The sequence below is a fragment of the Hymenobacter sediminis genome, assembly GCF_003231285.1.
In the GTDB taxonomy this organism is placed as follows: Bacteria; Bacteroidota; Bacteroidia; order Cytophagales; family Hymenobacteraceae; genus Hymenobacter; species Hymenobacter sediminis.
Map to the genome: position 1 here is coordinate 456177 of NZ_QKNS01000003.1, position 115343 is coordinate 571519.

Consider the following 115343-nt stretch of genomic DNA (forward strand, 5'->3'; position numbering starts at 1 on the left):
GCGCCACTCGTAGTCCATGTGCTGGTTCACTTGGCGGGAGCCCTCCGGAAACGGAATGTCATCGATGACGTGGGCGTAGTGCGGCTGGCCGTTCACCAGCACTTCTACCTTCTGAAAGCCGTTCTTGTTCCAGGCCTGATCGAACCTATCGAAACCCTGCACCAGCAGCCCTACCGTACCGTTGGCCGCAATGGTATCGGCCCACACGTAGCCACCGCCGTTGGGCAGGGCTGGTGCTTTCGGCACGAACACCGCCTTGCCAAAGCGGCCCTGCACGCGGGCATTGATATCCAGGGCTTCCACTGCAAAGGCCTGCAAAGAGGGCGCTACGTGGTCCTGAATTTCCTGGAAACCGCCCCACTGCAAAGGGTTGAGCTGACCGCCCTCGGCCGTGCGCACCTCCCAGTGCAGGTGCGGACCGGCCGACCCGCCGGTGTTCCCCGACAAGGCTACTACCTCGCCACGCTTCACCGGAAACTGGTCGGGCTTGAAGAACAGCTCCAGCTCGTAGGTTTTCTTTTCGTACTGCTGGCGGCGCATTTCTTCCGCCACCGGCCCCCGGAAGTGGTTGAGGTGGCCGTACACCGTCGTCAGGCCGTTGGGGTGGGTAATGTAAAGCACATTGCCGTAGCCGAAGCTGCTCTGCTTCATGCGCGAGATGTAGCCATCGGCGGCGGCGTACACCGGCAAATCCACCCGGCCATCGGTCTTGATGTCGAGGCCGCCGTGGAAGTGGTTGGGGCGCAGCTCGCCCATGCTGGCGGCCAGAAAGTTCTGCTGGCCGGGCTTGATGGGAAACAGGAAATAGCCCTGTGGCACTTCGGGGCGCTTGCCGGGGGTAGGGGCCGGTGCTTGGGCCACTTTAGGCTCCGTGGTAGAGTCGGGCTCTTGGCCTCCGCACGAAGCTGGCTGCAGCCCCAGCAACAGAAAAGGAAAGGCTACGCTGAGCAGGCGGCGCGGCCGGGTATTCAACAAATCAGGCATTCAGGAAAGGAAATCAGCAGCGGAAAAAGGTGGCGCTGGCGCCAGTGGGCATGGGCAAGCCATTATCGTGCCTTCCCGGACGCAAAGCCCGGTGGCAAGGTTGCGCAGAAAGCAAGAACGCGCCAGGAGGCAAAAGCACATTGCAGCTGCTAGCAGGGGTAGGGTCCGGCTGTCATTCTGAGCTTTCTGTGTCTCCATCAGAAGGCTCAGAATGACAGCCAGAGCTTAGGAATAACTAAACCTTTGCACCCCTATTTCACGGCCAGATCCAGCAGCTTCTCGCCAGCCAGATACCCGGTCAGTTGGTCCCCAATTTTCACGGGACCTACGCCGCTGGGCGTGCCCGTGAAAATCAGGTCGCCCATTTTCAGGGTGATAAACTGGGAGATATAGCTGATGATTTTGTTGAAGTCGTGAAGCATGAGGCTGGAGTTGCCCTGCTGGCGCACCTCGCCGTTTACTTCCAGGCGGAAATCGATGTTTTCGAGGTCTGGGAAATCCGTAACGGGCTTGAACTCCTGCGAAATCGGGGCTGAACCGTCGAAGCCTTTGGCCAGCTCCCAGGGTAGGCCCTTGCTTTTCAGCTTGCTCTGCAGGTCGCGGGCCGTGAAGTCGATGCCCAGCCCGATGGCGTCGAAGTAGGTAGGGGCAAACTTCTCGTCGATGTTCTTGCCGTTTTTGCAGATGCGGAGCACCAGCTCAATTTCGTGGTGAATGTCCTGGGAGAAATCGGGCATAAAAAACGGCTGGTTGCGCTGGAGCAGGGCCGTATCGGGCTTGGCGAAGATGACGGGCGCGTCGGGCGTTTCGTTCTGAAGTTCAGCGATGTGTTCAGCGTAGTTGCGGCCGATGCAGAGGATTTTCATGGCGAGGAAGGGTAGAAAGCGAAGAAACGTAGCAGCTTGAGAAAAACGCGGTTAGCAGGCAGGACCTATTTCAGCAAAGAAAATTAACTGGGTGCCTACCCCTGTCCGCGCCTCAAAGTCCCCAAAAGTAGCCTTAATTCGTGGCGCCGAAAAGGTAAAATTCCTCCCGGTAAGCTGGCCAGGTGCGTGCTGCCAAACATTTTGCCCGGCGCTTCACGTATAGCATTTTGCTCCTGTTGGGCACTAGCTGCCCAGCCCCTAGCTCGACCTTATCTCTTCCTTAGCTCCCTTCCTCCTTATGAAACTCCACCGATTTGCCCTGGCCGGTTGTTTGTTCGTTGCCACGGCCTGTTCCACGGTTCCCATCACCGGCCGCCGCCAGCTCAGCCTCGTTTCAGACACTGAAATGAACACCATGGCGGCTCAGGAATACCAGAAAGTGTTGGCTTCCAGTCAGGTAATTAATAGTGGTAACGACGCGGCCATGGTCAAGCGCGTGGGGCAGCGCATTCAGCAGGCTGTAGAAACGTACTTCCGTCAGCAAAACGCACAGGCCCAATTAGAAGGCTACGCCTGGGAGTTCAACCTGATCAACGACAAGCAAGAAAACGCCTGGTGTATGCCCGGCGGCAAGGTGGCTGTGTATTCGGGCATCCTACCTATCACCCAGGACGAGGCCGGCCTAGCCGTGGTAATGGGCCACGAAATTGCCCACGCCGTAGCGCGCCACAGCTCGGAGCGTATGAGCCAGCAGATGGCGGCGCAAGGCCTGGGTAGCGTACTGTCGGCTTCGGCCGGCCAGAATCCCACGGTCACGCAAAACGTGTTTCTGCAGGCCGTAGGGGTAGGTTCTCAGCTGGGGTTGCTGAAGTACGGCCGCAGCCAGGAATCGGAGGCTGACCACCTAGGACTCATCTTTATGGCCATGGCCGGATACAATCCTGACGGAGCCGTAGCGTTCTGGCAGCGCATGGATGCCCGCGAAAACACAGCTTCACCTCCCGAGTTCCTGTCTACTCACCCCTCCAATGGCACCCGGATTGCGGCCATCCAGAAGGAGCTGCCTGAGGCCCGTACCTACTATAAAGGCCGCTAACCACGGCTGATTTAATCAGTTTGATGAATCGTTTCCTGCGTTCTATTATTTCTCCGCTGCTGGGAGTTACGTTGCTACTGAGTGGGCTAAGTGCCTGTGAAACCAGCAAGCGCGGCTTCCCGGAATCCAGCGCACCCACCAATGACCCCGACGTGGTAAACCGCCGCAAGCTGGAAGCTTCTAGCAAGCAGGTAGCGGAAGTGTCGGATGGCAAAATCCGCTACATCGTGCCGCGCGAGCAACTGGCCGGAGCCTTCACCCGCGAGTTCGGCGACGGCACCGCCATCGACAAGACCATGATTCGGAAAGTGCAGGAAACGCCTAAGGACAAGGCTGTGTACTACCTGGTAGGCATTGGCCTGCGCGACGGAATGTACCGGGCTATGGCCTTGCCCCTGCAAACCTCTTCTGATAACAGCCTCTACCTGAGCTCCAACGCCGCCCGCTATATCATTACGGGGGTAGGGTGCACGTTTTGCTTTTTCAACTTCGAGAAAAACGAAATTGTGGGCACTACCTGCGAGGAAAACACCGGCGGCAGCCGCTGCGACCTGCGCGTAGAAGACAACAACGGTTTCTTTCCCCGCCGCTAGCTATGCTTAGTCGCAAATGGATTCTGCGCCTCTCGCTCACGGCGCTGGCCCTGCTCGTCACTACCGACCGGCGCCGGCCCAAGCCTACCGCTCCGCCGCCCAAGGATGAAGACGACAAGCCAACCGATTAGCCTCCAGGAAAAAGGCCCGCCAACTGGCGGGCCTTTTCTATTACTTAGGCTGCTCTAAATCATTCCTTCCTGCACGGTTTCCACGAAGCGGGCAATGCGGTTTACCAGCAAATCGGGGTTCACCTTTTCCAGCGGGTGGGGAGTGTTCATGATAATTTCGAAGGTAGCGCGGGGCATGTGGTCGGCGAAGTAGCGGGAAGCATCGACGCCGGCGGTTTTGTCCAGTTCGCCTACCAGCACCTGCACGGGTACTTCCAGGGCGGCCAGCTTTTCAGGCGTCAGCAAGGGCGCATCGCCGAGGCCGCGCATGAGCGTGCTGGTTGCCTGCAGTAGCTCGGGTAGGGGGGTAGGAGCGTGCAATTGGGTAAGCTGCTCAGCAAACTGCGGGACTTTCTCGCGCATTTTTTCAGCGTCGAGCAGGCGCGTTTCGGCCAGGGCCGTGGCCGGCGACCAGTCGAGCTTGGTGCCAAGGGTCGTGATGCTGCTAAACAGCTCCGGCCACTGCACGGCCGCCGACAGCGCTGCGTAGCCACCCAGGCTGTAGCCAAATACGTGCACCGGGGGTAGGAGCCGGTCCTGAATGAACTGCCGAATTTCCTGCGCGAAATGCTTCATGGAAAACTCGCCGGCTACCAGGGGGCGGCCGCCATGGCCGCTAAAGGAAAATGTGTGCACCTGGTAGAACGGTGGCAGCTCGCGCACCAGAAACTTCAGCTGCGCTTCCGATGCCAGAGCACCATGCAGAAGCAGAAGGGTATGTTGCATATCTTAATTCCGACAGAAGCAGAAAGCACCTGACCAGCGGGAAAGAACGGGTACTCCTCGCTGCCTCGCCAGGCACCTGCTACTCGGTACTATTTCGTCACCACAGCGGCCAGTTCAGCCAAGTCCAGCCCGTCAAATGTTCCCGACGACATCATCAGCAGGTTCGCGTTCTGCCAGCTTTGGGCGTGCAGGAACTCGGCCAACTGCTTGCTGTCGGTAAATACCCGAAGATCGGGGCGCTGGAAGGCCTGCTGCACGGCTTCCGGGGGCAGCGGGGGTAGGCGCTTGTGCTCCAGCACATGAGGATTGAAGTAAACCACGGCCACGTCGGGCGTGTCGAAGGTGTGGGCGTACTGGGGCAGGAAGGCAGGGTTCAGGGAGCTGAAGGTATGCAGCTCCAGGCAGGCCACCAGCTTACGCTGCGGGTACTGCTTCTTGAAGGCCGTAGCGGTAGCCTTCAGCTTGCTGGGGGCGTGGGCAAAATCTTTGTACACCACCGAGTCCTGGCCTTCACTTACCTTCTCCAGCCGACGAGCAGCACCCTTGAAGGAGCCCAGGGCTTCATAGAAGTCTTTGCCTTTGATGCCCAGCTGCTTGCACACTTCCTTGGCCGCCGAAATGTTGCGCAGGTTATGCTCCCCAAACACTTTTACGGGCACCTCGTCGTCCTTCTTGGTGATGAGGTAGGTCTTGCCGTCCCGGATAACGTGCTCGTGCGGACCGTAGCCGATGTAGGTTACGTCGGGGTTGCTGGGCACGGTTACCAGCTGCACCTGCTCGTCGTTCTGGTCGTAAATGAGTACGCCGGCCTTGGGCGTCATCTCCGCGAAAATCTTGAACTGCTCGCGGTAGATTTCTTCCGTCGGAAACACGTTGATATGGTCCCAGCTGATGCCGGAAATAACCCCGATGTGGTGCTGGTAGAGGTGAAACTTGGGCCGCCGGTCGATGGGTGACGACAAGTATTCGTCGCCCTCGATGATGATGATGGGGGCATCTTCCGTGAGCTGCACCATCAGGTCGAACCCTTCCAGCTGAGCACCTACCGCGTAGTCAAACTTGCGGCCGTGGTAGCGCAGTACGTGCAGAATGAGGGAGGTAATACTGGTTTTGCCGTGCGACCCCCCGATTACTACCCGTTGCTTGTCGCGCGAAGCCTCATAAATAAACTCGGGGAAGGAGTACACCCGCAGCCCCAGCTCCTGGGCGCGCAGTAGTTCGGGGTTATCGGGGCGGGCGTGCATGCCCACAATCACAGCATCGAGGTCCTGGGTAACCTTCTCCGGAAACCAGCCTTCTTCGGCCGGCAGCAGGCCCGCTTTGGCCAGGCGGCTTTTTGCGGGCTCAAATATTTCATCGTCGGAGCCGGTAACGTGGGCGCCGCGCTGGTGCAGGGCCAGGGCCAGGTTATGCATAATACTGCCCCCGGTAGCAATCAGGTGCAGGCGTTGGAGCGAAGAAGGGGTAGCAGCCATTCAGGATAAAAAGTAAGCAGGCGGCAAAGGTAAGCTTTCGGGGGGAGAGGTGATAAAGTGAAACCTCACCTCGTCGGTTGTGCTAAAAGAAACCTTTCTCGGCACTTCTGGATTCTAGAACGCAGCCGTTAGCTTTGTACCCCTTTGCGAAAATGGGGCGTTAGGCCCGAGGAAATTTCTCAGGACTCAACCACTAACGGCCCAACCTGCTTACCTTGTAGTGCTTACTCAGTGATGAACGACCGGATGGATGACCGCCTGAAACTATCAGCCTCGCGGGCCAAAGCCGCCTGGAACACCCGCCCCGCGGTGGTTCCGATGGGTGGCCCCGCGGGCAAGTTGCCTCCGCAGGCCCTGGAGCTGGAAGCCGCCGTGCTTGGGGCGCTCATGCTGGAGAAGGACGCCCTCACGACGGTAATTGATATTCTGAAGCCTCAGAGCTTCTACAAAGATGGCCACCAACGCATTTTCAAGGCCATTCTGAACTTGTTTGACAAGTCGGAGCCGATTGATATTCTGACGGTTACGCACGAGTTGCGCGAGATGGGCGAGCTGGAGGCCGCCGGCGGTGCTCACTATGTGGCTAACCTAACGTTCAAGGTAAACTCGGCGGCGAACATCGAGTACCACGCCCGCATTATCACCGAAAATGCTATCAAGCGCGAGCTAATCCGCATTGCCTCGGACATTCAGCGCGACGCATTTGAGGATACCACCGACGTGTTCAACCTGCTCGACAGCACGGAGCAGTCGTTGTTTGAAGTGTCGGAGTCGAACATTCGCAAGAACTTCGACGACATGCGCAGCCTGATGGGCAAAGCCATCAAGGAACTCGAAGAAAAGAAAGACCAGAAGGACGGCCTCACGGGCGTGCCCAGCGGCTTCTCGGCCCTGGACCGCGTAACCTCGGGCTGGCAACCCTCTGACTTGGTGATTATTGCAGCTCGCCCCGGCATGGGTAAAACCGCTTTCGTAGTATCGGCGATGCGCAATGCGGCGGTGGAGTTCAAGAAGCCTGTAGCCATTTTCTCGCTGGAAATGTCGTCGCTGCAGCTCGTGAATCGTTTGATTTCAGCGGAGGCGGAGCTGGATTCCGAAAAGATCAAGAAGGGCAACCTGGCCGACTATGAATGGGCCCAGTTGAACCATAAGATTTCGGCCCTGTCGTCGGCCCCGATTTACATTGACGATACGCCGGGCCTCAGCATCCGGGAACTGCGCACCAAATGCCGCCGCCTCAAGGCCCACCACGACATTCAGATGATCATCATCGACTACCTGCAGCTGATGACGGGCAACACGGATGGCAAGGGTGGGGGTAACCGCGAACAGGAAATTGCCTCTATTTCGCGGGCACTAAAAGGTATTGCCAAAGAATTGAACGTGCCGGTACTGGCTCTGTCGCAGCTTTCCCGCTCCGTGGAAACTCGCGGCGGCGACAAGAAGCCGCAGCTGAGTGACCTTCGTGAATCAGGGTCTATCGAGCAGGACGCCGACATGGTAATCTTCCTGTACCGGCCTGAGTACTATAAGATTACGGAGGATGAAATGGGTAACCCCACCCAGGGTACCGGCGAGGTTATTATTGCCAAGCACCGAAACGGCTCCTTGGAAACGGTGCAGCTGAAGTTCATTGGCCGCTTCACCAAGTTTGCCGACCTGGATGGGGTAGGCGGCTTTGGCGATGCAGGCTTTAACCCCGGGGCCTTCCCCACCAGCACCTTCGACGACGATGCTTCCGGCTTCGCGCCAAATACCATACGGCTGGGCTCCCGCATCAACAACGACGGGCCGCCGCCTGCGCAGCCCTTCCCGCGCAGCACCTTTGATGACGGCCCGCCGCCATTTTAACCGACCAGTACTACATACAAAAGCCTCCTCAGCACATGCTGAGGAGGCTTTTGTATTTTCCAGTAGGTAGGAGGAAGCCTTAGGCTACGCTCTACTTATACGCCACTGGCGAAATCTGAATCATCGGAAGAGTTGGAGCTGCCGCGGTAGCCTTGGCTACGGCCAGCCATCGAAGAAGACGAGGAACCCGACGATTTGTCGTCGGAGTCATAGCTTGAGGAGAAGCCCGACGAGTAATCGGAATTACCCGAGTTGTAGCTGCCGCCTACGCGGTTTTCGTTCTGGCGGTCAAAGCCGCTGGAGCCATAGGCGCTGGAAGAGCTGGCGCCACGGTTCGGGCCTTTGTCCATACGGCGGCTCTCATCTACCTGCGAGTTGGAAGAGGAGTAGCTGGACGGGTGTACCTGGCTGCCGGAGCGGTAGTTCTGGTTGGGTCGTTGTGCCTGGGCGCTGTCGCCGTAGTAGCTAACGCCTTTCATTTTTTTGCCCGATTTGCCCGAGCGGGTAGCTAGGTAGCCTAGGCCGGCCAAAGCCACAACGCCTGCTACTTTTTGCGTAGTAGAGAGCTTGTTGATTTGCTCCCAGGAGTTGGGCAGGAATTCGCGGACGCCTTGAGGAAGCTGATCTACGATTTTCTGAATGCCAGCCTGTTCCATCCAGTTTTTAGCGCCACCGGAGGATTGCTGTTCCGAAGATTTGTTCGAAGAGTCGGCGCCAGCGTTTTGCTGGTTACCGGCGTTTTGTTGCGAGTTCTGGGGCTGATCAGCTGCGGACGAGCCGGCCGCCTCGTTGGTGGGAGTGGCAGATTGATTGGGTTCCATGCAGTTGAGTTGCGTTAAGGGTATACAGATAAGCGCTGCCTACGTGGCAGTTAGCTTCCCTATGCGCAAAAAACAGCCGATGGGTTACAAATTAGATAATGTTTTTTCTGGTTTAGACCATATTCTATTGCTTTCCCTTGAGCTGATAAGGAGGGTGAGCAGCACAGTTACCTGAGTAAGAAAGAGTGCCACGCAGGGCGCAGCATCAGGGTCTGTTCATACCCGTTACCCAAACATGCCTACGGCATCTTTGCTCGGCAACGCAGTCTTACCCATCAGGAAAACATCAACTTGCCGGGCAGCTTCCCTACCCTCTGAAATAGCCCAAACCACCAACGACTGGCCCCGACGCATATCGCCGGCCACGAACACATTGGGCCGCGACGTGAGGTAGTTAGCCTCGCTGGTAGTTTGCACATTACCGCGCTCGTCCAAGGCTACCCCCAGTTGCTGCAGCAACCCCTCGTAGCGGGGCGAGGTGAAGCCTAAGGCCAGTAGGGCCAGCTGACAAGGAATTTCGCGCTCTGAACCTTCTATTTCCGTGAAGCCCAAGCGGCGACCCAGCACATCGGTTTCCCAGGTTACATCGGTCACCAGGAGGGCGCGCAGGTGGTTGTGCTCATCACCCAGAAAGGCTTTCGTGTTGATGCCCCAGTAGCGGTGGCAGCCTTCTTCGTGCGAGGTACTGGTTCGGAAGAGGGTGGTGGGGTAGTGGGGCCAGGGCTCGAAGGCGGCCCGTCCGGCATCGGGCTGGTGCATAAGGGCAAACTGCGCCACCGAGTGGGCCTGCTGACGGTTGGCCGTGCCCACGCAGTCGGAGCCCGTGTCGCCGCTGCCAATAACTACTACCTCTTTGCCCGTGGCCAACAGCTCCTGCTCATTGATTGGCAAGTTGCCGACACGGCGGTTATGCTGGGTGAGGTAGTCCATGGCGAAATGAATGCCCGTTAGCTCCCGACCCGGAATAGGCAGGTCGCGCGGCACGAGGGCCCCGCCGGCCAGCACCACGGCATCAAAGGTGCGGGTAAGCTCCTCGGCAGCTAAGTCGCGGCCCACCTCGGTGTTGCACCGAAACACTACCCCATCTTCTTCCATGAGCCGCAGACGACGGTCAATCACCCATTTATCGAGCTTGAAATCGGGGATGCCGTAGCGGAGCAGCCCCCCGGGCTGGTCGTCGCGCTCAAACACCGTCACGGAATGGCCCGCCCGCACCAACTGGGCCGCTGCCGCCAGTCCGGCCGGCCCAGAGCCCACTACCGCCACCGTTTTGCCTGTTTTCAGCACCGGCGCTGTGGGCTGCACGTAGCCTTTGACGAAGGCAATTTCGATGATGTGTTTCTCGATTTCCTCGATGGCCACCGGCGCGCTATGGATACCCAGTACGCAGGCCGACTCACAGGGGGCCGGGCAGATGCGGCCCGTAAACTCCGGAAAATTGTTGGTGGAGCTGAGGATCTGGTAGGCCTGCGCCCAATCCTCGCGGTGTACGGCGTCGTTGAACTCCGGAATGATGTTGCCCAGCGGACAGCCCGAGTGGCAGAACGGAATGCCGCACTCCATACACCGCCCCGACTGCCGGTGCAGCTGTTCCTCGGAGTAGCTGCCCACAAACTCCTGGTTGTGCGTTACCCGTTCCTGCGGGTGCACCTTGGGCGGCATTTCCCGCTGAAATTCCTTAAAGCCTATTGCGTTACCCATGATGAGTTAATGATGTATGCAGTGGATAGGGCGGAGTGGCTAGAGCTAGCTCCCCTCCTCGTCTGAGGAGGGAAGCTAGCTCTAGTTCTTCGTGTTGTTTCAAGCGTTACTGCACTGTTTCGTAGCGGGCCTTTTGCAGCACCTTCTTGTATTCCGAAGGAAAGACCTTCACAAACTTGCCGGCTTCTTCGGGCCAGTTGCTGAGCAGGAAGGCGGCTAGTTGACTGCCGGTTAGCTCGGTGTGTTGGCGGAGCAGGTGCTGAATCTGGGCTTCGTCGTCGGCGTCGAGTGGGTCCAGCTCCACCATTTCGGGGTTGCAGTTGGCGGGGAAGGAGCCGTCGGCGTCGTAAACCCAGGCAATGCCCCCGCTCATGCCAGCGGCAAAGTTGCGGCCGGTGCGGCCCAGAATCAGGGCGCGGCCACCGGTCATGTACTCGCAGCCATGGTCGCCTACCCCTTCCACCACGGCCGTAGCGCCGGAGTTGCGCACGGCAAACCGCTCGCCGGCCTGCCCCCGCACAAACAGCTCGCCGGAGGTAGCCCCGTACAGGGCCACGTTGCCGATGATGATGTTTTGCTCGGGTACAAAATTGCCGTCGGGGGCGGGGTAGATGATGAGGCGGGCACCGCTGAGGCCTTTGCCCACGTAGTCGTTGGCCTCGCCTTCCAGCCGAAACGACAAGCCCCGCACGCTAAACGCCCCGAAGCTCTGGCCCGCGGCCCCCCGGAACGTGTAATTGATGGTGTGCAGGGGCAGACCTGCGGCGTGGTAGCGCTTAGTTATTTCATTGGAAAGCAAAGTGCCCACGGTGCGGTCGGTGTTCTGCACGGCAAACTCTGCCTGAACCGGCTGCTGGTAGTCCAGAGCTGGCTGGGCGTGTTGGAGCAGCTGCCAGTCGAGGATATGGCTGAGGCCGTGGTCTTGTTCTTCGCTGTGGTGCAGGGTGCTACCTGCCTCGGGCGAGGTGAGGTAGAGCAGGTCGCGCAGATCGAGGTGGCGGGCTTTCCAGTGCTGAATATTCGGGCGCGGCTTCAGGAACTGAGCCCGACCTACCATCTCATTTACCGTCCGGAAACCCAGCGCAGCCATGATTTCACGCAACTCCTCGGCCATAAACCGGAACAGGTTCACAATGTGCTCGGGCTTACCGCTGAACAGGCGGCGCAGCTCTGGGTCCTGGGTGGCTACGCCTACGGGGCAGGTGTTGAGGTGGCACTTGCGCATCATCACGCAGCCACCCGCCACCAGTGCCGCCGTGGCCACGCCCCACTCTTCGGCCCCCAGCAGGGTAGCAATGGCCAGGTCGCGGCCGGTTTTGAGTTGTCCGTCGGTCTGGAGCACTACACGGCTGCGGAGCTGGTTGCGCACCAAGGTCTGGTGAGCTTCGGCCAGGCCCAGCTCCCAGGGCAGCCCGGCGTGCCGGATGCTGCTCATGGGCGACGCGCCGGTGCCGCCATCGTAGCCGGCCACCAGAATCACGTCGGCGTGGGCTTTGGCTACCCCGGCTGCAATGGTTCCTACCCCCGCCTTGCTCACCAGCTTCACGTTGATGCGGGCCTGGCGATTGGCGTTTTTCAAGTCGAAGATGAGTTGGGCCAGGTCCTCAATGGAATAGATGTCGTGGTGGGGTGGGGGCGATATGAGGCCCACACCGGGGGTAGCGTGGCGCACCTTCGCAATCCATTCATCTACCTTGTGGCCGGGCAGTTGGCCCCCCTCGCCGGGCTTGGCGCCCTGGGCCATCTTGATTTGCAGTTCGTCGGCGTTGGTGAGGTAGTGGGCCGTCACGCCGAAGCGGGCCGAAGCCACCTGTTTGATGGCCGAACGCATGGAATCGCCGTTTTCCATGACTTCGTAGCGCAGCGGGTCCTCGCCGCCCTCACCGGTGTTGCTTTTGCCCCCAATGCGGTTCATGGCAATGGCCAGGGTGCTGTGCGCCTCGTGCGAAATCGACCCAAACGACATAGCTCCGGTAGCAAACCGCCGCATAATGCTTTCGGCAGGCTCCACTTCCGCGAGCGGCACGGCCGGACGGTGGAAAGCGAAATCCAGCAGGCCGCGCAAACTGAAGGTGCCTTTCCCAGGCGTATTCACCAGTCGGGCGTAGCGCTGGTAGGTTTCATAGTTGCCGGTGCGGGTAGCGTGCTGGAGCAGGTGCACGGTTTCGGGGTTGAACTGGTGGGCTTCGCCCCGGCGGCGCCACTGGTACACGCCGCCTTCGGGTAGCAGGGACTGTTCTTCCAGAGTGCTGCTCCGGAAGCCCTGGTAGTGTTTGAACAAGGTTTCGCGGGCAATTTCATCGAGGCCCAGCCCGCCAATGCGCGTCACGGCCCCGGTAAAGTAGGCGTCCACTACCTCCCGATTAATGCCCAGAATCTCAAACACCTGCGCGCCATGGTATGACTGCAAGGTGCTGATGCCCATCTTCGAGAAAATCTTCAGCAGCCCGTCGCACACCGCCTTGCTGTAGTTGGCTTGCAGCTTCCCTACCTCCTGCGCGGGCCCCAACCTTCCGGTGGCGTGCAGGGTCTGGATGGTGCTGAGGGCCAGATAAGGGTTGATGGCCGTGGCCCCGAAGGCCAGCAAACAGGCGAAATGATGCACTTCCCAGGCGTCGCCGGCTTCCACTACCAGTCCCACCGAGCCCCGGTAGCCCTTCCGGATCAGGTGATGGTGCACGGCCGACACGGCCAGCAGCGAGGGAATGGCCGCGTGCTCCGAGTCGAGGTAGCGGTCTGAGAGAATCAGCACCTCAAACCCGTCGTCCACAGCATCTTCGGCGTAGCGGCACAGGCGTTCCAGGCCAGCCTTCAGCGCGCCCGGCTTGCCATCGGCCCGGAAGTAGGTGTTGATGGTTTTGGCGTTGAATAGGCCCGTATCAATGCTGCGCAGCTTTTCCAGCTCGTGGTTGGTCAGGATGGGGTGGTGCAGGGCCACGCAGTGGCAGTGCATTTTGTCCTCATCGAGAATATTGCCGTTGTTGCCGATGAAGGTGGCCAGGCTCATCACAAGCCGCTCCCGGATGGGGTCGATGGGCGGGTTGGTAACCTGGGCAAAGAACTGCTTGAAGTAGCTGCTCAGGTGCTGGGGCTGGTTGGAAAGCACGGCCAGCGGCGTATCTACGCCCATGGACCCAATTGGCTCCTTGCCATCCAAGGCCATAGGCGTCAGAATGGAGTCGATATCCTCGCGGGTGTAGCCGAACACCTGGTGGTACTTAAACACGGAGTCGGCCGAGAGGTCGGTGAACACCAGGCGCGGCTCGGGCAGCTCCTCCAGCCGAATCTGGTAGTCGCGGAGCCACTGGCCGTAGGGCTGGCGGGTAGCGGCCTGGGTTTTCAGTTCCTCATCGGTAATGATCTGGCCGGCCACGGTGTCAATGAGCAGCATTTTGCCGGGCTGCAGGCGGCCCTTGCGCACCACGGCCGCTTCAGGCAGGCCCGCGCCCAGCACGCCCGCTTCGGAGGCCACGAGCACCCGCCCATCGTTAGTAACGGCGTAACGCAGGGGGCGCAGGCCGTTGCGGTCCAGCATGGCGCCTATCATGCGGCCATCGGTGAAGAGCAGAGCCGCCGGGCCGTCCCAGGGGGCCATAAAGGTGGCGTGAAACTCGTAGAAGGCCTTTTTCAGCGGGTCCATCTGCTCGTTGCCGTCCCAGGCCTCGGGCACCAGCATCATCATGACGTGGGGCAGGGAGCGGCCGCAGTGTAAGAGCAGCTCCACAATGTTATCGAGGCAGGCCGAATCCGATTGATTGGGAATAATAACCGGCAGCAGAATCTCCATTTCCTCGGCCGAGAAGAAAGGCGAGAGGTAGGAGGGGAGGCCGGCGTAAAACCAGTTCAGGTTGCCGCGCAGGGTGTTGATTTCGCCGTTGTGGGCCAGCAGCCGAAACGGCTGGGCCAGCCGCCAGCTCGGGAAGGTATTGGTGGAAAAGCGCGAGTGCACCATGCCGATGCCCGAGGTTACCCGCTCATCCGACAGCTCCGGGAAGTAGCCGCGCACCTGGTAGGTAGTCAGCTGCCCCTTGTACACGATAACGCGGCAGGAGAGGGAGGTAAAGTACACCGCCTCGGCGGGCAACTGGGCCGCCACCTCGCGGCTAATCAACCGGCGCAGCACGTAGAGCTTACGCTCGAAATCCTCGGAAGTACTTACCCCACTCGGCCTACCCACAAATACCTGCTCAATGGCCGGCTCCCCCGACAAGGCCGTGGGGCCAATGCCCGCCGGGTTCACCGGTACGGGCCGGTAGCCCAGCACCGGTATTCCCAGCCGGGCCGCGGCGGCCTTGATGATGCTACGGCAGGCTTCGCGTTGGGTAGTTTCTTTGGGCAGAAAGGCCATGCCTACCCCATACTCGCCGGGCTCGGGCAGCCGAATGCCCAGCGTGGTGCATTCTTCCAGCAGAAACCAGTGCGGCAATTGCAGTAGCAGCCCGGCCCCGTCGCCGGAGTCGGAGTCGCAGCCACAGGCGCCGCGGTGCTCCATGTTTTCCAGAATGGTGAGGGCATCGGCGACAATCTGGTGCGATTTACGGCCATCGACGTACGCAATAAAGCCGGTGCCGCAGGCGTCGTGTTCAAACTCGGGGCGGTAGAGGCCCTGGGGCGCGTGGTGCTCCATCGGAGAAAGGTGTCGTGGTTCGAGCGTGGAAAGGTGACCCCCGGCAGCAGGTCCGAAATAGCAACCTATTCACTGTCAGCAAACCTCATGACCCGGCCGCGCCTCATTTTCCGGTTTCTAACTTCCTGCAGCCTACCCCCCGAAACCTCCTCAACCCCTCCAAATAGCCTCCTAGCCGGGCACTGCCGCACCGCGTCTGCCAGAAAGTTGCTACCCCTGCTACGATTTCAAACCTTCCGTAGCCCCATCTTTACAGCATGAAAAACCTGCTCCGCCCCGACCTGAACTTTCGCCTTAACGGCCGCCTCTGGGTAGAAACCCCCGACGACCGGTTTATGGGCATTGGGCGGCTGGAACTGCTCACGCTCATTCAGGAACACGGCTCCATCTCGAAGGCGGCGCAGGAAATGGGCATGTCGTACAAGCGGGCCTGGGACCTGGTTTCGTCCCTGAATGCCCAGAGTGCTACCCCCATGGTGCAGACCCAAACCGGCGGCAAGCGCGGCGGCGGGGCCGAGGTAACCGCCGAAGGCCAGCAGCTGATTCAGGAATTTCGGGAGCTGCAGGAGCGGTTTCAGGAGTTTTTAAGGGTAGAGGCGGCGCGGTTGCTGTAAATGCTACATGGTAAGCCTGCTCATTAGGGCTAGTTCCCCTCCTTGGATAAGGAGGGGGTAGGGGTGGTTGAAAAACTAAAACTATAAACTAGAGCTAGTACACTGTTCAACGATTGATCAACCACCCCCAACCCCTCCTCATCTGAGGAGGGGTTGGGGGTGCTAGCTTAGTCACAATGCCCAATAACGTAGAGAAGGGTTAACCATTTCCGATATTCGGCGTTATGTTTAGCAAAATATAACGCATGCCCGACGATACTCCCTACCCCCGGCTTCTGATCCAACTTCCCCTAACGCTACTCTGCGCCACGCCCCTGACCAGTTTGGCCCAGAGCCAGTCAGCGCTAGCGGATACGACGCGGCTGGGGGAAGTAGTGGTGGCCGCCTCGAAGGTGGAGGAGAGCATCTTACAGTCGCCGGTGACGGTGGAGAAGCTAACGGCGCGGCAATTGCGGCTCACGCCGGCCCCGTCGTTTTTCGATGCCATTGAGCACGTAAAGGGTGTGCAGGTGATTACACCCAGCCTGGGCTTCAAGGTGATAAACGCCCGGGGCTTCAGCAATACCACCAATGTGCGCTTCGTGCAACTGGTGGACGGCATTGATAACCAGGCACCCCACATCGGCGGACCCATCGGCAACGTGCTGGGACCGAGTGACCTGGACATTCAGGCGGTGGAAATTGTGCCGGGCACGGCGGCCGCGTTGTACGGGCTTAACGCCATTAATGGGCTGGCCAACTTCAGTACCCGCAACCCGTTCCGCAGCGAAGGATTGAGCGTGCAGCAGAAGGTAGGGGTGAACCATGTAAACGACGCCAACACCGGCGCGCACGTCTTTTCCGAAACCAGTGTGCGCTACGCCAAAGCGTTAAGCCCTAAACTGGCCTTCAAGGTGAACGGTACCTACCTGCGCGGCTACGACTGGATGGCTACCGACCCCACCGACATCAACCCGAATGGCAACGCCACCACCGGCCTGCTGGGCCCCGACAACCCCGCCCGCGACCCGGTAAGCAGCTACGGCAACGAGTCTTCGAACCGCTCGAATCTGACGCTGGGAGGCAAAACTTACCAAGTGGCCCGCACCGGCTACCTCGAAAAAGACGTGGTGGACTACCACCTGCAAACCTTCCGCTACGACGCGGCGGTGCACTACAAGCTGGCCCCGAACGCCGAGCTGGCTTACACCTACCGGGGTGCCAACTTTGATAACGTATATCAACGCAGCAACCGGTTTCAGCTCAGTGACTATCACCTGCAACAGCACGCCCTGCAGCTGACTACCCCCGTGGTGCAGGCCCGGGCCTACTTCACCCAGGAGAATACCGGCCGCAGCTACAACCTGCGCAGTATGGCCGAAAACCTGGACCGTAGCTTCAAGCCCGATAAGCAGTGGAACGACGACTACACCGCCGCCTGGAACAGAGCCACGCAAGACGGCCAAACCGTGGCCCAGGCCCACGCCGCGGCCCGGGCTGCCGCCGATGCCGGCCGCCTGCAGCCCGGCACGCCCGCGTTCAAGCAGCGCCTGCGAGAGCTGGCCGATATCAACAACTGGGACCAGGGCGCGGCTCTGCGCGTGCAGGCCGAACTACTCCACGCCGAGGGCCAAGTGAACGTAGGGGAGGCCCTGCGCCGGGGAGGCAAAGCCCTGCCCGCCTGGGCTGATCTGCTGGTGGGCCTCGACCACCGCACCTACTTCATTCAGCCCGATGGCAACTACTTCATCAACCCTGAGCAAGGGGAGGACCCTCACAGCACCCTGACCTACGGCAAAACCGGTGGCTTCGTGCAGGCCGGGGCCCGGCTGCTGCCGGGCGAGAAGCTCCGCCTTACCGCTACCCTGCGTGCCGACAAAAACGACTACTTCAGCACCCGCTTCAACCCGCGCCTGACGGCCGTGTACTCGCCTACCCAGCGCCACAACTTCCGGGTAAGCTACCAGAGCGGCTACCGGTTTCCGAGTTTGTTCGAGGGATTTTCCAACGTGAATAGCGGGCAGGTGAAGCGCATCGGGGGGCTGCGGGTGATGTCGGAAGGGGTATTCGAAAACAGCTACTTGCGCAGCTCTATTGATGCCTTTGGCGCGGCCGTGACGCGCGATGTGAACACCAACGGCCTCTCGCGCAGTCAGGCCATTGCCAAAAATCAGAGCACCTTGGTGAAGAACCCCTACACCTACCTGCGGCCCGAGCACATCAAGTCCGTGGAGCTTGGCTATAAGGCGGCCCTGCTGCCCGGTGGCCGCCTGCTGACCGACGTGGACTTCTACTACAATACCTACCGCGACTTTATTGCCCAGGTAGAAGCCTACGTGCCCGTGAATGCTGCCGGCGAGCCGCTTGCTGCCGGTGCCGACCTAGGCGCCGTAGCTACTGCTCTGAGCGCCCGCGCCGGCCAGGCGCGCTACCGCCTCTGGACCAACTCCCAAAGCCAGGTGTACAACTACGGCGGCTCCCTGGGCCTGCGCTACGACGTAGCGGGCGGCTACCTGGCCGGCGCCAGCGTCACCTACGCCCGCCTCGACCGCACCGAGTCTGCCGACGGGCTGGAAGATGGCTTCAACACCCCGCGCTGGGCCTACAACCTGAGCCTGGGCAATGAGGATGTAATCAAGAACTTCGGCTTTGGCCTCAACTTCCGCTGGCAGGCCCGCTATTACTCTCAAACCTTCCTGGTTAACGGCTACGTGCCCGCCTACAGCACCCTCGATGCCCAGGTCAGCTACCGCCTGCCTACCCCCAACTTACGCCTGAAGCTGGGCGCCAGCAACCTGCTGAACCACTACTACGTGAGCTACCTGGGCGGCCCCAGCGTGGGCGGGCTGTATTACCTGCAGGTGACGTATGGGCTGTAAGAAGTCAGGGTGAAGTTGAAGGAAAGCAGAGGGGTAGGAGATGCGGCAGTGACAATTCATGTGTGGTCAAGCTCCTCAGTTAAAACATGCATCATTGATGCATCTTTAATAATTGTTCTACCTTTGTCGGATATGACGCGGAAACAAGGGTAGTGCAAACGGGGCGTAAACTGATAGCGTGGTGGCTGCTGAGCCTGCTACTGCGGGTGCTAGCACCCGAGGCCGCTGTCCTGCGCCTGCACTTCCACCAGCACACCGAGGATGCGCCCCTGACCAGCAGCTCGGTCACGTTGGGGAAGCACAAGGCCCTGCTTTCAGCTAAGCACCTCCACTGTTCCGTGGAGCAGCTCTACAATGCGCCTTTCCAGCCAGCGGTGCCCATCAAGCTGCCGGAACCCGTGCGCTTATTGGCTTACGCGGTGTACCGGCCCCAGGCCCCGGTGTGCCGGGCCTCGCACCTGCTCGACGGCGCTTCGCTGCGCGGCCCGCCGGCCCGCGCCTAATTTGCCACGGGCTTTTGCTACCCCTATGGGGGCCGGGCAACCTGCCGGGCCTAACCAGCTGCGCTGGTAATTCCGCGTCCGTAGTGGCCTGCGTCCTTTTTCCGGCTGCCTGAATTCAGGTCAGTGGGCTCCTGCTGTATTCCTGCGGGTCGTCCGGCGCGGTGGGCGTGTAGCGGCCTACCCCTTTTTCCTTCGTTTTTCTGGTTCATTATCAGGAGCTGATGCCTCAGCTCACAGGCCCGGTGCGGCCTACCTCTATGCCACGCATTGTACTGGTTCTACTGCTTGTTCTTCCCCAATTGGCCTTAGGCCAACTCACCGGCCGCATCAGCGGCCACCTCATCAGCCCCACCGGCCAGGCCCTCGAAGGCGTTACGGTAGTGGAGAAAACCGGGCGGTTTTCGGCCCTTTCTGACGCCGAAGGGCATTTCTCCCTGGATCAGCTGCCCCTGGCCGAGTACACGCTCATCACCCGTAGCCTGAGCCACCAACAGGAGCAGCGTACGGTTGTGTTGAGCGCCGAAACGCCCGCCTTGGTGGTCGATTTTACCCTGCGCGCCAGCACCAATGCCCTCCAGGAAGTGGAAGTGCTGGGCCGCAAGGAAACCACCTACAAGAGCGACTACAGCTTTGTGGGCACCAAAACGGCGACGGCGCTGAAAGATGTGCCCCAATCCATTTCCACCGTTACCAAGGAGCTGATGGAGGACCGCCAGGCCCTGCGCCTGCCCGACGTGGTGAAAAACATTGCCGGCGTCACGCAATACTCCCACTACGACGACCTGACCATCCGGGGCTTCCGCAACGGCTACGAAAGCGGCTTCCGACTCCTCAACGGGCTGCGCTCAGGCTTTAGCTACGGCAACTCCTTTACGCAAGCTCCCCTGACGGTGAACCTGGAGCGGGTGGAGGTGCTGAAAGGCCCCGGCGCGGCCCTCTACGGCGACATCAACCCCGGCGGCACGGTGAACATGGTGACCAAAAAGCCCTTGGATGTGGCCCGCAAAGCGGTGAGCTTCTCTAGTGGCAGCTTCAACACCACCCGCGCCACGGCCGACTTCACAGGCCCCCTGAACGAACGCAAAAACGTACTCTACCGCTTGAATGCGGGCTTCGAGAAGTCGAACACCTTCCGCGACGTGAACGACACCCGCTCCGTGATGGTAGCGCCCACCGTCACCTTCCTGCCTACCGACAAAACTACCATCAACGCCGAGCTGGTGTACACCCACGTAGATGGGTTTCTGGACCGCGGCTTGCCTATTCGGGGCGGTGATTTGTACGCCCTACCCCGCTCGTTTACCCTAAGCCAGCCAAGCGACTATTTCCGCACCAGCACCTACTACCTCAACGCCTCGCTCAATCACAAATTCACCGATTGGCTGTCGTTCAATGCGTCCTACCTCGACTTCACCTACAACGAGAACCTGAGCGAGCACCGCACCCTGAATACCTACGCCGACGCGCCCGCCAACACGGTCATGAACCTGCGCTATTTCGACCGGCGCGCCGAAGAGTACACCAAAAACCTGGCGGCCTACTTTGCCCTGAACCGCTCCACGGGTTCCATTACGCACAAGGTGGTAGCGGGCCTGGATTACATCCGCTTCACTACCGACAAGCAAAGCACCATGTTTGAGGCACGGCAGAAGCTGGTGAATGGGGTAGCCACGCCGCTGACCTTCGACCTGAAAAACCCGGTGTACGAAATTCAGGACCCCACCAAGTATGTCCGCCGGCCGCTGCCCCAGTTCTTTATCGACTACATCAACTCGGTGTATCACACCACCGGCCTTTATGTGCAGGATCAGATAACCGTGACGCCGCGCCTGGGCCTGCTGCTGGGAGCCCGCTACGAGCTGTTTGCCGATGAACGGGACTACGGCGACGGCTCGGACAACATCAAGCAGCGCAAGCTGCTGCCGCGCGCCGGCCTCACCTTCGCTCTGCGCGACAACCTAAATTACTTCGCCTCCTACAGCGCCGGCTTCCGGCCCCTCAAGCCTGAGTATGTTCGGTTTCCGGAGCGCTACGGCCGCAACTCATCCTTCGACCCCGAAACCAGCTATCAGCTGGAAACTGGTCTGAAGGGCGAGTTCTTCAATAAAGCATTGTTCGGGACCGTGGCTGTGTACCAGATTGTGAAGCGCAACCAACTGGTAAGCACCGGCTCGCTCACGCCCGACGGGGCACCGGTGTATCGCCAGAACGGCGAGGCCCGTTCCCGCGGGGCTGAGTTGGAGCTGACTGGTAACATCGTTCCCAACCTAAGCCTGAACGCCAGCTACGCCTTCAACCACTCTGAAATTCGGAACGCCCAGCTGGACGCCGAAAATGGGCAGCCGCTGGCCAATGCGCCCAAGCATTCGGCGGGCCTCTGGACCAAGTACACGTTTGTAACGCCGGCGCTGCGTGGGTTTGGCGTGGCCCTCGGCGGCAACTACGTAGCTGCCCGCCGCACCGAGAACCGGGTAACCAACACCACGACAGGGGAGGAGTACTGGGGCCACTGGCCCTCTTACACGGTGCTCGATGCTGCCTTGTTCTACACCGTGGACAAGTTCAACTTCCACCTGAACGTGAACAACCTGCTCGACCGGTACTACTTCGTGGGCGGGTACGACTACTTCCGCACCAGCCCCGGCGCCCCGCGCAACTTCATGGCTACCGTGGGCTACACTTTCTAAGTGGATTAACCCCCTGGCAAAGAACACGAAGAGAACGGTCATGCTGAGCCTGTCGAGCCGTCCGGTGTGCTTCTCTTAAACCGTCATGTCGAGCTAGTCGAGACATCTCGCGTGCTGATGTTACCATACTAACCTGACGACCCAAGCGACATGTCTCAGCAAGCTCGACATGACGGTCAGGAAGGAGGACGAAGCGAAACGGAAGATGATTCGGCGAATTCTTTAGCTCTGCAGGTGCCAGAATAAGCCTGACAGTTCAGAAGGGGCGAATATCACGATACACTACCTGTTTGCATATGAACTACATTCTGGAAGCGCGCGACTTGCGCAAGGAGTACCCCAACAAGCTGGCCCTGCAGGGGCTGAACCTGCAAATTGAGCCGGGAGAGGTGTTTTGCCTGCTGGGCCAGAACGGCGCGGGCAAATCCACGACCATCAACCTGTTTCTGGGCTTCATTGCGCCAACGTCGGGGGCAGCCTTTGTGAATGGCATGGAGGTAGCCGCCAATCCGCTCAAGATCAAGGAGCACCTGGCCTACATTCCGGAAAACGTGATGCTCTACCCCCACCTGACGGGCCTGGAAAACCTGGCTTTGTTCAGCAGTCTGGCAGGTTTCAAATACAAAGAGGCAGAGCTGCTCGATTACCTGCACCACGCTGGCTTGCCCGCCGAGGCGGTGCGCCGGCGCGTGGGCACCTACTCCAAGGGCATGCGCCAGAAGGTGGGTATTGCCATTGCGGTGGCCAAGCATGCCAAGGTGCTGCTGCTCGACGAGCCTACCTCCGGCCTCGACCCCAAAGCCTCCAACGAGTTTTCGCAGCTGCTGACCCAGCTGAGCGCCGAGGGCACGGCCGTGCTCATGGCCACCCACGACATCTTCCGGGCCAAGGAGGTAGGAACCCGCGTGGGCATCATGCGGGAGGGCGAGCTGGTGGATGTGCGCCCCACGGCGGCCCTGAACGCCCAGGAGCTGGAGCAGCTCTACCTCACCTACATGCACAACTAGCCCGCCCCCGATGATGCATAGTATTGCGCAAAAAGAATTCGTCAGCACCCTGCGCGACAAGCGTTTTCTGGTGCTGAGCGTGCTGGTGCTGGCCTTGCTGCTGGCCGCTACCCTGGTAGGGCGGGCCAGCTACCAAACCTTGCAACAGGAGCGGCAGCTAGCCCAGCAAACCGTCAACGACCAGTTCCGGCACCAGCCGGCGCGGCATCCGCACCGCGTGGCCCACTACGGCTCCTTTGCCTTCCGGCCCCGTTCCGGCCTCAGCCTGCTCGACTCGGGCGTGGACTCGTTTACGGGCACCTCGGTGTTCCTGGAGGCGCACCAGCAAAACAGCGTCAACTTCAGCCAGGCCCAGCAGTCGGGCTCCCTGATTCGGTTTGGGGAAATGACGGTGGCCTTTGTGCTGCAGATGCTGGTGCCCCTGCTCATTATTTTTCTGTGCTTCGGGGCCTTTACCCAGGAGCGCGAAACGGGTACGCTTAAGCTGTTGCTGAGCCAGGGTGTATCGTTGCGGCAAGTGGCCTGGGGCAAGATTTGGGGCTACAGCCGCGCCGTGGCGTTGGTGGTAGCGCCGGCCCTGGCCTTGGCCGCCGCGTTGCTGTTTGGGACGGAGGAGTTTACTTCCGGCGCTGACTTGGTAGGGCGGCTCGTGCTGTTCGTGCTGAGCTACGCGGTGTACTTTTTCCTGTTCATTGTGGGCGCCGTGGTGGTGTCGGCGGTACAGGCCAGCTCCCGGGCGGCGCTGGTTACGCTGCTGGGCCTCTGGATTCTGGGCTGCATCATTCTGCCTAAAGCCACCGCCAACCTGGGTGCTACCCTGTACCCGGCCGTGACCAAGGCTCAGATGGACGCCGATGTGCACGAGGAAGCTCAGCACGGCATCAACGGCCACGACCCGCAAGACCAACGCTCGGCCGCCCTGAAGGCGGGGCTGCTCAAAAAGTACGGCGTCGATTCGGAGGAAAAGCTGCCGGTGAGCGTGGGTGGTATCGTGATGAGTGAGAGCGAAGCCTATTCGGCCAAGGTGTACCAGCAGCACTTCGCCGACCTGAACGCCACCTACGAGCGGCAGAACCGCCTTTCCGATTGGGTGGGGCTGCTGAACCCCTACCAGGCCATCCGGCCGCTGTCGATGGGCCTGGCCGGCTCCGATTTCGCCCACTATGTGCACTTTCAGCAGGCCGCCGAAGCTTACCGCTACGCCCTGGTGCAGCGCCTGAATGCCCTGCAAACCAGCATGGGCTACGGCGACAAAGAGCGCAAGCTCGATGCGCACACCTGGCAGCAGCTACCCCTCTTTGCCTACCAGGCGCCACCTCTCGGCTGGGCCCTGCCGCACCTGCTGCTACCTGTGGTGGCCCTGTTGCTCTGGGCTGTGGGCCTGAGCTGGCTGGGACTGCGCCTGATTTCCAACTCCCGACTTGCCTGATCTGATGAGAATATTCTGGCTTCTGTTTTCCTACGAGTGGCGACACTTCCGGGCCGCTAAAGGGCTGGTGCTGCTGTGCGCCTTGCTGCTGCTCACGGGCCTCTACGGCATTTACTACGGCACCACCGAAATGGAGCGCCAACGCCAGCACCTTACTACCCTGCCCGAGCTTTCGCGCCGGAACGTGGAGGAGCTGAAGGTGAAATTTCCTGGCCCCGCTGATGCCGGCGACATTGGCTACTACCACACCACCTACGCCGTGCACCACCCCGACGCCTGGGCCGCCCTCTCCCTGGGCCAGCGCGACATAAACCCCTACTACGTGAAGCTGCGCCTGCTGGGCCTGCAAAACCAGCTCTACGCCACCGATAATACCAACCCCATGAAGGTGCTGAGCGGCAACTTCGACTTGGCGTTTGTGCTGGTGTACCTGTTTCCGTTGCTCATCATTGCCCTGAGCTTCAACCTGCTGTCCAGTGAGCGGGAAGAAGGCATCCTGACCTTGCTGCTGGCCCAGCCCGTAAGCCCCGGCGTGGTAGTAAGTGCGAAGCTGGCTTTCCGTCTGGCCGTGGTGCTAGGGCTGGCCTGGCTGCTTTCCGTGGTGGGTATGCTCTGGGCCCAGGTGCCGCTGGATGGCCGGGTAGGTACGTGGTTGGGGCTGAGCACGCTGTACTGCCTGTTCTGGTTTGGGGTAGCACTGATCATCACGGCCTTGCAGCGCACCTCGGCCTTCAACGCCGTAACCCTGCTGGGCGTGTGGCTGCTGCTGGTAGTGCTGGTGCCCAGCCTGCTGAATCTGGGCGTGGCGGCGGCCCACCCGGTGCCCCAGGGCATCGAGCTGACCATCAAGCAGCGCGAGGAAATCCATGCCGGCTGGGACCGGCCGAAGACCCAGACTATGAACCGGTTCTTTGCCCTGTATCCGCAGTGGCGCGACACGGCTACCATCCGGGAGCGGTTTGTGTGGCGCTGGTACTACGCCTTCCAGCACCTCGGCGACCTGGCCGTGGCCAAGCAAGCCGCCGCCTACGCCAACGGCCTCCAGCAGCGCTACGACCTGGTGGAGAAATTGAATCTACTCTCCCCGGCCATCAACGCCCAGAGCAGCCTCAACGCCCTGGCCGGCACCGACTTGCCAACCCACCTGAAGTTTCAGCGCAGCGCCACCGCCTACCACGATGCACTCCGGGCCTTTTACTACCCCTTCCTGTTCCGCAAAGTCGAATTCACCCACAACGACTACGCTCGGGAGCCGACGCACACCTTCACCAGCCAACCCGAGCTGAGCACCGCTCTGCGCGGCTTGGGCAAGTTGCTGTTGAGCGTAGGGGTAGTGTTTGCGGCCGGACTACTGCTGCTCCGGGCGCGGCCCATCAACCCGCGCTAGGGTTTGGCCGGCAGGGGCAGAAAGGCCTATCCGCCGCAGCTAGTGGTCTTCCTCAACGAATTGACGCAGGCGCCGACGGGTGATAGTCTGGTTGTTCCAGTAGAATGAATTGGCCATTTCCCGCCGGCTCAGCGTGGCGTCCGACTGTTGGCTGAGCCAACTGACGAAGGTGGCCCGGTCGGGGAAAGTTAGGGCGTAGGGCGGGCGCTCATCAATAGTGTTCAGGCTCTGCAGCTGCCCATCCCAGACCTCGGCGTAAATGGATGCGCCCTCTACGCAGGCCAGCCCCAGGCCGCCGTAGTCGCGGTGGTAAGGCACCAGTGTTCGGCCCGCGGCTAAGGCGTCGGCTACCTGCTCGGCTAGGGGCAACCCATAGACGCTTGGAGGCATGACGAGTGGCGTAGGGCTAGTATTCCAGCACGTCGTCAATTTTATAGCCCTGGGCCGTGCGGAGCACTTTGATGTCGCCCTGATTATCCGTCTTGTAGGTCAGGTCCCGAATGGTGACGTTGAAGAGGTACCCATTGTCCTTGGTGCGCTCTTTGAACGTGCAGCGCGTGACCTTCAGGTTGCCGTAATCCTGAGCGGTGAACAGGAAGCCGCCCGCCCCTACATACTTGGGGTTGTACTGGCCCTCCCACTTCTTCTCAAAATCCGCCACGGCCCTGTCTTGGTCCTCCGCGAATTCTAGGTTGATGGATTCGAGCTTGTAGGCTTTGTAGCGCCGGGTATAAATGCCGGCAGTGGTATCGGTATCAGCTTTGGCATCGGCTCCGGGGCTGTCCGAGTGATAGTAGTCTTCCACGCTGGTCATCAGCCATTGCCGGGCCTCGTCTACCTCATCAGCGGCAGCCTCAGGCGCTGTGGGTTGAGCGGGCGACTGGGGTGCACCTGCTGCGGGCGTGGAGGCAGCGGCTGGTGTTTCGTTGGGTTGGGTCTGGCAAGCCGTGAACAGGCTCACTAAGGCACAAAGTGGCAATAAAGATTTGGGCATACAGGTAGCTAACGAATAGAGGCGTGAATATAGAAAACCCAGCTATGGCAACCTGACTCGGAAAAGTGCGAAACCACTCCGCCGATGTGTTGCCACCCGTGGATGGGGTAGTACTTTATATGCCGGCTGCACCGCCCATCAACAGATTTGAAATCCTATTCAGCATCGGGCACCTGCCCAAAGCCACCCAGCCGTAGTCAATAGGGTAGGAGATAGGGCGCAAGAGTATTGATACCCTACCCCTCACATGGGTTCAAAGGCAAGACGCCTACCTGAACTCATGGCGAAGGGTAGGGTATCTATTTTACCTTTGGGCAGACCTGCTACATAGCGTAAGAACGTCATGTCTCGACTCCGCTCGACATGACAGTTGTTTGCATAACCTGATTATCAGATGCTCGACGCCCTGCGCACTTACCTGTCTGATAAGCTCTCGCTCTCCGAAATGCAGTTTGCGGAGGTGGCTGAGCTGCTCACGCCGCGCCAGTTGGCTCGGCACGAGGTGTTGGTGCACCAGGGGGAGGTAGGACGTTATGGGGCCTTTGTGGTGCGGGGCTGCCTGCGCAGCTTCGTGACCGACGAGCGCCAGAAGGAGCACATTCTGCAATTCGCGCCTGAAAACTGGTGGATTTCTGATCAGCACAGCTTAGCGCGGCAACAACCGGCCCTGTTCTCCATCGACGCTCTGGAAGACTCCGAGGTGTTGGTGTTTGGGGCCGAGTTCTACGCCCGGCTGCAAGCTTTCGGGCCGGAGTTCCAGATGTTCTTTTATCAGCTGCTGCAAAACAGCGTGGTGGCGCTGCAGCGCCGATTGATTGGCGTACTCAGCGCCCCGGCGGAGGTGCGCTACCAGGAGTTTCTGCAGCTCTATTCCACACTGGCCCGGCGACTACCCCAGCGCCACATTGCCGCCTACCTTGGCATCACACCTGAATCCTTAAGCCGCATTCGAGGCGAATTGGCCCGAAGCGGGTAGTGCACAAGTGCTGTACTAAGCCCACTAAGCAGCGCGTGTGGGTGAAGTAAACAGATGTATTTCGTTATGTTCCATGATATATAACGTAGGGAATGTTAGAGGCATAGACCTGGGGAAGAGATAGTAGGTGAATATTTAGAATCTGTATGCATAACCAATTAACTGCCTGAAGATTAGTCTTTCACTGTCGGGCTTTTGTATATATAGGATTTTTAAGAGAGAAAATACGAGCAAAAGAATAACGTGGGGCCGAAATCCGGCGTAAAGGAAACTCGCTGTTCGGTTCGCTCCCCCTGGGCGCGGTAGGCCGGGTAGCTGCTTTCCGCTCGCACCCTCACCTAACTATTCTTTCTCTCATGATACAACAGTCCTCAACCTCCGCGGCCCAAGCGGGTGGGGTGGCTGCCCCACCGCCCACGGGTACGGTGCGCCTCACCATCAACGGCCAGCAGCACACGCTGCAGATTGCGCCCTGGACAACCCTGCTCGATGCCCTGCGCGAATACGTCCACCTCACGGGCACCAAAAAAGGCTGCGACCATGGGCAGTGCGGCGCCTGCACCGTGCTGGTGAACGGCAAGCGCATCAACAGCTGCCTCTCGCTGGCCGTGATGCACGAAGACCACGACATCACGACCATTGAAGGCCTGGGCAGCCAGGAAAACCTGCACCCCCTGCAGCAGGCTTTCATCGACCACGACGCCTTCCAGTGCGGGTACTGCACGCCGGGCCAGATCTGCTCGGCCCAGGGCCTCATCAACGAAGGCCGTGCCCATACCGAGGAGGAAATAAAGGAGCACATGAGCGGCAACTTGTGCCGCTGCGGCGCCTACGCCGGCATTCTGAATGCGGTGAAGGAGGTAGTGGATTCCAAGAGCTCAGAGTCTAGAAGATAGAGCGTAGATGGCACTGCCATCTGCGTCTCGCCCAATTCTAAGTTCTCACCTCTCAGTTCTAAGCTCTCAACCATGAATCCATTCACTTACTCCAGCGCTACGGCCGTCGAGGACGCCGTGCGCGACAACGCCAGCCATGAGGGCGCGGCCTACATCGGGGGCGGCACCAACATCCTCGACCTGATGAAGGAAAACGTGGCGCGCCCGACCCACCTGGTGGGGCTGAACAAGCTGCCGCTTACTGCTATTGAGCCTACCCCCGAGGGCGGCCTGCGCCTGGGCGCCCTGGCTACCAACGCCGATACGGCCTGGAACGAGGAAGTAAAGCGCCGCTACCCGCTGCTGAACCAGGCCATTCTGGCCGGAGCTTCGCCGCAGCTGCGCAACATGGCCACCAACGGCGGCAACCTCATGCAGCGCACCCGCTGCTACTATTTCTATGACACCGCTACCCCCTGCAACAAACGCGAACCGGGTTCGGGCTGCGGGGCCATTGGCGGCTTCAACCGCATTCATGCCATTCTGGGGGCTAGCGAGCAGTGCATTGCGACTCACCCCTCCGATATGTGCATTGCCCTGGCTGCTTTGGCCGCCACGGTGCGTGTGAGCGGGCCGAACGGGGAGCGGGCCATTCCGTTCGAGGACTTCCACCGCCTACCCGGCAACACCCCGGAGCGCGACAACAACCTGGAGCCCGGCGAGCTGATTACCGGCCTCGATTTGCCCGCTAAAGGCTTCGAGAAGAACTTCAGCTACCTCAAGCTGCGCGACCGGAACTCCTACGCCTTCGCCTTGGTATCGGTGGCGGCGGCCCTGGAGCTGGACGGCGACACCATTACTGATGCCCGCCTGGCCCTGGGCGGCGTGGCCCATAAGCCCTGGCGCGACCAGGAGGCCGAAAACCTGCTGAAAGGCCAGCCCGCTACCCCCGAAACCTTTGCCCGTGCCGCCGCCAAAGTGGTAGAAAGCGCCCAAGGCTACGGCTCCAACAACTTCAAGATTGAGCTGGCCCGCCGCGCCATTGTGCGCGCCCTTAAGCAAGCCGCCGAAGGCAGCCAGCACGCATCCGACGTCTTTTTAAACTCGAATCCATGAGCACGACCAACTATATCGGCAAGCCCACGAGTCGGGTTGACGGCCCGGCCAAGGTGACGGGCGCCGCTACCTACGCCGCCGAGTTCCATGTGCCTAACATGGCCTACGGCTGGGTGGTGAGCAGCCCCATTGCCAAAGGCCGCATTACCAAAGTTCACGCTGATGAAGTGCTGGCTATTCCGGGCGTGCTGGAGGTGTTTTCGCACGAAAACGTGCCCGGCCTGGCCTGGTTCGACCGCAACTACAAGGACGACGTAGCCCCCGGCGGCTCGCCATTCCGGCCCCTGCACGAAGACAAAATCAAGTTCAACCAGCAGCCCATTGCCCTGGTAGTGGCCGAAACGCTGGAACTGGCCCGCTACGCCTCCTCGGTGCTGCGCATCGACTACGAGGAAGAAGCCCACGAAACCGACATCGAAGCCAAGCGCGACGAAGGCTTTGAGCCGGGCCGGGGCAAATCGGGCTGGATGCCGCCACCGCCGCCCCGCGGCAACCCCGACCAGGCCTGGGAAGAGGCTGAGCACCACATCGAGCACGAGTACGTGCACGGCGCTCAGCACCACAACCCCATGGAAATGTACGGGGCCACCGTAGAGTGGCGCGGCGACAAGAAGCTGACGGTCTATGACAAGACCCAGGGGGTAGTAAACGTACAGAACTACCTCACCAAAATCTTTGGGCTGAGCAAGGACGACTGCCGGGTGATTAACCAGTACATGGGCGGCGGCTTCGGCTCGGGGCTGCGGCCGCAGTACTCGGTGTTTCTGGCCGTGCTGGCTTCCCTGGAGCTGAAACGCTCGGTGCGCGTCACGCTCACGCGCCAGCAGATGTTCAGCTTCGGCCACCGCCCCCACACCCTGCAGTACGTGAAGCTGGGCACCAACCCCGATGGCACCCTGGCCGCCATTCAGCACCACGCCCTCCACGAGACCTCGCAGTTTGAGGAGTATACTGAAAACGTGGTGAACTGGAGCGGCATGCTCTACCAGTGCGAAAACGTGAAGCTGGGCTACCAGCTGGCCAAGCTGGATGTATTTACGCCCCAGGACATGCGCGCGCCCGGCGCTGCTACCGGCTCCTTCGCCCTGGAAGTAGCCATGGACGAAATGGCCGCCGCTGCCGGAATTGACCCCATCGACTTCCGCATCCGCAACTACGCCGAAGAAGACCAGAATGCCGGCAAACCCTTCTCCAGCAAGCGCCTGCGCGACTGTTACCACCAGGGCGCGGCCAAATTCGGGTGGGACCAGCGCAACCCCCAGCCCCGCTCCATGCGCAAGGGCAACCGCCTGGTAGGCTATGGCATGGCTGGCGGCGTGTGGGATGCCACCCAGAAGAAAGCCGCCGCCAAGGCTACCCTCACCGCCGACGGCAAACTGCTGGTTTCCAGCGCCACCGCCGACATCGGGACGGGTACCTACACCATCATGACCCAGATTGCGGCTGAAACCCTGGGCTTGCCCCTGGAGGCCGTCACCTTCAAGCTCGGCGACACCGACATGCCCGAAGCCCCCGTGCAGGGCGGTTCCTGGACGGCCGCCTCGGTAGGTTCGGCGGTGAAGAGCGTGTGCGAAGCCATCGGTGAGAAGCTGCTCAAGCTGGCCCAGAAGATGGAAGGCTCGCCTCTGAAAGGTGCCAGCATAGACGAAGTGGAGTTCGTGAACGGCCAGATCCGCTTGCGCCAGGACCCCGACAACGCCGTGGTTATCCGCGACGTACTGCAGGCCAGCGGCGAAACCAAGCTGGAAACTGATACCTCCGCCACGCCCAACCTGCTCAAACAGGCTACCCACTCCATGCACTCGCACAACGCCGTGTTTGTGGAGGTGGAGGTAGATGAGGAGTTTGGCACCGTGCACGTTACGCGCGTGCTCAACGCCGTGGCCGCCGGCCGCATCCTCAACCCCAAAACCGCCCGCTCGCAGGTGCTGGGCTCCATTGTGTGGGGCATCAGCATGGCCCTGATGGAGGAAACCGTTATGGACCACCAGTTTGGGCGCTACATGAACCATAACTACTCGGAGTATCACATCCCTGTGCAGGCCGATATCAACGACATCGAGGTGCTGTTCGTGGAGGAGGAAGACGACGTAGTAAACCCGCTGGGGGTGAAGGGGGTAGGCGAAATCGGCCTGCTGGGCGTAGCCGCCGCCATCACCAACGCCGTGTACCACGCCACCGGCAAGCGCGTCCGCGACCTGCCGATTTACCTGGATAAGCTGCTGTAATCCAGTTTGTCGTAACACAGAAAAGCCCCGGTGCCGTAAGGTGCCGGGGCTTTTTGTTTCTAATCGTTATTGCTTGCAAACAAATTTAATTGTTGTCTATCTGCCTCCTTCTTCTGTCTATGCTTCTTTCCTTCAGGAGTTTCTATAGGTTTTGAATTCTCAAAATATTTATTAACTCTAATAATGTCATAGCTCGTAATTCTTTCTATACCATCATTGTCTAATCTTCTGTTGATTACTAACAGGCAATTGATGGATGTTCCGTTTTTGAACTGAATAAGCCCAGTCTGAACTAAATTTTTGAATTCGTTAGATTTCATGTTAAATGAGATAGGTGTATCCTTGTAGATGCCCATCCATTTATAGTTGCCTTTCTTGAGGACTGGTGATATAATTTCAATCGTTTCATTGTCTAACTCGATAGGCTCTAATTCACTGCTTTCTAAAATATATTCACTAAAGTTTTCTCTATAAATTGTTTTCTCAGGTAGCAAAGGCCTCTTGCTGTTATCTTCAAGAGTTAAAGATATTTTACTAACCTTAGGATAATTTCCTAGTAATTCATAGAAATTAGATCTTCTCTTTTTGATTATATTATTTTGTATATAATATGCGTTGCTTTCTCTGGTTTCTTGTCTTAATTTTTCTATCTCTAGCTTTAATTTATCCTTCTCTAATGTCTTAAGCTCCTCATCTTCAAAGATGTTATCAACAACTTTTTCTATCGTTTTTTGTATAGGTGTTGTGAATATATTTAATGCAAGAGCTGTTATTACAGCTGCTAAAATTGTAGATTTTTTATTCTCTTGATCATAAACTATTTTGAACCACCTTCTTATTCCTCCTTCTGCTAAAGGCTCAGTTTCTATGTTAACGTAAGCACCCAAAGAAGCTGATATAGTTTTTATAAAACTAAGAAATTCGTGCTCACATCTATTTTGAACTACAGCATCCATTGTATGAGTGCCATCTTCAAACCAATAATGTAACTCTAGAGTGTTTCCATCAAATAAGGAAACGCTGTTCTCTTCTAACATATATAGATTAATGATGGCATAGCTCTGAGTTGAGCTTAGAATATCGGCAATATAGTAGGCTGCTAATGATTTAGCTATAACCTCTTCAACACTTCCGTCGCATTCATACTCTTGGGATTCAATTCCACTGACTTCTTGTAATTGACCTTGCCAGCTCTTTGTTGCCGGAGGTGAGGTAGGCTTCGGCGAGGCTGTCGAAGGCGTTGCCGCTCTCGGGGTGGAGCACCGTGTTGAGCTTGAATACTTCTAGGGCTTTCTGTTGGTCACCCTGGCGCAATAGAGTGTAGCCCCAGCTGTTCAGGTCGCTTTCGGCGGTAGGAAAGCAAATGAGGCCTTTATTTTACCCTGGCATATTGCTCAATATTGATTCGGTTTATTCCGCTGGCTTCTACCTTTTCTATGCCTCGCTGAACCAGGGTGTCGTTCTTGATGGCGACGGTAAAGGTGAAGTCGTTGTTTTCCCAATCCCGGGCGCTGCAATATTCGAGGTGCTCTGTGTAAGCACTGCCAGTAAGGGAATAACGACCTCCGCCCGCCACGAACACAGCAGAGTCCTTGCCCTTATTCACGTCGTGCTGTAAAAAAGAAAAATGGGTGTCGTTGATGATTTTTACGAAGGATATCTTTTTGTTTTTCGTGTAATCAGTAGAGGTTGTATCGCCTTTTTCGATGATAGTGCTTTTAATGAGCTGCCAGGTGCCGGTTATTGCCTTGGAGGTCGGCGCTGATTCTTTTTGTGCTGTATTGGGGTTGCATGATAGGAGCGAGGCAGCAACCAATGCGAAGCCGGGTAGTGCTTTCATGTTGTGAAGTATAGCGTATAAATGATATACTTCGTAAGTACGGTAACTAACCTGACTCTTGCTTTACCGCTGCTAAGTGCTCTTGGCTTTTAGCAGTGCCAACAGCCCCAGCGCCGGGCCCACGGCCAGCGGCAGCAGCAAATACTGTGGGGGCAGGCTGCGGGCCAGCAGGCCGGTAAGCTGAATGCTGGCAATGGTGAGGGCGAAGCCCAGGCAGTTGACGATAGTGAGCAAGGTACCCCGCGAGGCCGCCGGTGCGTGCTGGGCCACCAGCGTAGAAAACAGCGGCGAATCGGCCACCACCACTACCCCCCAGAAAAACAGAAACCCCAGCAGCAGCGCCACCGAGCCGCTCCCCAGCACCAGCGGCGACCCCACGCAGCACACCCCCGACAAAGCCAGTGCCGCCGTAGCTACCGGGCGCGGCCCCAGCCGTTGCGAGAGGAGCCCGCTGCCCACGCAGGCCAGGCTGCCTACCCCAATAATTAAGAACGAGAGCAGGGGCACCGGCAGCTCCGCGCCGGGGTGCAGGCGGTTGTAGGCCGCCAGCAACACCGGCACGAAGGCCCAGAACGTGTAGAGCTCCCACATGTGCCCGAAGTAGCCCAACGCCGCCGCCCGAAACTCCGGCTCCCGGAACCCCGTCAGAAATGCCGTGAGTTGAAGTTGCTGCCCTGCGCGGCGGTAGGGCCCATCGGGCACCAGCAGCACCAGCCCTACCCCGCCCAGCACCGCCAACCCCGAGGTGGCCACCGTCACGTACTGCCACGGCAACTGGGTGGCAGCAGCCCGAAGCAAGTGCGGAAAGGCCGTGCCCAGCACCAGCGCCCCCACCAGAAACCCCAACGACCGGCCCAATCCGGCCTCGAAGTAGTCGGCGGCTATTTTCATGCCCACCGGGTAAATGCCCGCCAGGAAAAACCCCGTCAGAAACCGCAGCATCAGCAGCTCCGCAGCCCCAATGCCGCTGAGGTTGACGCCCAGGTTGCAGGTAGCGGCCAGCAGAGCACTGATGAAAAATACCCGTGAGGGCGAAAACCGGTCGGCCACGGCCAGCAGGGCGAAGGTGAGCGTGCCAGCAATAAAGCCCAGTTGCACGGCGCTGGTAAGGGTAGCCACGAAGCCGGGCGGCAGGTGTAGTTGAGCAGCTACATCGGGGGCAACAGCGTTGCCGGCAAACCACAGGGAGGTGCAGAAAAACTGCGCCACCACCAGGGTAGGTAAAATGCGGGACATGAAGGCTTGGGCGGGACGGGTGGGGTAGGAGCAGAACAGGCCCGCAAGTTGCCGAAAGTTCTGCGCTCCGGCCACTTCAGATGCCCTCTTAGCTCAACCTATTGAGCTTCACCCTGTGATACCTTTCTCCTTGCATGAGCATCGCGCCTGCGCTAGGCGGTCATTCCGAACTGGTCGAGGAATCTCGTGTGCTGACGTTGTGGTTGTAATCAGACATCAACACACGAGATTCCTCGACCAGCTCGGAATGACGTTTATGAGGGGATGCAACGGAGGCGGTAAAGACGCGTCGCCACAGACAGGCATGACGCTCATTAGATGGGCTGGCTATTCCGACTTTTCGTGGTTTGGCAGGCCAGCTCTAAGTACTGGTTGCCGTTGAACTCAAACTCCTGGATAACCTCCAGCCCCAGTTTCTGAGTGTGGGCGGCGTAGGAACGGGTGTTAATGCGGTTGATGAACGTGACCAGTACCGGATAGCGCGGGGCCATCTGCTCCCGCGAGAAGTCAAAAATCCGTTCCAGCAGGCCACTACCCCGGTAGGCTTTGTCGAGGCAGACGGGGCCGTACTGGTAGGAATTCTCGGTGCTGAGCTGCCGGCCGGCGTAGGTCAGCGTGGGTAGCTGCGCTATCATGTAGGAGAAAATTGGCCACTCCGCCCAAAACTGCCAGCTTGCAGCCATGACGTACGCCACCACCTGCCCCTGATGCGTGGCAATGGATAGGCCCTGTTCCTGCTCAATCAGCTGGATGAGTTGCTCGCGGGTGAAGGCGGTAGTCACGAAACCATCGGCCTTATCCTCCTCGGCAATGGTAGCAAGCTGGTATTTCCGGTGCAGAGCCAGCACGCCGTCGATATCTTCTAAGCCGGCTAGTTTGAATTCCATAGGGGGTAGGGAGTAGAAGAATGCAAACTGCAAGAAATAAACTGAACGTCATGTCGAGCTAGCCGAGACATCTCGCGTGCTGATGTTGTGGTACTAACCAAGCGGCGCACGCGAGATGTCTCGACAGGCTCGACATGACGTTCTGAGTTATGTTAGACGCTTGCCGATAGAAGCAATATATCCTATACGCTTCCATTTCTTACCCTACATCAAGGAAGTGCTATCCAAGCCGGGGTACTTTTGTTAGGTAACTATTACAAACCGCTTGCACCGCAAAGACTTCCTCAAAGCCCTGACCGTGCTACCCTTCGCTACTGCTATGAACTCCTTGCAAGACCTCCATAAAACCGCCAGCTCCTTCCAGCAAACCGCCAAGATGCCCGTGCTCTTCGCCGGCCACGGCTCGCCCATGAATGCCCTGGCCGATAACCCGTTCACCCAAACTCTGCACCAACTGGGGCGCGACATTCGCAACCTCCAGCCTCCGCGCGCGGTGCTGGTAGTGTCGGCGCACTGGCTTACGCGCGGCACCTTCGTGGCCGTGAACGAGCGGCCCGAAACCATCCATGATTTCGGCGGCTTCCCGCAGGAGCTATTTGATATGCAGTACCCCGCGCCCGGCGCGCCCGATGTGGCCCGCGAGGTGCTGCAGGCCCTGCCCGATGCCCACCCCACCGATGAGTGGGGCCTCGACCACGGCACCTGGACGGTGCTGCACCACATCTTCCCCGAAGCCGATATTCCGGTGTTCCAGCTCAGCATTGACTACTACAAGCCCATTACCTACCACGCTGGACTGGCCCGACAGCTGCAGTTTCTGCGCCGCCGCGGCGTGCTGATTCTGGGCAGCGGCAACATCGTGCACAACCTGCGCCAGAGCATGCCCAACTTCATGCAGAACGATGCCCGGCCCCATGCCTGGGCCACGGAATTCGACGCCTGGGCCAAAGCCAAAATAGACCAGCGCGACCTGCACGCCCTGGCCCACTATCAGCAGGCCGGCGCCAGCGGCCCGCTCTCCGTGCCCACCCCCGACCACTACATCCCGATGCTCTACAGCCTAGCCTTGGCCGAGCGCGATGATGATATCCGCCACGCCTACGAGGAAGTCAGCTTCGGGGGCATGAGCATGCGCACGTTTGTAGTGGGGTAGGGGGTAGACTGGCTTTGTGAAAGGTGATTCAGTAAGCTTAGCAGGGTAGTAACTCAGAGAAGCCCTTCTCTGGGTTGAAAGCAACCATTCTCTTTCTACCACCATCTATCTGGCACAAGTATCTATACCTTGTGTCTGATGAGAAACCTATTCCCGTTACTTGTAGGCCTGCTATTCACGACGGTAGCCGCGGCTCAGCAACCCGCTCTCCAAGCGCAAACACCTGCCTACCGTGCCGAGGAACGCAAGGTCAACTCCCTGGTACATACCAAGCTGGATCTGCGCTTTGACTACGCCAAACGATATGCCTATGGCAAGGCGTGGCTGACGCTCAAGCCCCACAGCTACCCTACTGATTCCTTGCGGCTTGATGTTAAGGGCATGGATATTAAAGCGGTAGCCTTGGTACGGGGCGATACGCCGCTGCCCCTGAAGTACCAGTACAACGGGTGGCAACTGGCAATACGCTTGGGGCGAATGGTACCGGTAGGCGAGAAATACACTATTTACATTGAGTACACGGCCAAGCCCGATGAGCTGCAAGTGAAAGGCAGCGACGCTATTACCGGCGCGAAAGGTCTTTACTTTATCAACCCCGATAGCACTGTGGCGGGCAAGCCGGTGCAGATATGGACCCAAGGCGAAACGGAGGGTAGCTCGGCCTGGTTTCCGACCATCGATAGGCCCAACCAGAAATCGACTTCTGAAATCAGCCTGACGGTGCCCGCCAAGTACGTGACGCTCAGCAACGGACTGCTAGCAAGCCAGGAAGCAGCCGGTCCGGGCCTGCGCCGCGACACCTGGAAAATGGACCAGCCTCACGCGCCTTACCTGTTCATGCTGGCCGTGGGCGACTTCCGGATTACCAAGGACACATGGCGCGGCAAGGAAGTGAGCTACTACCTCGAGCCGCAGTATGCCGCTCAGTCGCGCGCCATTTTTGGCAAAACGCCGCGCATGCTGGAGTTCTTCTCTCAGCGCCTCGGCGTCGATTTTCCGTGGAGTAAATACGCCCAATTAGTGGGCCGCGAGTACGTGGCCGGCGCCATGGAGAACACCACGGCTTCTTTGTTTGGTGAGCAGGCCCAAGGCACGGCCCGCGAGCTGCTGGACTGGGAATACGCGGGCGTGGAGCGCGAAATTGCTCACGAGCTGTTCCATCACTGGTTTGGTGACTTGGTAACGTGTGAGAGTTGGAGTAACCTGACCGTAAACGAGTCGTTTGCTAACTTCAGCGAGGTATTGTGGGCCGAGCACGAGTACGGCCCCGACGCCGGCGCGGCCCAGGCCCATCGTAATCTGCGCATTTACCTGCGCGGCCCCGGCAACTCCCAAAAGCCACTGGTGCGCTTCCAGTATGCCGATAAGGAAGATATGTTTGATGGGGTTAGCTACCAGAAAGGGGGTAGCATTCTGAACATGCTACGCTCTTACCTGGGCGAAGACGTGTTTTTTGCGGGGCTGAAAACGTACTTAACCCGCAACGCCTTCGGGACCGGCGAGGCGCAGCAGTTACGGCTGGCCCTGGAAGAAGCCTCAGGTCAGGACTTGAACTGGTTTTTCAATCAATGGTACTACCGTGCCGGTCATCCTGTTGTTGCTATTGATTATCAGTGGGATGCTGCCCTTAAGCGGCAGGTTGTGGTAGTACGCCAAACTCAGCCCGGCGCGCCCTTCGTGCTGCCACTGCAGGTAGATGTGTACTCCAACGGTCGTGCCCGGCGCTACCCCGCTACCCTGCGCCACGCCATCGATACGCTGTACTTTCCGGCGCCTACCCGCCCGGAGCTGGTGAATGTAGATGCGCAGAAAACCTTGGTCTGGGAAAAGAAGGATAATAAGTCCCTGGCCGAGTTTGATTACCAATACCGCCACGCCGCTACCTTCCTCGACCGGCGCGAAGCCCTGGTGGCCACTCAAAATCAGCTTTCCGATCCTCTGGCCCAAAAAATCCTAATCATGGGCCTGCAAGACAAGTCGGATGTGTTACGCGGGCTAGCCATAGAGCAGCTCAACCTCAAAAATGACACACTTCGCAAGGCTGCCACGCCCATTTTGGCCCGGCTCGCTACCTCCGACCCATCGGTGCAGGTGCAAGCCGCGGCCCTAGTGGCGCTGGGTAGCCTGAAGCAGAAACGCTACACGAAGCTATTTACCAAAGCCCTGAATAGTCAATCGTACCGAGTGCAGGGGGCGGCCCTGCAAGGACTGGCCGCCTTGCAACCTGCGCAGGCCCTGGCCCGCGCTATTGCTTTCGAGGCCGATAACAAAGGCGCCCTGACGGTGGCGATGGTGCTGGTGTACGGCCAAGCGGGCGGCCCGGCGCAGTGGCCTTCGGTGCTGGCTAAGTTTGATGCCGCTGACACCAACAACCGCTTCAACATGATGTCTGGCTTTGGTGCGATGCTAGGCCGCCTCGATGACCCTACGGCCCTCACCCAAGGCATTACACGCATCAAGGATATGGGAGTACAATTCAAGCCCTACGGCGTTGCAAAACCCCTCATTGAACTGCTTCAGCAAATCCGGCAGCAGCAGGCAAGCCGCCCGAACGCTGCGCAGGCATCCACGCTGGTAGCGCAGGCCGTAGCCGAGATTGAGGCGGCAAAGTAGGGTAGGCAGTGCAAGCCTGCAGAGGTAGGGTTACCCTTTAGAAAAATCACGAAGGGTAGGTGCGGCCGCCAAGGGTAAGCTGCAAGAAAGGAGTAGGGTAAAAGTATGCTAAGGTCCTTGTGCTACCTCCTCAGTAGCAACCATAGCAGTTAAAATAGAGTAGGGCAAAGCTCACTCGGCGAGACAAATTCACCTGCAGACACGGCTCCAGAGCCGGTTGTCGGCCTGGGCGCAACGGCCCGGGGGTACTCGCCACATGCTACTTCTGGAAATTTCAGGAGCCCCGAGCTACTACTCTATGACGCAGGAACAACTACGCCTCGCAGAAACGAATACGCACACCGCCCCCTGGAAAAAGTTTGGCCCCTACCTCACCGAGCGCCAGTGGGGCACGGTGCGCGAAGATTATTCGGCCGAAGGCAATGCTTGGGACTACATTACTCATGACATGGCCCGCAGCAAGGCCTACCGCTGGGGCGAGGAAGGCCTGGGCGGCATTTCCGACGATAAGCAGCTGCTGTGCTTTGGTGTGGCCCTTTGGAATGGGAAAGACGAAATTCTGAAGGAGCGCCTGTTTGGCCTCACCAACGGGCAGGGCAACCACGGCGAGGACGTGAAGGAGCTGTACTACTACCTCGACAGCACCCCCACGCACTCCTATATGAAGATGCTTTACAAGTATCCGCAACGGGCATTTCCGTACCGGAAGCTAGTGAAGGAAAATGCCCGCCGTACCCGTGAGCAGTCTGAGTACGAGCTGCTCGACACGGGCATCTTCAGCAAGGGGCGCTACTTCGATGTGTTTATTGAGTACGCCAAGGCCGGCCCCGATGACATCCTGATTCAGATAACGGTGCACAACCGCGGGCCTAAGCGCGCCTCGGTGCAGGTGCTACCCCAGCTTTGGTTCCGCAACACCTGGAGCTGGGGCTACGACGATACCCGCCCCGTGGTGCGCGAGCTGGAGCCCGGCACTGCCCTGGCCGAGCACCCGTCCCTGGGTGCCTACCACCTCTTCTGCGACCAAACTCCCCAGCTGCTCTTCTGCGAAAACGAAACCAACGGCGCCCGCCTCTATAACCTACCTGCCGATGGTCTGCACTTCAAGGATGGCATCAACGACTATATCATCGATGGCAAGGTAGACGCCATTAATGCTGAGCAGCAAGGCACCAAAATGGCCGCCCAGTACTACCTCACTCTGCAGCCGGGCCAGTCGCAGGTGGTGCGGCTGCGGCTGCGGCAGCCGGCCTGCCCCGAGCCGTTTCTGGACTTTGACCACATCTTCGCGGCCCGCCGGCGCGACGCTGACGAGTTCTACGACTGCCTCCAGGAGAACCTGCCGCCCGACCCCGATGCCCGCAATGTGCAGCGCCAGGCCTTTGCCGGCATGCTCTGGAGCAAGCAGTTTTATTATTACGATGTCACCCAGTGGATGGAAGGCGACCCAGCTGTGGCTACGCCCCCGCCCGAGCGCCGCAAAGGCCGCAACCGGCAGTGGGGCCACTTGCAAAATCAGGACATCATTTCCATGCCCGACAAGTGGGAGTACCCCTGGTACGCGGCCTGGGACCTGGCGTTTCACTGCATTCCGCTGGCTATCCTGGATGCCGAGTTTGCCAAAAGCCAGTTGCGCCTGCTTACTAAAGACTGGTACATGCACCCCAACGGCCAACTGCCGGCCTACGAGTGGAATTTCTCCGACGTGAACCCACCCGTACACGCCTGGGCTACCTGGCGCGTGTATAAAATGGATAAGAAGCTGCGCGGCGACCAAGGCGACACCGCTTTCCTAGAGGCCGTATTTCATAAGCTGGCTCTCAACTTCACTTGGTGGGTAAACCGCAAAGACAAAAGTGAGCGGAACATCTTCGAGGGCGGCTTCCTGGGGCTGGACAACATTGGGGTGTTCGACCGCTCGGCCCCGCTGCCGACTGGTGGCTACATTGAGCAGTCGGATGGTACGAGCTGGATGGCCATGTTTGCTTTGAACATGATGCGCATGGCTCTGGAGTTGGCCCGCACCAACCCCGTATACCAGGAAATGGCCAGCAAATTCTTCGAGCACTTCCTCTACATTGCCGATGCCATGACCCGTGGCGGCGACGGCCTGTTTAACCTCTGGGATGAAGAAGACGGCTTTTATTACGACGTGCTGCACACCCCCGACGAGGAGCGCATCAAGCTGAAAGTGCGCTCCATTGTGGGCCTGATTCCGCTGTTTGCGGTGGAGGTGGTGGACCAGGCGCTGCTGGATGCCATGCCCGAGTTTACCGCCCGGGCGCGCTGGTTGCTGGAAAGTCGGCCCCACTTGGCCAAGTTGGTAGCCCGTTGGGAAGACCCCGGTAAGGGTGCCCGTCACCTGCTGGGCCTGCTGCGCCGCTCCCGCCTCAAAAAGCTTCTTACCCGCATGCTCGATGAAACCGAGTTTCTGTCGGAATACGGCATCCGGGCCATGTCGCGCTACCACTTAGAGCGCCCTTATGTGTTCAGTACTGAGGAAGAGAACTTCGAGGTGCACTACGTGCCGGGCGAGGCCGAAAGCAGCATGTTTGGGGGCAACAGCAACTGGCGCGGGCCCATCTGGTTTCCCATCAACTACCTCATCATCGAGTCGTTGCAGCGGTACCACTTCTACTACGACAGCAAGTTTCAGATTGAGTACCCTACCGGCTCGGGCACTTTGCTGACGTTGCAGGAGGTAGCCGCCGCCCTGGCTGGGCGACTGACCAAGCTTCTGCTCAAGGATGAGCACGGCCACCGCCCCGCCTTTGGTAATAATGAGTTATTGCAGAAGGACCCTCACTTCAAGGACTACCTGCTCTTCCACGAGTACTTCCACGGCGACACCGGCTACGGCCTCGGGGCCAACCACCAAACCGGCTGGACCGGCCTCATCGTGCGTTTGCTACAACTGCGGGGGTAGGAAAAGTGGTAAGGTTGTGAAATAGCGAATTTGACGTCTGACGGTACTTTTCGTCAAGAATTCAGCGCTTTCAGAACTAATCCTACCTGACTTGGTAGTACAAACGGTTTGACCGCACCACCACTGCCAGAATAGAAAACTCACCATCTCACCAGTATGAGCTACCCCAACGCCGTTTCGCTTACCGCTTCCGACAACACCCAGTTCAATGCCTACACCGCTTTCCCGTCCGCTGAAGGTCGGCACCCCGGCATTATTCTGCTACAGGAAGCCTTTGGCGTGAACGGCCACATCCGCAACGTAGCCGACCGGCTGGCCCAGGCCGGCTACGTAGTTATTGCCCCCGAAGTGTTCCACCGTACGGCCGAGCCGGGGCTGGAAATACCCTATTCCGACTTCGCCAGCGCCATGCCGCACTACAATGCCATAACCCCAGAAGGCGTGGCCACCGATGTGCAGGCCTGCTACGACTGGCTGCGGGCCCAGCCCAACGTAACAGAGAAAGTAGGTAGCATTGGGTTTTGCCTGGGCGGGCGGCTGTCGTTTCTGGCAAATGCCGTCCTACCCCTTGCAGCAGCTATATCATATTACGGCGGCGGTACCCACCTGCTGAAAGACCGCGCCGCTGACTTGCACGCGCCCCACCTGTTTTTCTGGGGTGGGCAGGATCAGCACATCAGCAAGGAGAAGATTGCCGAAGTAATTGAGGCCGTAGACGCTGCCGCCAAGCCTTACATCAACACCGTCATTTCCTACGCTGACCACGGGTTCCACTGCGATGAGCGCCCCAGCTACCACCCGCAAGCCGCCGCCGAAGCCTGGTCCCTTACACTGGCCTTTTTCCAGGAAAAACTACGTTAAGCACCACTTCCTGCCGTACTAAAACAGCAGCGCCCTACCCTTCATTAGAGGGGTAGGGCGCTGCTGTTACTACGTAATGCTTACTTGGCTTTGGCCTGAATCAACTTAACCACCTCAGCGTTGCCGCTTTCCTTGGCGCTGGCTAGTACATCCTTGCCATCCTTGTCTTTAGCCTTGGGGTTGGCCCCATTTGCCAGCAGAAACTCCACTACATCGAGGCTGCCGTTGGCGGCGGCGGCCATCAGGGCAGTGGCATTGAAGCTGTCGGGTTTGTCTATCTGCGCCTTATGCTTAACCAGGGTCTTCACAATTTCCAACTGCCCATTGCCGGCTGCAATGATCAGAAAGGTAGTCGGGAAGCCGGGCATCATCTCTACCGGGGCATTTACATCAGCTCCGGCTGCCAACAAGGCGTCTACATCGGCAGCTTTGTTCTTAACCACTGCGCCGTACACCTTTTGTACGGGAGTTTGAGCCTGAGTGAGGGTAGTAGCAGCGAGAAATATAGTAAAAACGAGAAGAAGTTTTTTCATGCCGAGAAATCCAATTGGATAGGGAGAACAAACTCAAATATAAGCTTCCGTTACCGGAATATCCCTATTTCAATGCAGTTCCGCAGCGCATTGTGCCGAGCTAAGCCTTTCTATATCCTTAGGCCCCTGCAAAACGCCACTTACTACAGGCTTTGCAGAGAACAACTTAAGATAAGCTCAACGATAGATTAGGTTAAAGTTATGTAGAATCATTTTAAATAAATTTTCATTCCACAGATTCCTGCCTTTACTTTGTGGCGTTTTAGAACTGTTCTAAATAATTCAATCTCGCATGAACACACTGCAACGCCTGGGTTTGGTTTCCACCCTAACGGCTTGTTCCCTTTCTGCTGCGGCGCAACAAACAGCGTCTATCCGTGGTACCGTAACTACTGCTGATGGCAGCCCAGCCGCCGCAGTTACAATTGGTCTAAAGGGACGCGGGCAGGGAGCTATTACCAACAACCAGGGGCAGTACGTGATTGAGCGGGTACGCGACGGGCAGTACACAGTGATAGTAACTGCTGTAGGCCTGAAGTCGGAGGAGCGGTCTGTAACGGTAAGCGGCGGTCAGGGCGTAACGCTTGATTTTGCTTTGGCTGAAAACGCCGAACAGTTGAAAGAGGTAGTTGTGAACGGCGCCCGCGTAAACCGCTTCGCCCGCAAGCAGTCAGTGGACGTGAACAAGATGCCGCTCAACAACCTGGAAAACCCGCAGGTGTATGCCACCGTGGGCAAGGAGCTGCTGACCGAACAATTGGTGTTCTCCGTGGATGATGCTACGCGCAATGCTCCTGGCTTGCAGAAAATGTGGGACGCCACCGGCCGCGGCGGCGACGGCGGCGCCTTCTATGCTGCGCGGGGCTTCGTTACGCAAAGCCAGTTGCGCAACGGCGTGGCCGGCAACGTGACCGGCAATATTGACGCAGTGAACCTGGAAAAGCTGGAAGTCATTAAAGGCCCCTCGGCCACGCTGTTCGGCTCGGCCCTAACCTCGTATGGCGGCCTAATCAACCGCGTCACCAAGAAACCGCTCGATACCTTCGGCGGCGAGGTAAACGTAGCGGCCGGTAGCTACGGCTTCCACCGCGTGAGTGCTGACGTGAACCTAGTAGACCAGAGCACGCCCACCGACCAGCCCAAAACGCTGGGCTTCCGCCTGAACACGGCCTACACCTACGAGGATAACTTCCAGAATAAGGGCTATACCGGCTTCAACAAGAACCTGGCCGTGGCCCCCAGCCTGCAGTGGCGCCCCTCGGACCGGCTGACGGTGAACCTGGACGCAGAAATTTATAAGAGCCGGGGTACAGGCAATCAGTTCATTTTCCTGTACTACGCGCCAGAGGCGCTGGGTTTTGGCCGGGCCGACAAGTCGCCGCTTGATTACCGCCAGTCGTACCAGGGGCCGGGTCTGCTTCAGGATTCGCGCAGCACCAACCTGTTCGGGCAGGTGCAATACAAGATTTCGCCCGCCTTCACGGCCACAACTTACCTGACTAGCAGCAACAGCTACTCGAACGGCAACTCGGCGTATTTCTACCTGGTGCCGTCATCGGCCATCACTCGCCGTAACCCCGAACTGCCGGATGCCGACAATTACCTGGTGCGGGCCGACCAATCGACGGACAACAGCCAGAAGCAATTGTGGGAAGCGCAGCAACTGTTCAACGGCGACTTCCAGATAGGCAACATGCGCAACCGCGTGGTGCTGGGCCTGGATTTCCTACGAATTAACTCAGATGTCAACTTTGTGGGCGCCAATTTCGATACGGTGGCCATCTCTTCTCCGCGTCCCATCCTAGACCGCTTCAACGGCACTAATATGAACGCCGTATACGCTAGCGGCGGCGGTGGACGGTACTTGATTACTACCAAGTCGAATACCTACAGCGCCTTCGTATCAGATGTGCTGAACCTGACCGAGCAGTTGAGCGTGCTGGCCGCCCTGCGCGTGGACCACGTCAGCAATACCGGTGGACTGTTGTACTCGCCCGTGGCGGCGTACAAGCAAACTACTTGGTCGCCCAAATTCGGCGTGGTGTATCAGCCGGTAAAGGACCGGGTGAGTGTGTTTGCCAACTACCAGAACAGCTTCAACAACCTGGGCATCTACCTGGCCGCCGACGGCAGCCGTCCGCTAGCCCGGCCCGAGCGCGCCAACCAATGGGAAGGTGGGGTGAAGCTGGACGCGGCCGGCGGCCGCCTCAGCGCTACGGTGAGCTACTACGACATCCGGGTGCAAGACCGGCTGCGGCTGCTCGGTTATGCGCCTACCACGTTTGAAGCCATCAACGCCCAAGATGCCACCCAGCGTAGCAAAGGAGTGGAAGTCAATTTTACTGCCAACCCGGTACCTGGCCTGAACATGGTGGGTGGCTTCTCTTACAACGGAGCGAAATTTGAGGATTCGCCCGAAACTGTGAACGGCCGCCGGCCCAACACAGCTTCTTCACCCTACCTGGCTAACGCCTGGGTAAGCTACCGCCAGCCAGAGGGCGCGCTACGCGGCCTGGGCGCCGGCTTCGGCGGCAACTACGCCAGCGAAAACCGCGTGCAGAATGAAACTAACAACGTGTTTACCCTGCCCAGCTACACTGTGTTCAACGCCAGCATTTTCTACGACCAGCCCAAATACCGCATTTCGGCTAAAGCAGATAACCTGACGGATCAGCAGTATTGGACTGGCTACACCACCATGAACCCGCAGAAGCTGCGTAGCATTATCGGCAGCGTCGCGTACAAGTTCTAACCTAACCCTCTCACGCTTATGACGGCTAAGCAGCTCGTTGGCAAGCTACACCTCTGGCTCGGACTCGCGTCCGGGCTAGTGGTGTTTATTGTGAGCATCACGGGGGCCATCTTCGTCTTCCAGGATGAAATCCGGGACCTGACCGAGCCGTGGCGCAAGGTAGAGGCCCGGGCCCAGGCGCCGGTGCTGCCCTCGCGCCTGCAGGCCGCCGCCCTGGCCGCCCACCCCGGTGTAGACAGCAAGGACACCTGGGTAACCTACTTTGGGCCCGAGCGCTCGGCTACGGTATTCTTTACCACCAAGGCCGGGGCACCCACGCAGGTGTACCTGAATCCCTACACCGCCGAGGTGCTGCACGAGCACGACCTGCGCACCCACTTTTTTGCGGTGGTGCAGGAAATCCACATGACCCTGCTGCTGCCCGAGCCGGTAGCCAAGTGGGTAGTGGGCGGGGCCGTCATGATTTTCGTGGTGATGCTCATTACCGGCCTAGTGCTATGGTGGCCTAAGCGCAAGCAGGAGCGCAAGCAGCGCTTCACCATTAAGTGGGGCGCCCGGTGGCGGCGCGTGAACTACGATCTGCACAACGTACTGGGCTTCTATGCCGCCAGCGTTGGGCTGCTCCTGGCGCTTACGGGCTTATTCATGATTTTTCCCTCGGTGCTTACCCCCATTGCCTACGTAGCCAACGGTGGCAAAACCTATCCGCAAGACCTGATAACGGCCAAAGTGGACACGCTGCAGCCCGTGGCCGCGGCCGCGCTGCCCGTCCGCGACGTTATCTACCAGACTGCCCGCCGCCGCTCACCCCAGGCCGAAATGATTCTGCTGGGCCCCACCGGCACCGACAAAGCGCCTGCCTACTGCTGGACTTACCGCAAGGCCCTGCACTACTACTACCGCGACGACTACGCCTTCCACCCGGTTTCGGGCCAAGAGATGCAGGCCAGCCTGCACGACACGAAAAGCGCCGGCACCAAGCTCACGGACATGAACTACGATATCCACACCGGCCAGATTTTGGGTTTCGGGGGGAAGCTGGTAGCCTTCCTGGCCAGCCTGATTTCGGCCAGCCTGCCCGTAACCGGCACCATTATCTGGTGGGGCCGGCGTAACAAAAAGAAAAAGCCCCGGCCCCAGAAGCTACAGGTGCAGGTTGCCTAAGAAAGCAGGGGTAAGGCGCTGCCGCCGATTGCTATAGTAAACAAGAATAAATCTGTCATTCTGAGCAGCGCGAAGGACCTCTACAGAAGGTGATTACTAACGGTAGAGGTCCTTCGCGCTGCTCAGGATGACAGACTCTTTCTATGTTAAAAAGCAGCCTATTACATATTGCTTCCTGCTCACTACCTACTACTTGCTGGTTTCGGCAGCCTCCCTACCCATGCGCTGGGCCATCATGCTGGCCAAAATGATTTGCAGAGCGTGATAAAGCATGAGGGGGAGCAGAAGGAGGCCGGTGGCAGCGGTGGCCGGAAACAGGAGGCTGGCCATCACGCTGCCGTGTACCAACGACTTCTTGGAGCCGCAGAACAGGGCCGTAATCCGGTCTTCGCGCGAGAAGCCCAGCACCCGGCTCAGCCCCCACACCAACCCGAAAATGGCCAGGTACAGCCCTACCATGCCCAAGCCTAGCAGCACAATGTCGCGGGCGGCGTAGCTGCGGAAAATGCCCTCGGCAAACGACTCACAGAAGGCCGTGAAGACAATCAGCAGAATCACTACCTGGTCGGAAATGCGCAGAGTGCCTTTGTGCTGCTCGGCAAAAGCGCCAAAGCGGCGGTTGAGCAACACCCCCGCCACTACCGGCAACACTACCTGCCAGGTCAGGCTCACGGCCAGGCCCCACAAGTGGCCGCCGTCGGCGGAAGTGTGCAGGAACAGGCTGGTCCAGAGCGGAGTGAGGAAGATGCCGAGCAGGCTGCTGATGCTGGCGTTGAAGATGGCAGCTGGCAGGTTGCCGCGCGCGATGCTCACCATCACAACGGAGGTAGAAACCGTGCTAGGCAGCGTGCACAGAAAGAAGATGCTCTGCCAGAGTTGCTCTCCCTTCAACCCTGCGAATAGGGGTCTAGCTACCAGCGCCAGCACCGGAAATGCTACGAAGGTAATCAGCTGAACCACTACGTGCAGGCGCCAGTTGCGCAGGCCGGCTTTCAGCTTATCGAGGCTCAGGCGCAGCCCGTAGAAAAAGAAGATAAGCGCCACGCCGGCCGTGGTAATAAGCTTCCATGGAATCGGGCTGGCCTTGCTACCCACCTCCGGGATGAAGTACGCCAGCACCACCGCCCCAATCAGCCCCAGCAGAAACCAGTCGAGTAGGCCCGCCCGGCGGAGCAGAGCCAGAAAACGGTTTTCGGAGGGTGGCGGTAGGGTAGGTGGCGAAGAGGCGGGCATGCAAAACAAGAAAAGGGGAGGTATAAGCGACGCAGTACCCTGGGGTACCCTTCTGCATAAACCCGCAAGCAGGAGCAGAGGTTACTCGTTAATGGTCAGATGATATTCCTTGGCTGTAGTCCGGAACTGGTCGAGCTGGCCTTTTTCCTTCATAGCTTTATACAGCAAACTCACCATGGAGCTGCTATCGTCGAGGTAAGGCGACTCCTGATCAACGTAGAGGCGGTGGGCGGCGAATAGGTTGGCCATGGCCTGGGGGAAGTCTTGCCGGAGTAGCGCCAGGCGGCCGGCTCCGAAATAGCCCTCAGGGTTGTAGGGGGCAACAAAACGCAGTTGCTCGTAGTAGCTGCGGGCCTCGGTGGGCTTCTCCAGCATACTTTGCACCACGGCCATATTCAGCAGAGCCAGGTGGCCCTCCGGAAACACCGCCAACGATTTAGTATAGAACGCCGCCGCCTTTTTCAGGTCCTTGGTTTGGCGGTAGCAGATGGCCGCGTTATCGAGGGCCATAACAAACTTGGGGTCTTGCTTAGCAGCCTGCAGAAATAAGGGCAGGGCCTGCGCGTATTGCTTCTGCTTGAGCAAGGTAGCGCCCTGCTCGTAGGCCTGCCGGGCGGCCGGCACCGCCGACAGCTGGTATTGCTCCTCCGTTTTGCGCGTCACTAAGGCATTACGCACTGGTGGACACGAACTGATGAGCAGCTCCCGGCTCTGGCGTAGGGTAGAGGTCATGCCCTCTACGGTACTGATAGCATTGCCATCGGCGGCCCAGCCATCAGAGGTGACGCTGGTCAGAGCCTGGGGCAGGCATTTATCGAGCCGGGCCAGCACGGTATCCGTGGGCACCTGGGTGCCAATGCAGGAGCAGGCGTGGTCGGCGGTGCGCTGGGCTAGCGGCTTTTGCTGCGCCAAGGTTGGGGCGGCCAGCAGCAGGCCAGCCAAGAGCGAAAAGTAGCGTTGAATCATGGAACGGGAGATGAATTCACGAAGATGCCAGGCAATATCCTGATCAGAAGGGCAAATAAAAAGCGCCCGCCGAAATCCGGCGGGCGCTTTGCTGACTACGCTGCAGACGGGGACTTAGGGAACTAAGCCGCGGCCAGCTTACGCCCTTTCTTCTTGGCCTTGCGCAGGCGGTTCAGCCACAGAATGGTGCCGGTGATGGGGAAGGTAAAGCCCAGCACACATACAATCAGGCTGATAACTTTAGAGGGCCAACCCCAGATGGAGCCTGTATGCACCGGCTTAAACATGCCGCGCACGCGCTGGCCCAGGCTACGCTGCTCGTAGGTCTGCTGGCTGAGCACCTGGCCGGAGTACTGGTCGAGGTAGGTTTCGTCGGTAGCGTTTTCATAGCTGGCATTGGGGCGCAGGGTAGCTACCCGAATGCTGCCGGTGGGATCTTTGGGCAACTGCAGGGAGTAGTACACTGAAGTGGGCGCCAATGCGCGGGCGCGGGCCAGGGCCGCATCGGGCGTGAGGCCGGGGGTAGGTGCTGCTTCCGGGGTAGCGGCAGCTTCGGGGGCATCGGCAGGGGTAGGGGTTGTGGTTACGGAAGCGGCGCCCGGCACTACCGAAACTGGCGGCTCGGGGCGCTGCATGGGCGAGTTGGTCACGGCGTAGATGCCCTTGTTAAACCACTCAAACGACCAGGCCAAGCCCGTGAAGGCAAAGACAAACAGGAACAACGCCGAGTAGAAGCCCAGCACGATGTGCAAATCGTGGTTGAGGCGCTTCCAGCCTCCGCTCCACTTCACCTGTAGACGTTGCTTTACGGCCTTGCGGGTAGCCGGCCACCAGAGCACAATGCCGGTAATGATGATAAACAGGAACATAACGGTGCTCACGCCCACAATCAGCTTGCCGATAGGGCCGCCCACCATGCCGCGGTGCAGAGCCATCATGGTGAAGAAGAAGGTTTCGCGATAGTTCAGCTCGCCGGTTACGGCGGCGGTGTAGGGGTTCACGAACACCACCGGGCCGCGGCCGCCTTCGCCTCCGCCACCTTTGCCGCCCTTGCCTTCGCCTTTTCCTTCTTTGCCGCCCTGCTCGCCGCGGCCTTCGCCCCGGCCGCCTTCGGCTCGCCGTTCTTCTCCCTGCGGGGCTTTGCCGGTTTCCATGCGCCCTTCACCACCGCGCTGGCCGCCTTCACCCTGGCCCTTGCCTTCGCCTTTGTGCTCACCACCGGGGCCGCCGGGCGCGCCAGCCAGGTTGAACTCCACGGTGCGGGTAGGGTCGGCGTACACTTTCATGCCCGTGATTTTCGCGTCGGCCTTATAGGCTTTCACGGCGGCTGTGAGGCGCTCCAGGGGTAGGGCGGGGGTAGCAGCTGCGGGTGCCGCCACGAAGTAGCGCTCCGGGTGCCAGGCCTGCTCCAGCTCTTTCTCGAAAACGAGCACGCCGCCCGTCAGGCAGACTACGGCAATAATCAGCCCCGAAACCAGGCTGAGGTAAAGGTGAATGTTGCGGAAGAAGATTTTCATGGGGCTAAAATACACGCTGGGAAGTCGGGCGAAAACCCGGAAGGTGGCTGGTTGCAGCCAGCACCTTCCGGGTTTCCTTTTCACTCAGTTTTTCTTTGGCCAGCAAGGTCAGGTTCTTCAACCCGCTGGCATTGTGCGCTTACAGGCGGTAGCCCAGGGTAGCCGCGAAGTTGCGCGGGGCAATGGGGTTCACGCTATTGTCGTCGTGCATGTTATAGCTCAGCTCGTTGAGCAGGTTGGCCAGCTTCACGCGCACCGAGAACCGGTCGTAGGAGTAGCCCAGCGAGGCATCCAGCTGCACGTAGTTCGGGATGGTGATGAACTGGTTGGCATCGGCACCGGTGGCCCAGGGCTTGCCGTCGGCGGGGTTAACCAGGCGCGGGTTGCGGCCGGCCAGCTTATCGCCCACGTAGTAGGTCGTGACGCCCGCGGTCAGGCCCCGCAGAAACCCGTTGTCGCCGAAGGTGCTGCCGAAGTTGTAGAACAGGCTGAGGTTGGCCGTATGGGCGGGGTTGTAGCGAAGGCGGCTGCCGTTTTCGTAGATGTTGCTATTGGTGTAGGCCGTGTGGTTGTAGCTGTAGCCAGCAATAAACGACAGCCCGTACATCGGCTTGCTCTGAATGTCCACCTCTACGCCCTTGCTCGTCACCTCGCCGGCCAGCTCCTGGGGGCTGGTGCTATATTTGGTAGTATAGCGCGGGTCGTTGGGCAGTACGCTCTGGATCTGGTTGCTGTTGACGATGCGGTAGGCCGTCACGTTGGCCGACAGCGCCCCTTTAAACAAGTCGTTCTTAATACCTACCTCGTACTGGTCGATGATGGAGGGGGGCAGGGGTTGGCCGTTGAGGTCGACGGCCGTGTTGCTCTGCGGGGTGAACGAGTTGGAGTACGAGGCGAACAGGGCCGTCGTCTTGATGGGCTGGTACACTACCCCTAAGCGGGGTGAGAAGGCGTCGTCGTAGCGGCGGTTGTTCACCAACTGGCCGGCCAGCGAACCATACTTGTTGGTAGTAGTGCGGTTGGAGGCCGTGTTGTAGTAGTACTGGTCGCTGGGGGTTTCCTGGTAACTCCAGCGGATGCCGGCCAGCACCTTCACTTTCTCCGAAACGCTGAGTAAATCCTGGGCGTAGAAGCCGGCCCGGCGGGTATTGCTCTGGGTGGAAAGGTTGCGCACCAGCTCCCCAAAGCCTCCGATTCGTTCCTTGGGCTGGGCTACCACTTTGTTGCGGTCCAGGATGTTAATGGCGTCGTAGGCCGTAACGCTGGTGCGGGAGTTAGTAGGCGAGGTCGGGCCGGAGTAGGCCAGCGTGTTGGTGAGGTACTGGTCCGCGTCGGCACCCACTAGCACGGTGTGTTCCAGCGCGCCGGTACGGAGCTTGCCCGTCAGGTCCAGCTGGGCCAGGAAGTAGTTTTCGTTGGTTTCGGTGCGCTGCAGGCTGCGGGTCAGGTCGCCGTAGGTAGCGGCGACGGCGCTGGCTACCGGGCGGCTGGCGCTGCGCAGCTCGTTGTTGTAGCGCTGGTAGCCGGCCACCCCCCGGATCTGCCAGGTGTCGTTCAGGCGGCTGGTGAGGGTAGCAGTAGTGCTGGTTTGCTGGGTGGCGTTGTTGGCCCCGGGCACGTTCAGGAAGCGGCTCCGCGACTCCTGAACCTGGTAGTTGATGGCCCCGATGCCGAAGTCGGGCGTGCGGTTGTCGCGCAGGTAGTCGCCCTCCAAAATCAGGGTAGTCTTGGGCGTGAGGGTGAACAGCAGGGAGGGGTTCACGTACACCCGGTCCGATTTCACCTCGTCGCGGAAGCTATTGCCCTGCTCGTAGGTACCGTTCAGGCGGAAGGCCACGTTTTCGCTTTTGCCCACGGCACCATACACGTCCACCGTTGGCTTCCAGAACCCGAAGCTACCCACGCGCAGCCCTACTGAGCCGCCGCGCTCAAACTGAGGCTTCTTGGTTACCAGGTTCAGTACGCCGCCCGCGGCCACGTTGCCGTAGAGGATGGCCGCGCTGCCCTTCAGCACTTCCATGCGCTCCAGGGAGCTGGCTTCAGGCATCACGCCGTTGTTGAAGCGCACCCCGTTCTTAAAGGTGTTGTTGCTGCCGTAGGCAAAGCCCCGGCTGCCCAGCTCTTCCTGGGTGCCGCCGGTGGTGCTGGTCACGTACAAGCCGCTCACGTTCACCAGCGCATCTGACAGGCGCAGCACCTGCTGTTGCTCCAATACTTGGCGCTCTACCGTCACGGCGCTTTGCGGCAGGTCTAAGGAGGCTACGGGTAGCTTACTTACGCTGGTAGGGCGCTCATTGAGGCTGCGGTTGCCGGTTACGGTTACTTCGTTGAGCTGTTGGTTGTTCTGAGCCAGCGTAAACGAGGGGAGGGTAGTGGTTTCGCCTCCGGTGATGGTCACAGTAATTTCCTGGGTGGTGTAGCCGAGGCTGCTCACTACCAGCTGATAAGAACCCGCCGGAGCTGACAACCGAAAGCTGCCATCGGTATTGGTAGTAGTTCCGAAGGAAGTGCCTTTCAGCGCCACTGTCACGCCTTCTATCGGCAGTCCTTTATCGTCCTTTACCACCCCGGCCAAACGGCCGCGTTGGGCAGTTTCGTCACCGGCGTGTTTAGTGGTAGTTAACGTGCCATTATCGCCGCTAAGGGGGGTAGCAATGCCAGTGACAGGAAGAGAAAGTAGCAGTAAGAAGGGGAGAGGTCGGGACATTATGTAGGGCTGTGCTTGTTTAGAACGATTTAAAACAACGCAAAGCTCGGGTCTATTTAGATAGATTCAAAACAGTTCTTTAGAAAAGTTCTATTCTTGGAATAAGGTATCAGAAAGTCAGAATGATAGGCACTAAAAAACCCAACGCGGGCAGAGCCTCACGTTGGGTTTACTGTATGCTAGGGGGTAGGCAGTTAAATTTTCTACCCCACCAAGGTGGCTTGCGAAGTTGCTACTCCTACCGGTAAGGAAAAGGATTCGGCCAGTAACTCGTAAGAGCGCAGACGGTCATCGAAGTCATGGGTGATGGTAACAGCTACTACCTCGTCCACAGCGTAGTCGGCAGCCAGCTCCGTTAGCTCAGCCTTCACCTTGTCGGGCGTACCGCTGATGATGCGCTGGTGATGGTAAGCCAAGCGGTGCAGCAGGTCGGCGGAGAGGTTCTTCAGGTTTACTTTCTCCACGGCATCAATGGGCGAGTAGTTGCCGGTTTCCAGCTTCAGCATCTGCAGGGCCAGGTTGTCGGCCAGGGCCTGGGCGTGGCCGGCCGTATCGGCGCACACCACGAAAATGGCCACGTTAGCCTGGGGCGCGGCCAGCTCGGGCGAGGGTTTAAACCGGTCGCGGTACAGCTTCATGAGCTTGGGCCCGCTGTTGGGGTTGATGAAGTGGGCAAACGAAAAGGCCGCGCCCGCCTCGGCCGCAAACAGCCCGCTCTGGCCGCTGGAGCTGAGCAGCCACAATTCGGGCTGGGTATCGGCGAAGGGCGCGGCCTTTACGGTGGCATGAATGGTATCGGGCACCACCTCGTCGCGGAGGTAGGCCCGCAGGTCCATGAGCTGCTCGGCGAAATCCTCGTCGCTGAACGTGTTATGCGGGTTCAGGGCGTGGGCCGTAATGCGGTCGGAGCCGGGGGCCCGGCCGATGCCCAGGTCGATGCGGCCGGGATACAGGGTTTCGAGCAGGCGGAAGTTCTCGGCCACCTTCAGGGCCGAGTAGTGGGGTAGCATCACCCCACCCGAGCCCAGCCGGATGCGCGAGGTTTCGGCCCCGAGGCGGGCCAGCAGCACCTCCGGCGCCGAGCCAGCCAGGGTATTGGTATTGTGGTGCTCCGATACCCAGAAGCGGGTGAAGCCCAACCGGTCCGTCAGGCGGGCCAGTTCCAGGGTATGCTGCAGGGCCTCGCGCGGGGTACGCCCCACCGGCACCGGCGACTGATCCAATACGCTGAGGCGGATATTCAAAGGAGTTTCCATGGCAGAAGAATGAATAGCTACAATAACCACGGCACGGCCCCGGAAGTTTGCTTTCTACTGACAGATGGAAACTGGTAAACTGGCGCCCGTTATTCCGTTGCTGGCGGAGGGGCATCGGTGTTGCTCTTGCGCAAGGGCAGCTCCGGCACGAACAGGGTCATGAGCAAACCCCCAACCACCAGGAAAATATTGAACAAGTACACTCGGGAAATAGCCTGGGAAAACACTTCTTTAACCGAGGCAGAGGTAGGAGCCGTAACGCTAGCCACCGGCCCCTCCGCCACCACCGCCACCGGAATAGTGGGCCCCGTGCCGTGGCGGGGCAACCCCTGAGTTAAGGTTGTGGCCAGGATAACGCCTAGGATAGATGCCGTGATGGCGCCGCCAATCTGTCGGAAGAACTGGCTGGCCGAGGTAGCTTGTCCCATCAGGTGCGGCTCGATGGCGTTCTGGATGGCCAGGGTGTAGAGCGGCATGGTAGGGCCCAGTCCGAGGCCGCTGAGTAGCAGATACCCCAGCACCTGCCCGTAGCTGACCGTAACGGGCATGGTAGCCAGCAACGACAGGCCACCCAGCAACACCACCAGCCCGCCCAGCATCCAGCGTTTGTAATGCCCGAAGCGCGACACCATCTGCCCTGCCAGCAAGGAGCCCATAACAACGCCCATCGACAGCGGAATTAGGCTTACGCCCGCCTGCGTGGCCGATACGCCGAGCACGTTGACCATAAACAGGGGCTCGAAAATGATGATGCCCAGAAAGGCCCCGCCCAGCAGAAATAGCGCCCCGTTGGCCGTGCGAAATACCTGGTTGCGAAACAAGTTGAAATCCAGAATCGGGTTTTCATGGTGAAGGCTGCGCCACACGAACAGGGCCAGCGCTGCCCCCGATACCGCCAGCATCCCGAGGGTAACGGGGGAGGTCCAGCCATAGGTGGCCTTGTCGAGCTGCAGGGCTACTACCAGCGGCACTAGCCCCACCATCAGTAGGCCAGCGGCCAAGTAGTCGAGGGGTTTGGGAGTAGCGGCGGGACGCAGGGCCGGCATCTGGGTCAGGATAAACCACAGGGCTACCAGGCCCAGCGGCAAGTTCACGTAAAATACCAGTCGCCAACCCGCTACCCCCGGAATCAGGTCCGAACCATGGTCGGTGAGAAAGCCGCCCAGCAGCGGCCCCAGCACCGATGAAGTGCCAAATACGGCTCCGGTGAAGCCCTGGTAACGGCCACGCTCGGCGGGCGGAAACAAATCGGCAATAATGATGAAGGCCATGGCAAACAGGCCCGCTCCGCCTAAGCCTTGCACGGCCCGGAAAATCACTAGCTGGTTCATTCCGTCGCCGAGCAGGGGTAGGGGGCCAAACTCGCCGGCCAACCCGCATAGCATGGAGCCCAGCAGGAAAACACTCACCGCCCCAATTTCAATCTTGCGCCGTGAATAGGTGTCGGCCAGTTTGCCGTAGAGGGGCACCAGCGCCGTACTGGCCACCAAGTACGCCGTGGCTACCCACGTAAAACGGTCCAACCCGTTTAAATCAGCCACAATACGGGGCAGCGCCGTACTGACGATGGTTTGGTCGAGGGAGCCCAGGAACATAGCCAGCAGCACGCCGGCAAACGTGAGCATCTTTTGCCGGTGCGTCAGATTTTCGGTCATAATCGGGGAAGTGAGCTTTCCTCTACGGCCCTACCCCGCCGCAAGATGCCCGAAAGAATAAGGGTAGGAGGGTACCGTTGGGCTAGCAACTACGGGAGCGGCGGCAGTACCTTCGCAGCCGCATGATTTCAACCTTTACTCTCGCCCTACTCTGTGTATTTGCCTTTTTGGCTGGTTTGATTGACGCCATTGTGGGCGGAGGCGGCCTGATTCAGCTGCCGGCCATGCTGGTACTTCTCAAGGATGCCGGTACGCCGGTGCCTACCATCCTCGGGACCGGCAAGGTATCTTCCCTGATGGGCACGGCCGCCGCCCTGCGCCGGTATGCCGGGCAGGTGCCTATACAGTGGCGGGCGGTAGGCACGGCTGCTGCCGTGGCGGGGCTGTTCTCGTTTCTGGGGGCGCGGGTGGTGAGCTTGCTGCCCCAGGAGCTGTTGCCGCCGCTGGTGCTAGGGCTGCTGGTGGTTATTGCCATCTACACCTTCTGGCGCAAAGATTTTGGCTCCCTTCATGCCCCGCGCCTACCCAAAAGCCGGGAGGCTCTGTATGGCGCGCTGGTTGGCCTGATTATCGGGTTTTACGATGGGTTCTTTGGGCCAGGCACAGGGTCTTTCCTGTTGTTTGCCTTCGTGGGGCTCTTTGGCTACGACTTCATTACCGCCTCCGCCTCGGCTAAACTGGTGAATGTGGCAACTAATCTGGCTGCCCTGGCTTACTTTGCCTACACCGGTCAGATCCTATGGGGCGTCGCCATTCCGATGGCCGTGAGCAATATCATCGGCTCCACGTTGGGTGCTCACCTGGCCTTGCGCCACGGTACTCGCTTTGTGCGCATCCTGTTTCTGGTGGTCGTTGGCGCCTTCATCATCAAGCTTAGCCTGCAGGTCTTCAAAGTTGATTTTTCCCTGTAGGTCTTCGAAGCAAAGTTTTGACTTGGAGAAGGGTGAGCATGAGGTTAGGGTGAGGCCCGACATCAGCGGTTTTGACCAACATCCTACCCCCTAAAAGGTGCCAAGCCCTTGACGAATGGCATCGTCAAGGGCTTGGCTGTTTAGCAGGTATATCTCAGAAGAGCAGATAGGCATGGGGGACTTCGCCATGCTACCTCACCCCGTTACTGTGTTACTCCTCGTAGCGGCTGGGAAGGCCAGGGGCCGCGTTACCCTGGGCACCCTGGCCACTGGGCACACCCATCTTCTCTTCGCGCTTGCGCTGATACCTATCGAACTGTTGGGCCGTCAGGGCCTCCTTGAGCATGGAAAGGCGCGACTGCCCAATGTCGTCGATGACGGCGGCCATCTTGCGCACATCCTGGCGGTAGGTCTGGCGGGCCGTTTCCACACCGCGCACGCTAATCAGATTGATCTGGCGCACTTTCTCCACTTGCTGCGGGGTCAGAGCCAGGGCCTTCTGCATGTTATCGGTGAGGGCGTTAGCGCGGGCTTCTACCTGAGCCGGGTTAGGAGCCGCCGGGCGGGTAGGCGCTGCCGTAGAAGCAGCGGGCTTGGGCTTAGGCTTGGCGGCGGGGGTAGTCTGGGCGAATAAGGCCGCGGGGGCTGTCAGCAGCAGGGCCGCAAAAAAGGTAGTCTTCATGTAGGGAAAGCAGAAAAATCGGGGCGCCGATAGTAAAGGCGCAGGGCTTTTCAACTGTAAAGATGATGCCAGATTATGAATCTCTTGGTCCGACAACGCAGAAAAGGCGTGGTGTATTCCGTGGGGTAGCAAAAATCTGAAGTTAGCAGGGTGCAACCTTTCCGGCCGGGTTTCCATACACTCCAAGGAACCATCCCTCAGATTGGCTCTGCCTTCCTACCTGCCTATGAAACCCGAAACCCGAAATACGCTACTGGCCGCCGCTGGCGCCGTGGGCCTGCTGGCCGCTACCCTCTATTCCAACCGCCGCGGCAGCTACGACCTTGCCGGTCGGGTAGTGCTGATTACGGGCGGCTCGCGGGGGCTGGGCCTCATTCTGGCCCGCCAGGCCGTAGCGGAAGGCGCCAAAGTAGCCATCTGTGCCCGCGACGCCGACGAGCTGGAGCGGGCCCGCCAAGAGCTGACCCAGGATGGCGCCGAAGTGCTGGCCCTGGTCCGGGACCTCACGAATGCCGAAGAGGTTCAGACGCTGGTGGCCGAGGTGGAGCGCCTGCTGGGCGGCATTGAGGTGCTGGTCAACAACGCCGGTATCATCACGGCCGGCCCCCTCGACAACATTGAGCTGCGCGACTACCAGGATTCCATGGACACCCACTTCTGGGCCCCGCTTCATGCCATGCAGGCCGTACTACCCGGCATGCGCCGCCGGGGTGAAGGCCGCATTGTGAATATTGCCTCCGTAGGCGGTAAGGTGCCCGTGCCCCATCTGGCGCCCTATTGCGCCAGCAAGTTTGCCCTGGTGGGCCTCTCGGAAAGCTACCGCGCCGAGCTGCTGCAGTATGGCATTCAGGTGACCACCGTTTGCCCCGGCCTGATGCGCACCGGCAGCGCCCGCCACGCCATCGTCAAAGGCCAGCATAAAAAGGAGTATGCCGCCTTCATCATTGCCGATTCCCTACCCATGCTTTCCATGGATGCCGACCGCGCTGGCCGCGAAATCTGGAACGCCTGCCGCCGCGGCGACGCTGAAGTGATTCTGAGTGTGCCGGCCAAAGTGCTTTCCACCCTGCACGGACTCTTCCCCGGTACCACCGCCGATGTGCTGAGTTGGGTGAACCGTGCCCTACCAGCCCCTGGCGGCCCTCTCGGCGACGAGCGGCGCTGGGGCTACGAAAGCGAGTCGGAAGTCAGCCGCTCCTGGCTCACTGGCCTCACCCGCAAAGCCGAAAAGCAGAACAACGAGCGGTAAGTCGGTTGCCAGGGTGGAGTTGCTACTTGCCAGTCAATATGGAGTGTCATGCTGAGCAACGCGAAGGACATCTTTAGAAGAAGGTGGTTGGGAAGTGCTCTAGGGCGTCATGCACAGCCGGAGGCGAAGCATCTCGCGTACTGACGCTGTGATGGTAACTGTCACGTCGAGCTGGTCGAGACATCTTGCGTGCTGAGGTTGGGGTAGTATCTCAACATCAGCATGCGAGATGTCTCGACCAGCTCGACATGACGTTCACTCGGTTTTGATACCCTCTAAACAGATAGCCAACTATAAATACCTTTCGTTTGGGCGCAGGCTGACACGTCTTTTGTAGCAGTGCGTTTTGCGTATCATTGCCACTAGCAACTGGCAACTGGTAACCCGCAACTCATTTGTCCTACCCCGTTCACCTTTCCCTAGGGCCGCTTACTATACCCATCCATCTGCTGCTGGAGGTGCTAGCGTATTCCGTGGGCTACCGCTTCTACCAGTACCTGCGCACCCGCTCCCCCGACCCGATTTCCGACGAAAACCGCCTCTGGATTTTTATTGGCTGCGCGACTGGCGCCCTACTCGGTTCACGGGTGCTGGGCCTGTTGGAGCACCCGGAGCTGCTGCTGCACCCGCCCGGCGGCTGGCTGTACTACTTCACCAACAAAACCATCGTTGGGGGCCTACTGGGTGGCCTGGTAGGGGTAGAGCTGACCAAAAAGCGCCTCGGCGTAACCACTTCCAGCGGCGACCTGATGGTGTACCCCATCCTGTTGGCCATGTGCATCGGCCGGCTGGGCTGCCACCTCTCGGGCCTCGAAGATGGCACCTACGGCACGGCTACTACCTTGCCCTGGGGTTTCAACTTCGGCGACGGGGTAGCGCGCCACCCTACCAACCTCTACGAAATTAGCTGGCTGCTGCTCACGGCAGCCGGCTTATGGCTCTCGGAGCGCCACGCGCCGCTCCCTAATGGCTGGCGCTTCCGATTTTTCCTGGCGAGCTACCTGCTGTTCCGGCTGCTGGCGGAGTTCCTAAAGCCCACGCCTGCCCCGGCTGGTTGGGGCCTCACCGCTATTCAATGGGCCTGCGTAGCTGGGCTGGGGTATTACGTGTGGTTGTTTAACCGAATTAGAAAAGATAATCAGCTATATTTTTAGATATGAAAAGAATAATTGATCTTTTTCGAGAAGATGTTGGTGTTACTTTTGTTTTGTTAGTGTTGTGCCTCTATATATTTATTTTAGAAAGAGATATTTTTGATGCTACTGTTGTGACAATTATGGGGATTAATCTTTCTGAAGATGTTGAACTGGATCTTATTTACGCATTAGTGGTATTTATTATTTACTACACGATATTATGTAGTGTGTATGAAAAACGGCCTAGTGTAAAATATAACGATGGTTTATTTTCCATGGCTTTTGGTTGTATTATTGCTTACATTTTACTTGAAATAAATAGAGTATATGCATCTGGCAGTTGGGAATATAGTAAGTTTAAAATTGTAAGTGTAGAACAGGTTTCTGTGTCGAAAACCTCAACTGCACCTCGTGTTATAATTCAAAAGAATAATATTATAAAATATATTATAAGAAGTGATTACAGAATAGATGAATTAAAGAGGAAAAAATATGTGCTGTTGAAGTATAGGCGGGGTTACTTGGGTTGGGTAGTTTTGAGAGACTTGCAAATTAAGTAGCCGTTTGTAAGTCTCAGGTGTGTAATAATACTCTAACCATCAGTAATTTACTTTTCTTCAGCATGCCCGAACGGCCCTATACCTACTACGACTTCACGCTAAGCCTATGCCCGCACTGCTTGCGGCGCGTAGAGGCCAAGATTGTATTTGAAGACGGCGGCGTGTACATGCTCAAGCGCTGCCCCAGCCATGGCCGCCAGAAGGTGCTCATTGCCACAGATGTTGAGTACTACAAAAGCATCCGCAACTACGTGAAGCCCAGCGAAACGCCGCGCCGCTTCAACACCGCTACCCATTACGGCTGCCCCTATGACTGCGGCTTGTGCGCCGACCACGAGCAGCACAGTTGCCTCACCGTCATCGAAATAACCGACCGCTGCAACCTGACCTGCCCTACCTGCTACGCCGAGAGCAGCCCCCTGCACGGGCGGCACCGCACCCTGGAAGAGGTAGAAGCCATGGTGGACGTGCTGGTGGAAAACGAAGGTGAGCCCGATGTGGTGCAGATTTCCGGCGGAGAGCCCACGCTACACCCGCAGTTCTGGGAAATTCTGGATATGTGCAAGCGCAAGCCCATCAAGCACCTGATGGTGAACACCAACGGGGTGCGCCTAGCCAAAGACGAGGCCTTCGTGGCCCGGCTGGCTACCTACGAGGGCGCGTTCGAGGTGTATCTGCAGTTCGATTCGTTTAAAAAGGAAGCTCTGGAAAGTCTGCGCGGCCGCGACCTGCGCGAGGTGCGCCTGCAGGCCCTAGAACACCTCAACAAGTACAACCTGAGCACTACCCTGGTCGTGACCTTACAGAAGGGGCTGAACGATGATGAAATGGGCCAAGTTATCGACTTTGCCTTGCAGCAGCGTTGCGTACGCGGCGTCACGTTTCAGCCCACCCAAGCCGCTGGCCGCCTCCAGAACTTCGACCCCGCCACCGACCGCCTCACCCTCACCGAAACCCGCCAGCGCATCATTGAGCAAAGCCCTGTGTTTACGGCCGAGGACTTGCTGCCCGTGCCCTGCAACCCCGATGCTCTGGTGATGGGCTATGCCCTGAAACTGGGCGGTGAAGTATTTCCGCTTACGCGCTACGTGCAGCCCGCCGAACTGCTCCAGAGCAGCGGCAATACCATTGTGTACGAGCACGACCCGCGCCTGCGCCAGCACCTGCTGCGCCTGTTCAGCACCGCCAACACCGTGGATACTATCACGCCCGAGCTCAATCAGTTGCTTTGCTGCCTACCCACTATTCAGGCCCCGAACCTGCGTTACGAAAACCTATTCCGGGTGATTATTTTGCAGTTCATGGATGCCTGGAACTTCGATGTGCGCGCCATCAAGAAGTCCTGCGTGCATATTGTGAGCAAGGATTTGAAGATTATTCCCTTTGAAACCATGAACCTGCTCTACCGCGACGAAGAGAAGCTGGCGCGCCTGCAGCAGTTGCGTGATATTCCGGTCCTCTAACTTTTCCTACCCCATGGAAACGCCCGAACCGCCAAAACAGCCCGAGCTATCCACCGGGGCCCTGCTGGGCCGGGTAGTGGCGGCTAATTTTGCTGCTCTACTGGTGTTCGGCAGTTTGGGTGGCTTCATCGGGATGTTGGCCCTGCCGGTGCTGAATCTGGTGATAGGGGTAGCGCTCCTATTCACCGCGCACCGTAAACTAGGCAAAGTAATGCTGGTTTCGGGGCTGGTGGTGGCGCTGCTGGGATTGGGTACTTGTGCCCTCATTCTTAGTAATCTGCGGGTCAGCCATTGACGTCCGGCGCGGGGGTAGCTGACCTGCGCGCAGTTTTCCTGCATCTTACCGAAAATAAAAAAGCCCGACTAGAATAGTCAGGCTTTTTTGCACTTGAACAGGGAGAAAGGCGCTTAGCGCGCAAAAACGGAGGTGTACGTAGTGGTGCCTTGTTCAGTGGTTTGAGCCAGCTTCAGGCGCAAGGTAGTGTTGGTCAGCTCTTCTACGGCGTAGTGGCGGGTAACCTCGGCCTGCGAAACGGTCAGCGAGTCGCCAGACAGCGTCCAAGAGCCGGTTAGCTGCTGAGGAGCCTCAGGGTGTGCTTTAACGGCGGCCTCATCGAGGGTATAAGAGCCACCAGAGGTGAAAATATGCAGATTGTCGCGCTGGGCGTCTTTCATGCGGGGGAAAAGGTCCACGGCCGGAGTAGCGTCGGTGCCGGGCGTAACGGTAGCCAACTGCAGGCTGGTTAGGCGCCACGGGCCAGCAGCCAGCAGCTCTGGTTTCGATTGGACGGTTGTAGCGGCAGCTGCCACTTCCTGGGCGGGGTCCTTAATCTCCTCAATCTCTTTCTCACAGGAGGCAAACACGAGGGTGCTAGCCAGCAGGCTCAGGAATACGGGCAGTTTCTTCATGAAAACGGGTTTTGGTGATTGTACAACAACACGCTTCGAGGCGTAGTACATCTGCGGCATGTGCCTCACTTTTTACGTCCAACTTCTCTACTACTTGGTAGCCCTCAGGCTGCCGATGGCACAAAGTTAGGGCATTATAATTAATACTGGTTCAGGGAGTTAAGAAGATTGTATGATTTGTAATACGCGGTGCCTTCTTGGTGCAATATGAAGCGTATTTTCTTCTTATAGTGCATACTATATCCTTAAAAAATAAAAATAGCCGACTGGGCAACAATCGGCTATAGAGAATATATAATATGAATTTTCCGATACTTAGCTCGGGGGCTGACAAATCGGGCAGGTGTAGGTAGCGCGGCCGCCAACATACGTTTTGTCAATTTTCGTAGTAGTATGACGCGGGCAGTATTGGTGCTGATTAGTACCCGGTGTCGCGGAATCATCCCATTCGCGGGCATGAATCAGGAAGCTGGCCGGAAAAGCTCGATAAGTAGCCTCATGTTGAATGGCAGTACTCAGTACCAGTTGAACAGCAGCGTGCAGTGCCTCAAAATCGGGGGTGGTGAGGGTGTGCGCAGCGCGCTCCGGGTGGAGACGAGCCTGAAACAGCACCTCGTCCACAATCCAATTACCCAGACCCGCCGTAATGCCCTGATCCAGCAGCAGCGGTTTTAGGAATGTTTTGCGCTTGCCCAACCGGGCTTGCAACTCGGCTGCGCTGATATCGAGGGCATCGGGCCCCAGCTTTTTAGCTGACTGATACTGGCTTACGCTATCTGCCAGTCGGATGCGACCAAATTTGCGCGGATCAATAAACGCTACCCGTAAGCCGGAGCCTAGATGAAAGGCAACTCTGGTAAACCGGGGTGCGTCGGGCTCGTCGCGGTAGGCGCCTACGTCGCCGGTCATGCCGAAGTGCAGCACCAGCACCTGCCCACTATCCAGCAGCAGGAAACAGTTTTTACCGAGGCGGCTGGTGCCCGTGACGGTGCGCCCTACTAAGGCTTGGCGTAGGGTATCTTCCTCAACGGCCAGCACATGAGCGTCTTTCACCTCAAGAGCGGCAATGGTCTGGTGGAGCATTACTTCCTCCAAAAAACGGCGGTAGGTTTCAACTTCCGGTAATTCAGGCATGTACTTCAAAAAAGAGTTACGAGCGCCCAGAAAACTAAGCCTAGGCAGCTATGCATAACAAGCGCCACACTAGGCTGCGTTCCCAGCTCAGCTAAAGCTTATACCCCTTGTTTGTGATGCCACAAGCCCGTCACTCTTTCTTTCAAGCAACGGCTGTCAAAAGGTCGTAGCCTCTTATCGTGCTCTATTCTCCCTAGAGACGCAACAGTCCTTCCAGTACAACAACGGCCGTGCCGCCAATCTGCACGGCGTCAATAGCTTCGCGTGGGCCGCGCACGGTTACCTCCACGCGGCCGGGCCGGCCGAGCCAGTGCCCCTGCTCCGCCACGAACGTAGGGCTGCTGAGGTAGCCGTAGTGCCAGAGGTAGGCCGCCATACCTCCAGTCGCCGAGCCGGTTACGGGGTCTTCCAGCACATCGGGCGGAGTGCAGAGGTGGCGGGCGAAGGTAGTGCCGGCGGGGGTAGCGCCCTCTAGGCAAAACAGGTGAGAACTAAAGAAATCGGTGCGCCGCCGGTACTCTTCTAGGGCCGCAGGGTTGGGCAGGTGGGCCCGGCGCAACGTGGCGGCATCCTGCACCAGCACCATGAGTTGCGGTGTACCCGTGCTGACGGTCTGGACCACAGAGCTGGGCACCAAGTCGGCGGGCGTTAGGCCAAATAGGGGAAGCACCTCGGCCGCGTCGTGTACCTGCCCGAATATGGGGCGGCGCTGGGTCATCAGGACGCGGGGTGGGGTTTGGGCGGTGGCAGGGGGTAGAACTTCAATAGCAATGGGGCCGTGCAGCAGCTCCAGCTGTAGGTGGAGGCTTTCGGATGTTGGGCGGGGTAGGCGGCCCGTGTGCAGCAGCGCGGTGATGGTAGCAATAGTGGGGTGGCCGGCCAGCGGAATTTCCTCACTAGGCGTGAAGTAGCGCACCCCAAACTCGGCTACCTCCGAGCGCCGCACAAAGGCCGTTTCCGATTGGTTGAACTCCTGGGCCAAGCGCTGCATCTGTTCATCTGAAAGATCATCGGCATCCAGGACCACGGCGCAGGGGTTGCCGCCCAAAGCCGTTTCAGTAAAGGCATCCAGCAGCAGAAAAGGGTAGGAGGGCATAGCAGAGAAGCAGGAGTGAAGCCAAAGGTAAAGCCGATTCAGGAAGTGCTACCCCCACGCTAGCCGGCAAACTGGCAGCCCAGCCCTGACAAACTGTGCAGAAAAACAAAAAGTCAGCTCCCAAGGAAGCTGACTTTTTGAAAAGGCGCTTATATGTAAGGTATTACGAAGGGTCGGACAGCAAGGCTACCTGGCGGCCATTTGTATCATAAATACCACCGGTGCGGCTGATGTAGAGGCGGCGCTGCTGCCCATCAACCAGCACATAAGGGTAGGTAGTGCTTTCGGAGCGGGTGAGGCGGCCCACCACCTGAGCGGTCTGGTCTTCCCGGTCTACGCGCACCACGCTGAGGCGGTTAGTGAGGTAGTAAGGCTCGTCCGGGTTGTCGCGGAAGGTGATTTTGCCAAGTACGCTCACAGAGTTGGCCGTGGTGGCTACCGTGCGCACGGGTGCCGTGGCCCGGTTAGCGAGTACGGCGGGGGTAGCAGACGGAGCGGCCACGCGGGTGCTAGCCACAATCTGCTGGTTGGCCCGCTGCCAGCCCTCCCCAATAGCCGTGAGGCGGGTGCGGCGGCCGGGGTGGGTAGGCGACGCCTCATCGTCGGAAACAACGGCCATGCCGGCTTGCGCCTGGGCTAGGCTGGCTCCCATTTTCCGGAGCACAAAGCCCGAAAACTCGTCGGCTTCCAGCTCATCGGCGGGGTTGGAGCCGCCCGCACGCAGCGTGTGGCCGTTGAGGTGGTGACCCATTTCGTGGGCCAGAATGCTGATGCCGGCCCAGTCGGTGCGGCCGGCCCGGTTTACCGCAGCCACAAACTGAGGGTTATACAGGAGGTAGCGCTTGCCGCCATATACTACGGCGGCGGCGTTTTGTACTTCGGTGGTGGCGCGCAGTTCAAAGCGCGGCTTAAGCCCTACTACGTCCGTAATTTCGCGTAGCACGTCGCGTTGCCCGGTTGAGGTTTGCGCTTGCAGCGAGCCGGTAAGTAGAAGCCACCCGGCAAGCACCAAGCCTGCGAAGCGGCGGAAGAAGCGTGGGTGGTTCATGAAAAAATCCTGTTAGGTGTAAAGTCTGATTTACAATAACCTTGCCGGAAATATCAACCGAAGTCAACAAACTCAAGGCAAGTAAGCAAAGGGTGAGCCCCTGTTTTTCTATCTTTACACCCTCACTGGGAACTTCCTGATGAGCGGACGGAAAAAGAGAGCAAGGGCAGAATAGCTACTGAGTTACATGAAAAAAACACAATTAACCCGGAATAGGTTCGTCCGGGCGTGTGCTAGTGTGGGGCTGGTGCTGGCGGTTACGCTAGGCACAGCCGCCGCGCAAGATGCGTGCATGCTGGAGCCCTTGCCCCTAAGCCGCCGGGTGGCCGCTGCCACGCTGGTAGTGGAAGCCCGCGTAGCCGCAACCCGGAGCCAGAACGAGGGCCCTCACATTGTTACGCTCAACGAGCTGGAAGTATTTAAAGTATTTCGGGGGGTGTTGCCTGCCGAAAAACTCACGTTAGTGACGGCCGGTGGCACGGTAGGGTTGCGCCGGGAAGAGGTGACTAACTCCGCCAAACTAGCTGTAGGCCAGCAGGGTGTGTTTCTTCTGGAGCCTGACCCCAAGCACCCCGGCCACTACCGTTTGTACGCAGGCCCCCAGGGCCTCATCAGCTACGACTTGGTGACGGCCACGGCGTCGGAGCCGTTTGCACGGTATGCTTCTATTGAGCAGGAATTGTATCAGGCGCTGGAAAGCCAAACGGGGCAAGCCTTGCGCCCCGTGCGAACCAACTCTCAACTGCAGGCCCGGCTGAGCCGGGCGGCCCGCCCCGCCGCTGCTCCCGTAATTAGTGAGCTGAGCCCGGCTACTATTACGGCCGGTACGGGCAGTGTTCTGACCATTACCGGCTCGGGCTTCGGGGCGGAGCAGGGCGGTGGTACTGTCAGCTTCCGGAACGCCGATAACGGTGGGCAGTCCTTCGTGTCGCCGCTTCCTGCGGATTATATCAGCTGGTCGGATACACAAATTAAAGTGCGGGTTCCTTCCGTGACCGTGGGTGACGCCGGTACCGCCGGATCGGGCCCCGTGCTGGTAACTAATGCTACCCGCGAGAGTAGCCTGAGCGCAGGTAATCTGCTGATTAACTACGCGCTCATCAACCTTGATTACCAGGCGAGTGGCACTTCTCCGAGTATCGCCTACGGGGTAGCCCTGGCTGGCCCCGACAAGCAGGGGGGCTACACCCTGCAGTATAACGAGCGGTTTGCCGCTAACCTGCCCGCCAAAGCAGCCTTCGAGCGGGCCTTGCTTACCTGGCGCAATGGGGTAGGGGCCAACCGAAAAGCGGCGGCTGAAACCACTCCTATTAATGCTGACGATCAGCAGGATAATGTGAACGTGGTCAGCTTTGATGACGCCAGTGAGCTGCCTGCCGGTGTGTTGGGAGTAACCTACTCCTACTATACCGGCTGCAGTGACGGTCGCACGATTAATTGGGTGCTGGATGGTACCGATTACATCTTCGATGGAGAGCGGGACTGGCAGTTTACCACGGCTGACCCCACGGGCGAACAAACCGACTTTGAAACCGTAGCCCTACACGAGCAGGGGCATGGCATTCAGTTGGGGCATATTATTAAGCCCGGTGCCGTGATGCACTTCGCCGTTCGAGTCAATACAAAAAACCGCACCCTCAGCCCTGAAAGTGACGTAGCCGGCGGCCAGGCCGAAACTAACTTTAGCTTGGCGGCTGTCAATTGTGGCCTGGGAGCGTACGTGCCGCTGGCGCCGCTGCCCGTAACGCTGGTCAGCTTTGACGCCGAAGTCCGCCGCGAAGGCGTGCAGTTGCGCTGGCGCACAGCGGCGGAGCTGCAAAGCAGCTTTTTCACCGTAGAAGCCTCTGATGCTCCCGATGCTTCCGGCTGGACAGAGTTGACGCAGGTAGCCGCCGCGGGCACTACGGCTACTCCCCACAACTACACCTACCTCGATACCCATCCTCTCACGGGGCTGCGCTACTACCGCTTGCGGCAGCAGGATTTGGATGGCACGGTGCACTATTCTTCGGTAGCAACCGTAACGCCGCAGGCCGGAGCCAAACTGGTAGCGTATCCGAACCCGTTCACGGCGGAGTTACGGGTAGAACTGCCTGCCGCGCCCGCCGCCACCTTGCAATTGCTCGACCTGACGGGCCGCAACGTGTACTCCCAGCGGGTGCCTGCCGCGCAAACCTTCCTGACCTTTACGCCACCCGCCCTGCGGCCGGGCGTGTACGTGCTGGAGTGGCGCGGCAACGGACAGGTGCTGCGCACCCGATTGGTAAAGCAATAGATGACCCTACCCCCACAAAAAGGCGCAACCCTGGAAAGTATACTCCGGGGTTGCGCCTTTTTGTGGGGGTAGAAGCCCGCAGGCTCTAGGCGGTTACTTTTGCTTGAGCCGGGGCAATGGCCGACTGCGGCCGCTCCCCGATCTGCTGGCGCCACATGGCGTAGTAGAGGCCCCGCTGGGCCAGAAGTTCCTCGTGGCGGCCGGCCTCGGCAACATGACCACGCTCCAGTACAAAAATACGGTCGGCGTGCAGGATGGTGCTGAGGCGGTGAGCAATAAGAATGGTGATGTGCTGGCGAGAACCAGAAAGGTCGCGCACCGTCTGGCTGATTTCCTCTTCCGTGAGCGAGTCAAGGGCCGAAGTGGCTTCGTCGAATACCAGCAGGGTAGGGCGGCGCAGAAGAGCCCGCGCGATGCTCAGGCGTTGCTTTTCCCCGCCCGATACCTTCACGCCGCCTTCTCCAATAACTGTATCGAGGCCCAGCGGCGCGCGGGCCAGCAGGGTGTGCGCGGCCGCTTGGTGCAGGGCCTGAATGCACTGCTCGTCGGTGGCGTGAGGAGCTACAAAGCGCAGGTTTTCGCGGATGGTGCCGGCAAACAGCTGAGTGTCTTGGGTTACAAACCCAATTTGCTCGCGCAGTAAGTCCAGGTCTAGCTCGGGGCCGGGAATGCCGTTGTAGAGGATCTGACCGGTGGCAGGGGGGTAGAGGCCCACTAGCAGCTTTACCAGGGTCGTTTTGCCCGAGCCCGAAGGCCCCACGAAAGCAATAGTCTCGCCGAGCTTGGTCTGGAAGCTGATACCATCCAGAGCCGGGGCGCTGGCCGTGAGGTGCTGGAAGTGCACGTCCTGAAAGGTCAGGGTTTCTATTTTCTCAATCACCTTAGGGTGAGTGGGCTTTACTTCCTTGGGCGTATCCAGAATCTGCTGGTAGTTGGCCAGGGAAGCTTCCGTTTCGCGGTACACGTTGATGATGGTGCCCATTTCCTGCAGCGGCCCAAAAATGGCGAAGGAGTAGAAGAAGAACGTAATGAACTTGCCCGGCTCAATCACCTCCTGCACTACCAGAAACACCAGCATGAGCAGAATCACGTTGCGCATCAGGTTCACGAAGGTGCCCTGCACGAACGATAAGGAGCGTAGGTAGCGCACCTTTTTTAGCTCTAGCTTCAGGATTTTTTTGGTGGTAGCGTTCAGGCGCTGGGTTTCCTGCTGGGCTAGCCCTAGGCTCTTAATCAGCTCGATGTTACGCAGGCTTTCCGTGGTGGAGCCGGCCAGCGCCGTGGTTTCGGCCACAATGGTTTTTTGAATTGTTTTAATCCGCTTGCTCAGAAACAAGCTCAACGTAGCCAGCAGCGGAATCGTCAGGAAGTACACCACCGCAATGGGCCAGTACACGCTGATGGCGTACCACGTCACGAACAGAATGGCCACCAAGGAAATAAACAGCACGTTCACGAAGCTCTGAATGAGCTTCTCCACGTCGGTGCGCACTTTCTGGAGCTTGCCCAGGGTTTCGCCAGAACGCTGGTCCTCAAACACCTGATAGGGTAACTCCAAGGAATGCTGCAACCCATCGGAGTATAGCTGCGCCCCTAGCCGCTGGGTAATAACGTTGGTGTAGTAGTCCTGAAAATTCTTGGCAATGCGCGACACCATGGCTACGCCCAAGGCTTTCAGGACGAGCAGACCAGCCCCGCCCGTAAGAAACGCCCAGAACGTAGGATGCTGGCCGGTCTTTAGCTTAGGGGATACGTAACGGTCAATAATCTGCCCCAGGATATACGGGTCGAGTAGGGAGAAAATCTGGTTGATGGCCGCCAGCAACAACGCCAACGCCAGCAGGCCCCAGTAGTTGCGCAGATAGCTGTAAAGAAGTTTCATTGAGAGAAAAAGAGGGGAGACAGATAAGAAGTGCAAACCTACCCGGAAGGTTTGAACTTTGCTTTGCCGCCGACAGTCCAGTTTGGCACAGGAGCCTTTTTGCCAGTTGACATGGCTGGCGTTTACGGCCGCAGAGGGGGTAGGCGGCGCAAGAGGCACGGCCATCCATCAGTCAGACCCCTCCAGCGTTGGATCAGGGCATACTACTAGCCTCGCACTACAAGAAACTATGCCGTAGCCTCACCAGCGGTGCTGGCTACCAGGCGGGTGCTGCCAGGCACCATCACGGGTGGGGTAGCAGTAGGGCGGTAGTGCTGAGATAGTAGGTGAGTAGTGCTGGGTGGCTCAGGGCCCTGATGCAGAGCCAAAATCTGGGTTTTCAATTCTGCCTCGTCACGGCTCACGCCCCGATCGTGCTGCTGGGCGTGCTCCTCCCACGATTCCGTCATGAAATACTCTACCATCCGGGTTGGGTCGGCCAGATCGGCATATAGGCCCCAGCCAATGGCCCCTTCCCGGCGCCGAATGCGGGCTAGCTGCTCCATCAGATAGGTGAAGGTGGGTCGGTCGGGGAGGGCCACACGGTAGGTAGTAGTAATGATAACCGGGCCATCTTCCGGGTCGGGCTCCTCGGCCAGAATGGGCTCGGGGCGGGGCCGAGCGGGCGTGTGGTCGAGGCTTTCGGGAGAGTTGCGCAGCGAGAACCGCAGAGCTAGCAGCATCGTTAGGCCCAGCCAGCTAGCGGCTCCGGCCAAGGTGAGGGGTAGGCCCACGCGCTCTGCCACAGTGCCCCATACCACGCTGCCCAGAGCCATGCCGCCCTGAATGGTGAGTAGATACAGGCTGATGGTGCGGGCCTGCACCCAACGCGGCACCACCGTCTGTACCCCCACACTAAACGAGTTCAGCACCAGCATCCAGGCCATGCCTACCAAAGTCAGGAGCCCATACAGCAGCCAGTGGTTATTGGCGTAGCCCAGTCCTAGTAAGCTCACGGCAAAGGCCCCGGTCGCCAGCGTCACGCGCCAGTCGATGCTGAGGCGGCGGTTGAGGCGGGGCAGGATGAACGCCGCAATAACGGCCCCCAGCCCCATGCAGGAGAGCAGCAAGGAGTAGAAGGAAGTAGGCTCGTGAAGGCGGCGCGCTACCACGGCCGGCATCAGGGCAAACAAGGCGCTGGCTCCAAAGGTGAAGCACACCCCCCGGACCAAAATGTGCTGCACGGCTGGGGCAAAACGCGCGTAGCGGATGCCACCCCGAATGGCCGCTACCAGCCGTTCCGTGGCCAGGGCAGAGGTAGCCTGAGGTTCGCGCTTCCAGCTGTACACCATGTAAATAGTAGCCAGAAACGACAACCCATTCAGTAGAAAGGCCGCACCGGCCGAGAAGTAGCCGATAACCAACCCGCCCAGAGCCGGACCAAACGCACGGGCCAGATTGAAGCTCACGCTGTTGAGAGCAATGGCCTGGGGTAGTTCTTGGCGAGGCACCAGTTCCGGCGTCACGGTTTGCCAAACGGGGTTGTTCAGAGCCCCGCCCAGGCCCAGCAGAAACGTGAGGGTAAGGAGCAGCCAAGGGTTGTTCAGCCCCATCAGCGTTACGGTGGCCAGGAGTAGCGCCACCACCGCCATCCAGGTTTGGGTAGCCAGCAGCATTTTGCGGCGGTCCACCAAGTCGGCCAGAGCTCCGGCGGGCAGGCTGAGTAGAAAGACAGGCAGCGCCGAGGCTGTTTGGAGCAGTGCCACCAGCACCGGCGAGGTGGTCAGCTCCGTCATCAGCCCCACCGCCCCCACGTTCTGCATCCATGTCCCGATGTTCGACACGAAAGACGCAATCCACAGCATCCGAAAAAATGGGATTTTCAGGGGCGTGAAAGGCGAGGTGGACGGAGCAGGATTAGTAGGAACAGTGATGGGAGCTGAAGCAGACATATCCCCACTACGTGGAAGTGAAATGGAGAGATAGTGAAAAGGTGAGTTTGCTGTTCAACCTGACCCCGAGAGGTGGCGTGGAAGGTCCGCCCATCAATAAAAAGCTCCGACATATAGATGTTCAAAGCCCCAGCGGAGCGGCACCGCTGAATGCAGAGGTGCCACCCCGCTGGGGCTTTTCGCGGTTGAGAGGGGGTAGGCATTCTACCGCTAGAGCTTAACGCTATTGGCGTTTTGGGTTTCTACCAGTAGCTATCCTCTCTGGGTTGCTCATTGAAGCGTATTGGACATCAACCTTTCGATTTCACCACTTACAGTCGGATTCCAATACCAGGCCCAAACAGGAAGAAAGCAGAGCGTTTGTTCATAAGGTAGCCGCCACCTATGTAGAGCGGGAAGGTAAGTTTAGCGTCAGAGCGGGTCGGATATACGGAGCCTAGCACCACAATACCCAGGTCACGATTCACATTAGCATCCTGGCTAAGGTTGAATGCATTTAGTGCCACAAAGCCAGCCCCCACTTTGTAAGGCCGTAGTTTGTTGATCTTGGTGGGGTGATAGAAGCTCAACTGAGCCAGCGTAGCCAAGGAAATACCCCCAAACGAAGTAAAGCTAGATTCTCCTTTGTACTTCGTAAGCAAGCCACCTGGAAAGCTGATGTCAATATCAAACTTTACGCGGCGCTGCAGTACCAGTTCCAACTTCTGCGTGAAGCCCGGCTCTTGATATTGAGCTTGGTTATGGCGTACAGTAATGATAATCGTGCTCCAGTCATCAAGCGAATAAGTTTTACGGGCTGAGAGCAAATTATTGAGGCTGATGTTTCCTACTTGACATTGTTTATCCTGATAGAAAGCAGCCCTCACTGAGCTTTCGTCGGGGCATATTATCACATTATCGACGGTGCGCATCTCAATCAGTTCACCTTTGGCGTTTTGGGTCCGGATGTCAAAGGATAAGTATTGCTTACCGTAGAGCTGCTTATCTGAATCGATACCGGCCGTGTTAAAACTGAATACCACGTCGCTCACGGTACGATCGTACAGCACCGGTCCGTTCAGGCGGGTAATGGGACGAGGAGCTTCACCGAAGGTTACGCCCACAAAATCGAGCGGGTGAGGACGCTGAAACTCCCGTACCGCCAGAGCGTGTCCAGTAGGCTGGCCCGAGTTGAAGATGGTGATACGCTTCTTGTCAATCGTCACCGGAATCTGCACACGGTACACCACAGCCGATTCAGAACGGATGCTGGAGTCGGAGGGAATGATCTGCACATCCTCAAAGTGAAAGCGGGCCCGCGTCAGAGATTCTCCTTCCAGGCGCACATCCACGGTTTCGCCCGGGTTCACGTTGGTGTTCGTGGTCCAGTCACCGCCCCGGTGGCGCACACTCACAGCGCTGATGGCGGTTTTGGGCGAGATGTTGAAGTTGGTAACGTACTTGGCCTGGTCGTTTTCCTTGATGTAAAGGTAGCTCTCGGTCTGTCGGTGGGTGTTGTATACCCGCAGCCAGCACAGCACCCGGTCGTTGGTGAGGTACTGACGAGTAAACAGTTCGGCAATTAGGGCACCACCGGCCTCTTCCTGGTCCTCAATGCGGTAGGTGCGCTTTAGGTCGAAGGTGCGGCCATTATCCAGAATGAGCTCCACGCCCCGGCGGCGCGAGGCTTCGTCCAGGGTTATTTCCTTTTTATCAACGCTCAGGAAGCGCAGGCGCGAGGCCTTTACCGTAAATTCCTGGCGGATGGGGGGTAGGGAGTAGGTGACGCGGCGGTTGTTATCGGTCAGGAAAGGGCGCTCGGTTTGGGGGCGCAGCGTTAGTTGGCGCGTGCCTAAGGCATTGGGCAGTACGTGCAGGCGAAGCACGCCTTTTTCCTGCTCAATGCGGTAGTCAATGTCCTGCCCGCGGGTCCATTCCGGCGTGACGCGAATATTTTTGGGGTTGTTGCTGATCAGGTCAAACACTTTTTCCTCGCCCACGAAAAGCTCCGTATCCGAGGGACGGAACTCCAGCAAAGTACGTGTGACGGGCAGCAGCTTTACGGTTTGAGTCAGCGGAGGGCGGCCGACGGAGTCGGTTGCTTGGCGGAAGGTTAAGCTCAGAAACTTGTTGCCGCCTAAATCCTTAAACCGCAGCTTAGCCCGATAGTAGCTCCCGCCATCTACGGCCGTCAGGGAGTCAATCAGGGTGAAATCGGCGGAGCGCTGCAGGCGCAGGCTGCGGGCAGCTGCTTCCGGGTACACCAGCAACTCGGCCGTTTCGTCGTCTTGGCGGTAGGTAAAGTACAAATGGGGCTCACCCTGTACGGCCACCGTGTTGCGGCTGAGGCTGTAGCGGGTAGTATCAGTGCGCAGGCTCAGGTCGCGCACGAGAGGTTGCTGGGCATGAGCAGTTAGGCCACAGAGTAGTAGCAGCAGGACCAGGCCCCACGCGCCCGGTAGCCTGCGGAACCCGGAGAAGTTCAACACGGCAATCAAATGGAAAAGCAGCTCCCGACCCACCGAAAGCTGTGCAAAGGTAGGATTCTGGCAAGGGCGGTGGCACTTCCGGCCGCTGAAATTTTCAGCATTTCCTACCTCCCGGCTGCATTGTCGCAAAACAAAAAAGGCCTTCCGCGAGAAGCAGAAGGCCTTTTTGTAGTCCGTAGGGGAATCGAACCCCTGTTGGCAGAATGAAAATCTGCAGTCCTAACCCCTAGACGAACGGACCAGATTACCAGAGCGTTTTTCCGTTTTGGTGGTGCAAAGATACAAGGCGAAGAGTTCAACGCAATACCTGGTCAGGAAAATTTCTTTCAAATAAAGCTAACTAGGCCAATGTCAGGCAGTTTTTTTTCCATTGTGCTTCCGGTCCCACCATACATAGGCTCCAAACAGAAGCAAGCTGACCACCGTGACCCATAGCAGTCCTGACTTCAATCGTTCACTGTCCTCGCCAAGGTAGGCCAGCAGAGCAATGAGCGGGGCTACCCCTACCACCGTAGCCAGCATAAACCGCAGGTAGCCCATACGCGCCAGCCCGGCCACAAAGCTGATAGCATCGTCGGAGAGGGCCGGGGAAAGGCGGGCAATAATGACGGCCCACACCCCGTAGCGCTCCACCACATCCAGTACCTTCTGCTCGTTTTTCTGGCCCAGCACTCGCGTCACGAAGGATTCGCCCAAGGCCCGGCCCAGTCCGTAGCCTACCGAAGAGGCCACGATAATGCCCACCAGCGCCAGCAATGAGCCCCACCACGGGCCGTAAGCCAGAATAGCGACCAAAATCAGGAGCACCACGTTGACCACGAACAAGAACATCTGGGCCACCATGGCGGCCACTATCACCACGGGACCCCAGTAGCCGAACTGTTGCATCCAGGCGGCAATGCGGGGCTGCTCGCCGCTCTTGAGCACGGTCCAGCCCTCGCGGATAGTCGACTGAAAATCGGGCCAGGCAAACCAGCAGGCTACGAGCGCCAGCAGCAAGGCAAGCGTGATATACAGCGGAACGTGGTTGGCTTTCCGGGGAGTAGGCTTGGCCGGGGAAGCAGGGGTAGCGGAAACCAAGAGCAGAGAAGTTGCGGGGTGAGGCACTCGAAAAACAAGGCTTACGCAGCCCGCTACCAAAAAGCTACGGCAACCCCAGGGCCGCGAGTGGGGTACTACCCTCTGAAAATGCAGCAACCCGGCCGGCTGGCGGTGGGCTGACAACCTCTCTTCTGATGACAAAACATACCTACGACTTCGGCCTGATCGGCAACTGTGCCTTTCTGGGGCTGATTGGCACCGACACGGCCGTGCGCTGGCTTTGCTGGCCCCGCTTTGATAGCAGCTTCGTGTTTGGCTCCCTGCTCGACGAAAAAAAGGGCGGCGAATACAGCATTCGGCCCGCTGATGATTCGCTGAGCTTTTCTTCGCGGCAATACTACCGCAGCAACACCAACGTGCTGTGCACCGAAATTACGGCCCCCGACGGCAGTTACCGCGTCACGGACTTTGCCCCGCGCTTTCAGCAGTACGAGCGCTACTACAAGCCCCTGATGTTTATTCGGAAGGTAGAGCCTCTGGAAGGCTCGCCGCGGGTGCGGGTAGCCTGTCGGCCGGTAGGGCAGTACGGCGAGCTGGAACTTAACCGCCGCCGGAGCTCCAACCATATTGCGTTTCTGGGCTTAGAGGAGGAAATCCGCCTCACTACCAACATTCCGCTGACGTATGTGCTAGATGAGGAGGATTTCGTGCTCAACGAAACCAAATATCTGGTAATGACCTACGGCGCTCCGCTGGAAGCACCCCTGGAAAGCACTGCTGAGCGTTTCCTGCGCTCTACCATTGATTACTGGCGCATCTGGGTGAAAAGCACCAGCATCAGTAACTTCCGGCAGGACCAAGTAATCCGCTCGGCGCTGGCACTCAAAATTCACCAGTACGAGGACACCGGGGCTATTATTGCGGCTAGCACTACCTCCCTGCCTGAGGCCCCCGGCAGCACCCGCAACTGGGACTACCGCTACTGCTGGATGCGCGACACCTATTACATCCTCACGGCCTTCAACAACATTGGTCACTTCGAGGAGATGGAGCGCTACTTCCATTACATCGCCAACATTTCCACCAAAATCAAGGGCAAGTACCAGCCGCTGTATGGTATCAGTGGGAAGTCGGAGCTAGTGGAGCAGGAACTACCCCTGGCCGGCTACCTCGGCAACCAGCCCGTGCGCATTGGCAACGATGCCTACACCCACATCCAAAATGACGTGTACGGACAGGTGCTAGTGGCCCTGCTGCCGCTGTACGTGGACTGTCGCTTCCTGGACCCCGAGCGGCCCAACCCGGAAAAGCTGGTGTACGAGACCCTCAGCCTGATTGACGCCACCATGGACCAGCCCGATGCCGGCCTCTGGGAATTTCGCAATCTAGCTCAGTATCACTGCTATACTTACCTGTTTCATTGGGCCGGCAGCCACGCTGCGCGCAAAGTAGCTCGCTCCCTGGGCAATGCCGAAATGGAAGCCCGGGCCGAGCGTCTGATGCAGGCTGCCGCCGACCACATCGAGCAGTGCTATAACCCTGAGCTGGGTGCCTACACCAACGCCATCGGCTCGCCTCACCTCGATGCCAGCTCCATGCAGCTCATCCTGATGGGCTACCTCGACCCCACCTCTGAACGGGCCCGCACCCACCTGGCAGCCCTTGAAAAAGAGCTGAAAACGCCGGAAGGCTTGTTCTACCGCTACCGCCACGCCGATGACTTCGGCACGCCCGAAACCACCTTCCTGATCTGCTCTTTCTGGTATGTAGAGGCCTTGGCGAGCGTGGGTAGGGTAGAGGAGGCTATTACTGAATTTGAAAAGCTGACCACCTACACCAACCACCTGGGGCTGCTTTCCGAAGACGTAGATGCCAAAACCGGTTCGCAGTGGGGCAACTTCCCGCAGGCTTACAGCCACGTAGGACTGGTAAACGCCGCCTACCGCATCGCCCAGAAACTGGCTAAACCGAACTTCATCTGAAAAAGTGAATCGCTAGAGTGTATAGACGAAACTCAGAACTTGTTTCTTGACAAGGGATAATGACGTTCTGGGTTTCATCTATACACTTCTTAAAAGTTCCTACCCCCAGAAAAGCGACAAACCCCTACCTCCGCGCGGAGATAGGGGTTTGTCGCTTTTCTGGGGGTAGCAGGCGCTATAGCAGGCTGCGCAGCAGATTGCGAACCTCCGTAGGGGAAGGAATATTGAAGCGAGCTAAAGAACGGGCGCCGGATCCTACTTTGAGGGTATAGGCTTCCTCGGGCAGGGCCCGGAACGTGTCCTCATCCGTGCGGTCATCGCCGAGGGCCAGGATGAAGCTGGGATTATACGCCGCCAGCCAGCGGGCAGCTGCCGTGCCTTTGTTGATGCCAGCCGTTTTCACCTCAATTACCTTGTTGCCCTCCATCACCTGTAGCTCGGTGTTAGAAGTCATAAAGGTGAGGTGGTTCAGTAGCTCTCGGGCCCGGACGTCGCCCAGTTCCACGTCGGCGCGGCGGTAATGCCACACCAGGGAGTAATCTTTGTCCTCAATAAAGGAGCCGGCCGTGCGCGCCACGTACATCTCCATAATGGGTCGGATGTCCTGCTTCCAGTTGTTGTTCAGAGGTTGGAATAGCTGCCAGTCCTCGCTGGCCGGCCGCAGCCATACGCCGTGTTCCGCAATGAAATCGAGGGGTAGGTGGCCCAGCCAGTTCTGCAGGGTTTTCCGGTCGCGGCCACTGATGATCACCACATGATTCTGCGGATCAGCCGTTAGGGCCTGCAGCAGCAGCAGCAGTTCCTGGTCGGGCTTAGCACGCTGGGGGAGGTTGTGGAACGGCATCAGCGTGCCATCGTAGTCGAGCAGGAGCAGCCGCTGATTGGCAGCCCGAAACTCTTCCACCATTTGCGCCGTGACCTCCGGCGTTAGCATCTCCGTAGCCAACGTAAGCTGCTTGATTTTGCTGTAAGCCAGGCGGTCCATAAAGAGCTTGGTCCAGGCAAACACGTCGTATTGCCGCACCAGAGCGCGCATGGAGGCCATCCGGTGTTCCTGCTCATCCTCAGACATCACCAAGGCATCGTGCATGGCCTCGGCTAGCTGTCGGGTATCAGTAGGGTTAATGATGAGAGCATCCGACAGTTCCCGGGCAGCCCCGGCTCGCTCGCTCAAGATCAGCACGCCCCGGTTATCGGCCTTGCTGGCTACAAACTCCTTGGCCACCAAGTTCATACCGTCGCGCATGGGGGTTACCAGCGCTACCTCAGCCAAGCGGTACAAGGCCGAAAGCTCCTCGAGAGGGAAGGAGCGGTAAAAGTAATGAATGGGCGTCCAGGTGATGGTGCGATATTGGGCGTTGATGCGCCCCACCAGTTCGTCAATTTCCTCTTTTAGGGCAGCGTACTGGGCTACTTGGTCGCGGGAGGGCACCACCACCATAATCAGGCTGACTTGCTCGCGCCACTCGGGGTAGCGCTGCAGCAATACCTCAAAGGCCCGCAAACGCTCGGCAATACCCTTGGAGTAATCAAGCCGGTCGATGGAAAGAATAACGCGGGTGTCGCGTAGCGCAGCACGGTATTCAGCTTCGTGCTGCTGAGCGGCCTCAGAGGCGGCTACCTCAGCGAAGCGCCCGTAGTCAATGCCCATTGGGAAGGCATCGATGAGGACGGTTCGGTTGGCCATTTCAATCTGCCCATTGGTAGAAGAAAGCCCCAGCACCTGCGACACAGCGCTCAGGAAGTGGCGCATGTAGCCAAACGTGTGGAACCCGATCAGGTCGGCACCCAGCATACCGCGCAACATCTCCGAGCGCCAGGGCAGCGCTCGAATCAGCTCGTGGGAAGGAAACGGAATGTGCAGAAAAAAACCAATGGTGCAGTCGGGGCGGGCCTTGCGCAGCATTTCGGGCAGCAGTAGTAACTGGTAGTCGTGCACCCAAATGGTGTCTTCGGGGCCGGCCAGCTCCAGCACGGCCCGGCAGAATTTCTCATTCACCGCCACGTAAGCCTCCCAGTGAGCTTGCTCGTAGGTAGCGTACTGTGGGAAGTAGTGGAAAGTAGGCCAGAGGGTAGAGTTGCTGAAGCCCTCGTAGAAGTCGCGTATTTCCGATTCGGTCAGGAACACTGGCGCCATGCTATCGGCGCTCAACTCCTTTTCTATGTGTTGCTCTTCGGATTCTTCCTCCACAAAGAGCCCGGGCCAGCCTACCCACACATTGCCGTCCTGCCGATAGATGGAGCCTAATCCGGTAGCCAGCCCACCTTCGCTGGGCTGAAACGTGAGGCTATCTTCAGTGCGCTGAACTTTGGTAGGAAGACGGTTCGAAACAATAATTGTGCGGGACATGAGCCGTTGCAGAATGATGATTATCCCCCCTTACGGGAGAAAACGGCGTTTAGCCGTTATTTTTTCTGCTCACGTATGTCGTCGTATGGGCAGTGTGGAGCTTGGCTGAACGGTATAGAGTGGCGTATAGGTGTTCCTATTGTCCGCATAATCAGGCACCTACCCCCATCTGGCGGGGCAACCCTACCCAGCGGGGTAACCATACCCCGGCCAGCTCCTGCCGGCGGGTTGGGAGCAGGGGAGGGGGTAGAAAAGAAAAACCCGCTCACCGGGAAGATGAGCGGGTTTTAAGGAAGAGAGCCAAAACGGTAGGCGAGTAGTCCGTAGGGGAATCGAACCCCTGTTGGCAGAATGAAAATCTGCAGTCCTAACCCCTAGACGAACGGACCAGATTACGCGGCCTTGTTCCGTTTTGGTGATGCAAAGATAGGAAGCCAAACATTCAGCGCAATACCCGGTTTTGAAAAAAATCTGCCCTGCGGGGTAAATTGGCTGATTTTCAAGCCGAAATTTTTTGACGGGCGAGGCTAGTGGCCGCCGGGCTGCTTATGCTTTCCGGGGTTCTCCCAGGGCCTTATTATAGGATATTGGGATTGATTTGGCGAAGTACCCCGAGCCCGTTACCTTCGCTCCGCGTTTTCACCCGGCCCCTCCGGACCGATAAACCTCCCATTTCCCCATACTATTATGGCTAAAATCAAAGTTGCCATTAACGGCTTCGGCCGCATTGGCCGCCTGACGTTCAAGTCGCTGCTGCAGCGCGAGAACGTAGAAGTCGTGGCTATCAACGACCTCACGGACAATAAAACGCTGGCGCACCTGCTGAAGTACGACTCCGTACACGGCCGCTTCGATGGCACTGTAGCATACGACGAAGAGAGCCTGACCGTAAACGGCCAGCGCATTCACGCTCTGGCTGAGCGCGACCCCAAGCTGCTGCCCTGGGGCGAGATGGGTGTTGACGTAGTGCTGGAATCGACTGGCCGCTTCGTGGACGAGGCCGGTGCTGGTCAGCACTTGACGGCTGGTGCCAAGAAGGTAGTTATTTCGGCTCCCGCTACCGGCAACATCCCGACGGTAGTGCTGGGCGTGAACGAAGACATCCTAACCGGCGAGGAAACCATCCTCTCCAACGCTTCGTGCACCACCAACTGCCTGGCTCCCATGGCGAAGGTGCTCGACGACGCGTTCGGCATTGAGAAAGGCTACATCACCACGGTGCACGCCTACACCTCTGACCAAAACCTGCAGGACGCGCCTCACAAAGACCTGCGCCGCGCCCGCGCCGCTGCCTACAGCATCATCCCAACCAGCACCGGTGCCGCTAAGGCTGTAGGTCTGGTGCTGCCCCAGTTGAAGGGCAAACTGGATGGTATTGCCATGCGCGTTCCTATTCCAGACGGCTCGACGACGGACCTGACCGTAATCCTGAAAACCGAAGCTACCAAGGAGCAAATCAACGAAGCCATTCAGAAGGCGGCCAGCGAAGGCGCTCTGAAAGGCATTCTGGAGTACAGCACCGACCCCTTGGTGAGCATCGACATCGTAGGTAACACGCACTCGTGCATCTTCGATTCGCAGCTTACTTCGGTGAACGGTACCCTGGCGAAAGTAGTAGGCTGGTACGACAACGAAACCGGCTACTCTACCCGCACCGCCGACCTCATCCAGAAGCTGGGCGAGAAAATGAACGGCTAAGCTTTCGGGCTTTCTGCTGATTTAAAGCCGCCTGCCTGGGAAACCGGGCAGGCGGTTTTGTTTGCGTTTTTAGGGTAGGTAGCGTGTGGTGAGAGCATACGACACAACCGGAAACGAAGCACCATGCGGAAGTCGTCGGCCTCCTACCTTCTCAACAGCCTGCAAGCTGCTGCTTCGTTGCGGCCGCTTGCATTGATGCCGCTCCGCTAGCTGGCTCTATCTTTAACTCGCCATTTCACTACTTCACCATCTCACCGCTCGTGCGCATCTGCTTTATTCTGAACCCGACTTCTGGCACCAACCGCACCCAAGACGTGCCCGCGCTGCTCACGCGCTACGCCACTGCCGCCGGAGCCGACTTCGAAATCAGGCCCACGCAATACGCCGGGCACGGGGAGGAACTGGCGCGCTTAGCGGCCACTGAGGGGTGCCGGGTGGTAGTGGCCGTGGGCGGCGACGGCACGGTGAATGAGGTGGCCCGCGGGTTGCTGGGTAGTACGGCGGCTTTGGGCATTGTGCCCCGCGGCTCGGGCAACGGCTTGGCCCGCCACCTGCGCCTACCCCTTGATTTGCCGGGAGCCGTGCGCCGGGCCTGCCAGCCCACCTTTCAGCGCATCGATGCGGGCCGCATCAATGGGCGCTGGTTTTTCTGCACGGCTGGCTTGGGATTTGATGCCCACGTAAGCAAGATGTTTGCCCAGGCCGGCACGCGGGGGCTGAGTACCTACGTGAAGGTAGCCTTGCGCGAATACCGCTCCTACCGGTCCGTACCGGTGCAGGTGGAGCTGAATGGGCAGGTAGTAGAAACCAACTGCTACGTGCTGGCCTTTGCTAATGCCACTCAGTACGGCAACAATGCCTACATCGCGCCCCGCGCCAATATTCAGGATGGACTGCTGGATGTGTGCCTGATTGATGCGCTGCCGTTGCTGCGGGCGGTGCGGGTAGGGGTAGGGCTAGCCCTGGGCACGCTGCCTACCTCCGGCGGAGCCGTGTACCACACCAGCCACCACATCCGCGTCCGGACCCAGCACCTGCTTGGCTTCCACGTAGATGGAGACTACGCCGGCGACGCCACCGAATTTGAGGTACAACTCACGCCTCAGGCCCTGGAGGTAGCGGTGTAGCAATGAGACGGTGAACTTGCGAAATGGTGAGTTTGCTGTTCTCTTTGCACGTTGGTGCCTCAACTCACTATTTCACAAGTTCATCATATGAAAGCCAATAAAAACCGCCGCGAAGGGGTCGTGTACTCCACCAACCCCGATTTTGAATACCAAGAAACGGGTGATGACACCGTGGCTACATTGCCTCCGCAGCAGCAAAACCTGCGCGTGCAGCTTGATAAAAAAGCCCGGGGTGGCAAGCAGGTTACGCTCATCACGGGCTTTGTAGGGCAGGAGGCTGATTTGCAGGAGCTGGGCAAACTGCTCAAGACCAAATGCGCGGTGGGCGGCAACGTGAAGGATGGCGAAATCCTCATCCAGGGCGACTTCCGTGACAAAGTAATGGCCGTGCTGCTGGAGAAGGGCTACAAAGCCAAGAAAGCGGGCGGGTAGTTGGCAGCGGCTTCCCGGTAGCACCCGTATAAGGCCTCCGTGCTTGTCACGGCCGCTTGGCCTGCTACTGTGGCGGGCTGGAAACGGCGCGGAACAGTAGCCAGGTTTGGCAGTAAGCCTTGTACTAATTGCTTATTGTCGGACCCCGTCCGCTCTCCTCTTGGCCCGGCCAGCACAAACTTCCGCGGCTTCTACCTCTCTTCTGGCCTGATATGCCTGCTGCTCCTGAGACCATAACTGTGTATACCCAGGCCGAAGAGGTCGTAATCAGCGCCGTGCAGTGGCTTAAGCTCGGGGTTGAAACCGTGGGGGCCCTGACCATTGCGCTGGGCATTGGGGTAGCGGCCCGCCTGTTTCTAAAAGCCCTGCTGGCCCGGCGTACCGCCGATTTTACGGCCATCCGCCTGACGCTGGCGCGCTACTTGGCGCTGGCCTTGGAGTTTCAGCTTGGCGCCGATATTCTCTCCACGGCCATTGCGCCAAGTTGGGAGCAGATCGGCAAGCTCGGAGCCATTGCCGTTATCCGGACGGCCCTCAACTTCTTTCTCTCCAAGGAAATGAACGATGAGCGCCAGAGCGGGGCCGAACAGCACGTAACCAGCCGGGCCACCGGCGAACTGCCGGCGCCTCCTACCGCCGGGTAAGCCCGCTACTGCCCGCCGCGCCCCAGATAATTCAGCGCCCGCTCTACGTCCTCGGGCGTATCAATGCCGATGGTTTCCAGCTCGGTTTCAGCCGTCAGGATGCGGTAGCCGTGCTCTAGCCACCGAAGCTGCTCCAGGCTTTCGGCCAGCTCCAGCGCGGAAGAGGAGAGTTGGGTTATTTCGGCCAGCACGTCGGGGCGGTAGGCGTAGAGGCCGATGTGGCGCAGGTAGCGGTGGTGCTGCAGCCAGTTGGCTGGGTCTTGCTGCCGCTGATAGGGTAGGGGGTGGCGGCTAAAGTACAGCGCGTGGCCGGCAGCATCGCACACTACCTTGGGCAGGTGGGGGCTGAACAGCTCTTCCTCATTAACAACCGGCTTAACCAGAGTGGCCAGCTGGGGCGGTTGGGAATGGTCGAAAAGGCGCACCAGCGCGTCAATCTGGGCCGGGTGGATAAAGGGTTCGTCGCCCTGAATGTTAATGATGCAGTCGGCGGTAGTCTGGAGCTGCTGGTAGGCATCCCACACCCGGTCGGTGCCGCTGGGGTGGTCGGCAGAGGTCAGCACGGCCTCGCCGCCAAAATCACGCACATGCGCTAGAATCCGCTCGTCGTCGGTGGCTACCACCACCCGGCTCAGGCTCGATTGCCGGGCCTGGGTTACTACCCGCTGAATCATGGACTGTCCCGCCAAATCAACCAGCGGCTTGCCGGGCAGGCGAGTGGAAGAGTAGCGGGCGGGGATAATACCGATGGCTTGCATGTGCGGAAGGGGGTAGGGTGACGGCCGCAAAAAAACGGAAATTTCTGCTCACGCCGTCCGGCCGCTGTCATCAAAGACAAACCACGCAGGCCATGTCGTTGAGAAGTCAGGTGAGAAATGTCCTGAAATCAATCAATAAAAAAGCCTTGGTGTCATATAGTAGCGCTGGCTTTCGGTTGAATGCGTAACTTTCGGCAAACTTTATGTAAGCAGGTGCATATCCCCTCTGGCCTGCCTGCTTACTACCCCTGCTTCTCTTTAGTATGTTCCGATTTTCGTTGCTGACTACCGCGCTTGCTCTCACTGGTTTTACGGCCGCCGCTGGCCCTCGACCCGTAGCGCCTCCTGATTCAATTGGGGTAGAGTACCGCAACAACATCATGCTGATCAAGCACCGCGTGGGGCCGGGTGAAACCCTCTACGGGCTGGCTCGCCGCTACAAAGTGCCGGTGGAGCAGATTGTAGAAGCTAACTCGGGGCAGAAGGGGGCTTTAGTGACCGGTCAGATTGTGCTGGTACCTCGCAACAGGGTAGTGCTGAGCCAACCAGCTGCGGCTCGGCCCGCCGCTCCGGTAACCTCCGCTGCTATCCGCTCCCTACCCACCGATGCGCGCGGCAACCGCATTTACAAAGTAGAGCCCGGCGTGACGCTGTTCGCCATTGCGCGCCGCTTCCAGACAACTCCCGCCGAGCTATATCGGCTCAATAACTTCCCGGCTAACTACAATGTGCGCGTAGGCCAGACGGTGATTGTAGCTGCTGGGGCAGGTAGCGCCGCCGCGCCGGCCCGTGCTGCTACTCCAGCTCCGGCGGCTGCTGCCCCGGCCCGGCCCGCACCAACGGCCCGCCCGGAGCGCGACGATGAAACCGAGCGTGTAGCGCGCGAAACCCGGGAGCGGGAGGCGCGCGAACGAGCCGCTCGGGAACGGGCCCGCGACTCGGCCAACACTCCAGCCGTGACGCCTGCTGATCCGGCGGTCGAAGCCGCCGAAAGAGACCGGGGCCCTTCCCGCGCCAGCGAAATTGTGCGCCGGGTGTCGGAAAGCGGCCTTGCCACGGCTATCCAGACGGATGCTTCCGATAAGTACCTGGCCCTGCACAAAACCGCCCCGGTAGGTACTATTATGCAGGTGCGAAACATCATGAATGGGCAATCGGTGTACGTGCGCGTAATTGGGCCCCTGCCCGATACGGGCGAGAATACCAACATTCTGGTGCGCCTCTCCAAGAAAGCGGTGCAGCGCCTAGCTACCCCCGATCAGCGCTTCCGGGTAGAAACCAGCTACGTGCCGTAACGAATGCGTTGTATTTGCATACTGTTCTTGCTGTTGGGGCTGGGTTCCTGGTGTCAGGCCCAGCCGGGTAGCCACCCACTGGAGCGGGCCCATCACCACCAGCAGAGCGGCGAGTTTGAGCAGGCGCTGCCCTACCTGCAGCAAGCCGCCGAACAAGGTAGTGCGCCAGCTCAGTACGAGTTGGGAATAGCCTACCACAATGGCCAGGGCACCAGCCGCAACGACACGCTTGCTGTTGAGTGGCTAATCAAGGCGGCCCGCCAGCAGCACGCACCAGCGCATGTGGCACTGGCCAGTAAGCTGTGGTACTCAGGCTTAATCAGTAGAAAGCAGGTGCTAGCTTGGCTGCAGGCCAGTGCCGCGGCCGGCGACTTTCCCAGTCTGGTGTACCTTCAGTACCACTGCGACAGCACCTATGCCGACAGTCCAGCTCCGCCGCTGGCCGCCTACCCCTTGCAGCTTAGCAAGCAGGTAGCAGCGTACGTATCGGCGGCTACTCCGGCCGATAGTACTACCATCATGCAGCAGGCGCTTCGCCTAGGGACTTGGTACAAGAAAGGGTATCGGTTGAAGGCAGATCCGGTGGAAAGCTACTGCTGGTATCTGCTAATGAACGAGATGCGCACAACCAGCGCCCATATCCTCTGGGTGGAGGCCATGCGCCAGGTGGCTGCTCTGCACCAGCAGCTGACTCCGACCCAACGCGCACTGGCGCTACGCCGGGCCGAAACGGTTGGTAACCGGAAACTGCGGCGGCTTTCTCAGTTCAATCAAGCCATAGCCCGCTTCCAGCCTACCTCACCATCAGCGCCGGCTACCTCCAACTAGAAATAGTAGTCGCCTAATTCTATTCTGCCGCCGTGAATCACGCCCAGGTTCGAGCTTTGCTCGAAGAACAATACCAGCGCTACGACCAACCCGCCTTTATTGCCGCCGACCCGATCAGCATCCCGCACCGCTTCACCCAGCGCCAGGACGTGGAAATCAGCGGGTTGTTTGCGGCCCTGCTGGCCTGGGGGCGCCGCCCTACCATCATCAGTAAATGCAATGAGCTGCTGCGCCGCATGGACGACGCGCCCTACCAGTTCATTACCCAGCACCACGACGAAGATTTGAAAGGGCTGCTGGGCTTCTGCCACCGAACATTCTGCGATACCGACCTGCTGTACTTCGTGCACTGGCTTCGCTGGTTTTACCAGAGGCATGAGACCCTGGAGGATGCGTTTCTGGGCGGCAGCACGCAGAAGGAGCGCCTGGAAAACTTCCATAACCTGTTCTTCAGCCTCGACGATGCCCCTCAACGCACCCGCAAGCACGTAGCTACTCCCGCCCGCGGCTCGGCCTGCAAGCGCGTGAATATGTACCTGCGCTGGATGGTACGCCCTGATCCGCGCGGCGTCGATTTCGGGCTCTGGACCCGCCTTTCCCCTGCCGACCTCATCTGCCCCTGTGATGTGCACGTCGAGCGTGTAGCGCGGCGTCTGGGCCTGCTGGAGCGCAAGCAGGTTGACTGGCTGGCTGCCGAAGAACTCACCGCCCACCTCCGTACCTTCGACCCCCTGGACCCGGTGAAGTATGATTTCGCGTTGTTTGGGCTGGGCGTGGAAGGCGTAATGTAGAAGAGGAGCTAAGGCCTCATGTTACATTTAATTTATTGAATCTTTCCCGCCCTCGCGAGTGTTTATCTTCGCATTCCCATCCCATTATCAAGTACACAATACCAACTACTTCGTTTGATTCTTCCTCAGAACTTTGAGCAAAAAATAGGTTTTTCGCAGCTGCGCGAAATGCTGGAACAGTTGTGCTTAAGCGCACTGGGCCGGCAGTTTGTGGCCAAGATGTCGTTTCAGACTAAGGCTGATCAGCTGGAAAAACTACTGCTGCAAACCGACGAATTTCGCCAGCTCCTGAACAGTGGCGCCGATTTTCCCAGCCAGCACTATCACGATGTGCACCAGCATTTGGTGCGCGCCAACCTGCCTGGCTCTTACTTGGATGTAGCGGCCTTCTTTGCCGTGAAAATGAGTTTGCGCACCATCCGGGAAGCGCTGACTTTCTTTACCCGCGCCGAAGAAAGCTTGTACCCAACCCTACGCCTGTTGGGCATCGGGGTGCAGGTGGACCGCAACCTAATGGCCAACCTAGACAAGGTGGTGGACGATGAAGGACAGGTGCGCGAGGATGCTTCCCCGCTGCTGCGCCAGATTCGGCAGGAACTGATTAACCGCCAGGGCCAACTGCGTAAGCAGATTGCCGGTATCTTGCGCCACGCTCGCCAGGAAGGCTGGGTGCCCGAGGGTGCCGAGCCCACTATCCGGGGTGGCCGCTTGGTGCTACCTGTAATTGTGGAGCACAAGCGCCGGGTAAAAGGCCTGATTCATGATGAGTCGGCGACGGGCCAGACGGTGTTCATTGAGCCGGAAGCCGTATTCGAGCTGAATAACGACATCAAGGATCTGGAAAATGCCTACCAGCGCGAACTGGTGCGCATTCTGACCCAGCTCACGGCCCAGCTGCGCCCCCATATCCCGGACCTGCGCAAGGCATATCAGTACCTTGGCCTGCTCGATTTTATTCGGGCCAAGGCTCAACTGGCGCGTCAGCTGGAAGCGGTGCTGCCGGTACTCAACCCACGTCCCCATATTCGGTGGCAGCGGGTGCGGCACCCGTTGCTCTATCTCACGTTCCAGGCCCACGCCAAGGACGACCCACGCGAGGTAGTGCCCCTAGATATTGAGCTAAATCAAGAACAGCGCATCTTGCTTATCTCAGGGCCGAACGCCGGTGGTAAATCGGTGAGCATGAAAACGGTAGGTCTGGTGCAGTACATGCTGCAGTGCGGACTGTTGATTCCGGCCGGCGAAGAGTCGGAGGCGGGCGTGTTTGATGATATTTTCCTGGATATCGGCGACGAGCAAAGCCTGGAAAACGACCTGAGTACGTATTCCTCGCACCTGCTCAGCATGAAGCAGTTCGTGACGCTGGCCAACAAGCGCAGCCTGGTGCTGATTGACGAGTTTGGGACGGGTACCGAGCCCAGCCTAGGCGGCGCCATTGCCGAAGCCGTGCTGGAGCAGCTCAACCGGGCTCGTGCCTTCGGGGTCATCACAACTCACTACACCAACCTGAAGAACTACGCCGAGCGCACCCCGGGCATCATCAACGGGGCCATGCGCTACGACCCTGAGCAGTTGCAGCCCCTCTACCGCCTCGAAATCGGCAAACCCGGCTCCAGCTTCGCCATCGAAATTGCCCGCAAAATTGGTTTGCCTAAGCAGATTGTAGAGCGCGCTACTCAGCTGGTGGGCAAGGATAAAATCCGCTACGACCGGCTGCTGGAAGGCTTGGAAAAAGAGAAAACTGAGCTGGAGCAGCGCACGGCCGAGGCAGCCAAGCAGGAGCGGCGTATGAAAAAGGCCGCCCAGGAATATCAGGACCTTAAGAAGTACCTCGACGATACGACCCTTGATGTGCTGCGTGAGGCCAAATCCAAGGCCAAAATGCTGCTTAAAGATGCTAACCAGCAGATTGAAGCTACTATCCAGGAAATCAGGGTAGGACAGGCCGAGAAGGAGCGCACCAAGGAGGCCCGCGGCAAGCTGGATACCTTTGTGCGGGAAAAGCTGCAGATTGAGCCGCCCAAGCCCAAAGCTACCCGTGAGCTAGCTGACCCCAACACGCTTAAGCCCGGCGACAAGGTAGCGCTGCTGGGTCAGGAGGGGCACGGCGAAATCATGGCGGTGAAGGGCAAAACGGCTGAGGTTTCTTTCGGCGGCCTCAAAACCATCGTTAAGGTGAATCAGCTCGAAAAGTTGACGCGGTCCGAGATTCGGGAGCGGGAAAAGGAGGCGGCTCGTAAGGCCCCGGCCCAGCACGCTACCCTCGATATCACCGGCCGTATGTCAGGTTTCAATACGACCCTGGATTTGCGCGGGGAGCGGGCCGAAGATGCGCTTAATCGCATCATGGCGTACGTAGATGATGCCGTGATGCTGGGCATTCCGGAAATCAAGATTCTGCACGGCCGAGGCAACGGCGTTCTTCGCCAGGTGGTGCGCGACTACCTGCACCGCGTCCGGGAAATAGCCAGCGTGGCCGACGAGCACGCCGACCGTGGCGGCGACGGTGCTACGGTAGCCGTACTTAAATAATCTGCCCATTCACTGTCATTCCGACTGTAGGGAAGAATCTGGGTTAGCCTCCAGCAGGCAAACTTAAATTCCTCCTTACGGTCGGAATGACCCATTTTTCAGCTTCTCATTTTCAACCATATGCACCCCCGCAATCCTCACGCCGCCCGCTACAACTTCCCGGAACTCGTGCAAACCAGCCCCGAGCTAGCTTCTTTCGTCATTCCTAACCCCACCGGCGACAGCAGCATTGATTTTGCCAATCCGGCCGCCGTGAAGGCCCTAAACCGCGCGCTGCTCAAGCAACACTACGGGGTAGCACATTGGGATGTGCCCGCCGGCTACCTCTGCCCGCCGATTCCGGGCCGGGCCGACTACCTGCACTATGCCGCCGACCTGCTGGCTGCCGACCACGCGGGCGTGATTCCGCGAGATAAATCGGTGCATGTGCTGGATGTGGGGGTAGGCGCGAACTGCGTGTATCCCATCATCGGGACGCAGGTGTACGGCTGGCGGTTTGTGGGCTCAGAAGTGGATGCGGTAGCTCTGCGCGCTGCCAAAAGCATGGTGGCCGTTAATCCCGTGTTAGCTGGTCGCATTGATTTGCGTTTGCAAGGCAATAAGGAGGACATCTTTGCAGGCATCGTGAAGCCCCGGGAAGAGTTCGACCTGGTTATCTGCAATCCGCCGTTTCACACCTCCGCCGCTGATGCTGCCGCCGGGAGCCGCCGCAAAGGCCGCAACTTGGGCTATGCCAAAACCAAAGCTGCCGAGCCTGTACTGAACTTCGGCGGGCAGAATACGGAACTCTGGTGCGAAGGCGGCGAGGAAGGTTTTTTGAAGCGCATGGTAACGCAGAGCGTACCGCTGGCGACTCAGGTACTCTGGTTTTCATCGCTCATCTCCAAAAAAGAAACGCTGCGGAGTGCCCACTATTTCCTGGGCCAGGTGGGTGCCACGGAGGTGAAAGTGCTGGATATGAGCCAGGGACAGAAAATCAGCCGGGTAGTGGCCTGGACATTTCAGGAGCCTAGCCAGCGCCAGGCCTGGGCTCAGCGTCGTTGGAAGTAGGGGTAGGCGGGAACGCCCTTCTGCACAGGAGCCCGGCTACACCCACGCGTGCCCAACTACCAAACAGCTATTAAGCAAACAATGGGCACCCACAGCCACCCAGCAAGAGTTAGTCCGCTCACGCACCCACAAAAGCAAACTGCCCATTGCAAAATGGTACACTACAGTGTGCAGAGGAAAATGAGTGGGTGATACCCATGCGCCAACATATTGCCACAGCTCCATGCCGTGGCCTAGCTCGAACAGCCGTACCGGAAATTTGAGGCCATGGCCCAGTATAAAGAGTGCTACCCCTACCACGCCACCCCAGCTTGTGTAGGTGCCGGGTAAAGGCACCACCTTCGGGAAGACACGGCTCAGAATGCCCAACAACACACCCCGGTAAAACAGCTCCTCCTCGAGCCCTGGCATAAGCACATAGTAGAGTTTCTCACCAGTAGTCAGCAAACGAAAGCCGTAGCGGGAGACAACAGCATCAATGAAAAGCCCAGCGGCCACCAGGAGTACAACCGGCACCACAACTCTGCCCGATTTGGGCAGCATTCGCTGTAGTCCAGCCTCAGTTGGCGTAGTCCAGTGCAAGCCGTAAATAAGGAGCATCGACAGCAGAATAGACAGGCCTTTGCCTAGCCATAGGGGTAGCAAAATCGCACAAGCACGCATTCCGCATGCCAAGGCCGCTGCTGCCAGCCAGCGTGGGGCAGTAGTGAGTTGGCGGGCACACAGCAGTAAACACAAGCAAACCCACAGGAAGCTCCAAAAAACAATAGTGGCAAGAAGCATAGTGGATATTGCCAGTAGATAGTATAAGTGGTTTACTTCCTCTGGACTCTGCAACGCGCTTTCCTATTCTTTCTTGTTTGAGGCTTCTGTTCCACAGAAAGAGCATGAGACTCACACTAAAAAGGCAGCTCTTGATCAGGAGCTGCCTTTTTAGTGTGATGTGAGTAAGTGGACTCAACTAGAAGATGTTGACCTCGGGGTGCAGTTCAATGCCGAACTTTTCGCGCACGGAGCCAATAATGTCGTGGGCCAGTTCCCGGATGTCTTGGCCTTGGGCACCGCCGTGGTTTACCAGCACCAGCGCCTGCTTGTCGTGCACGCCGTGGGCACCCCGGCGCTGGCCCTTCCAGCCGCATTGCTCAATCAGCCAAGCGGCCGGCACTTTCACGCCGCCCGGTACGGGGTAGCCTGGCAGCTCGGGGTAGTGGGCTTTCAGTTCATCGAATTTCAGCTGGGAGATTTCCGGGTTCTTGAAAAAGGAGCCGGCGTTACCGATTTGGGCGGGGTCGGGGAGCTTGCTGCGGCGGATGTGCATCACGGCTTCGCTCACCTCACGAGGGGTAGGCTCGCCGCCGATGCCCATGTCTTCGAGGGTGGTTTTGATGGCCCCGTAGCTGACGTTGGGCCGGGCCTGGCGGTGCAGGCGCAGCACCACACCCGTTACGATGTACTGGTTTTTCAGTGGGCCTTTGAACACGCTTTCCCGGTAACCGAAACCACACTCATTGGCCGAAAAGGTGCGCACCTGTCCGGTACTAATTTCCAAAGCTTCCAGCTGCTCAAACGTATCCTTCAACTCTGAGCCGTAGGCCCCGATGTTCTGGAGCGGCGCCGCGCCTACCGTGCCCGGAATCAGGGAGAGGTTCTCGATGCCGCTCAACTCCTGGTCCAGGGTGTACTGCACCAACCCGTGCCACGACTCGCCGGCCCCGGCCCGCACCAGGGCGGTTTCCTCATCCTGACTGATAATAGCAAGCCCCCGGATTTCATTTTTGAGCACGACGCCGTCGAAGTCGCGGGTGAAGAGCAAGTTGGAACCGCCACCCAGCACTAGCTTCTCCGTGGCCTGCACTTCGGGCAGCGCCAGCAGTGCCCGCAGTTCTTCCTCTGATGTAAACCGGGCGAAAAGCCGCGCTTTTACATCCAGACCGAACGTGTTGTAGGGGCGAAGAGAAACGTGGTGTTCAAGAACGGGAGCCGAAGCCATACGAAAAGCGCTGAAGGTGATTTCGGGGCAAAGGTAGCCGTTTGGCTATTGTGGGGATTACTGTGGGCTACAAAAGAAAGGTCCGCTACCTGATAGGGTAGTGGACCTTTTAAAGCATCAGTCAGGCAGCTAGCGCACCCGGTACCCGCGCGTGGCATAAAACAGCAGGTAGGCGTAGCACAGCGCCGGAATAATGAAAGCAACACGCAAGCCGCCGCCATTGGTAGCCAACCAGCCCATAAGAGGCGGAATAATGGCTCCGCCTACAATTGCCATAATCAGGTAAGAGGAGCCCTGTTTTGTGAATTTGCCCAGGCCTGTAATAGCCAGCGGAAATACCACGGGCCAAATAATAGAGTTGCAAAGGCCGCAGAGCACTACCAGCCACAGGGCGGTTTCGCCGTGGTTGAGCAAGGAAGCTACTACGAACAAAGTGCCCGCCGCGCAAACTCCCACCAGCAGCTTGCGCGCATCAAATCGGGTTAGGAGCGGAATCCCGATAATGCGACCTATCATCAGCCCAAACCAGTACGAGGACACCAATACCGCGCCCACAGCCTTGGTAAAGCCGCTGCTAGTGTCGATGGGGTCAGGGGTGTTGCCGAACAAGGCAGCGGCCCAGTTAGTGGCTACACTCAGGCCGCGCACCAACTCCTGGGTGAAGCCGCTGAGCTGGCTGATGTTCTGGCTTTCTCCGTAGCGTATCAGGAAGGAGCCCAGGCCCACTTCCACGCCTACGTAAGTGAAAATAGCCACCACGCCCAGCGCTAGGTGACGAAAATCGAGGGCTGAGCGGCGGCCGGTTTCAGCGGCAGCCTGGGCAGCTGCAGTTTCTTCATCGGCCGGAATACTTTCAACCTCTGGCAGCCGCACCAGGAAAAACAGGGCCGCTAACACCGCCAAAAAGATAGCTAGCCCAAGGTACAGAGGCTTGACGAGGGTAGCCTCCTGGGTGAGACGCTGCTCAAGGGGCAGTTGGGCCAGTTGGGCCTTGAGAACGGCCGAGCCGCCGAACAGAATAAGCCCTCCAATAAGGGGCGAAATAGTGCCGCCTAAGCCGTTGGCTACCCCCACAATGCTCACCCGGCTCGCTGCTGTGCGTGCTGGCCCTAACACCGACACGTAGGGATTGGCCGCCACCTGCAGCAGCGTGATACCAGCGCCCAGCAAGCTCAAAGCCAGCAGAAACAAGGCAAATGTGCGCGAGTTGGCTGCCGGCACAAACAACAAAGCCCCAACCCCCATAATCAGCAGGCCCAGCACGATACCACGCTGGAACCCCAACTTCTCGAGCAGCCGCCCAGCCGGTAGCGACATCAGGAAATATGCTCCAAAAAACGCCGACTGCACTGCCGACGACTGCAAGTCTGTGAGCTGACACACATCCTTAAGGTAGGGCATCAGCACGTCATTGAAGTTCGTGACGGCCCCGAACAGGAAGAACAAGGTAGTCATCAGCACCATGGGCCCTGCGTAGGAGCGGTTGGTGCTGGCCGTGGGGGTAGGAGAGGACGTGATGGGAGCGGCCATGCAGAGGCGGAGTGAATAGAGGGAAGATAGGCTTAAATATAGACGCTCCTCGGAATTTTAGCCGTGCTGTATTAAAGCAAATAGGCACGCACCAACCAATATTCCCGACCTTTGCTGCTTTCTTTCGCTTCTCACTACCCCCTTTATGGCCGCTAACCGCCGTTCCGCACCGTTTTACATGACCGCCACCACTCAGTTTGGGCTGGAAGAAGTATTGGCTGAAGAACTGCGCCAGTTGGGGGCCAAAATTGAAAAAGTTGGACAGCGGGCTGTGGAGTTCGTCGGCGATACGCAACTGCTCTATGAGGCCTGTCTGTGGTGCCGCACGGCCATGCGCATCCTGCGGCCCTTCGCTGGTTTTTACGCCCGCGACGAAAAGGCGCTATACCGCGAAGTAGGCCGCATCGACTGGCAGCGCTTCATTCACCCCGACCAAACGTTTGCCATTACGGCCGTTGTCAATAAATCCACGTTTGAGCATTCGCTGTTCGTGGCCCAGCTCACCAAGGACGCCATTGTGGACCAGTTCCGTAACCGCCTGGGCCGCCGCCCCAGCGTGGACGTGAAAAACCCCGAGATCCGGCTGCACCTGCACATGATTGAAAACGAGGTAACGCTCAGCCTCGATGCCTCGGGCGAATCGTTGCATAAGCGTGGCTACCGGCAGCAAACCAACGTGGCCCCGCTCAATGAGGCCTTGGCCGCCGGGCTGTTGCTGCTGGCTGGTTGGGATGGCAAGAAAACGCTCATCGACCCAATGTGTGGCTCCGGAACCCTGCTCACTGAGGCCGCCATGATTGCCCAGCGCATTGCCCCGGGCCTTTACCACCAGGGCAAGTTTGGCTTTGAAAACTGGGCTGATTTCGACGCGGCCCTTTGGGAATCGGTGCAGCTGGACGCCCGACAGGCCCGCTTGGAAGAGCCCCAGGCCTACCTCGCCGGCTCCGATTTGTCGCGCGAGTACATTGAACTGGCCCGCCAGAACGTAGCTGCCGCTGACTTGGAGGATTTTATCCGGCTGGGTGTACGCGACGTGAAAGAAGCCAAAGCCCCCGCCAAGGAGGAGCCCGGCATCGTCATCATGAACCCACCCTACGGGGAACGGATTGGGGAAGAGGCCGAAATGGACGCCCTCTACAAAACCATCGGCGATACGCTCAAAAGCGGCTTTCAGGGCTACGATGCCTACGTGTTTACTGGCAACCTGGAAGCTGCCAAGCGCATCGGCCTGAAAACCTCCCGCCGCATTCCGCTCTACAACGGCCCCATCGACTGCCGCCTGCTTAAGTACGAGCTCTACCAGGGCACCCGCAAGGTTTCGCGCCCCGAGCAGGGGTAGGGAAGCGGGCCCGCTTGCCATTTGTTGGGGGTAGGAGCATCAAGGCCCTAAGGAAAGCTACGGTCAGCGTCGGATTCCTATCTTTCGCCGGTGCTCGTACCAGGCGCCACTCTGCCAATGATGAACGTATTGTACATAGTAGGAGGGGTAGCCGTGGCGGTTATCGGCGGCATTTTCTTTGTGTTTACGCTGGGCCAGCGTTCAGCTTCCTACGAGTTGCGGCTTACCCTGCGCGACGCAGCCGGCCATGTTCTACCTCACCAACGGGTTCAGGTCTGGCACCGGGGTAGCACGCCGCTTGAATTCCAGACGGATGACGCCGGCCAGCTGCGACTAGCTCAGAGCCAATCTTTTGGAGCCAGCATCCTGGGGCCGCGCCGGCCCGGGGCATTTACCGTTGGACTGGCCTTCCCCGGTATATCCCCCTTATTCTATCAGTTCCCCGTAGAGCGGTCGGGCCCCGTAACGTATCAGGTATTCAATACTTACTACGACTACACATACACCACTTGGGTAGGCGATTTTGACGCCGTGCAGTGTGTGCGCCATCAGTTCAAAGAAAATACGGGGCAGCTGCGGGAAGCGGTGGCACCTACGGGTGGGCTGGTGCAGCGCTGGCAAGCCGCTGCCGAGCTGGCCCACGTAGGCAAGCAGCAAAACGTGCATGCCTACGTCCTTGGCCTGTCGTTGCAACTCAGTGGGGTAGAAGCGCCTGGGGCGGCGCGGTAACGCCCGAGAACAGCTCGTCGTGCTAGTGGCTGGAGTGCTTGCTCCTACCCCTGGTACTGGCGGCAAGCCTCGGCACAGGCCCGGCAGGCCGCCGCGCATTGCTGGCAGTGGTCATGCTCATGGTGGCCGCATTCTTCGGCGCACTTCTGACAGATTTCAATGCACTCTTTGAGGACGTGTCGGGCGTGGTCGGAGCCGCGGGCTATGAAGGCGGCCGTGAGGCGGCAGATATCGGCACAGTCCCGGTCGAGGCGAATGCAGGGAACCATCATCTGCACGTTTTCTTCGTGCAGGCAGGCATCGGCACATAGCTCGCAGGCTACAACGCAGCGGCTGAGGGCGTCGAGCACGGCTTGATTTTGGGAGAGGGAGGCAGCGGAGGTGGTCATAAGCGGTAAGCCTTTAAAAGTGAAGAATACTGCTTTGGTAAACGGAATACTTGGGGCTGGTGGTCGTTCAGGATTGTGCCCGACGAGTGCACCATTTCCGCCTCCGCCCGGTTATATTCACTCTTTCTCCCCGCCGCGTTTCGCCGTATCTTTACCCCATGTTATTTGCTGCTGAACAACTCGCTCCTACCCTCGATTCTGCCCGTCGCGTCCTGAAGAAATACTACGGCTACGACACCTTCCGGCCTATGCAGGAAGACATTATCGGCAATATTCTGGGTGGGCAGGATACCGTGGTGCTTATGCCTACGGGAGGCGGCAAAAGCATCTGCTTCCAGGTGCCGGCCGTGGTGCAGGAGGGCGTGTGCGTGGTAGTGTCGCCGCTGATTGCTCTGATGAAAGACCAGGTGGAAGCCCTGAAAGCCAACGGTATTTCGGCCGCTTACATCAACAGCAGCGTGGGCCAGAGCGAACAGAACAACATTGCCGCCGACTGCCTCAACGGCTACCTTAAACTACTTTATGTAAGCCCCGAGAAACTGCTCTCTGAAGGGTTCCTGACGTTTCTGCGGCGCATGCGCATCAGCATGTTCGCCATTGACGAGGCTCACTGCATCAGCTCCTGGGGGCACGACTTCCGGCCTGAGTATACCCAGCTGCGGGTGCTGCGCGAGCAGTTTCCGCAAGTGCCCATCATTGCCCTGACGGCCACCGCCGACCGCCTTACCCAGCGCGACATCCAGCAGCAGCTGCGCCTAAACGAGCCGCGGGTGTTTCTTTCCAGCTTCGACAGGCCCAACCTCAACCTGATTGTGCGGCCGGGGCAGGATAGGGTAGGCGGTATTTTGGAGTTTTTGGAGCGCCACCCCGGCGAGGCCGGCATTATCTACTGCCTTTCGCGCAAGCAGTGCGAAACCCTGGCCCAGAAAATTCAGGCCAAAGGCATTAAGGCGGGCTTCTACCACGCCGGCATGACGCCCAACCAGCGCGGCGCTGTGCAGGAAGCCTTCCTGAAAGATGATCTGCAGGTAATTGTGGCCACCATAGCCTTCGGCATGGGCATCGACAAGAGCAACGTGCGGTGGGTAATCCACTACAACTTGCCCAAGAACATTGAGGGGTACTACCAGGAAATTGGCCGCGCCGGCCGCGACGGTGCTCCGGCTACGGCCGTGCTGTTCTATTCCTTTGGGGACGTGATGAGCCTGCGCGATATGCTCACCAAGGAAAACCCCAACCTCACCCAGCTTAACCTCACCAAGCTGGAGCGCATGCAGCAATTCGCGGAAGCGGCCAGCTGCCGCCGCAAAATCCTGCTCAACTACTTCGGCGAAACCCTGGCCAAGGACTGCGGTAACTGCGACATCTGCCGGAATCCGCCTACCACCTTTGATGGCACCGAGCTGGCCCAGAAGGCCTTGTCGGCAGTGGTGCGGGGTAGGGAAAGGCTCAGCATCAACCTGCTGATTGACGTGCTGCGCGGTATGCGCAACCAGGCCGTGCTCAGCCAGGGCCTCGACCAGATCAAAACCTACGGAGCCGGCCGCGACCTGGCCTACCTCGACTGGTATAGTTACATCCATCAGATGCTGAATGATGGCTTGGTGTACATTGCCTATGAGGAAGGCTACGCGCTGAAGATTACGCCGTTGGGGCGGGAAGTGCTGCAGGGCCAGCGTGCCGTGCCCATGAAGAAATTCCAGGCCGCCGAGAAAGCTGAAAAAGCACCGAAAGGCCGGAAAGCGGCAGCTGCCAAAGCTGCCCCGGTTTCCCGTGAGGCCCAGCTGTTCGAGGCCCTGCGCACCCTGCGCAAGCGCATCGCCGACGAGCAGGGCGTACCGCCCTACGTTATCTTCACCGACAGCACCCTGCAGGAAATGGCCGAGGAGCGCCCGGTGAACCGTACGGCTATGCTCTCCATTTCGGGGGTAGGTATGAAGAAGTTCGAAACCTACGGCGAGGCCTTTATTAGGGAGGTGCTGGCACACGGCGGTAACCCCGCTGCCCAGGCCGAACTGAGTGATGACGAGCTACCCCTGAATCTTGACCCCGACGACTTCAGCGACGCCCGCGCTCCGCGTAAGCGGGAACCAAAAGCTGCTCGTGAGAACAGTGGCACGGAGGTCAACGGCACCATGGAAACCACCCACCAGCTCCACCGCATGGGCCTGAGTGTGGAGGCCATTGCCCAGCGCCGCGACCTAGCCATCTCCACCGTGCAAACGCACCTGACTACCTGCTATGGCAAGGGAATGGAGCTGCGCATGGAGGAATTTCTGAAGCCAGAAGAACTAGCCGAAATCCAGACGGCTCAGGCTCAGCTAGGGGGTAGCCCCATGCTCCGCGACCTGTTCGACCACCTGCGCGAGAAGTACGACTACTTCCGGCTCCGGCTGGGCCTGATGTACCTGAAGAAGCTGCGCGGGGAGTAGGCTGAGAGGCCTTGCCTGTCACGTTGAAACTAGCCACTATCTGATGCATACCAGCAGATAGTGGCTAATTTCTTTTGCGGCTAACGGCTGTCTAACTAAACTAGCTGCCAAACGAGTAACTGTTGGTAACAGGTGAAATATTGATTACTAATGCCCTACAACCATGCTATAGCTGGCATGCAGGGTAAATATGTTAAGCAGAAGGCTTGGTGGCGTCAAGCATAACGTTCTGCTCCGGCAAACACCTGCCAAATTTTTTTAGTAAAAATTTCAGCTAATTGAATTAGTATTCGCGTAGTACGGTTTGTACCTTCGTGAGCCGGTACTTGCTTTGCCGATGCAGCCATTACTCCCGGCTTCCCTGCGTTATGATTAACACCAACCTCAAATTCTGGCGGCGCGAACTGAGCCTCACGCAGGCGCAGATGGCCGAAAAATTAGGCATCAAACGCTCCTTGGTGGGCGCTTACGAAGAAGGCCGGGCTGAGCCTAAGCTGGCTACGCTGGTGAACATGGCCCGCCTGTTCGGTATTTCCCTGGATGCCCTGGTCACCACCGACTTTAGCAAAAAGAAGAACGCCAAGGCTGCGCTTCAGCTGCAGGCCCAGGCAGCCGCTACCCCCGATGCCGGTGCTAACCGTTCTAACGGTAACCTGCGCATTCTGGCCCTGACGGTTGATAAAGAGCAGAACGAAAACATTGAGCTGGTGCCCCAAAAGGCCGCCGCCGGCTACCTCAACGGCTACGCCGACCCGGAGTACCTCGAAGAGCTGCCTAAATTCCGCCTGCCCATGCTGGGCAACACCGGCACCTACCGCGCCTTCGAAATTGCCGGCGACTCCATGCTGCCTATTGCCAGCGGTACCGTCATCGTGGGTCGTTATGTTGACGACTGGATGAGCATTAAGGATGGTACACCCTGCATTGTGGTGAGCTCCAAGGAAGGCATTGTGTTCAAGCGCGTGTTCAACCGTCTCAAAGATGCCGCCATGTTGGCTCTGCACTCCGATAACCCGCTGTATCAGCCTTATCAGATTGATGTAGAGGATGTGGTGGAAATCTGGGAAGCCAAAGCCTATATCAGCAGCACCTTCCCCATTGCTGACCTTTCACTGAACCGTTTGGCCAGCATCGTGCTGGATCTGCAGCAGCAGGTAAGCACCATGAAAAAAGTATAACAAGCAACGTTGCTTGAGTTGAAACCGCCCGCCTGACCGAAGTGTCAGGCGGGCGGTTTGCGTTTGGAGCAACAGGAAATAGGGATTAAAGCCAGGGGCGGGGGTAGGGGGTATCTATTCGCTAGGAATTAGCGTTTAACTATCCGTACCTGCTCCGCGTAAGCGCAACGACCCCTCAACGAAGACTCCTCCCAATGATCAAAATTATTCCTGCTACCGACCGTCACCACGCCGCTCCCGTCAACTGGCTCAGCAGCTACTTCCTTTTCAGCTTCGCCGACTATTACGACTCGCAGAACCTGCAATTTGGTCCTCTGCGCGTGTTTAACGACGATACCATTCAGGGCAACGCGGGCTTTCCTCAGCATCCGCACTCCGAAATGGAGATTATCACCCTGGTGCTGGATGGGGAGTTGACCCACGCCGATACGATGGGCAACCGCGCTACCATTAAAAAAGGCGAGGTACAGCGCATGACGGCCGGTACGGGATTGGCCCACTCCGAGCAAAATGCTACCGATAAGCCCGCGCACATTTACCAGCTGTGGTTTCTGCCCAACCAAAAAGGGTTGTCGCCGAGCTATGAGCAGAAGGATATCGATTTCCTAGACAAGAAAAACGAGCTGGTGCCGCTGGTTTCAGGCCAGAAAGTGCTGGAAGATGTGGTGTACATGAACTCCAACACCACGGTGTATTGGTGCAACCTGGCCCAGGATAAAACGGTTACGTTCAAGACTTTCCCCATTCGTAACACCTTTATCTACGTGAAGGAGGGTAGCCTTTACATCAACGGCGTTGATATTGGCCCCAACGACCAGGTTCGCTCCGCCGACGAAAACGTGCTGGAAATCAGAGCCTCGCGCGATGCACAGTTTATTTTAATTGATTTACCAGGCAGCGAAGCGAACTATTAAGCTCGACAGTAGTTGCCTTTTAGCGGGCCGGCAGTTAGCTTGTAACTGCCGGCCCGCTATTTACTTCCTGCGCCCTAGCTGCTGTATGCCCAACATCTTCCCCGACCACCTGGTACCCTCCAACGAGGCGGCGCGCCTACGGACGCTGCATCTGTACCAGATTGTAAACACTACCCCGGAGCAAATCTTTGATGATTACGTGGCCTGGGCAGCTCAGCTGTTCAATACGCCCATTGCCCTAATTTCCTTTGTGGATGAGGACTACGTGCACTTCAAAGCCGTAACTGGGGCCGAGGGCGTACCCGGGCTGCCTCGTACGGAGAGTATGTGTTCGGCAGCCATCCTGCCTGATGTACCGGTAATAACCTCAGATTACTCTGCCGAAAGCTGTCGGCTCATCAGCCCCGGCGTGGCGCAGGCGCTTGGTCTGAGCTTTTACGCCGGCTCGGCCCTGCGTATGCCCGACGGGGCCCGCATTGGCATGATGGCCGTTATTGGCCGGGAGCACCGTACGCTTTCGGCCGCTGAGGAAGAGGTGCTGACCGGCCTGGCCCACCTGGTAAGCCAGACAGTGGAGCTGCGGTTTCAGTACCTGCACGCGCAGCTTTCGGCGGAATGGGAATCGGCCCAGCAGGAACTGTCGGAAACCCTCGACGACAACGCTACCCTCACCCGCTACCTCAGCACCCGCAACCACGGCATCAACCTAGATGATACGGAGGTGCAGGACCTCGTGCTGCGTCGGCTGGCAGGGGTAGGGAAGGTGCTGGAGCGGCGCCTGCAAGCAGCACCCTCCGCGGCGTAGTTCATCAGAAAAATTAAAAAGCCAGATTCCTACTTAGGAATCTGGCTTTTTAATTTTTCTGGAAGACGCTCAAACTACATGGTGTACTTGCGGCCTTTGTTTTGCTGCTTGAGGTAGGCCATCAGGGGTTGGAAGTATTCCACCATGGCGCGGGCCGAGAGGTCCTCGCCAGTCTTTTCCTTGAGCACGGCGCGCCAATCCTTGCTAGAGCCGGGGCGCATGATGTCAGCCAGGAAGGCGCCTACCTCCTTGCTGCCGTAGTAATTGGTAGCGTGTGGGTCCTGCTTCAGAATGTTCTTGGCAATGTGGTCGTGGAGCTGGAACAGGATGACGTAGCTCAGGGCATAATCGTAATACTGAGCCGGGTCGTCGTTGATGTGGGTTTTAGTGGCCGGGTCGAGGTACTGCTCACCGCGAGAGGTGGGGGGTACGATGCCCTGGTACTGCTTGGCCAGGGCCCACCAGCGGGCATTGAGCTGGTCGGCGGGTAGCTTATCGGCGTAGAAGCTGTTTTCCCACTCGCTCATCACCCCGGAAGCAAACGGAATGAACACAGCGTAATTCAGGGCTTCTTTGAGCAGCGTTTGGGTTTCGTCGGTTTTGGTCTTGGGGTCAATTAAGCCTAGGCCAGCCAGGAAAGGCTTTTGGGTGGCCGCCAGGCCCATGAGGGAGCCCATAGCCTCGTGGTAGCCGCGGTTAGCTCCCTGGCGGAGCAGCGGCGGCACCTCGGGGTTGGTATAGGTGAGGTAGTAGTAGATATGGCCCAGTTCGTGGTGGGTAGTTTCGTACCACTCGGTGTTGCCCTCCACGCTCATCAGGCTGCGCACGTCCTGGTTCAGGTCCATGTGCCAGGCCGAGGCGTGATTGTTCTTCTTATAGGTTGCGCCTTTGGGCAGGGGGTAGAGGCTGGACTTCTCCCAGAACACAGCCGGCAGAGCCTGAAAACCCAGACTTTGGTAGAACCGCTCAGCCTGTTTCACTTGCCATTCGGCGCCTTTCTTGGCCAGTACGGGGTCAAGGTTGAGGCCCTTTACTTCGACCATAGCGCTCCAGTCCTGGCCCCAGCGGTTGGGCAGCCAGGAGGCGGGTAGGTAGTCAGGTACCTGCTTGACGCCGTACTTTTTGGCCAACTCGTAGCGGGCGTAGGTGTGCAGCTCGCGGTAGAGGGGGCGCAGTTCCTCATTGATTTTGCGCACCAGCGTCATCATTTCCTCCCGGGTCATGCCATAATCAGAGGCCTGATAGGAGAAGTAATCGGGGTAACCCAGGGCCTGCACGGTCTGGTTGCGCAGGTCGCGCAGATTCAGCAGGCCCTCTTTTAGGGTGGGGCCAATGGCCTTGCTGGCCTCCCAGATCTGCTGACGCTTCAAGGGGTTATTTTCCTTGCGCAGTAGTTCATCCAGGTCGTTGGTAGTGACGGATTTGCCCTGGTATTTGTAGTCGAAGCCGTAAAGCTTTTCCGTTTGCTGGGTTTCGGCTTTGATGCGGCGCTTCACCACATCAGCAATGGTTTGGGGCGAGTTGGCCGCGTTGTAAAGGGCCGTTTGCAGCTGCTTCACCTGAATTTCGGTGAGGTCCTGCTTGTGCTCCAGTAGCTCCCGCAGGCGCTGAATGTTCTGGGCCGAGCCCGTAAAGGCCGCCATGCGCTCATTGGCCCGCGCGGTAGCGCCCGAGTTGGCTGTATCACCGGCTACAATGTGCGTGTTCGAGCGCCACTCCGCCTCCGATGATTGGGTGTAGAGGCGCTGGTATTCAGCTGAATATTCTTTCAGGAAGGCCTCCGCTTGCTGCTGCCAATTCGGGGCAACGGGCTGGGTAGCCGGTTCGGCAGCAGGAGCGGGGGTAGTGGAAGCCGTGGGGGTTTTGGCAGTAGGTGCGCAGGCCGTCAGTACGGCGGCGGTAAGGGTGGGAAGGATGTATTTTTTCATGAGCAAGGGGAAGGCTTTCGAGGAAATAGCGGGTAGGCGAAGGTACACAGCCTGCCGGTTTCAGCCGCAATTGCAGGCGGTGACACTTTTGTCGGGGCAAGGCGCAGCCAGCGCCAACTTTCCTTCGCGAAGAGCTACCCCGATAACCTAACCAGGCCTTGACGTCCGGGCGGACATCAAGGCCTGGTTAGGTTATCAGACTTTCTACAAAAAAGGAAAGATGGCTTCAGCGGGCCTCTTGCCATAACGCGGGGAACCTACGCTGCTGCCGGTTCCTGCTGCAATAAGTGGCAGTCTTTGTACTTCTTGCCGCTGCCGCAGGGGCAGGGCGAGTTGCGGCCGAATTTGCGGCGGGTGCGCAAGCTCCGGATCCACTCGCGCGGGTCCACGGCCAGGCGCAGGAAACGCTTCTTGGGGTTCTGGCGCAGGGCCCGGCTCAGCAGTTGGTACAGCTCGGGGTGGTGCTCCTGCAGCTTCTCGGGTTTCTCGAAAAAATACTCAGTTACCACCGCGAAGAACTCCGCCTCGTTGGTACCGGCATAGGTATTGATTTCTGAGTCGCCGGCCCGGATGGCAGCAATTTCGCGCTGCATCACGGCTTCCCACTCTGGCCGTAGCTCAGGGGGTAGGGCCAGGGCGGGCACTCCATCAATCACGCCATCGGCCTCATCCAGGAGGTGAGCAAACTCGTGAATGCCCACGTTTTGCTTGTCCAGGGCATCTTTAAATCCTTGCTCCAATGATGCTTTTGAGAGGCGCATGTAATGAGAGGTCTGGAAGCCTTGCACGCTACCCAGCAATGTGCCTTCCAAGCCCACAAACTCCTTGTTGGGGTCGCGCTGTTGGGTCCAGGCATCGGGCACTACCAGCACCTCGCTCAGGTTAGCATACTCCCAATCGGGAAAGCCGAATACAGGAATTACGGCCGAGGCTGCCACCAGCACCCGGGTTGTGTCATCGATGTCGGTTTGGATGCCCGTCACGCGCGTCTGGGCCAGGAAGACCTGCACCTTCTTTTCGAAGCGCTGCTTGTCGTTAGCCGTCAAGGAAAGATAAAACGCTACCCGCTCGGCCAGAATCTGGCGCCACTCCGCCGGAAACTCGGCGGCCACGGCCGCCTGCTTCAGGCGTGACTCCCGGGTGAGGTAGCGGTAAAAGAAAAAAACGACCACCGCTACTAGGGCGGCAAATAAAAGGTACTGCATGGTGTGCCTCAACGTAGGGGAGCATCGGAAGGTTGATACGGCCGGCAAACGTTGCGCGCTAGCTCCCTCGGGCGGGCAAACCCGGCTACTGCCGCCGGCGCAGGGCCAAGTAATCCAGGTAATACAGCACCTTCACGGAGAGGGAGTTATTGTGGGGCGTATTGATAGTGTTGTTGAAGTTTTCGAAGTAGAGGGGGGTAGCCCGCTCGCCCAGCAGATACGTGCTACCCGCATTCTTCCACACAATGCTTACCTGCGAGCCGGGCGCAAACCACCAGGAGAACACGGCATCCACGTTGAAGGCGTTATAGGTGTTGTCCCGGTTGCGGCGGTAATCCGCCAGGTTTTCCTGCCCATCCTTCTGCAGCACCGTGAAGTCCTGGTAGCGCACGTTGCTGGTGTAGTGGCGGGCCCGCAGTGTAAACGACATGCGGTTGGTGAAAGTGTAGGCCACCGAAGCCACGTTGGTAACGGTGGCCACGTTGCGGCGGCCCAGCATAATTTGGTCCATAAAAGGCTGATCCTGCACTTCCTCGGCGCTGAGGCCCCCGTTCACGTAGCCAACCTGGTGGCGCTGCAAGTCCCAATCGAGGCTGTAGCGGAAGGTGAGGTGGTTGTTCACGCGGAAGCGGGGGTAGAAGCCGGCCCGGTAGCGCAGGCGGCGGGGGCGGGGCAGGCGGTCATCCTCGGCGTAGTAGGTCAAGCCCGCATTCACGCCCAACGACAGACGCTTGCGCGTATCGGAATTCAGGAAGCCAATCCAGTCGGCATTAGCGGGCACCCGCACGTAATACTCGCCTAGCGGATAGGTACGCGGCTCAAAGAAATCATGCGTGGTGGGCGAGTATGTGAAGTCGTAACCCACCTGCAGGAAGTTTTTGGTGAAGGTGGTATTGAAGCCATTGTATACATACATGCTCTGGTAGCGTGTGGGCCTATACAGCAGCGTGTGGTTAATTTCTGAATAGAAACTCATATTGTTCACTTTCCAGAAAGGCTTATAAATGCGGTAGTTGGCGTAGGCGCTCTGGGTGATGTTGTTGTTGCCGAACAGAATGCCTAGGTCGTTGGGGTTGTAGTGGTCCGATTCGATACGGTGGTTGAGGCCCCAGGTGAAGTTGCCGCTGATTTTGCCCACGCCCAGGGTGTACTTGTAGCCGTTCTGGTCGTCAATAGCCTGGTCGGAGCCGAATGCGTTGCCGCGCCGCCGCGAGTATACCACGCTGCCATCCACGGCGTAGGAGTTCTTTTTGTTGGCGAAGCGGAACAGCCCGCCCGTCACGTTGGCATCGTAGGTGCTGCCCCAGCGCGTCACGTTAGTATTGATAAGCGAAACGTAGGAGTTGTTCTTCAGCGACTGGTCCAGCACCGCAATGTTGTAGTTGCTGAAGGGCTGGGTGAGTACTGTGCGCTCTTCGCCGCTTTCGGTGTTGCGCACGGTGGCGTACACGTCGTTGCTGAGGGCATTGAACAGGCCGATGCCCAGGCCATTTTTGGTACGCCCCGAAACCTTGGTGGCGTTGAGCAGGCGGGTTTCGGCCGGGTTGCGTACTAGCTTCTCGTTGTCGGCCAACCCTACCCCGTAAAAACCGATGGGCGTGGCGCCTACCCTGCGGGAATAGAATAGGTTGCCCTTGTTGAATAGCTCGGTGCCCTCGGTGAAAAACTGCCGGTTTTCCTGAAACTGCACCTCAAAAGGGGAGAGGTTGAGCACTTGGTTGTCGCTCTGCACCTGCCCGAAGTCGGGTACCAGGGTAGCGTCCAGGGTAAAGCTCTCGTTGATGCCCCATTTCACGTCGGCCCCGCCGTTGAAGCTGGTAGTGGTCCGGCGCGTGCCCTCGGCATTCAGCGGGTTGTGGTTCACGTAGCCCGATACGTAGGGTGTGAGCGAGAGGCGCAGCGGCGGTTTCAGTCCTTTCAGACCGGTCAGCTCGCCCCACTGGTTTACAAAGCCATCGACTTCGGGCTTCACCTCACTCCAGAAAAAGCCTTGGCGCAGAGCCTGGCGCTGTCGCATGAACTGCAAGCCCCACTGCTGCACTTCGGCGGTGCTGAAGCGGATGGCCGAGTAGGGGATGCGCATTTCGGCTACCCAATCGGTGCCGCGCAGGGCGGTGCGGGCGTCCCACACAGCATTCCAAGCAAAATCCTCGCCGCTGGCCGGTGAGTAGCGCGCATCGGCCTGCACCCCGCCCGCTGTTACAATAAAGCCGTAGCCATTCAGCTTATCGTGGTAGGTGTCCAGGAAGATGCCGAAGAAATCGGTATTGGGCAGGTTGTCCCGGGCCGACAGCTCTCGCTTGATAGAATCCGGCGACACATCGTGCATTACGGCCCCTACGTACAGGGCTGCGTCGTCGAAGAGGATGCGCACTTCGGTGGGGTGCTGCTCGCGGGGGCCGGGCTTAGGGCGGTTTTGGATGAAATCAGTGGCCACCGGGGCCTGCTGCCAAACCGCTTCGTCCAATACGCCATCCAGCTTAATGGCCTCGGTGATGCGAATGGCCTGCAGTTGGCGCTTAGGAGCCGTGGAGGTCGCCGGTGCCGGTCCCGTTTGCGCCCAGGCCAGAGGCAGGCACACTGCCAGCAGGATAAGAGTAACTACCAGAAGAATAGAAGTTCTCATACGCAGAATGCATAGGCGGGAAGAGAAATAAAAAGGCATGATGGGGCTGGCAGCCGCAAAAGCAGCGCTATTCAGAAAGCCAGCAAAAGGGAGAAATGAAGCGCTCTGCTGCGCCCAGCCTGACCGGCAACCAGTTGGCGGGAGTCACTCACCACCGCTACCCACGGAGGTGGCAGCTAGGGCTGGGCGCAGAGCGCGTACCGGTTACTTGGCCCGGCGGATGTAGATGTTGCCGTTCAGAGTTTTAACCATGAACTCGGGGCCGCCTCCGTTGATTTTACCGTACGTCCAGGAGTCCTGGGCCACGCGGTAGAGGCCGTCTTTGGCGGTGCGCGTTACTTTGGTGGGCGTGCTATCGGCCTTTAGGTCAAAATCGCTGTAGATTTCGCCGTGGTCCGATTTCAGCTTCACCGATACTCTGGCCCGGGCGGGTAGCGTCACGTCTACCTTGCCGTTGATGGTGGAAAAGGCCATGGGCGCGCCGGCAGTTACCTCCTTGAAATCGGCAATCAGCTCCCCGTTCACCGTGTTCAGCACCGCCGAACCCGCCACATCGTTGAGCCGGATAGAGCCGTTTACGTTGGATATTTCCAGCTCCCCGGCCACGTTGTCCACGGTAATGTCGCCGTTCTGTACGGTGGCCAGCTGCAGGGAGAATTGGCGCGGCACTTTGATGATGAAGTCCACCGGCGTCTGCCAGGATTGGGTTTTCACGTACACATGGTTGGCGCGCTCCTGGGCCGTTACGTCAAGGCTGTTCACCTGCGAAATGCGCCGCATGCCCGAGGCGTTTTCAGAGGAACTGGTTTCGCGCCGCTCGTTGCGGGAGGAGGCTTCAATCACCACCTCTTTGCCTGCGTAGCCAACCACTTTGATGCCGCCGCCCACCAGCTTAAGGTGCACGGTGCCCGGCTTGCCCGGGGAGCTCAGCGGCACCACCAGCTGCTCTTTACTCGTCTGCTGGGCCTGGGCCGCTTGCAGGCTGAGCAGCGTGAGGAGGGCAAAAAAACTGCGAAAAAGGAGCTGGTTCATCTGGTTTGCTGTTTGATGGTAACGTCGCCGTTCAGGGTTTCCAGGCGAATATCAGGCCCGCCCTTTCCTAGCCGTACGGCCGTTTCTTTGCGAATCTTGTAGGTAGTGCCGGCAGCTTTCCGTTCAGTATTCTGAGTAACCTGCACAGGTAGCACCTGCGTCTGCGGGAAGTCGGTGTACAACTCCCCGTGCATGCTTTTAAAGTAGAGGTCGGCGGATGCCGTGGGCGGATAGCTCACCACGATGTTGCCGTTGATGGTCTTATAGGAAGCGGCGGTCGAGGGTGCGGCCGTGAGGGCTACTTCCACTTTGCCGTTTACCGTGTGGGCTTTCGAAACCTGCTGGACGTTTTGCAGAGAAATGCCCCCGTTCACGTTGCTGGCTTGCACCAGCCCGTTCACATTCTCTACCTGCACCTCACCGCCATTCACCGTTGAGACGGTCACGTTCATGCCCTGGGGCACTTTCACCGTGAAGTCGAAGTTGAATTGGTAGTGCCGATCCTCGCTGCTCCAGTTCTGGTTGCGACGCGGGCGGGAGTCGAAGGGCCCTTGCTGGTACACTACCAGGCTGTCGTTGCGCTGCAAAAAGCCCAACTGTACTTCTTTCTGGGCCTGGGCCAGTGAGGCGGCGTCTTCGGCTTTCAGAGTTTTAGTAGCTTCCACCTCTATTTTGTTGCCGCTGCTGCCTACAATCCGCACCGAGCCCATGATGTTGTAGAGGGCCAGGGTGCTGCGGCCGGCATCGGCGGTCAGGGTAAAGTCACGGCTGATTTTTTCCGTGGCTTCACGGTTCTGGGCTTGCAGTGAGCAGCTAGGTAGCCACAGAAGTGTCCAGAGTACCAGGGTTATCGGGAAGGGTTTCATAAGAGTTTGAAGAGGTTGGCGGGGCCGCGGGGGCCCGCTCGTGGGACAAAGACTGAATGCTTTGCTCGATTTTGTTTTTCACTTGCTCGTTAAGGTTATCCTGTTGGAGCAGCTTGCGCAGGGGGCGTACCGAGCGGCGCTCCTGCAGCTGCACCATCAAATCGGCCAGGGCCGACTGCACGAGCGGAGACTCCTGGTAGGCCAGGGAGCGAACCAGCCCTAGGCGCACCGTGGGGTCGTCGGCCAGACCGGCCAGCGCATCCAGGGTAGCCAGGCGCACGTTCACGTTGGGGTCTTGGTTGAGGGTGCTGAACAGCGCCGCCAGCACCCGTTCGTTGGTAGGGGCCACTTCCTGGGCGTCGCTCACAGCTTGCAGACGCTGCACGGCCGAGGGGTTGTTGAGCCGGGAAATGAGGCCTACCTGCCGGGCCGTAGCCTCGGCAGGGGCCGACGGGGCTGCCTGAGCCAAGGACTCGTCAGCCCCAGCGCCCATTTCGCGTCCTTTCAGCCCATACCCAATGCCCAGGCCCACCAGCAGCAATACCGCGCCGTACGCCAGGCGCTGGGCAAAGGCGGGCTGCCACCACTCCCGGAGCCGCTGCAGCAGCCCCTGCACCGACCAGCGCTGCCGGCGCTGCTCTTCGGCCTTGAAGTCGGCCAGCATGGCGTAGAAGTTGGGTCGAAGCTCCTCGCTAGGCGCCGGTACCGGCAAAGCGCCCATGTTCGTCCAGAGTTGCTGCAGCGAGTCCAGCTCGTGCTGGCAGCTGGGGCACTGCGCCAGGTGGGCGGCCATGGTTTGCTTGTCCGTTTCCGGCAATTCACCCGCTAGCCAGTCCATCAGCTCCTGCTGCACTTCCTCACAGTTTCTGAACCTTGCTTCCATTATCCAGTTGCAAATAGATGTCCTTCAATTGGCAGAGGGCCCGGTGCGCGCGCACCTTTACAGCCCCTACCGTGGTGTTGAGCAGCTGCGCTATCTGCTCGTATTTCAACTCCTGAAACCTGCTCAGCACCAACACTTCGCGCTGGTCGGGGCTGAGGCGGGCCATGGCTTGGTGGAGCTGGGCCATTTCCTGGGTGCGCTGCAGGTGGGCGTCGGCCGATGCGCCACCTGCAATTTTCTCAGCCCAGTTCGCAATGTCTTGGTGGTGAGCCGAGGGTTTATTTTTCCGGGCCGTATCCGCCAGCACGTTGCGCGCCAGGTGATACATCCAAGTTCGGAATTCACCTTCCCCCGAGAAGGTGTGCCGGTATTTCAGCATGCGGTAAAATACCGTCTGCACCAAGTCCTCGCTGGCCGTGGCGTTGCTGGTTGAGTGGTAAAAAAAGGCTAGCAACGGCCGGTGGTAGCGCTCAAACAACAGGCCCATTTTCTCCACCTGACCAGCCTTCACCTGGAGCATGAGCGAGTTGTCGGTAAGAGAGTTCAAGGCGTTGGCTGGTGAGTGAGTGGCGAATTCGGGCGTGGAAACTTCGCCTTTTGAGGAAGGTTACAGCCAACTGGTAAAATATTTTTCCGAAAGCACCCGGTAGTGGCATAAGCTGTCAATTCAGCGCCATAATCAGGTAAAATGCACACGAACAAAAGCCTCTCAGTACTATAGTATATCCTCCCTTAGATGCTCCCGGAGCCGCTCGCGCAGCAGGTCCTGCAGAATGTGGTCCATGAACTGGAATTTACCGGGAATGCGCAGGTTGATGATGCGCTTCCCGGCCAGCTCCTCCCGAAACTTCTGCTGCAGAATCTCAGTGTGTCGGCGCTCCATCACCAGCACCACATCGGCCCAGCCCAGGTGGCCGGCCGTGACGCGTACCCGCGCGCCCGGTTACGTGCCGGCCGAGCGGGCTTCGTAGTCGGGGTGAGCGTCGAAGAGGCGCTCGGCCGTGAGGCTACGCCAGCGGTTCTGGCTGCAGATAAACAGGAGCTTACGCGGAGAAGAATCAGATAGAGGAAGAGCCACGAATACACACGAATAAAAAGAAAGCAGAGGACTGTGGGGCGGCAAGATAAGGCGCGCACCACCTACCCCCGCGCTGCCAACAGACCCGCCGTTGCGTATAGTACGGAGCAGCTTCCGATGCCCGGCCTGCCCCGGCTCATTTAGTGGCCGTTGAGTACCTTGCCGTTCCCGTGGCTTGGAGGTTGCCGCCAAGATGAATAAGTTAGTTTTTCCGCACGGCCCATGTCCTCGTTGTCTTCCTCCTCGCCTAAGCACCACCAGCTGTACGCCGCCTGGACCGACGAGGAGCTGGTGCGGGCCCTGCACCAGGATGATTCACTGGCCTTCGCCGAAATATATGAGCGGTACTGGGAGCTGCTGCTAGGAACGGCGTACCGCAAGCTGAGCTCCCGCGAAATGGCCGAGGAGCTAGTGCAGGACTTGTTCGCGGCCCTTTGGCTAAAACGGCACACCCAGGAAATTCAGACGCTGAAAAGCTACCTGCTGAAGGCCGTGAAGTACCGCGTGATTGATGTGCTGAAAGCGCGCCTGACCCAAACGGCGTATCTGGAGCACACTCGCCTGCACACCACGCCCGAAGACCACAGCACCGAAGAAACCGTAGCAGCCGACGACCTTTCCCTGGCCCTGCTAGCCAGCCTGATGACCATGCCCGAGCACACGCGCGAGGTATTTCGTCTGAGCCGGCTGGAGCATCAGTCGGTGCCGGAAATAGCGGTGCGCCTGAATCTTTCCCGCAAAACGGTGGAGTATCATCTTACCCGTGCCCTGAAAGCGCTGCGCGTAAGCCTGCGCGATTTTTTGACGGTAGTGATGCTCGGGCTCTGGTCGTAAAAACTAGTAAATCAGCAGCTTTAGACTGCCCTTGTTCCGGCGCTAGGATAGCGGCCGGTTTTTTTATGAATTTTTTTCGAGGGGAGGCTAGGGTACCGTGCCAGTTAATCGACTGTATCAATAGCCGCCTCCTGTTTTTCCGCTGAATACATATGAATCAAGCTTACTTACTCCACTTATTGCAGCGGTACCAGCAAGGCGAGTGCACCCCTGAGGAGGCGCGGGTGGTGGAACAATGGTACGAGCTGCTGGGCCATGAGCAGCCGCCCCTGATGCTGGCCGCAACGGAACGGGAACAGCTGCGGGCCTTACTCTGGCAGAACATTGAAGCGCAAACCCAGCAGTTAGCTGTAAGCCCGTCGGCTGGCCGCCCCTGGTACGCCGGAGCGGCACGCTGGGCGGCTGCCGCGGCCTTGGCGCTGGGGCTGGGGGTAGGTGCCCAGCAGATACTCACCCGTCAATCGGCCCCGCCGGTAGCCGTGAAGCCGTCGGTGCACCAGGCCTCGGGCTGGCGAACCTACGTCAACGCTACTACCCAGCCCCAGACGGTGCGCCTCACGGATGGAAGTATGGTGCAGGTTTCGCCGCAGGGGCAGCTGAAATATCCGGCTCGTTTTGCTACCCAGCACCGCACGGTGTATCTGAAAGGAGAGGCCTTCTTCACCATTGCCCACGACAAAGCGCATCCGTTCCGGGTGTACACCCAAGAGGTGGTAACCACCGTGCTGGGCACCAGCTTCCTGGTGCGGGCGCCCGAAGGCACCGCGCCGGTAGTGGTGAAGGTGCGCACCGGCCGCGTGCAGGTGAACCCGTTGCGGGAACCAGCCGCTACCCCCGCCGCCCGCCGCAGCATTGTGGTGCTGCCCAACCAGCAGGCCGTGTACCTGCCGGCGCGCCACGAGTTGCAGCGCGAGTTGGTAGCCCAGCCGGTACAGCTGGCGGCCCAGTCCTTCGTGTTCGACGACCGACCCGTGGCCGAAGTGTTGGACGCCCTGCAGAAGGCTTATGGTATTGCCATAGAATATGATAGCAAGGCGCTAAGAAACTGCACCGTGACGCTGAATCTGCAGAATGAGTCGCTCTATGGCAAGCTCGACGTACTCAGCAAAGCCCTGGGGGCTTCCTACACCGCCTCCGAAACACACTTGATATTCCGAAGCCCGGGCTGTGCAGCCCGCTAGTCTTTTCTCTCCCAGAAACCCCACCCTAACCCCCGGCTGCCTATGCTCTAGTCGTTCCCTCATGCACCAGTTCCTGGCGGGTGCGGCCACTACCGCCTGGCGCTTCAGATGACGCCCGCTGCCTGCCCTCGCGACCTGTCCCATCATCGTGAGTTTCCCCAATTCCCACCTTTCGCATGAAAAATCCCCTACACATTTCCCCGCCGCTGCTCAAACGGGCTGCCTTGCTGCAGCCCTTGTGCATCACTT

92 protein-coding genes and 2 tRNA genes (2 of these 94 cut by a window edge) are annotated in these 115343 nt (G+C 58.8%); 48 read left to right on the forward strand and 46 right to left on the reverse strand.

The features are described 5' to 3' along the window. Both DNI29_RS11055 and DNI29_RS11060 read right to left on the reverse strand, forming a co-directional pair. Positions 1 to 984 carry the beginning of a M23 family metallopeptidase gene (locus tag DNI29_RS11055; protein WP_110978161.1) on the reverse strand. The gene continues 1026 nt to the left of window position 1, outside the view, so only the first 984 of its 2010 coding nucleotides appear in the window; it begins with the start codon at positions 982 to 984; its stop codon lies off the left edge, out of view. A 251-nt stretch (positions 985 to 1235) separates the two neighbouring features. Beyond that, the gene (locus DNI29_RS11060; RefSeq protein WP_110978162.1) at positions 1236 to 1850 is read right to left on the reverse strand and encodes a fumarylacetoacetate hydrolase family protein; all 615 of its coding nucleotides are present in this window, start codon (positions 1848 to 1850) and stop codon (positions 1236 to 1238) included. A gap of 298 nt (positions 1851 to 2148) precedes the next feature. Here DNI29_RS11060 and DNI29_RS11065 point away from each other — a divergent pair, with 298 nt between their 5' ends. From DNI29_RS11065 to DNI29_RS25115, 3 genes are read left to right on the forward strand one after another with little or no spacing between them, the layout of a single operon-like run. Beyond that, positions 2149 to 2946: a M48 family metallopeptidase gene (locus DNI29_RS11065; RefSeq protein ID WP_110978163.1), complete on the forward strand. Its 798-nt coding sequence runs from the start codon at positions 2149 to 2151 to the stop codon at positions 2944 to 2946. A 23-nt stretch (positions 2947 to 2969) separates the two neighbouring features. After that, on the forward strand, positions 2970 to 3539 hold the full coding sequence (locus tag DNI29_RS11070) for a hypothetical protein (RefSeq protein ID WP_110978164.1): 570 nt from the start codon (positions 2970 to 2972) through the stop codon (positions 3537 to 3539). Positions 3540 to 3541: 2 nt separating this feature from the next. Next, on the forward strand, positions 3542 to 3670 hold the full coding sequence (locus DNI29_RS25115; protein ID WP_262510216.1) for a hypothetical protein: 129 nt from the start codon (positions 3542 to 3544) through the stop codon (positions 3668 to 3670). A gap of 54 nt (positions 3671 to 3724) precedes the next feature. On the opposite strand, the gene DNI29_RS11075 is transcribed toward DNI29_RS25115, so the two are convergent. After that, positions 3725 to 4435, reverse strand: a complete 711-nt coding sequence (locus tag DNI29_RS11075; protein WP_110978165.1) for an alpha/beta fold hydrolase — start codon at positions 4433 to 4435, stop codon at positions 3725 to 3727. A gap of 89 nt (positions 4436 to 4524) precedes the next feature. Further along, entirely contained in the window at positions 4525 to 5910 is a 1386-nt protein-coding gene (locus DNI29_RS11080) for a UDP-N-acetylmuramate--L-alanine ligase (RefSeq protein WP_110978166.1), read from the reverse strand. Positions 5911 to 6228: 318 nt separating this feature from the next. Here DNI29_RS11080 and dnaB point away from each other — a divergent pair, with 318 nt between their 5' ends. Next, positions 6229 to 7761: a replicative DNA helicase gene (dnaB, locus tag DNI29_RS11085; RefSeq protein WP_238388070.1), complete on the forward strand. Its 1533-nt coding sequence runs from the start codon at positions 6229 to 6231 to the stop codon at positions 7759 to 7761. Positions 7762 to 7856: 95 nt separating this feature from the next. Here dnaB and DNI29_RS11090 read toward each other — a convergent pair whose 3' ends face one another. The 3 genes from DNI29_RS11090 to gltB form a co-directional block, all read right to left on the reverse strand. Further along, a complete protein-coding gene (locus DNI29_RS11090) occupies positions 7857 to 8582 on the reverse strand; it encodes a hypothetical protein (RefSeq protein WP_110978168.1) in 726 nt (241 codons plus the stop codon). A 225-nt stretch (positions 8583 to 8807) separates the two neighbouring features. After that, on the reverse strand, positions 8808 to 10283 hold the full coding sequence (locus DNI29_RS11095; protein WP_110978169.1) for a glutamate synthase subunit beta: 1476 nt from the start codon (positions 10281 to 10283) through the stop codon (positions 8808 to 8810). A 106-nt stretch (positions 10284 to 10389) separates the two neighbouring features. Further along, positions 10390 to 14910: a glutamate synthase large subunit gene (gene gltB, locus DNI29_RS11100; RefSeq protein ID WP_110978170.1), complete on the reverse strand. Its 4521-nt coding sequence runs from the start codon at positions 14908 to 14910 to the stop codon at positions 10390 to 10392. Positions 14911 to 15167: 257 nt separating this feature from the next. Here gltB and DNI29_RS11105 point away from each other — a divergent pair, with 257 nt between their 5' ends. The 7 genes from DNI29_RS11105 (at position 15168) to DNI29_RS11135 (ending at position 25395) form a co-directional block, all read left to right on the forward strand. After that, the gene (locus tag DNI29_RS11105) at positions 15168 to 15524 is read left to right on the forward strand and encodes a winged helix-turn-helix domain-containing protein (RefSeq protein ID WP_238388064.1); all 357 of its coding nucleotides are present in this window, start codon (positions 15168 to 15170) and stop codon (positions 15522 to 15524) included. 245 nt (positions 15525 to 15769) lie between these two features. Continuing rightward, positions 15770 to 18382 (forward strand): TonB-dependent receptor, encoded by a 2613-nt coding sequence (locus DNI29_RS11110; RefSeq protein ID WP_110978171.1) that lies wholly within the window; start codon positions 15770 to 15772, stop codon positions 18380 to 18382. 206 nt (positions 18383 to 18588) lie between these two features. Then, positions 18589 to 18885: a hypothetical protein gene (locus tag DNI29_RS11115; protein WP_162303583.1), complete on the forward strand. Its 297-nt coding sequence runs from the start codon at positions 18589 to 18591 to the stop codon at positions 18883 to 18885. A 221-nt stretch (positions 18886 to 19106) separates the two neighbouring features. Then, positions 19107 to 21572: a TonB-dependent receptor gene (locus DNI29_RS11120; protein ID WP_110978173.1), complete on the forward strand. Its 2466-nt coding sequence runs from the start codon at positions 19107 to 19109 to the stop codon at positions 21570 to 21572. 296 nt (positions 21573 to 21868) lie between these two features. Continuing rightward, positions 21869 to 22579 carry an ABC transporter ATP-binding protein gene (locus DNI29_RS11125; protein WP_317048750.1) on the forward strand — a complete coding sequence of 237 codons (711 nt, stop codon included), beginning with the start codon at positions 21869 to 21871 and terminating at the stop codon, positions 22577 to 22579. A 10-nt stretch (positions 22580 to 22589) separates the two neighbouring features. After that, complete coding sequence (locus tag DNI29_RS11130) at positions 22590 to 24008, forward strand: ABC transporter permease (RefSeq protein WP_110978174.1); 1419 nt, start codon at positions 22590 to 22592, stop codon at positions 24006 to 24008. 4 nt (positions 24009 to 24012) lie between these two features. Then, a complete protein-coding gene (locus tag DNI29_RS11135; protein WP_110978175.1) occupies positions 24013 to 25395 on the forward strand; it encodes an ABC transporter permease in 1383 nt (460 codons plus the stop codon). 39 nt (positions 25396 to 25434) lie between these two features. Here the strand turns inward: DNI29_RS11135 and DNI29_RS11140 are convergent, their stop codons facing one another. Together DNI29_RS11140 and DNI29_RS11145 are read right to left on the reverse strand one after the other, a co-directional pair. Further along, positions 25435 to 25785 carry a hypothetical protein gene (locus DNI29_RS11140; RefSeq protein WP_123823214.1) on the reverse strand — a complete coding sequence of 117 codons (351 nt, stop codon included), beginning with the start codon at positions 25783 to 25785 and terminating at the stop codon, positions 25435 to 25437. Between the two features lie 16 nt (positions 25786 to 25801). Further along, entirely contained in the window at positions 25802 to 26389 is a 588-nt protein-coding gene (locus DNI29_RS11145) for a hypothetical protein (protein WP_123823215.1), read from the reverse strand. Positions 26390 to 26454: 65 nt separating this feature from the next. On the opposite strand from DNI29_RS11145, the gene DNI29_RS25120 reads away from it, so the two are divergent. From DNI29_RS25120 to DNI29_RS11165, 5 genes are all read left to right on the forward strand, one after another. Then, entirely contained in the window at positions 26455 to 26586 is a 132-nt protein-coding gene (locus tag DNI29_RS25120; protein ID WP_262510217.1) for a hypothetical protein, read from the forward strand. A 197-nt stretch (positions 26587 to 26783) separates the two neighbouring features. After that, on the forward strand, positions 26784 to 27365 hold the full coding sequence (locus DNI29_RS11150; protein WP_110978178.1) for a Crp/Fnr family transcriptional regulator: 582 nt from the start codon (positions 26784 to 26786) through the stop codon (positions 27363 to 27365). Between the two features lie 356 nt (positions 27366 to 27721). Further along, the gene (locus DNI29_RS11155) at positions 27722 to 28261 is read left to right on the forward strand and encodes a (2Fe-2S)-binding protein (protein WP_110978179.1); all 540 of its coding nucleotides are present in this window, start codon (positions 27722 to 27724) and stop codon (positions 28259 to 28261) included. Between the two features lie 72 nt (positions 28262 to 28333). After that, positions 28334 to 29356, forward strand: a complete 1023-nt coding sequence (locus DNI29_RS11160; protein WP_110978180.1) for an FAD binding domain-containing protein — start codon at positions 28334 to 28336, stop codon at positions 29354 to 29356. Continuing rightward, positions 29353 to 31584 (forward strand): xanthine dehydrogenase family protein molybdopterin-binding subunit, encoded by a 2232-nt coding sequence (locus DNI29_RS11165; protein ID WP_110978181.1) that lies wholly within the window; start codon positions 29353 to 29355, stop codon positions 31582 to 31584. The genes DNI29_RS11160 and DNI29_RS11165 overlap by 4 nt, the downstream gene beginning before the upstream one ends. Positions 31585 to 31643: 59 nt before the next feature. On the opposite strand, the gene DNI29_RS11170 is transcribed toward DNI29_RS11165, so the two are convergent. The 4 genes from DNI29_RS11170 to DNI29_RS11185 all read right to left on the reverse strand — a co-directional run bounded on the left by DNI29_RS11170 (position 31644) and on the right by DNI29_RS11185 (position 35547). Then, positions 31644 to 32621 carry a hypothetical protein gene (locus tag DNI29_RS11170; RefSeq protein WP_110978182.1) on the reverse strand — a complete coding sequence of 326 codons (978 nt, stop codon included), beginning with the start codon at positions 32619 to 32621 and terminating at the stop codon, positions 31644 to 31646. Between the two features lie 335 nt (positions 32622 to 32956). After that, positions 32957 to 33424: a lipocalin-like domain-containing protein gene (locus DNI29_RS11175; RefSeq protein WP_110978183.1), complete on the reverse strand. Its 468-nt coding sequence runs from the start codon at positions 33422 to 33424 to the stop codon at positions 32957 to 32959. A gap of 72 nt (positions 33425 to 33496) precedes the next feature. Then, entirely contained in the window at positions 33497 to 34660 is a 1164-nt protein-coding gene (locus DNI29_RS11180) for an MFS transporter (protein ID WP_110978271.1), read from the reverse strand. Positions 34661 to 34974: 314 nt separating this feature from the next. Then, the gene (locus DNI29_RS11185) at positions 34975 to 35547 is read right to left on the reverse strand and encodes a GNAT family acetyltransferase (RefSeq protein ID WP_110978184.1); all 573 of its coding nucleotides are present in this window, start codon (positions 35545 to 35547) and stop codon (positions 34975 to 34977) included. Positions 35548 to 35812: 265 nt separating this feature from the next. Between DNI29_RS11185 and ygiD the strand changes: the two genes are divergently transcribed. From ygiD to DNI29_RS11205, 4 genes are all read left to right on the forward strand, one after another. Further along, complete coding sequence (ygiD, locus tag DNI29_RS11190) at positions 35813 to 36700, forward strand: 4,5-DOPA-extradiol-dioxygenase (RefSeq protein ID WP_202910428.1); 888 nt, start codon at positions 35813 to 35815, stop codon at positions 36698 to 36700. A gap of 138 nt (positions 36701 to 36838) precedes the next feature. Further along, entirely contained in the window at positions 36839 to 39313 is a 2475-nt protein-coding gene (locus DNI29_RS11195; RefSeq protein ID WP_110978185.1) for a M1 family metallopeptidase, read from the forward strand. 298 nt (positions 39314 to 39611) lie between these two features. Further along, the gene (locus DNI29_RS11200) at positions 39612 to 42239 is read left to right on the forward strand and encodes an MGH1-like glycoside hydrolase domain-containing protein (protein ID WP_110978186.1); all 2628 of its coding nucleotides are present in this window, start codon (positions 39612 to 39614) and stop codon (positions 42237 to 42239) included. Between the two features lie 156 nt (positions 42240 to 42395). Next, positions 42396 to 43100: a dienelactone hydrolase family protein gene (locus DNI29_RS11205; RefSeq protein ID WP_110978187.1), complete on the forward strand. Its 705-nt coding sequence runs from the start codon at positions 42396 to 42398 to the stop codon at positions 43098 to 43100. An 80-nt stretch (positions 43101 to 43180) separates the two neighbouring features. Here the strand turns inward: DNI29_RS11205 and DNI29_RS11210 are convergent, their stop codons facing one another. Beyond that, a complete protein-coding gene (locus DNI29_RS11210) occupies positions 43181 to 43633 on the reverse strand; it encodes an ankyrin repeat domain-containing protein (RefSeq protein ID WP_110978188.1) in 453 nt (150 codons plus the stop codon). Positions 43634 to 43925: 292 nt separating this feature from the next. Between DNI29_RS11210 and DNI29_RS11215 the strand changes: the two genes are divergently transcribed. Next, positions 43926 to 46385 (forward strand): TonB-dependent receptor, encoded by a 2460-nt coding sequence (locus tag DNI29_RS11215; protein WP_110978189.1) that lies wholly within the window; start codon positions 43926 to 43928, stop codon positions 46383 to 46385. An 18-nt stretch (positions 46386 to 46403) separates the two neighbouring features. Continuing rightward, positions 46404 to 47549 (forward strand): PepSY-associated TM helix domain-containing protein, encoded by a 1146-nt coding sequence (locus DNI29_RS11220; protein WP_110978190.1) that lies wholly within the window; start codon positions 46404 to 46406, stop codon positions 47547 to 47549. Positions 47550 to 47738: 189 nt separating this feature from the next. Here the strand turns inward: DNI29_RS11220 and DNI29_RS11225 are convergent, their stop codons facing one another. The 6 genes from DNI29_RS11225 to DNI29_RS11250 all read right to left on the reverse strand — a co-directional run bounded on the left by DNI29_RS11225 (position 47739) and on the right by DNI29_RS11250 (position 56883). After that, on the reverse strand, positions 47739 to 48782 hold the full coding sequence (locus tag DNI29_RS11225; RefSeq protein WP_110978191.1) for a bile acid:sodium symporter family protein: 1044 nt from the start codon (positions 48780 to 48782) through the stop codon (positions 47739 to 47741). An 81-nt stretch (positions 48783 to 48863) separates the two neighbouring features. Continuing rightward, positions 48864 to 49748, reverse strand: a complete 885-nt coding sequence (locus DNI29_RS11230; RefSeq protein ID WP_110978192.1) for a tetratricopeptide repeat protein — start codon at positions 49746 to 49748, stop codon at positions 48864 to 48866. A gap of 122 nt (positions 49749 to 49870) precedes the next feature. After that, positions 49871 to 51265 carry a PepSY-associated TM helix domain-containing protein gene (locus DNI29_RS11235; RefSeq protein WP_110978193.1) on the reverse strand — a complete coding sequence of 465 codons (1395 nt, stop codon included), beginning with the start codon at positions 51263 to 51265 and terminating at the stop codon, positions 49871 to 49873. Between the two features lie 139 nt (positions 51266 to 51404). Further along, positions 51405 to 53972: a TonB-dependent receptor gene (locus DNI29_RS11240; RefSeq protein WP_110978194.1), complete on the reverse strand. Its 2568-nt coding sequence runs from the start codon at positions 53970 to 53972 to the stop codon at positions 51405 to 51407. A gap of 203 nt (positions 53973 to 54175) precedes the next feature. Beyond that, positions 54176 to 55228 (reverse strand): LLM class flavin-dependent oxidoreductase, encoded by a 1053-nt coding sequence (locus DNI29_RS11245; RefSeq protein ID WP_110978195.1) that lies wholly within the window; start codon positions 55226 to 55228, stop codon positions 54176 to 54178. Between the two features lie 89 nt (positions 55229 to 55317). After that, complete coding sequence (locus tag DNI29_RS11250; protein ID WP_238388065.1) at positions 55318 to 56883, reverse strand: MDR family MFS transporter; 1566 nt, start codon at positions 56881 to 56883, stop codon at positions 55318 to 55320. Positions 56884 to 57005: 122 nt separating this feature from the next. On the opposite strand from DNI29_RS11250, the gene DNI29_RS11255 reads away from it, so the two are divergent. Continuing rightward, a complete protein-coding gene (locus DNI29_RS11255) occupies positions 57006 to 57794 on the forward strand; it encodes a sulfite exporter TauE/SafE family protein (protein ID WP_110978196.1) in 789 nt (262 codons plus the stop codon). A 211-nt stretch (positions 57795 to 58005) separates the two neighbouring features. On the opposite strand, the gene DNI29_RS11260 is transcribed toward DNI29_RS11255, so the two are convergent. Next, entirely contained in the window at positions 58006 to 58476 is a 471-nt protein-coding gene (locus DNI29_RS11260; RefSeq protein ID WP_110978197.1) for a DUF4890 domain-containing protein, read from the reverse strand. 226 nt (positions 58477 to 58702) lie between these two features. Here DNI29_RS11260 and DNI29_RS11265 point away from each other — a divergent pair, with 226 nt between their 5' ends. The 5 genes from DNI29_RS11265 (at position 58703) to DNI29_RS11285 (ending at position 63179) form a co-directional block, all read left to right on the forward strand. After that, positions 58703 to 59725, forward strand: a complete 1023-nt coding sequence (locus DNI29_RS11265) for an SDR family NAD(P)-dependent oxidoreductase (protein ID WP_110978274.1) — start codon at positions 58703 to 58705, stop codon at positions 59723 to 59725. A gap of 395 nt (positions 59726 to 60120) precedes the next feature. Then, entirely contained in the window at positions 60121 to 60879 is a 759-nt protein-coding gene (locus DNI29_RS11270) for a prolipoprotein diacylglyceryl transferase (protein ID WP_110978198.1), read from the forward strand. Positions 60880 to 60881: 2 nt separating this feature from the next. Further along, positions 60882 to 61421: a hypothetical protein gene (locus tag DNI29_RS11275; protein WP_110978199.1), complete on the forward strand. Its 540-nt coding sequence runs from the start codon at positions 60882 to 60884 to the stop codon at positions 61419 to 61421. A gap of 62 nt (positions 61422 to 61483) precedes the next feature. Continuing rightward, on the forward strand, positions 61484 to 62884 hold the full coding sequence (locus tag DNI29_RS11280) for a radical SAM protein (protein WP_110978200.1): 1401 nt from the start codon (positions 61484 to 61486) through the stop codon (positions 62882 to 62884). Positions 62885 to 62897: 13 nt separating this feature from the next. Further along, positions 62898 to 63179: a hypothetical protein gene (locus DNI29_RS11285; RefSeq protein ID WP_110978201.1), complete on the forward strand. Its 282-nt coding sequence runs from the start codon at positions 62898 to 62900 to the stop codon at positions 63177 to 63179. 113 nt (positions 63180 to 63292) lie between these two features. Here DNI29_RS11285 and DNI29_RS11290 read toward each other — a convergent pair whose 3' ends face one another. The 4 genes from DNI29_RS11290 to DNI29_RS11305 all read right to left on the reverse strand — a co-directional run bounded on the left by DNI29_RS11290 (position 63293) and on the right by DNI29_RS11305 (position 67071). Next, the gene (locus DNI29_RS11290; RefSeq protein ID WP_162303585.1) at positions 63293 to 63793 is read right to left on the reverse strand and encodes a DUF5004 domain-containing protein; all 501 of its coding nucleotides are present in this window, start codon (positions 63791 to 63793) and stop codon (positions 63293 to 63295) included. Positions 63794 to 64108: 315 nt separating this feature from the next. Beyond that, positions 64109 to 64927: a DNA-formamidopyrimidine glycosylase gene (mutM, locus tag DNI29_RS11295; RefSeq protein ID WP_110978203.1), complete on the reverse strand. Its 819-nt coding sequence runs from the start codon at positions 64925 to 64927 to the stop codon at positions 64109 to 64111. 193 nt (positions 64928 to 65120) lie between these two features. Continuing rightward, complete coding sequence (locus DNI29_RS11300; RefSeq protein ID WP_110978204.1) at positions 65121 to 66023, reverse strand: PhzF family phenazine biosynthesis protein; 903 nt, start codon at positions 66021 to 66023, stop codon at positions 65121 to 65123. Positions 66024 to 66186: 163 nt separating this feature from the next. Then, positions 66187 to 67071 (reverse strand): M48 family metalloprotease, encoded by an 885-nt coding sequence (locus DNI29_RS11305; protein WP_110978205.1) that lies wholly within the window; start codon positions 67069 to 67071, stop codon positions 66187 to 66189. 187 nt (positions 67072 to 67258) lie between these two features. Here DNI29_RS11305 and DNI29_RS11310 point away from each other — a divergent pair, with 187 nt between their 5' ends. Continuing rightward, positions 67259 to 69346: an IPT/TIG domain-containing protein gene (locus tag DNI29_RS11310; RefSeq protein ID WP_110978206.1), complete on the forward strand. Its 2088-nt coding sequence runs from the start codon at positions 67259 to 67261 to the stop codon at positions 69344 to 69346. 85 nt (positions 69347 to 69431) lie between these two features. On the opposite strand, the gene DNI29_RS11315 is transcribed toward DNI29_RS11310, so the two are convergent. From DNI29_RS11315 to DNI29_RS11335, 5 genes are all read right to left on the reverse strand, one after another. Next, positions 69432 to 71228, reverse strand: coding sequence for an ABC transporter ATP-binding protein (locus DNI29_RS11315; protein WP_110978207.1), 1797 nt, complete (start codon positions 71226 to 71228; stop codon positions 69432 to 69434). 227 nt (positions 71229 to 71455) lie between these two features. Further along, on the reverse strand, positions 71456 to 73159 hold the full coding sequence (locus tag DNI29_RS11320; RefSeq protein ID WP_110978208.1) for an MFS transporter: 1704 nt from the start codon (positions 73157 to 73159) through the stop codon (positions 71456 to 71458). A 311-nt stretch (positions 73160 to 73470) separates the two neighbouring features. Further along, positions 73471 to 75627, reverse strand: a complete 2157-nt coding sequence (locus tag DNI29_RS11325) for a hypothetical protein (protein WP_123823217.1) — start codon at positions 75625 to 75627, stop codon at positions 73471 to 73473. A 169-nt stretch (positions 75628 to 75796) separates the two neighbouring features. Then, positions 75797 to 75868: transfer RNA gene (locus DNI29_RS11330), tRNA-Glu, on the reverse strand. A 110-nt stretch (positions 75869 to 75978) separates the two neighbouring features. After that, complete coding sequence (locus DNI29_RS11335; protein WP_110978210.1) at positions 75979 to 76707, reverse strand: TVP38/TMEM64 family protein; 729 nt, start codon at positions 76705 to 76707, stop codon at positions 75979 to 75981. A 155-nt stretch (positions 76708 to 76862) separates the two neighbouring features. Between DNI29_RS11335 and DNI29_RS11340 the strand changes: the two genes are divergently transcribed. Beyond that, positions 76863 to 78650, forward strand: a complete 1788-nt coding sequence (locus DNI29_RS11340) for a glycoside hydrolase family 15 protein (RefSeq protein WP_110978211.1) — start codon at positions 76863 to 76865, stop codon at positions 78648 to 78650. Between the two features lie 175 nt (positions 78651 to 78825). Here the strand turns inward: DNI29_RS11340 and DNI29_RS11345 are convergent, their stop codons facing one another. Both DNI29_RS11345 and DNI29_RS11350 read right to left on the reverse strand, forming a co-directional pair. Continuing rightward, positions 78826 to 81000, reverse strand: coding sequence for a bifunctional alpha,alpha-trehalose-phosphate synthase (UDP-forming)/trehalose-phosphatase (locus tag DNI29_RS11345; protein ID WP_110978212.1), 2175 nt, complete (start codon positions 80998 to 81000; stop codon positions 78826 to 78828). Positions 81001 to 81317: 317 nt separating this feature from the next. Then, positions 81318 to 81389 (reverse strand) — tRNA-Glu (locus tag DNI29_RS11350). Positions 81390 to 81687: 298 nt separating this feature from the next. Between DNI29_RS11350 and gap the strand changes: the two genes are divergently transcribed. The 4 genes from gap (at position 81688) to DNI29_RS11370 (ending at position 84901) form a co-directional block, all read left to right on the forward strand. Beyond that, positions 81688 to 82698 (forward strand): type I glyceraldehyde-3-phosphate dehydrogenase, encoded by a 1011-nt coding sequence (gene gap, locus DNI29_RS11355; protein WP_110978213.1) that lies wholly within the window; start codon positions 81688 to 81690, stop codon positions 82696 to 82698. A 260-nt stretch (positions 82699 to 82958) separates the two neighbouring features. Continuing rightward, positions 82959 to 83825, forward strand: a complete 867-nt coding sequence (locus tag DNI29_RS11360) for a diacylglycerol/lipid kinase family protein (RefSeq protein ID WP_238388066.1) — start codon at positions 82959 to 82961, stop codon at positions 83823 to 83825. Between the two features lie 87 nt (positions 83826 to 83912). Further along, positions 83913 to 84257 carry a translation initiation factor gene (locus tag DNI29_RS11365; protein ID WP_110978215.1) on the forward strand — a complete coding sequence of 115 codons (345 nt, stop codon included), beginning with the start codon at positions 83913 to 83915 and terminating at the stop codon, positions 84255 to 84257. 212 nt (positions 84258 to 84469) lie between these two features. After that, positions 84470 to 84901, forward strand: a complete 432-nt coding sequence (locus DNI29_RS11370) for a DUF1622 domain-containing protein (protein ID WP_110978216.1) — start codon at positions 84470 to 84472, stop codon at positions 84899 to 84901. A 5-nt stretch (positions 84902 to 84906) separates the two neighbouring features. On the opposite strand, the gene kdsB is transcribed toward DNI29_RS11370, so the two are convergent. Beyond that, the gene (kdsB, locus tag DNI29_RS11375) at positions 84907 to 85659 is read right to left on the reverse strand and encodes a 3-deoxy-manno-octulosonate cytidylyltransferase (RefSeq protein WP_110978217.1); all 753 of its coding nucleotides are present in this window, start codon (positions 85657 to 85659) and stop codon (positions 84907 to 84909) included. A 263-nt stretch (positions 85660 to 85922) separates the two neighbouring features. On the opposite strand from kdsB, the gene DNI29_RS11380 reads away from it, so the two are divergent. From DNI29_RS11380 to rlmF, 5 genes are all read left to right on the forward strand, one after another. Further along, the gene (locus tag DNI29_RS11380; protein ID WP_110978218.1) at positions 85923 to 86954 is read left to right on the forward strand and encodes a LysM peptidoglycan-binding domain-containing protein; all 1032 of its coding nucleotides are present in this window, start codon (positions 85923 to 85925) and stop codon (positions 86952 to 86954) included. Between the two features lie 3 nt (positions 86955 to 86957). Further along, positions 86958 to 87782, forward strand: coding sequence for a tetratricopeptide repeat protein (locus tag DNI29_RS11385; RefSeq protein WP_110978219.1), 825 nt, complete (start codon positions 86958 to 86960; stop codon positions 87780 to 87782). Between the two features lie 32 nt (positions 87783 to 87814). After that, positions 87815 to 88573, forward strand: coding sequence for a TIGR02757 family protein (locus DNI29_RS11390; protein WP_110978220.1), 759 nt, complete (start codon positions 87815 to 87817; stop codon positions 88571 to 88573). A gap of 114 nt (positions 88574 to 88687) precedes the next feature. Beyond that, positions 88688 to 91105: an endonuclease MutS2 gene (locus DNI29_RS11395; RefSeq protein ID WP_110978221.1), complete on the forward strand. Its 2418-nt coding sequence runs from the start codon at positions 88688 to 88690 to the stop codon at positions 91103 to 91105. Between the two features lie 120 nt (positions 91106 to 91225). Further along, positions 91226 to 92155: a 23S rRNA (adenine(1618)-N(6))-methyltransferase RlmF gene (gene rlmF, locus DNI29_RS11400; RefSeq protein ID WP_110978222.1), complete on the forward strand. Its 930-nt coding sequence runs from the start codon at positions 91226 to 91228 to the stop codon at positions 92153 to 92155. A gap of 36 nt (positions 92156 to 92191) precedes the next feature. Here rlmF and DNI29_RS11405 read toward each other — a convergent pair whose 3' ends face one another. The 3 genes from DNI29_RS11405 to DNI29_RS11415 form a co-directional block, all read right to left on the reverse strand. Beyond that, positions 92192 to 92755, reverse strand: coding sequence for a CPBP family intramembrane glutamic endopeptidase (locus tag DNI29_RS11405; RefSeq protein WP_162303586.1), 564 nt, complete (start codon positions 92753 to 92755; stop codon positions 92192 to 92194). 361 nt (positions 92756 to 93116) lie between these two features. Continuing rightward, entirely contained in the window at positions 93117 to 94145 is a 1029-nt protein-coding gene (gene murB, locus DNI29_RS11410) for a UDP-N-acetylmuramate dehydrogenase (protein WP_110978224.1), read from the reverse strand. A gap of 129 nt (positions 94146 to 94274) precedes the next feature. Then, entirely contained in the window at positions 94275 to 95675 is a 1401-nt protein-coding gene (locus tag DNI29_RS11415) for a sugar MFS transporter (RefSeq protein ID WP_202910430.1), read from the reverse strand. Between the two features lie 145 nt (positions 95676 to 95820). Between DNI29_RS11415 and DNI29_RS11420 the strand changes: the two genes are divergently transcribed. After that, positions 95821 to 97014 (forward strand): THUMP domain-containing class I SAM-dependent RNA methyltransferase, encoded by a 1194-nt coding sequence (locus DNI29_RS11420; RefSeq protein WP_110978225.1) that lies wholly within the window; start codon positions 95821 to 95823, stop codon positions 97012 to 97014. Between the two features lie 117 nt (positions 97015 to 97131). Then, positions 97132 to 97743 carry a hypothetical protein gene (locus DNI29_RS11425; RefSeq protein ID WP_110978226.1) on the forward strand — a complete coding sequence of 204 codons (612 nt, stop codon included), beginning with the start codon at positions 97132 to 97134 and terminating at the stop codon, positions 97741 to 97743. A gap of 44 nt (positions 97744 to 97787) precedes the next feature. Here the strand turns inward: DNI29_RS11425 and DNI29_RS11430 are convergent, their stop codons facing one another. After that, positions 97788 to 98132: a four-helix bundle copper-binding protein gene (locus tag DNI29_RS11430; RefSeq protein WP_110978227.1), complete on the reverse strand. Its 345-nt coding sequence runs from the start codon at positions 98130 to 98132 to the stop codon at positions 97788 to 97790. A gap of 158 nt (positions 98133 to 98290) precedes the next feature. Here DNI29_RS11430 and recQ point away from each other — a divergent pair, with 158 nt between their 5' ends. From recQ to DNI29_RS11450, 4 genes are all read left to right on the forward strand, one after another. Then, a complete protein-coding gene (gene recQ, locus DNI29_RS11435; protein ID WP_110978228.1) occupies positions 98291 to 100564 on the forward strand; it encodes a DNA helicase RecQ in 2274 nt (757 codons plus the stop codon). Between the two features lie 368 nt (positions 100565 to 100932). After that, positions 100933 to 101742, forward strand: a complete 810-nt coding sequence (locus DNI29_RS11440) for an XRE family transcriptional regulator (protein ID WP_110978229.1) — start codon at positions 100933 to 100935, stop codon at positions 101740 to 101742. Positions 101743 to 101936: 194 nt separating this feature from the next. Next, on the forward strand, positions 101937 to 102656 hold the full coding sequence (locus tag DNI29_RS11445) for a pirin family protein (RefSeq protein ID WP_110978230.1): 720 nt from the start codon (positions 101937 to 101939) through the stop codon (positions 102654 to 102656). An 85-nt stretch (positions 102657 to 102741) separates the two neighbouring features. Further along, positions 102742 to 103461: a GAF domain-containing protein gene (locus DNI29_RS11450; RefSeq protein ID WP_110978231.1), complete on the forward strand. Its 720-nt coding sequence runs from the start codon at positions 102742 to 102744 to the stop codon at positions 103459 to 103461. A 74-nt stretch (positions 103462 to 103535) separates the two neighbouring features. Here DNI29_RS11450 and DNI29_RS11455 read toward each other — a convergent pair whose 3' ends face one another. The 9 genes from DNI29_RS11455 to DNI29_RS25125 form a co-directional block, all read right to left on the reverse strand. Continuing rightward, complete coding sequence (locus DNI29_RS11455) at positions 103536 to 105389, reverse strand: M2 family metallopeptidase (protein WP_110978232.1); 1854 nt, start codon at positions 105387 to 105389, stop codon at positions 103536 to 103538. Between the two features lie 257 nt (positions 105390 to 105646). Continuing rightward, positions 105647 to 106594 (reverse strand): zinc-dependent peptidase, encoded by a 948-nt coding sequence (locus tag DNI29_RS11460; protein WP_110978233.1) that lies wholly within the window; start codon positions 106592 to 106594, stop codon positions 105647 to 105649. An 85-nt stretch (positions 106595 to 106679) separates the two neighbouring features. Further along, a complete protein-coding gene (locus DNI29_RS11465; RefSeq protein WP_162303587.1) occupies positions 106680 to 109220 on the reverse strand; it encodes a DUF5916 domain-containing protein in 2541 nt (846 codons plus the stop codon). Between the two features lie 204 nt (positions 109221 to 109424). Next, a complete protein-coding gene (locus DNI29_RS11470; protein ID WP_110978235.1) occupies positions 109425 to 110252 on the reverse strand; it encodes a DUF4097 family beta strand repeat-containing protein in 828 nt (275 codons plus the stop codon). Beyond that, a complete protein-coding gene (locus tag DNI29_RS11475) occupies positions 110249 to 111118 on the reverse strand; it encodes a DUF4097 family beta strand repeat-containing protein (RefSeq protein WP_110978236.1) in 870 nt (289 codons plus the stop codon). The genes DNI29_RS11470 and DNI29_RS11475 overlap by 4 nt, the downstream gene beginning before the upstream one ends. After that, positions 111066 to 112001: a zf-HC2 domain-containing protein gene (locus DNI29_RS11480; RefSeq protein ID WP_110978237.1), complete on the reverse strand. Its 936-nt coding sequence runs from the start codon at positions 111999 to 112001 to the stop codon at positions 111066 to 111068. The genes DNI29_RS11475 and DNI29_RS11480 overlap by 53 nt, the downstream gene beginning before the upstream one ends. Continuing rightward, positions 111976 to 112521, reverse strand: a complete 546-nt coding sequence (locus DNI29_RS11485) for an RNA polymerase sigma factor (RefSeq protein ID WP_110978238.1) — start codon at positions 112519 to 112521, stop codon at positions 111976 to 111978. The genes DNI29_RS11480 and DNI29_RS11485 overlap by 26 nt, the downstream gene beginning before the upstream one ends. Before the next feature lie 195 nt (positions 112522 to 112716). Further along, positions 112717 to 112884, reverse strand: coding sequence for a hypothetical protein (locus DNI29_RS24920; RefSeq protein WP_238388067.1), 168 nt, complete (start codon positions 112882 to 112884; stop codon positions 112717 to 112719). A 60-nt stretch (positions 112885 to 112944) separates the two neighbouring features. Beyond that, entirely contained in the window at positions 112945 to 113079 is a 135-nt protein-coding gene (locus tag DNI29_RS25125) for a hypothetical protein (protein WP_262510218.1), read from the reverse strand. A gap of 222 nt (positions 113080 to 113301) precedes the next feature. On the opposite strand from DNI29_RS25125, the gene DNI29_RS11495 reads away from it, so the two are divergent. The 3 genes from DNI29_RS11495 to DNI29_RS11505 form a co-directional block, all read left to right on the forward strand. Further along, complete coding sequence (locus DNI29_RS11495; RefSeq protein ID WP_110978239.1) at positions 113302 to 113913, forward strand: RNA polymerase sigma factor; 612 nt, start codon at positions 113302 to 113304, stop codon at positions 113911 to 113913. A gap of 152 nt (positions 113914 to 114065) precedes the next feature. After that, positions 114066 to 115094, forward strand: coding sequence for a FecR family protein (locus DNI29_RS11500; protein WP_110978240.1), 1029 nt, complete (start codon positions 114066 to 114068; stop codon positions 115092 to 115094). Between the two features lie 176 nt (positions 115095 to 115270). Beyond that, positions 115271 to 115343 carry the 5' end (the start) of a SusC/RagA family TonB-linked outer membrane protein gene (locus DNI29_RS11505; protein ID WP_110978241.1) on the forward strand. 3227 nt of this gene lie beyond the right edge of the window, so only the first 73 of its 3300 coding nucleotides appear in the window; it begins with the start codon at positions 115271 to 115273; its stop codon lies off the right edge, out of view.

Coding starts and splice junctions, on each gene's coding strand:
- DNI29_RS11060 (WP_110978162.1), bottom strand. CDS start 1,850: ATGAAAATCCTCTGCATCGGCCGCAACTACGCTGAACACATCGCTGAA.
- DNI29_RS11065 (WP_110978163.1), top strand. CDS start 2,149: ATGAAACTCCACCGATTTGCCCTGGCCGGTTGTTTGTTCGTTGCCACG.
- DNI29_RS11070 (WP_110978164.1), top strand. CDS start 2,970: ATGAATCGTTTCCTGCGTTCTATTATTTCTCCGCTGCTGGGAGTTACG.
- DNI29_RS25115 (WP_262510216.1), top strand. CDS start 3,542: ATGCTTAGTCGCAAATGGATTCTGCGCCTCTCGCTCACGGCGCTGGCC.
- DNI29_RS11075 (WP_110978165.1), bottom strand. CDS start 4,435: ATGCAACATACCCTTCTGCTTCTGCATGGTGCTCTGGCATCGGAAGCG.
- DNI29_RS11080 (WP_110978166.1), bottom strand. CDS start 5,910: ATGGCTGCTACCCCTTCTTCGCTCCAACGCCTGCACCTGATTGCTACC.
- dnaB (WP_238388070.1), top strand. CDS start 6,229: ATGGGTGGCCCCGCGGGCAAGTTGCCTCCGCAGGCCCTGGAGCTGGAA.
- DNI29_RS11090 (WP_110978168.1), bottom strand. CDS start 8,582: ATGGAACCCAATCAATCTGCCACTCCCACCAACGAGGCGGCCGGCTCG.
- DNI29_RS11095 (WP_110978169.1), bottom strand. CDS start 10,283: ATGGGTAACGCAATAGGCTTTAAGGAATTTCAGCGGGAAATGCCGCCC.
- gltB (WP_110978170.1), bottom strand. CDS start 14,910: ATGGAGCACCACGCGCCCCAGGGCCTCTACCGCCCCGAGTTTGAACAC.
- DNI29_RS11105 (WP_238388064.1), top strand. CDS start 15,168: ATGAAAAACCTGCTCCGCCCCGACCTGAACTTTCGCCTTAACGGCCGC.
- DNI29_RS11110 (WP_110978171.1), top strand. CDS start 15,770: ATGCCCGACGATACTCCCTACCCCCGGCTTCTGATCCAACTTCCCCTA.
- DNI29_RS11120 (WP_110978173.1), top strand. CDS start 19,107: ATGCCTCAGCTCACAGGCCCGGTGCGGCCTACCTCTATGCCACGCATT.
- DNI29_RS11125 (WP_317048750.1), top strand. CDS start 21,869: ATGAACTACATTCTGGAAGCGCGCGACTTGCGCAAGGAGTACCCCAAC.
- DNI29_RS11130 (WP_110978174.1), top strand. CDS start 22,590: ATGATGCATAGTATTGCGCAAAAAGAATTCGTCAGCACCCTGCGCGAC.
- DNI29_RS11135 (WP_110978175.1), top strand. CDS start 24,013: ATGAGAATATTCTGGCTTCTGTTTTCCTACGAGTGGCGACACTTCCGG.
- DNI29_RS11140 (WP_123823214.1), bottom strand. CDS start 25,785: ATGCCTCCAAGCGTCTATGGGTTGCCCCTAGCCGAGCAGGTAGCCGAC.
- DNI29_RS11145 (WP_123823215.1), bottom strand. CDS start 26,389: ATGCCCAAATCTTTATTGCCACTTTGTGCCTTAGTGAGCCTGTTCACG.
- DNI29_RS11150 (WP_110978178.1), top strand. CDS start 26,784: ATGCTCGACGCCCTGCGCACTTACCTGTCTGATAAGCTCTCGCTCTCC.
- DNI29_RS11155 (WP_110978179.1), top strand. CDS start 27,722: ATGATACAACAGTCCTCAACCTCCGCGGCCCAAGCGGGTGGGGTGGCT.
- DNI29_RS11160 (WP_110978180.1), top strand. CDS start 28,334: ATGAATCCATTCACTTACTCCAGCGCTACGGCCGTCGAGGACGCCGTG.
- DNI29_RS11165 (WP_110978181.1), top strand. CDS start 29,353: ATGAGCACGACCAACTATATCGGCAAGCCCACGAGTCGGGTTGACGGC.
- DNI29_RS11170 (WP_110978182.1), bottom strand. CDS start 32,621: ATGTTAGAAGAGAACAGCGTTTCCTTATTTGATGGAAACACTCTAGAG.
- DNI29_RS11175 (WP_110978183.1), bottom strand. CDS start 33,424: ATGAAAGCACTACCCGGCTTCGCATTGGTTGCTGCCTCGCTCCTATCA.
- DNI29_RS11180 (WP_110978271.1), bottom strand. CDS start 34,660: ATGTCCCGCATTTTACCTACCCTGGTGGTGGCGCAGTTTTTCTGCACC.
- DNI29_RS11185 (WP_110978184.1), bottom strand. CDS start 35,547: ATGGAATTCAAACTAGCCGGCTTAGAAGATATCGACGGCGTGCTGGCT.
- DNI29_RS11195 (WP_110978185.1), top strand. CDS start 36,839: ATGAGAAACCTATTCCCGTTACTTGTAGGCCTGCTATTCACGACGGTA.
- DNI29_RS11200 (WP_110978186.1), top strand. CDS start 39,612: ATGACGCAGGAACAACTACGCCTCGCAGAAACGAATACGCACACCGCC.
- DNI29_RS11205 (WP_110978187.1), top strand. CDS start 42,396: ATGAGCTACCCCAACGCCGTTTCGCTTACCGCTTCCGACAACACCCAG.
- DNI29_RS11210 (WP_110978188.1), bottom strand. CDS start 43,633: ATGAAAAAACTTCTTCTCGTTTTTACTATATTTCTCGCTGCTACTACC.
- DNI29_RS11215 (WP_110978189.1), top strand. CDS start 43,926: ATGAACACACTGCAACGCCTGGGTTTGGTTTCCACCCTAACGGCTTGT.
- DNI29_RS11220 (WP_110978190.1), top strand. CDS start 46,404: ATGACGGCTAAGCAGCTCGTTGGCAAGCTACACCTCTGGCTCGGACTC.
- DNI29_RS11225 (WP_110978191.1), bottom strand. CDS start 48,782: ATGCCCGCCTCTTCGCCACCTACCCTACCGCCACCCTCCGAAAACCGT.
- DNI29_RS11230 (WP_110978192.1), bottom strand. CDS start 49,748: ATGATTCAACGCTACTTTTCGCTCTTGGCTGGCCTGCTGCTGGCCGCC.
- DNI29_RS11235 (WP_110978193.1), bottom strand. CDS start 51,265: ATGAAAATCTTCTTCCGCAACATTCACCTTTACCTCAGCCTGGTTTCG.
- DNI29_RS11240 (WP_110978194.1), bottom strand. CDS start 53,972: ATGTCCCGACCTCTCCCCTTCTTACTGCTACTTTCTCTTCCTGTCACT.
- DNI29_RS11245 (WP_110978195.1), bottom strand. CDS start 55,228: ATGGAAACTCCTTTGAATATCCGCCTCAGCGTATTGGATCAGTCGCCG.
- DNI29_RS11250 (WP_238388065.1), bottom strand. CDS start 56,883: ATGACCGAAAATCTGACGCACCGGCAAAAGATGCTCACGTTTGCCGGC.
- DNI29_RS11255 (WP_110978196.1), top strand. CDS start 57,006: ATGATTTCAACCTTTACTCTCGCCCTACTCTGTGTATTTGCCTTTTTG.
- DNI29_RS11260 (WP_110978197.1), bottom strand. CDS start 58,476: ATGAAGACTACCTTTTTTGCGGCCCTGCTGCTGACAGCCCCCGCGGCC.
- DNI29_RS11265 (WP_110978274.1), top strand. CDS start 58,703: ATGAAACCCGAAACCCGAAATACGCTACTGGCCGCCGCTGGCGCCGTG.
- DNI29_RS11275 (WP_110978199.1), top strand. CDS start 60,882: ATGAAAAGAATAATTGATCTTTTTCGAGAAGATGTTGGTGTTACTTTT.
- DNI29_RS11280 (WP_110978200.1), top strand. CDS start 61,484: ATGCCCGAACGGCCCTATACCTACTACGACTTCACGCTAAGCCTATGC.
- DNI29_RS11285 (WP_110978201.1), top strand. CDS start 62,898: ATGGAAACGCCCGAACCGCCAAAACAGCCCGAGCTATCCACCGGGGCC.
- DNI29_RS11290 (WP_162303585.1), bottom strand. CDS start 63,793: ATGAAGAAACTGCCCGTATTCCTGAGCCTGCTGGCTAGCACCCTCGTG.
- mutM (WP_110978203.1), bottom strand. CDS start 64,927: ATGCCTGAATTACCGGAAGTTGAAACCTACCGCCGTTTTTTGGAGGAA.
- DNI29_RS11300 (WP_110978204.1), bottom strand. CDS start 66,023: ATGCCCTCCTACCCTTTTCTGCTGCTGGATGCCTTTACTGAAACGGCT.
- DNI29_RS11305 (WP_110978205.1), bottom strand. CDS start 67,071: ATGAACCACCCACGCTTCTTCCGCCGCTTCGCAGGCTTGGTGCTTGCC.
- DNI29_RS11310 (WP_110978206.1), top strand. CDS start 67,259: ATGAAAAAAACACAATTAACCCGGAATAGGTTCGTCCGGGCGTGTGCT.
- DNI29_RS11315 (WP_110978207.1), bottom strand. CDS start 71,228: ATGAAACTTCTTTACAGCTATCTGCGCAACTACTGGGGCCTGCTGGCG.
- DNI29_RS11320 (WP_110978208.1), bottom strand. CDS start 73,159: ATGTCTGCTTCAGCTCCCATCACTGTTCCTACTAATCCTGCTCCGTCC.
- DNI29_RS11340 (WP_110978211.1), top strand. CDS start 76,863: ATGACAAAACATACCTACGACTTCGGCCTGATCGGCAACTGTGCCTTT.
- DNI29_RS11345 (WP_110978212.1), bottom strand. CDS start 81,000: ATGTCCCGCACAATTATTGTTTCGAACCGTCTTCCTACCAAAGTTCAG.
- gap (WP_110978213.1), top strand. CDS start 81,688: ATGGCTAAAATCAAAGTTGCCATTAACGGCTTCGGCCGCATTGGCCGC.
- DNI29_RS11365 (WP_110978215.1), top strand. CDS start 83,913: ATGAAAGCCAATAAAAACCGCCGCGAAGGGGTCGTGTACTCCACCAAC.
- DNI29_RS11370 (WP_110978216.1), top strand. CDS start 84,470: ATGCCTGCTGCTCCTGAGACCATAACTGTGTATACCCAGGCCGAAGAG.
- kdsB (WP_110978217.1), bottom strand. CDS start 85,659: ATGCAAGCCATCGGTATTATCCCCGCCCGCTACTCTTCCACTCGCCTG.
- DNI29_RS11380 (WP_110978218.1), top strand. CDS start 85,923: ATGTTCCGATTTTCGTTGCTGACTACCGCGCTTGCTCTCACTGGTTTT.
- DNI29_RS11385 (WP_110978219.1), top strand. CDS start 86,958: ATGCGTTGTATTTGCATACTGTTCTTGCTGTTGGGGCTGGGTTCCTGG.
- rlmF (WP_110978222.1), top strand. CDS start 91,226: ATGCACCCCCGCAATCCTCACGCCGCCCGCTACAACTTCCCGGAACTC.
- DNI29_RS11405 (WP_162303586.1), bottom strand. CDS start 92,755: ATGCTCCTTATTTACGGCTTGCACTGGACTACGCCAACTGAGGCTGGA.
- murB (WP_110978224.1), bottom strand. CDS start 94,145: ATGGCTTCGGCTCCCGTTCTTGAACACCACGTTTCTCTTCGCCCCTAC.
- DNI29_RS11415 (WP_202910430.1), bottom strand. CDS start 95,675: ATGGCCGCTCCCATCACGTCCTCTCCTACCCCCACGGCCAGCACCAAC.
- DNI29_RS11420 (WP_110978225.1), top strand. CDS start 95,821: ATGGCCGCTAACCGCCGTTCCGCACCGTTTTACATGACCGCCACCACT.
- DNI29_RS11425 (WP_110978226.1), top strand. CDS start 97,132: ATGATGAACGTATTGTACATAGTAGGAGGGGTAGCCGTGGCGGTTATC.
- DNI29_RS11430 (WP_110978227.1), bottom strand. CDS start 98,132: ATGACCACCTCCGCTGCCTCCCTCTCCCAAAATCAAGCCGTGCTCGAC.
- recQ (WP_110978228.1), top strand. CDS start 98,291: ATGTTATTTGCTGCTGAACAACTCGCTCCTACCCTCGATTCTGCCCGT.
- DNI29_RS11440 (WP_110978229.1), top strand. CDS start 100,933: ATGATTAACACCAACCTCAAATTCTGGCGGCGCGAACTGAGCCTCACG.
- DNI29_RS11445 (WP_110978230.1), top strand. CDS start 101,937: ATGATCAAAATTATTCCTGCTACCGACCGTCACCACGCCGCTCCCGTC.
- DNI29_RS11450 (WP_110978231.1), top strand. CDS start 102,742: ATGCCCAACATCTTCCCCGACCACCTGGTACCCTCCAACGAGGCGGCG.
- DNI29_RS11455 (WP_110978232.1), bottom strand. CDS start 105,389: ATGAAAAAATACATCCTTCCCACCCTTACCGCCGCCGTACTGACGGCC.
- DNI29_RS11460 (WP_110978233.1), bottom strand. CDS start 106,594: ATGCAGTACCTTTTATTTGCCGCCCTAGTAGCGGTGGTCGTTTTTTTC.
- DNI29_RS11465 (WP_162303587.1), bottom strand. CDS start 109,220: ATGAGAACTTCTATTCTTCTGGTAGTTACTCTTATCCTGCTGGCAGTG.
- DNI29_RS11470 (WP_110978235.1), bottom strand. CDS start 110,252: ATGAACCAGCTCCTTTTTCGCAGTTTTTTTGCCCTCCTCACGCTGCTC.
- DNI29_RS11475 (WP_110978236.1), bottom strand. CDS start 111,118: ATGAAACCCTTCCCGATAACCCTGGTACTCTGGACACTTCTGTGGCTA.
- DNI29_RS11480 (WP_110978237.1), bottom strand. CDS start 112,001: ATGGAAGCAAGGTTCAGAAACTGTGAGGAAGTGCAGCAGGAGCTGATG.
- DNI29_RS11485 (WP_110978238.1), bottom strand. CDS start 112,521: ATGCTCCAGGTGAAGGCTGGTCAGGTGGAGAAAATGGGCCTGTTGTTT.
- DNI29_RS24920 (WP_238388067.1), bottom strand. CDS start 112,884: ATGGAGCGCCGACACACTGAGATTCTGCAGCAGAAGTTTCGGGAGGAG.
- DNI29_RS11495 (WP_110978239.1), top strand. CDS start 113,302: ATGTCCTCGTTGTCTTCCTCCTCGCCTAAGCACCACCAGCTGTACGCC.
- DNI29_RS11500 (WP_110978240.1), top strand. CDS start 114,066: ATGAATCAAGCTTACTTACTCCACTTATTGCAGCGGTACCAGCAAGGC.